The 115343-nt window shown below is 45.1% G+C and carries 113 protein-coding genes (2 of these 113 cut by a window edge); 48 read left to right on the forward strand and 65 right to left on the reverse strand.

From position 1 onward, the window contains the following. Positions 1-2871 carry the 3' portion of an efflux RND transporter permease subunit gene (locus tag R7P72_RS03160; RefSeq protein ID WP_206949437.1) on the forward strand. The gene continues 231 nt to the left of window position 1, outside the view, so the window shows 2871 of its 3102 coding nt (coding positions 232-3102); the start codon falls outside the window, past its left edge; its stop codon occupies positions 2869-2871. A 499-nt stretch (positions 2872-3370) separates the two neighbouring features. On the opposite strand, the gene R7P72_RS03165 is transcribed toward R7P72_RS03160, so the two are convergent. The 5 genes from R7P72_RS03165 to R7P72_RS03185 all read right to left on the reverse strand — a co-directional run bounded on the left by R7P72_RS03165 (position 3371) and on the right by R7P72_RS03185 (position 10704). Continuing rightward, entirely contained in the window at positions 3371-4219 is an 849-nt protein-coding gene (locus R7P72_RS03165) for a hypothetical protein (RefSeq protein WP_064369407.1), read from the reverse strand. A gap of 4 nt (positions 4220-4223) precedes the next feature. Next, positions 4224-5444 carry a hypothetical protein gene (locus R7P72_RS03170; protein WP_064369408.1) on the reverse strand — a complete coding sequence of 407 codons (1221 nt, stop codon included), beginning with the start codon at positions 5442-5444 and terminating at the stop codon, positions 4224-4226. Positions 5445-5783: 339 nt separating this feature from the next. Then, a complete protein-coding gene (locus tag R7P72_RS03175; RefSeq protein WP_005373876.1) occupies positions 5784-6050 on the reverse strand; it encodes a hypothetical protein in 267 nt (88 codons plus the stop codon). A 324-nt stretch (positions 6051-6374) separates the two neighbouring features. Then, positions 6375-9533: an efflux RND transporter permease subunit gene (locus R7P72_RS03180; RefSeq protein WP_213907136.1), complete on the reverse strand. Its 3159-nt coding sequence runs from the start codon at positions 9531-9533 to the stop codon at positions 6375-6377. Between the two features lie 13 nt (positions 9534-9546). Further along, positions 9547-10704, reverse strand: coding sequence for an efflux RND transporter periplasmic adaptor subunit (locus R7P72_RS03185; RefSeq protein ID WP_005387110.1), 1158 nt, complete (start codon positions 10702-10704; stop codon positions 9547-9549). A 518-nt stretch (positions 10705-11222) separates the two neighbouring features. On the opposite strand from R7P72_RS03185, the gene R7P72_RS03190 reads away from it, so the two are divergent. Continuing rightward, complete coding sequence (locus tag R7P72_RS03190; RefSeq protein WP_158173372.1) at positions 11223-12740, forward strand: phospholipase D family protein; 1518 nt, start codon at positions 11223-11225, stop codon at positions 12738-12740. A gap of 90 nt (positions 12741-12830) precedes the next feature. Next, positions 12831-13418 (forward strand): class I SAM-dependent methyltransferase, encoded by a 588-nt coding sequence (locus tag R7P72_RS03195; protein WP_213907135.1) that lies wholly within the window; start codon positions 12831-12833, stop codon positions 13416-13418. A gap of 54 nt (positions 13419-13472) precedes the next feature. On the opposite strand, the gene R7P72_RS03200 is transcribed toward R7P72_RS03195, so the two are convergent. After that, entirely contained in the window at positions 13473-13943 is a 471-nt protein-coding gene (locus tag R7P72_RS03200; RefSeq protein WP_017819794.1) for an ASCH domain-containing protein, read from the reverse strand. 200 nt (positions 13944-14143) lie between these two features. On the opposite strand from R7P72_RS03200, the gene R7P72_RS03205 reads away from it, so the two are divergent. Continuing rightward, positions 14144-14989, forward strand: coding sequence for a tetratricopeptide repeat protein (locus tag R7P72_RS03205; protein ID WP_005373890.1), 846 nt, complete (start codon positions 14144-14146; stop codon positions 14987-14989). A 13-nt stretch (positions 14990-15002) separates the two neighbouring features. After that, the gene (locus tag R7P72_RS03210; protein WP_005373896.1) at positions 15003-15398 is read left to right on the forward strand and encodes a DUF2391 family protein; all 396 of its coding nucleotides are present in this window, start codon (positions 15003-15005) and stop codon (positions 15396-15398) included. Between the two features lie 9 nt (positions 15399-15407). Here the strand turns inward: R7P72_RS03210 and soxR are convergent, their stop codons facing one another. Continuing rightward, positions 15408-15842, reverse strand: coding sequence for a redox-sensitive transcriptional activator SoxR (gene soxR / locus R7P72_RS03215; protein WP_005373898.1), 435 nt, complete (start codon positions 15840-15842; stop codon positions 15408-15410). 201 nt (positions 15843-16043) lie between these two features. Here soxR and R7P72_RS03220 point away from each other — a divergent pair, with 201 nt between their 5' ends. From R7P72_RS03220 to fusA, 5 genes are all read left to right on the forward strand, one after another. Continuing rightward, positions 16044-17252 carry an MFS transporter gene (locus tag R7P72_RS03220; protein WP_158173371.1) on the forward strand — a complete coding sequence of 403 codons (1209 nt, stop codon included), beginning with the start codon at positions 16044-16046 and terminating at the stop codon, positions 17250-17252. Between the two features lie 154 nt (positions 17253-17406). Further along, positions 17407-18288 carry a LysR family transcriptional regulator gene (locus tag R7P72_RS03225; RefSeq protein ID WP_158173370.1) on the forward strand — a complete coding sequence of 294 codons (882 nt, stop codon included), beginning with the start codon at positions 17407-17409 and terminating at the stop codon, positions 18286-18288. Between the two features lie 101 nt (positions 18289-18389). Next, the gene (gene dgcN, locus R7P72_RS03230) at positions 18390-19394 is read left to right on the forward strand and encodes an N-acetyltransferase DgcN (RefSeq protein WP_158173508.1); all 1005 of its coding nucleotides are present in this window, start codon (positions 18390-18392) and stop codon (positions 19392-19394) included. A 50-nt stretch (positions 19395-19444) separates the two neighbouring features. Beyond that, positions 19445-20437: an N-acetyl-D-Glu racemase DgcA gene (dgcA, locus tag R7P72_RS03235; protein WP_158173369.1), complete on the forward strand. Its 993-nt coding sequence runs from the start codon at positions 19445-19447 to the stop codon at positions 20435-20437. A 293-nt stretch (positions 20438-20730) separates the two neighbouring features. After that, a complete protein-coding gene (gene fusA, locus R7P72_RS03240; protein WP_005373914.1) occupies positions 20731-22755 on the forward strand; it encodes an elongation factor G in 2025 nt (674 codons plus the stop codon). Positions 22756-22830: 75 nt separating this feature from the next. Here the strand turns inward: fusA and R7P72_RS03245 are convergent, their stop codons facing one another. After that, positions 22831-23025 carry a hypothetical protein gene (locus tag R7P72_RS03245; protein WP_005373920.1) on the reverse strand — a complete coding sequence of 65 codons (195 nt, stop codon included), beginning with the start codon at positions 23023-23025 and terminating at the stop codon, positions 22831-22833. A 187-nt stretch (positions 23026-23212) separates the two neighbouring features. On the opposite strand from R7P72_RS03245, the gene R7P72_RS03250 reads away from it, so the two are divergent. After that, complete coding sequence (locus tag R7P72_RS03250) at positions 23213-24025, forward strand: aminoglycoside phosphotransferase family protein (protein ID WP_206225801.1); 813 nt, start codon at positions 23213-23215, stop codon at positions 24023-24025. Here R7P72_RS03250 and nqrM read toward each other — a convergent pair. The 3 genes from nqrM to R7P72_RS03265 are packed head-to-tail and all read right to left on the reverse strand — an operon-like array spanning position 24003 to position 25007. After that, positions 24003-24212, reverse strand: coding sequence for a (Na+)-NQR maturation NqrM (gene nqrM / locus R7P72_RS03255; RefSeq protein WP_054865473.1), 210 nt, complete (start codon positions 24210-24212; stop codon positions 24003-24005). The genes R7P72_RS03250 and nqrM overlap by 23 nt on opposite strands. A gap of 1 nt (position 24213) precedes the next feature. Next, the gene (locus R7P72_RS03260; protein WP_053304613.1) at positions 24214-24720 is read right to left on the reverse strand and encodes a NifB/NifX family molybdenum-iron cluster-binding protein; all 507 of its coding nucleotides are present in this window, start codon (positions 24718-24720) and stop codon (positions 24214-24216) included. Further along, positions 24717-25007, reverse strand: coding sequence for a DUF134 domain-containing protein (locus R7P72_RS03265; RefSeq protein ID WP_005373924.1), 291 nt, complete (start codon positions 25005-25007; stop codon positions 24717-24719). Before R7P72_RS03265 ends, R7P72_RS03260 begins: the two co-directional genes overlap by 4 nt. Positions 25008-25507: 500 nt before the next feature. Between R7P72_RS03265 and R7P72_RS03270 the strand changes: the two genes are divergently transcribed. The 4 genes from R7P72_RS03270 to ompV all read left to right on the forward strand — a co-directional run bounded on the left by R7P72_RS03270 (position 25508) and on the right by ompV (position 29429). Further along, a complete protein-coding gene (locus R7P72_RS03270) occupies positions 25508-26407 on the forward strand; it encodes an ABC transporter permease (RefSeq protein ID WP_053304614.1) in 900 nt (299 codons plus the stop codon). Beyond that, positions 26400-27629: a glycine betaine/L-proline ABC transporter ATP-binding protein gene (locus R7P72_RS03275; RefSeq protein WP_005387213.1), complete on the forward strand. Its 1230-nt coding sequence runs from the start codon at positions 26400-26402 to the stop codon at positions 27627-27629. Before R7P72_RS03270 ends, R7P72_RS03275 begins: the two co-directional genes overlap by 8 nt. A 267-nt stretch (positions 27630-27896) precedes the next feature. After that, a complete protein-coding gene (locus R7P72_RS03280; RefSeq protein WP_005373930.1) occupies positions 27897-28430 on the forward strand; it encodes a copper resistance protein NlpE in 534 nt (177 codons plus the stop codon). A gap of 222 nt (positions 28431-28652) precedes the next feature. Further along, entirely contained in the window at positions 28653-29429 is a 777-nt protein-coding gene (gene ompV / locus R7P72_RS03285) for an outer membrane protein OmpV (protein WP_053304615.1), read from the forward strand. Positions 29430-29504: 75 nt separating this feature from the next. Here the strand turns inward: ompV and R7P72_RS03290 are convergent, their stop codons facing one another. The 3 genes from R7P72_RS03290 to R7P72_RS03300 form a co-directional block, all read right to left on the reverse strand. Then, entirely contained in the window at positions 29505-31172 is a 1668-nt protein-coding gene (locus tag R7P72_RS03290; protein ID WP_053304616.1) for an ABC transporter substrate-binding protein, read from the reverse strand. Between the two features lie 160 nt (positions 31173-31332). Next, a complete protein-coding gene (locus R7P72_RS03295; protein ID WP_005373936.1) occupies positions 31333-31947 on the reverse strand; it encodes an outer membrane beta-barrel protein in 615 nt (204 codons plus the stop codon). A gap of 180 nt (positions 31948-32127) precedes the next feature. Next, entirely contained in the window at positions 32128-33012 is an 885-nt protein-coding gene (locus tag R7P72_RS03300) for a LysR family transcriptional regulator (RefSeq protein WP_005387224.1), read from the reverse strand. A 93-nt stretch (positions 33013-33105) separates the two neighbouring features. Here R7P72_RS03300 and R7P72_RS03305 point away from each other — a divergent pair, with 93 nt between their 5' ends. Next, positions 33106-33987, forward strand: coding sequence for a DMT family transporter (locus R7P72_RS03305; protein ID WP_005373940.1), 882 nt, complete (start codon positions 33106-33108; stop codon positions 33985-33987). Positions 33988-34050: 63 nt separating this feature from the next. On the opposite strand, the gene R7P72_RS03310 is transcribed toward R7P72_RS03305, so the two are convergent. The 4 genes from R7P72_RS03310 to pncB all read right to left on the reverse strand — a co-directional run bounded on the left by R7P72_RS03310 (position 34051) and on the right by pncB (position 37754). Further along, positions 34051-34830 carry a methyltransferase domain-containing protein gene (locus R7P72_RS03310; RefSeq protein ID WP_053304617.1) on the reverse strand — a complete coding sequence of 260 codons (780 nt, stop codon included), beginning with the start codon at positions 34828-34830 and terminating at the stop codon, positions 34051-34053. Between the two features lie 170 nt (positions 34831-35000). Then, on the reverse strand, positions 35001-35519 hold the full coding sequence (locus R7P72_RS03315) for a glycine zipper 2TM domain-containing protein (protein WP_025768006.1): 519 nt from the start codon (positions 35517-35519) through the stop codon (positions 35001-35003). 243 nt (positions 35520-35762) lie between these two features. Beyond that, positions 35763-36122 carry a hypothetical protein gene (locus tag R7P72_RS03320; RefSeq protein WP_005373947.1) on the reverse strand — a complete coding sequence of 120 codons (360 nt, stop codon included), beginning with the start codon at positions 36120-36122 and terminating at the stop codon, positions 35763-35765. Between the two features lie 321 nt (positions 36123-36443). Continuing rightward, the gene (gene pncB, locus R7P72_RS03325; protein WP_005373949.1) at positions 36444-37754 is read right to left on the reverse strand and encodes a nicotinate phosphoribosyltransferase; all 1311 of its coding nucleotides are present in this window, start codon (positions 37752-37754) and stop codon (positions 36444-36446) included. Between the two features lie 298 nt (positions 37755-38052). Here pncB and R7P72_RS03330 point away from each other — a divergent pair, with 298 nt between their 5' ends. The 4 genes from R7P72_RS03330 to R7P72_RS03345 all read left to right on the forward strand — a co-directional run bounded on the left by R7P72_RS03330 (position 38053) and on the right by R7P72_RS03345 (position 40898). After that, positions 38053-38778: an NUDIX domain-containing protein gene (locus R7P72_RS03330; protein WP_005373953.1), complete on the forward strand. Its 726-nt coding sequence runs from the start codon at positions 38053-38055 to the stop codon at positions 38776-38778. Positions 38779-38810: 32 nt separating this feature from the next. Further along, entirely contained in the window at positions 38811-39464 is a 654-nt protein-coding gene (locus tag R7P72_RS03335; RefSeq protein WP_017635129.1) for an isochorismatase family protein, read from the forward strand. 29 nt (positions 39465-39493) lie between these two features. Then, on the forward strand, positions 39494-39850 hold the full coding sequence (locus tag R7P72_RS03340) for a VOC family protein (protein WP_017635128.1): 357 nt from the start codon (positions 39494-39496) through the stop codon (positions 39848-39850). Between the two features lie 154 nt (positions 39851-40004). After that, on the forward strand, positions 40005-40898 hold the full coding sequence (locus R7P72_RS03345; protein ID WP_005373960.1) for a DMT family transporter: 894 nt from the start codon (positions 40005-40007) through the stop codon (positions 40896-40898). Here R7P72_RS03345 and R7P72_RS03350 read toward each other — a convergent pair whose 3' ends face one another. Continuing rightward, entirely contained in the window at positions 40899-41639 is a 741-nt protein-coding gene (locus R7P72_RS03350) for a DNA-binding transcriptional regulator YciT (RefSeq protein ID WP_017635127.1), read from the reverse strand. It abuts the gene before it with no gap. Between the two features lie 217 nt (positions 41640-41856). Here R7P72_RS03350 and R7P72_RS03355 point away from each other — a divergent pair, with 217 nt between their 5' ends. After that, on the forward strand, positions 41857-42336 hold the full coding sequence (locus R7P72_RS03355) for a peptide-methionine (S)-S-oxide reductase (RefSeq protein WP_005388723.1): 480 nt from the start codon (positions 41857-41859) through the stop codon (positions 42334-42336). A gap of 38 nt (positions 42337-42374) precedes the next feature. Here R7P72_RS03355 and R7P72_RS03360 read toward each other — a convergent pair whose 3' ends face one another. The 4 genes from R7P72_RS03360 to R7P72_RS03375 all read right to left on the reverse strand — a co-directional run bounded on the left by R7P72_RS03360 (position 42375) and on the right by R7P72_RS03375 (position 47322). After that, the gene (locus R7P72_RS03360) at positions 42375-43430 is read right to left on the reverse strand and encodes an NAD(P)H-dependent flavin oxidoreductase (RefSeq protein WP_033906298.1); all 1056 of its coding nucleotides are present in this window, start codon (positions 43428-43430) and stop codon (positions 42375-42377) included. 187 nt (positions 43431-43617) lie between these two features. After that, positions 43618-45021, reverse strand: coding sequence for an ethanolamine permease (eat, locus tag R7P72_RS03365; RefSeq protein WP_005373969.1), 1404 nt, complete (start codon positions 45019-45021; stop codon positions 43618-43620). An 11-nt stretch (positions 45022-45032) separates the two neighbouring features. Then, complete coding sequence (gene eutC / locus R7P72_RS03370) at positions 45033-45917, reverse strand: ethanolamine ammonia-lyase subunit EutC (RefSeq protein WP_005373971.1); 885 nt, start codon at positions 45915-45917, stop codon at positions 45033-45035. Then, positions 45910-47322: an ethanolamine ammonia-lyase subunit EutB gene (locus R7P72_RS03375; protein ID WP_005373972.1), complete on the reverse strand. Its 1413-nt coding sequence runs from the start codon at positions 47320-47322 to the stop codon at positions 45910-45912. The genes eutC and R7P72_RS03375 overlap by 8 nt, the downstream gene beginning before the upstream one ends. Before the next feature lie 184 nt (positions 47323-47506). Here R7P72_RS03375 and R7P72_RS03380 point away from each other — a divergent pair, with 184 nt between their 5' ends. Beyond that, complete coding sequence (locus R7P72_RS03380) at positions 47507-48457, forward strand: helix-turn-helix domain-containing protein (RefSeq protein ID WP_005373973.1); 951 nt, start codon at positions 47507-47509, stop codon at positions 48455-48457. Between the two features lie 44 nt (positions 48458-48501). On the opposite strand, the gene R7P72_RS03385 is transcribed toward R7P72_RS03380, so the two are convergent. Beyond that, positions 48502-49029 (reverse strand): TetR/AcrR family transcriptional regulator, encoded by a 528-nt coding sequence (locus tag R7P72_RS03385; RefSeq protein WP_005373975.1) that lies wholly within the window; start codon positions 49027-49029, stop codon positions 48502-48504. A gap of 122 nt (positions 49030-49151) precedes the next feature. On the opposite strand from R7P72_RS03385, the gene R7P72_RS03390 reads away from it, so the two are divergent. Further along, positions 49152-49373 (forward strand): hypothetical protein, encoded by a 222-nt coding sequence (locus R7P72_RS03390; protein ID WP_005373977.1) that lies wholly within the window; start codon positions 49152-49154, stop codon positions 49371-49373. 99 nt (positions 49374-49472) lie between these two features. Here R7P72_RS03390 and R7P72_RS03395 read toward each other — a convergent pair whose 3' ends face one another. Both R7P72_RS03395 and R7P72_RS03400 read right to left on the reverse strand, forming a co-directional pair. Continuing rightward, on the reverse strand, positions 49473-49844 hold the full coding sequence (locus R7P72_RS03395; protein WP_005373979.1) for a VOC family protein: 372 nt from the start codon (positions 49842-49844) through the stop codon (positions 49473-49475). A 59-nt stretch (positions 49845-49903) separates the two neighbouring features. Next, positions 49904-50794 (reverse strand): LysR family transcriptional regulator, encoded by an 891-nt coding sequence (locus R7P72_RS03400; protein ID WP_005373981.1) that lies wholly within the window; start codon positions 50792-50794, stop codon positions 49904-49906. A gap of 109 nt (positions 50795-50903) precedes the next feature. Here R7P72_RS03400 and R7P72_RS03405 point away from each other — a divergent pair, with 109 nt between their 5' ends. Next, on the forward strand, positions 50904-51515 hold the full coding sequence (locus tag R7P72_RS03405; RefSeq protein WP_005373983.1) for a LysE family translocator: 612 nt from the start codon (positions 50904-50906) through the stop codon (positions 51513-51515). A gap of 130 nt (positions 51516-51645) precedes the next feature. Here the strand turns inward: R7P72_RS03405 and R7P72_RS03410 are convergent, their stop codons facing one another. From R7P72_RS03410 to R7P72_RS03420, 3 genes are all read right to left on the reverse strand, one after another. Next, entirely contained in the window at positions 51646-51855 is a 210-nt protein-coding gene (locus R7P72_RS03410) for a hypothetical protein (protein ID WP_005373984.1), read from the reverse strand. A gap of 105 nt (positions 51856-51960) precedes the next feature. Further along, positions 51961-53559 carry a chaperonin GroEL gene (groL, locus tag R7P72_RS03415; RefSeq protein WP_053304624.1) on the reverse strand — a complete coding sequence of 533 codons (1599 nt, stop codon included), beginning with the start codon at positions 53557-53559 and terminating at the stop codon, positions 51961-51963. 33 nt (positions 53560-53592) lie between these two features. Continuing rightward, positions 53593-53883, reverse strand: coding sequence for a co-chaperone GroES (locus tag R7P72_RS03420; protein WP_005373989.1), 291 nt, complete (start codon positions 53881-53883; stop codon positions 53593-53595). Between the two features lie 267 nt (positions 53884-54150). On the opposite strand from R7P72_RS03420, the gene R7P72_RS03425 reads away from it, so the two are divergent. Beyond that, positions 54151-54501: a rhodanese-like domain-containing protein gene (locus R7P72_RS03425; protein ID WP_064354509.1), complete on the forward strand. Its 351-nt coding sequence runs from the start codon at positions 54151-54153 to the stop codon at positions 54499-54501. 93 nt (positions 54502-54594) lie between these two features. Here the strand turns inward: R7P72_RS03425 and R7P72_RS03430 are convergent, their stop codons facing one another. The 4 genes from R7P72_RS03430 to R7P72_RS03445 form a co-directional block, all read right to left on the reverse strand. After that, positions 54595-54993 (reverse strand): GFA family protein, encoded by a 399-nt coding sequence (locus R7P72_RS03430; RefSeq protein ID WP_005388696.1) that lies wholly within the window; start codon positions 54991-54993, stop codon positions 54595-54597. 252 nt (positions 54994-55245) lie between these two features. After that, complete coding sequence (locus R7P72_RS03435; RefSeq protein WP_005373992.1) at positions 55246-55509, reverse strand: DUF3012 domain-containing protein; 264 nt, start codon at positions 55507-55509, stop codon at positions 55246-55248. 194 nt (positions 55510-55703) lie between these two features. Beyond that, on the reverse strand, positions 55704-56723 hold the full coding sequence (gene fni / locus R7P72_RS03440; RefSeq protein WP_005388695.1) for a type 2 isopentenyl-diphosphate Delta-isomerase: 1020 nt from the start codon (positions 56721-56723) through the stop codon (positions 55704-55706). 238 nt (positions 56724-56961) lie between these two features. Further along, entirely contained in the window at positions 56962-58761 is a 1800-nt protein-coding gene (locus tag R7P72_RS03445) for a cation:proton antiporter (RefSeq protein ID WP_115386480.1), read from the reverse strand. 440 nt (positions 58762-59201) lie between these two features. Here R7P72_RS03445 and R7P72_RS03450 point away from each other — a divergent pair, with 440 nt between their 5' ends. After that, positions 59202-61865 (forward strand): DUF2339 domain-containing protein, encoded by a 2664-nt coding sequence (locus R7P72_RS03450; protein ID WP_411912896.1) that lies wholly within the window; start codon positions 59202-59204, stop codon positions 61863-61865. Positions 61866-61953: 88 nt separating this feature from the next. Here the strand turns inward: R7P72_RS03450 and R7P72_RS03455 are convergent, their stop codons facing one another. Genes R7P72_RS03455 through flgB form a run of 12 tightly spaced genes read right to left on the reverse strand, consistent with a single transcriptional unit; the run spans position 61954 to position 71944 of the window. After that, the gene (locus tag R7P72_RS03455) at positions 61954-62994 is read right to left on the reverse strand and encodes a flagellin (protein ID WP_005373996.1); all 1041 of its coding nucleotides are present in this window, start codon (positions 62992-62994) and stop codon (positions 61954-61956) included. An 18-nt stretch (positions 62995-63012) separates the two neighbouring features. After that, entirely contained in the window at positions 63013-63912 is a 900-nt protein-coding gene (gene flgL / locus R7P72_RS03460; RefSeq protein ID WP_005373998.1) for a flagellar hook-associated protein FlgL, read from the reverse strand. Between the two features lie 13 nt (positions 63913-63925). Then, positions 63926-65299 carry a flagellar hook-associated protein FlgK gene (flgK, locus tag R7P72_RS03465; RefSeq protein ID WP_005374000.1) on the reverse strand — a complete coding sequence of 458 codons (1374 nt, stop codon included), beginning with the start codon at positions 65297-65299 and terminating at the stop codon, positions 63926-63928. Then, positions 65300-65848, reverse strand: coding sequence for a rod-binding protein (locus tag R7P72_RS03470; RefSeq protein WP_318110376.1), 549 nt, complete (start codon positions 65846-65848; stop codon positions 65300-65302). A 10-nt stretch (positions 65849-65858) separates the two neighbouring features. After that, positions 65859-66995 (reverse strand): flagellar basal body P-ring protein FlgI, encoded by a 1137-nt coding sequence (locus R7P72_RS03475; protein ID WP_086026720.1) that lies wholly within the window; start codon positions 66993-66995, stop codon positions 65859-65861. Next, positions 66980-67651, reverse strand: a complete 672-nt coding sequence (gene flgH, locus R7P72_RS03480; protein WP_017635111.1) for a flagellar basal body L-ring protein FlgH — start codon at positions 67649-67651, stop codon at positions 66980-66982. Before flgH ends, R7P72_RS03475 begins: the two co-directional genes overlap by 16 nt. Before the next feature lie 32 nt (positions 67652-67683). Beyond that, positions 67684-68469: a flagellar basal-body rod protein FlgG gene (gene flgG / locus R7P72_RS03485; RefSeq protein WP_005374008.1), complete on the reverse strand. Its 786-nt coding sequence runs from the start codon at positions 68467-68469 to the stop codon at positions 67684-67686. A gap of 24 nt (positions 68470-68493) precedes the next feature. Beyond that, complete coding sequence (gene flgF / locus R7P72_RS03490; RefSeq protein ID WP_005374009.1) at positions 68494-69225, reverse strand: flagellar basal-body rod protein FlgF; 732 nt, start codon at positions 69223-69225, stop codon at positions 68494-68496. A 12-nt stretch (positions 69226-69237) separates the two neighbouring features. Continuing rightward, the gene (flgE, locus tag R7P72_RS03495; RefSeq protein WP_005374010.1) at positions 69238-70434 is read right to left on the reverse strand and encodes a flagellar hook protein FlgE; all 1197 of its coding nucleotides are present in this window, start codon (positions 70432-70434) and stop codon (positions 69238-69240) included. A 27-nt stretch (positions 70435-70461) separates the two neighbouring features. After that, positions 70462-71145: a flagellar hook assembly protein FlgD gene (gene flgD, locus R7P72_RS03500; protein WP_005384410.1), complete on the reverse strand. Its 684-nt coding sequence runs from the start codon at positions 71143-71145 to the stop codon at positions 70462-70464. Further along, positions 71145-71579: a flagellar basal body rod protein FlgC gene (flgC, locus tag R7P72_RS03505; protein ID WP_005374012.1), complete on the reverse strand. Its 435-nt coding sequence runs from the start codon at positions 71577-71579 to the stop codon at positions 71145-71147. Before flgC ends, flgD begins: the two co-directional genes overlap by 1 nt. 2 nt (positions 71580-71581) lie before the next feature. Beyond that, positions 71582-71944 carry a flagellar basal body rod protein FlgB gene (gene flgB, locus R7P72_RS03510; protein ID WP_005374013.1) on the reverse strand — a complete coding sequence of 121 codons (363 nt, stop codon included), beginning with the start codon at positions 71942-71944 and terminating at the stop codon, positions 71582-71584. Positions 71945-72021: 77 nt separating this feature from the next. On the opposite strand from flgB, the gene flgA reads away from it, so the two are divergent. The 4 genes from flgA (at position 72022) to R7P72_RS03530 (ending at position 74422) form a co-directional block, all read left to right on the forward strand. Further along, complete coding sequence (gene flgA, locus R7P72_RS03515; protein WP_031777223.1) at positions 72022-72819, forward strand: flagellar basal body P-ring formation chaperone FlgA; 798 nt, start codon at positions 72022-72024, stop codon at positions 72817-72819. 136 nt (positions 72820-72955) lie between these two features. Next, the gene (gene flgM / locus R7P72_RS03520; protein WP_005374016.1) at positions 72956-73237 is read left to right on the forward strand and encodes a flagellar biosynthesis anti-sigma factor FlgM; all 282 of its coding nucleotides are present in this window, start codon (positions 72956-72958) and stop codon (positions 73235-73237) included. 20 nt (positions 73238-73257) lie between these two features. Then, on the forward strand, positions 73258-73695 hold the full coding sequence (gene flgN, locus R7P72_RS03525) for a flagellar export chaperone FlgN (protein WP_005374018.1): 438 nt from the start codon (positions 73258-73260) through the stop codon (positions 73693-73695). Further along, a complete protein-coding gene (locus R7P72_RS03530) occupies positions 73676-74422 on the forward strand; it encodes a lytic transglycosylase domain-containing protein (RefSeq protein WP_042523341.1) in 747 nt (248 codons plus the stop codon). Before flgN ends, R7P72_RS03530 begins: the two co-directional genes overlap by 20 nt. 435 nt (positions 74423-74857) lie before the next feature. Here the strand turns inward: R7P72_RS03530 and R7P72_RS03535 are convergent, their stop codons facing one another. Continuing rightward, positions 74858-75376, reverse strand: coding sequence for an NUDIX hydrolase (locus R7P72_RS03535; RefSeq protein WP_005374021.1), 519 nt, complete (start codon positions 75374-75376; stop codon positions 74858-74860). Between the two features lie 277 nt (positions 75377-75653). Between R7P72_RS03535 and R7P72_RS03540 the strand changes: the two genes are divergently transcribed. Continuing rightward, positions 75654-75920 carry a DUF333 domain-containing protein gene (locus tag R7P72_RS03540; RefSeq protein ID WP_005374023.1) on the forward strand — a complete coding sequence of 89 codons (267 nt, stop codon included), beginning with the start codon at positions 75654-75656 and terminating at the stop codon, positions 75918-75920. Positions 75921-76169: 249 nt separating this feature from the next. Then, the gene (locus R7P72_RS03545; RefSeq protein ID WP_005374025.1) at positions 76170-76826 is read left to right on the forward strand and encodes a hypothetical protein; all 657 of its coding nucleotides are present in this window, start codon (positions 76170-76172) and stop codon (positions 76824-76826) included. Here R7P72_RS03545 and R7P72_RS03550 read toward each other — a convergent pair. Continuing rightward, the gene (locus tag R7P72_RS03550; protein WP_213907127.1) at positions 76816-77658 is read right to left on the reverse strand and encodes a YdcF family protein; all 843 of its coding nucleotides are present in this window, start codon (positions 77656-77658) and stop codon (positions 76816-76818) included. The two genes, R7P72_RS03545 and R7P72_RS03550, sit on opposite strands and share 11 nt — an antisense overlap. A gap of 131 nt (positions 77659-77789) precedes the next feature. On the opposite strand from R7P72_RS03550, the gene R7P72_RS03555 reads away from it, so the two are divergent. After that, a complete protein-coding gene (locus R7P72_RS03555) occupies positions 77790-79160 on the forward strand; it encodes an L-serine ammonia-lyase (RefSeq protein ID WP_005374028.1) in 1371 nt (456 codons plus the stop codon). Between the two features lie 121 nt (positions 79161-79281). Here R7P72_RS03555 and R7P72_RS03560 read toward each other — a convergent pair whose 3' ends face one another. Continuing rightward, positions 79282-79518, reverse strand: coding sequence for a hypothetical protein (locus R7P72_RS03560; protein WP_005374030.1), 237 nt, complete (start codon positions 79516-79518; stop codon positions 79282-79284). A gap of 248 nt (positions 79519-79766) precedes the next feature. On the opposite strand from R7P72_RS03560, the gene R7P72_RS03565 reads away from it, so the two are divergent. Further along, a complete protein-coding gene (locus R7P72_RS03565) occupies positions 79767-80642 on the forward strand; it encodes a LysR family transcriptional regulator (RefSeq protein ID WP_213907126.1) in 876 nt (291 codons plus the stop codon). 68 nt (positions 80643-80710) lie between these two features. Here the strand turns inward: R7P72_RS03565 and R7P72_RS03570 are convergent, their stop codons facing one another. The 5 genes from R7P72_RS03570 to R7P72_RS03590 all read right to left on the reverse strand — a co-directional run bounded on the left by R7P72_RS03570 (position 80711) and on the right by R7P72_RS03590 (position 86433). Next, entirely contained in the window at positions 80711-81580 is an 870-nt protein-coding gene (locus R7P72_RS03570) for a LysR substrate-binding domain-containing protein (protein ID WP_213907740.1), read from the reverse strand. 200 nt (positions 81581-81780) lie between these two features. Beyond that, entirely contained in the window at positions 81781-82761 is a 981-nt protein-coding gene (locus R7P72_RS03575; RefSeq protein ID WP_054579230.1) for an outer membrane beta-barrel protein, read from the reverse strand. 454 nt (positions 82762-83215) lie between these two features. After that, complete coding sequence (locus R7P72_RS03580; protein ID WP_017819760.1) at positions 83216-84340, reverse strand: M14-type cytosolic carboxypeptidase; 1125 nt, start codon at positions 84338-84340, stop codon at positions 83216-83218. Between the two features lie 113 nt (positions 84341-84453). Further along, positions 84454-85854, reverse strand: a complete 1401-nt coding sequence (locus R7P72_RS03585; RefSeq protein WP_042523350.1) for an FAD-dependent oxidoreductase — start codon at positions 85852-85854, stop codon at positions 84454-84456. Positions 85855-86073: 219 nt separating this feature from the next. Next, complete coding sequence (locus R7P72_RS03590; protein WP_017819758.1) at positions 86074-86433, reverse strand: DUF3316 domain-containing protein; 360 nt, start codon at positions 86431-86433, stop codon at positions 86074-86076. Between the two features lie 412 nt (positions 86434-86845). Here R7P72_RS03590 and R7P72_RS03595 point away from each other — a divergent pair, with 412 nt between their 5' ends. Together R7P72_RS03595 and R7P72_RS03600 are read left to right on the forward strand one after the other, a co-directional pair. Beyond that, on the forward strand, positions 86846-87772 hold the full coding sequence (locus R7P72_RS03595; protein ID WP_005384371.1) for a VirK/YbjX family protein: 927 nt from the start codon (positions 86846-86848) through the stop codon (positions 87770-87772). A 12-nt stretch (positions 87773-87784) separates the two neighbouring features. Then, positions 87785-88336 carry an outer membrane beta-barrel protein gene (locus R7P72_RS03600; RefSeq protein ID WP_005374044.1) on the forward strand — a complete coding sequence of 184 codons (552 nt, stop codon included), beginning with the start codon at positions 87785-87787 and terminating at the stop codon, positions 88334-88336. Positions 88337-88404: 68 nt separating this feature from the next. On the opposite strand, the gene R7P72_RS03605 is transcribed toward R7P72_RS03600, so the two are convergent. From R7P72_RS03605 to R7P72_RS03625, 5 genes are all read right to left on the reverse strand, one after another. Further along, on the reverse strand, positions 88405-89310 hold the full coding sequence (locus R7P72_RS03605) for an EamA family transporter (RefSeq protein ID WP_042523352.1): 906 nt from the start codon (positions 89308-89310) through the stop codon (positions 88405-88407). Positions 89311-89376: 66 nt separating this feature from the next. Continuing rightward, entirely contained in the window at positions 89377-90081 is a 705-nt protein-coding gene (phnR, locus tag R7P72_RS03610) for a phosphonate utilization transcriptional regulator PhnR (protein ID WP_005374048.1), read from the reverse strand. 9 nt (positions 90082-90090) lie between these two features. Further along, a complete protein-coding gene (locus R7P72_RS03615) occupies positions 90091-91815 on the reverse strand; it encodes a putative 2-aminoethylphosphonate ABC transporter permease subunit (protein WP_136976314.1) in 1725 nt (574 codons plus the stop codon). An 8-nt stretch (positions 91816-91823) separates the two neighbouring features. Continuing rightward, on the reverse strand, positions 91824-92930 hold the full coding sequence (locus R7P72_RS03620) for a putative 2-aminoethylphosphonate ABC transporter ATP-binding protein (protein WP_005374061.1): 1107 nt from the start codon (positions 92928-92930) through the stop codon (positions 91824-91826). Between the two features lie 329 nt (positions 92931-93259). Next, positions 93260-94270, reverse strand: coding sequence for a putative 2-aminoethylphosphonate ABC transporter substrate-binding protein (locus tag R7P72_RS03625; RefSeq protein WP_005384363.1), 1011 nt, complete (start codon positions 94268-94270; stop codon positions 93260-93262). 266 nt (positions 94271-94536) lie between these two features. Here R7P72_RS03625 and phnW point away from each other — a divergent pair, with 266 nt between their 5' ends. From phnW to phnX, 3 genes are all read left to right on the forward strand, one after another. After that, positions 94537-95640, forward strand: a complete 1104-nt coding sequence (gene phnW, locus R7P72_RS03630; RefSeq protein WP_005374069.1) for a 2-aminoethylphosphonate--pyruvate transaminase — start codon at positions 94537-94539, stop codon at positions 95638-95640. 26 nt (positions 95641-95666) lie between these two features. Further along, a complete protein-coding gene (locus R7P72_RS03635; RefSeq protein WP_005374071.1) occupies positions 95667-97046 on the forward strand; it encodes an aspartate aminotransferase family protein in 1380 nt (459 codons plus the stop codon). 90 nt (positions 97047-97136) lie between these two features. After that, positions 97137-97952: a phosphonoacetaldehyde hydrolase gene (phnX, locus tag R7P72_RS03640; protein WP_031778847.1), complete on the forward strand. Its 816-nt coding sequence runs from the start codon at positions 97137-97139 to the stop codon at positions 97950-97952. Positions 97953-98038: 86 nt separating this feature from the next. On the opposite strand, the gene R7P72_RS03645 is transcribed toward phnX, so the two are convergent. After that, positions 98039-99067: a LacI family DNA-binding transcriptional regulator gene (locus R7P72_RS03645; RefSeq protein WP_005374075.1), complete on the reverse strand. Its 1029-nt coding sequence runs from the start codon at positions 99065-99067 to the stop codon at positions 98039-98041. A 248-nt stretch (positions 99068-99315) separates the two neighbouring features. Here R7P72_RS03645 and R7P72_RS03650 point away from each other — a divergent pair, with 248 nt between their 5' ends. Genes R7P72_RS03650 through R7P72_RS03660 form a run of 3 tightly spaced genes read left to right on the forward strand, consistent with a single transcriptional unit; the run spans position 99316 to position 101371 of the window. After that, positions 99316-99759: a PTS sugar transporter subunit IIA gene (locus R7P72_RS03650; protein WP_005374077.1), complete on the forward strand. Its 444-nt coding sequence runs from the start codon at positions 99316-99318 to the stop codon at positions 99757-99759. A gap of 58 nt (positions 99760-99817) precedes the next feature. Beyond that, on the forward strand, positions 99818-100105 hold the full coding sequence (locus tag R7P72_RS03655; RefSeq protein ID WP_005374080.1) for a PTS sugar transporter subunit IIB: 288 nt from the start codon (positions 99818-99820) through the stop codon (positions 100103-100105). 9 nt (positions 100106-100114) lie between these two features. Next, positions 100115-101371 (forward strand): PTS ascorbate transporter subunit IIC, encoded by a 1257-nt coding sequence (locus R7P72_RS03660; protein WP_005384349.1) that lies wholly within the window; start codon positions 100115-100117, stop codon positions 101369-101371. A 192-nt stretch (positions 101372-101563) separates the two neighbouring features. Here the strand turns inward: R7P72_RS03660 and R7P72_RS03665 are convergent, their stop codons facing one another. Together R7P72_RS03665 and R7P72_RS03670 are read right to left on the reverse strand one after the other, a co-directional pair. Then, complete coding sequence (locus tag R7P72_RS03665) at positions 101564-101926, reverse strand: hypothetical protein (protein WP_005374090.1); 363 nt, start codon at positions 101924-101926, stop codon at positions 101564-101566. Positions 101927-101935: 9 nt separating this feature from the next. Further along, a complete protein-coding gene (locus R7P72_RS03670; RefSeq protein WP_005374094.1) occupies positions 101936-103966 on the reverse strand; it encodes a S8 family serine peptidase in 2031 nt (676 codons plus the stop codon). Positions 103967-104432: 466 nt separating this feature from the next. Here R7P72_RS03670 and R7P72_RS03675 point away from each other — a divergent pair, with 466 nt between their 5' ends. Then, positions 104433-105689, forward strand: a complete 1257-nt coding sequence (locus R7P72_RS03675) for an SGNH/GDSL hydrolase family protein (protein WP_086013804.1) — start codon at positions 104433-104435, stop codon at positions 105687-105689. 155 nt (positions 105690-105844) lie between these two features. Here R7P72_RS03675 and R7P72_RS03680 read toward each other — a convergent pair whose 3' ends face one another. Further along, positions 105845-106444 carry a TetR/AcrR family transcriptional regulator gene (locus tag R7P72_RS03680; protein WP_005374096.1) on the reverse strand — a complete coding sequence of 200 codons (600 nt, stop codon included), beginning with the start codon at positions 106442-106444 and terminating at the stop codon, positions 105845-105847. A gap of 111 nt (positions 106445-106555) precedes the next feature. On the opposite strand from R7P72_RS03680, the gene R7P72_RS03685 reads away from it, so the two are divergent. Beyond that, a complete protein-coding gene (locus R7P72_RS03685) occupies positions 106556-107098 on the forward strand; it encodes a carboxymuconolactone decarboxylase family protein (protein WP_005374097.1) in 543 nt (180 codons plus the stop codon). Between the two features lie 96 nt (positions 107099-107194). On the opposite strand, the gene R7P72_RS03690 is transcribed toward R7P72_RS03685, so the two are convergent. Genes R7P72_RS03690 through R7P72_RS03700 form a run of 3 tightly spaced genes read right to left on the reverse strand, consistent with a single transcriptional unit; the run spans position 107195 to position 111727 of the window. Then, complete coding sequence (locus R7P72_RS03690) at positions 107195-108571, reverse strand: efflux transporter outer membrane subunit (RefSeq protein ID WP_005374098.1); 1377 nt, start codon at positions 108569-108571, stop codon at positions 107195-107197. Between the two features lie 14 nt (positions 108572-108585). After that, positions 108586-110550 (reverse strand): MacB family efflux pump subunit, encoded by a 1965-nt coding sequence (locus tag R7P72_RS03695; protein WP_005374099.1) that lies wholly within the window; start codon positions 110548-110550, stop codon positions 108586-108588. A 1-nt stretch (position 110551) separates the two neighbouring features. Next, positions 110552-111727, reverse strand: coding sequence for an efflux RND transporter periplasmic adaptor subunit (locus R7P72_RS03700; protein WP_005374101.1), 1176 nt, complete (start codon positions 111725-111727; stop codon positions 110552-110554). Between the two features lie 770 nt (positions 111728-112497). Here R7P72_RS03700 and R7P72_RS03705 point away from each other — a divergent pair. From R7P72_RS03705 to R7P72_RS03720, 4 genes are all read left to right on the forward strand, one after another. Further along, a complete protein-coding gene (locus tag R7P72_RS03705) occupies positions 112498-113841 on the forward strand; it encodes an OmpP1/FadL family transporter (RefSeq protein WP_213907123.1) in 1344 nt (447 codons plus the stop codon). A gap of 78 nt (positions 113842-113919) precedes the next feature. Next, the gene (locus R7P72_RS03710) at positions 113920-114639 is read left to right on the forward strand and encodes a carbonic anhydrase (protein ID WP_005374104.1); all 720 of its coding nucleotides are present in this window, start codon (positions 113920-113922) and stop codon (positions 114637-114639) included. A 79-nt stretch (positions 114640-114718) separates the two neighbouring features. Next, the gene (locus R7P72_RS03715) at positions 114719-115270 is read left to right on the forward strand and encodes a YtfJ family protein (RefSeq protein WP_005374105.1); all 552 of its coding nucleotides are present in this window, start codon (positions 114719-114721) and stop codon (positions 115268-115270) included. Between the two features lie 20 nt (positions 115271-115290). Continuing rightward, a protein-coding gene (locus tag R7P72_RS03720) for a hypothetical protein (protein ID WP_005374106.1) crosses the window boundary here: on the forward strand, positions 115291-115343 show its start. It continues 382 nt past the right edge of the window; the window shows 53 of its 435 coding nt (coding positions 1-53); its start codon is at positions 115291-115293; its stop codon lies beyond the right edge, outside the window.

The following is a 115343-nucleotide window of genomic DNA, read 5'->3' on the forward strand; positions in this document are numbered from 1 at the left end:
ACTCAGTGTGAAGCGATTGAAGGTTCTGCGCGTCTTATCTTAAAACTGAATGAAGAAGCCGACATTGGGCGCATGTTGGTTGATGTTCAAACCCAGATCAACTCGATAAACGACTTCCCACAAGAGATTGAATCTCCTGTGGTCCAAGAGCTCGATTGGAACGAGCCAGTTGTGGATGTCGCGATCACCGCAGATACCACATGGCCAGAGCTAAAAGCGTATGCCGAACAGCTTAAACGCACGTTAAAAATCGATTACGATGTCTCTTTGGTTGAAGTTGCTGGCTTCTCTGACCACCAATACCGAGTAGAGTTAGACACTCAAGCTATCCGACAACTTGGTTTGAGTGTTGGTGATATTGCGGACCAGATTGGTCGTCAAAACGTCAAGTTGCCAAGTGGTAATGTCGAAACGCCAGATAAGAACTTTCTGATCCGCTTTGATGAACGACGTGTGACGCCGGAAGAGCTTGAGACTATTGTCATGGGCTCTGGTCCAAATGGATCAATCATCCGTCTAAGAGACATTGCGACGATTACCGACCGATTTGAATTAGATGAACAGAAAGTCCTCTTTGATGGTCACCCTTCTGCCCTATTAAAAGTCAGTAAAAACAAAGAAGACGATGCACTGCGCATCAAAGAACGTGTTGCTCAATTTGTCGAAGAACAACAAGCCATCGCGCCAGACGGTGTGATGCTACAAATGACCAATGACCTTTCATCTGTGCTTTGGGATCGCCTGACCATGATGGTCAAAAACGGTTGGCAAGGTATCATTCTGGTTTTCGCCACCATGTGGTTGTTCTTTAGTTTTCGCTACTCTTTTTGGGTCGCAGCTGGTTTGCCCGTAGCCTTCTTAGGTGGCTTATTTTTGATGGCGCAACTTGACCTGTCCATCAACATCATGTCTTTGGTCGGGTTACTCATGGCCATCGGTATCATGATGGATGATGCCATCGTTATTGCCGAATCGATTGCCGCTCACCTCGACCGAGGAGAAGAGATCGATGATGCCGTGATAAAAGGAGTGAAAAAGGTACTGCCAGGGGTAATTTCTTCCTTCCTAACTACGGTGTGTATTTTTGGTAGCTTGTTATTCCTGCAAGGTGAAATGGGTGCGGTACTTAAAGCAGTTCCTCAAGTTCTGATCCTCGTTTTGAGTTTGAGTTTGGTGGAAGCCTTCTTGATCCTACCTAACCACCTTTCTCATTCGCTACATAAACAAAAGCAAGAGCGAAAAACACCGAAGTTCAAACAAAAGCTGCTCGCTTCTTTTGAAAACTTCCGCAACACCACCTTGGTCAACGCAGTAGATAAAGTGGTCGAGTATCGCTATGCCTTTATGGGTGGCGTGGTTGCCTTGCTTCTTATCTCCGCGGCCACGTTAGTAGGTGGTTTACTCAAGTTCCAACCCTTCCCTGAGTTGGATGGCGACATTGCAGAAGCGCGTATTATTCTTCCTCCGGGTTCTTCTCTGTCTCAAACGGAAGCTGTCGTCGATAAGATCGTCGCTTCCGCTCAAAAGCTAGATAAAGAATGGACAGAGAAAGTGGAAGACGGCAATCCATTGGTTCTACACATCACCAGTCAATTCAACGCTAACGCCGACGCGAATGAATCTGGCCCTCACATTGCCACGGTACGTCTGGATTTGCTGGGTGCAGAGAGTCGTAACACACTCATCGATGAATTTATCGATGCATGGCGTGAAGACATTGGTGAACTTGCCGATCCTATCTCGCTGGTATTTAAACAACCGACCATGGGGCCGGGTGGACGAGCGATTGAAATTCGAGCGAAGCATGATGAACTGGATGCGCTCAAAGCCGCCTCTATCGACATTCAACAATACTTAAATGAGTTTGACGGTGTCCATGGCGTGTTGGATGACATGCGTATGGGTAAAGAAGAAGTCTTGGTTAAACTTCGTCCTGGGGCGGAAGCTTATGGTATTAACGGTCAGCTCATTGCCAATCAATTGCGTGCAGCTTTCTTTGGCCAAACCGCAGACGAGATCCAAGTTGGGGTAGAAAACATTTCCATCGAAGTTCGCCTCGATAAAGCGCAAGCTGGTGACTTACAGCAATTGGCAAACTTCCCAATAATCTTGTCCGATGGTAGTCAAATCCCACTCGCGACCATTGCAACTTTGGATTTCCAGCGTAATTACGTAAGAATCCAGCGCATTGATGGCTTGCGCACTGTAAGCGTATTCGGCGATATCGACAATACGAAAGCCAACTCAACCGCCATTATTCGTCAGTTCCAACAGGATGAAGCACCAAAGCTTATGCAAAAGTATCCTGGTCTTCGCTTTGATTTTGAAGGTGAAGCCAAAGATACCGCTGAAACTGGCGCATCAATGGGTAAAGGCTTCTTGCTTGGTTTGTTTGGCGTGTTTGCGATTCTGAGTTACCAATTCCGCAGTTATTTGGAACCATTCGTCGTCATGCTTGCGATTCCCCTCGCCTTTATTGGCGTGGTATGGGGACACATCCTACTCGGTCACTCATTAAGTATGCCAAGTATGATGGGCTTCGTCTCATTAGCAGGGATTGTGGTGAATGACTCGATTCTGTTAGTTCAGTACATACGCCATCATGTGGATGAAGGGGATAATGTGCATGACTCGGTAGTCAAAGCCAGTCGAGAACGCTTTAGAGCAGTATTCCTAACATCAATGACCACTGCAGCAGGTTTGCTTCCGTTGCTGACTGAAACCAGTTTGCAAGCACAGGTTATCCAACCACTGGTTATATCCATCGTGTTTGGTATTTTCGCATCCACTCTGCTGGTGTTGTTTATGATCCCTGCCGCGTATGCCATTTTAGCTGACTTCGGCCTAGTCCATAAACACGAAGAAATCTAAAACGACTGATAAGTACATTTATCAAAATGAACAAGAGCGGCTTAGCTCGCTTTTTGTTCAATACCAATACGTTAAAAAAACACACAATCACTTAACAAACAGAGGGTTATTGTGTCTCATTAAGTGTGAATATGAACAGTTAAGGATTAAGTATGTTGAGTTTTATATAACCAGATCAAATAACCAACACAAGATTTATAATATATCTTATTGTCAAAAACGGCATTTCACAGAGTAAAAATACACGTAGGCAACACATTCACAATTTAAACTCACGATAATGAAAACATTGATTGAAGAATTAACATTTTAACAATGATTACAACAATGTTAACTTTAGCCTCGTTGGTCGCGCTGGTGGTAAGCCTCTCACCAAGCCTATTGTCAGTTTTATATGGACGTTCGACCATCTCCAAAATGAATAGACACCCAATTTGGTGCCCTTTTTTCGCCCGTGAAAGCATTCTTCGCGGGCTTTTTTCTTCCCACTGAAATGGACTTAATCTGCGTTAGTTTCTTTGCTCAATCTCTCTGTTTTTCCAGCCGTATACGATTCGATTACCGGAGACAAGTCCAGTAATTCCAATACTTTTTTTTCAAAAGTTTCATCAGCACTTCTCACCCAATCTAAAAACTTCTGCTTAGCAAACATCGATTCGTACTTATACCAAAACTCGATGCTCAGGTAGAATTCATTTTTTATGGGTAAATTGTATACTCTTCGTAATTCACTCTTATACTTAAGATTACCTTCTGAGTATTTTGAGTATTTGTTTTTTCCAACTTCAACTAGCTCACACTTTATTGGTGGATAACCACTTAAGAAACCTCTAATTAAATATTCTTCTTTTTCTCTTTTTCTGTCTTCACTTTCTGGAATTTCTCCCCATTGTTTATTCGCACGCTTAGTCAATTCTTTCATCAAGTCTGTATGATACCCCCTCATAGAGCCTTCACTTTGCTCCGGGGCATGATAAAAATCATAATATTCTCTCTCTAAAAATGAGGACAATTGACTAATATTATCAATATCTTCTCCAGTAGATTTAACCCGTAGCCTAATATATAATCCACCTTGTTTGTTAATAGGAAGCAAAGGGTTTAATATTTTCTTCTGAAACAAAAAATATACCGTAGCTAACTTTACAAACCTTTCATGCCTCTCTACTTTTGATTCAACATCGAACTGTTCTAAATTAACAAGGTCCTGGTATACATGTCCTTCATATATGTTGTTCGGACATTCAAATGACAGCACTAAGTCATCTATCTGGAACGCATTATGTAATAAATTAGAGAAATCCGGCTTTCCTCTAAAACCATCTTTACACATTTTAATAAAACTCATATGTCTATCTCTTACTTTTTAAATATTTATCAACATCTTTTAAACGTTTACTAGCCATATTATTACCAGACATCATTAGCTGTCGTCGATAAGATTCAACTCCAAAATAGGGTAATGTATGCGGACTTTCAGTTACCTCTCCATTCATTACCAGCCCCAAGAACTTACAACAGCGAACAAGACTACTTGTCGATAACGGGGTTTGTCTCGCTGCAATATTTGGCACTATATCAAAAGGGTTAGTTCTGGTTTTTATGTAATTAACTTTCAAGCCAAGCTGCTGTGCATTTTTCCCTATCTTCGTTGTATTTGCTCCCCCTGCATGCACAACGATTTGTTGATTCAATAATCTTAAGCTCGGGTTCTTTTTTCTAACATACTCAAGAGCAGAGTTAAAAATAATGGCACCTTGGCTATGCACTGTCCATTTTACTTGCTTACCCTGCTCTGCACATTGTTTCATCACTGCTGCAAGGTGTTGAGCATTGTGCGAAGTAAAACGAGTTTTGTCATAAACACATTCAATGAGATCTAACTTTGCATGATCTGAAGGGTTGTGAAATAAAGTATATTCGGTCGGTTTGTCTTCTTTATAAGCTACCTGCGTATGCACTCCCATCAGTGTCGCAGCTTTCTGATAGCCATTTAGCATTCCATTTACCGAAGCATGAAGTGTGTTAACTTGATGTGTAGAACTTGCCTTAGCGTGATCCCACTCAGCCAAAAGCAACTCCGCTTCCTCGTGACTTTGTGTTCCATCGTATTCACCTCCTCTACCCTCTATTTTTTTTACATGGTACATCTGGGTTCTTTGTTCAGGATGTCTTGCGATATCCTTGCCATGTAATCTTTCATCAAAAGCAATATCATGAATTACAACTTTCCCGTCTCTAAGGATACAAGTTAATAAATAATGATAATTTTTGAAGGGATACCTAGTTCGAAATATTCGAAGCAATGGATTGCGTTTGTGTCTAACTACAGACGGTGTGCTTGGATTAGATGAGAGAAAATACATTTCTTTGACAACTTGCTTCTGATCATATTCATTCAGAGACGCAAGCATGATGAGGGATTGTCTTGATAAGTATAGTTTTTTATTGCTAAAGAGTGCAGCTGAAAGTCTCACTCTTCCATGTAAGAATTGTTCAACCTCATTAACCGACTTATTATTTAGCCCAATGTAATCAAAAGCCTCTTTCCTTTCAATAAATTCCCAAGTCATTACTAATCCCTCTTCAAATAAAAGTGAGCCACATACTAAGGTATTATGAAGGTCAAAAAGGAGATCGGATCTTTTCTAAATTTTAAATATCTAACATCACCTCCACTTTACTGAAATCTACACTTTTAAAAGTTACATCCGCTCCATCCAGCAATAGCTCATCAAACACGCCAACTATTGATAATGAGCTTGAGGATCTGATCCCTACCCATGAAATGAGAAACAAAAAAGCCAGCCTTAAAAGGCTGGCAAGTAGAGCAACAAGGTCAGTGCTTACTGCTAACTAACACCGAACTCGTATTGGATTCATTTTCGTCTGTTAGTCTCTTTTATCGGCGTTTATGACTTGCTTGCTTTCTCTTTGTGGCACGTTACCTTTACTAACTGTTCTTGCTCATCTTTAATGTTTTTCACGATACGCTCATCACGTGCGTGAATAGCATCCATGTTCATTTGCTGAATATCTGCTATAGCTTCATGTTTCATTTCAGAAAAGTCCTGACGTAAATCTGAGCTCCACTCCTCTTTGTCTAAAGTGTTAGCAGCAGCGATTGGTGATGACATTACAGCAATAAGACTTAGAGTAGATAGAAATACGCTTTTCATAATAAGCTCCTTGAGGATTAGCAGTTAATTTTAATTACAATTCATATATTGCACATACGATGCCAACTTTTATTTTGTTATTTTTCAACAACTTAAATAAAAACTCATATTCAACGTTATCTTCGTCTGGTAAATTTCGCTAACCAAGTGTCAAATTAACCATGCGAATTTAAAACATTAGAAACATATATATTAGAAATGCTTTGTCAGGCAGTTTTCTCATCAGATAATTACGTAACTGCCCACTAAAAAATCACTTTGAATCAAAATGCGGAAACAAAAAAGCAGCCCGAAGGCTGCTCCTAATCGTTAACATCAAGCTTGTTAACTCGATACGCTTGCTTCAACGCTCGACGTCACTGGCGACTTTCTGAAACGATTAATCAAACGATGGATAAACCTCTTAATCGATCTGAAAATATTTTTAATATCTTCAAGCATTAAATACAAACAAGGCACCAACACTAAAGTCAGAACCGTTGCGTACAACACCGCAAAGCCCAAAGCGACAGCCATCGGTATGACAAAACGCGCCTGCAAACTCGTTTCAAACATTATCGGCAATACACCCGCAAACGTCGTTATTGAGGTGAGCGTGATAGCTCGAAAACGAGCACAACCCGCCTCAACAACCGCTTGTTTGATGTTCATACCCTTTTCTCTCACTTGGTTTACGTAATCTGTCATAACCAGAGAGTCGTTGATAACCACGCCAGCAGCGGCGATCAAACCAAATGTCGACATCATACTGATGTCTAAACCTAGCCAGAAATGGCCCCAAATCGCCCCCGTCAGACTAAACGGAATGACGGACATTACAATCAAAGGTTGGGTATAACTTTTTAACGGTACAGCTAACAAGATGTAGACGATGATCATGCCTGCAATAAAGAACAAAATCTGTTCATTACGCTGCGCAGCCTGCTCTTCAATATCACCACCCAATTCTGTTTTCACACTCGAGAACGCTTGCTTCATATCCGGTAAGATATTGTCGTCAATGACCTTCACGATTTCTTGAGGTTCAACCAATTCTTCGTCTATCGAACCATAGACATAAACGGTTTGATACCCGCCTTCACGTCGAATGCTACTCACGCCCGGCTGCTCGTTGATCTTCACCACATCACCTAGCATGACCTTCTTACCTGCTGGTGTGGTAATCACAGCGTAACGCAATGATGAGAATGCTTCACGCGTCAATTGCGGGTAACGCACCATAACTTTAATTTCTTCACCATCACGAATAATGCGCTGTGCTTCGCCACCATAAAAGCTGCCACCAACTTGCTCTGCGATCATGGTGAGATCCAGACCGAGATCGTACGCTACAGGCGCAAGAGACAGGAGTACTTCTTTGCTTCCAGAATCAATAGAAGATGAAATATCATATAACCCTTCTTCCTGCTGTAAACGCTCTATCAAGTAACGCCCAGCCTCGTTGAGCTCATTGATGTTAGAACCAAACAACAAGTAACCAAACTCATCTCTGTCACCACCACCCGCACTCTGCTCACGGATTTTGATGCTCTTCATACCTGGAATAACAGGCATAGCTTCACGCCAACGTCGAGCCAGTTCAAATGTATTGAACGGGCGTAACTCTTCATCAACCAGAGGTACTAATACACGACCTTCGGTGCGGCTTCTGTTGTACGACAGCACATCACGAATCATTCCTTGACCATGTTCTGCAATGGTCTCAGATTCGATCTTTTGCATGACACGTTCAATAGTCTTGAGTGCACTGATTGTCTGCTCACTTGAAACGGTATCATTCATTTCAATAGTGATCGCAGGATAGTCAGTCGGCACTTTAGGGTTAGGGATCACCCGAACATAATTCGCGTTGATCAAAGCCGCGCTGATCAGCAGTAAACCACAGAACACCGCAAACACTGTCCAGCGCCAATGGGTGCATGTTGTTACAAAGTTCCGATATGGACCATTTACAAAACCAAAAAAACGTTGGTTAAATCGGTCACGCCAACCACCTGGTTTAACTGGCTTAAAATGAGTATGCGCAAGGTGTGCAGGAAGGATCAGCTTCGATTCAATCAAACTGAAGATCAAACAAAGAATCACGACCCCCGCGATACCATAAAAGAAGGCACTATCAATACCGCTAGACAACAAGAAAGGGGCAAACACAGCAATTGTGGTTAACACACCGAAAGTGGCTGGTGTGGCAACACGTTTTACACCACGAACCACGTTTTCGACGCCACCGCCTTTTTCTTCAATTTCGCTGTAAGCGCTCTCTCCCATCACGATGGCGTCATCAACTACAATACCGAGCACCATAATGAAGGCAAAAAGAGACACGATGTTTACCGTGATCCCTAATGCAGGCATCATCATTACGGCACCGAGAAAACAGACAGGTAGCCCAATCATTACCCACATAGCCAAGCGGAAACGTAGGAAAATGGTCAGCATAATCGCGACTAATGCAGCGCCTTGCAGCAAGTTTTTCAACATCATGTCGAGACGCCCATTTAAATAATAAGTCGTATCAACTAAGACTTTGAGCTTAACATCCTGCGGTAATGTCTTGTTTTTTGCTTCAATAAAATTACGAACGGACTGTGCAACAGGGATAATGTTCTGGTCACGAGTTGCTTCAACAGACATGTAGATCGCATTCTGACCTGAGTATTCAAAGTAGCGCTCTTCTTCCGTAAAGCCATCTTTTATTGTGGCAATATCTTGCAACAGAACCTTTGCACCATTTGCGCCAAGCTTTACAGGAATATTTCTAAACTCATCACCACGGTAGTATTGGTTTTCAATCCTTACTGCAATCATCCCTGAGTTTGTTTTTACTTCGCCCGCAGAAAAGTTGGCTGAGTAACGGCTGATCGCGCTGCTGATATCGCTCAACGTCAGGTCGTATTTACGAAGAACAAGTGGGTCAACTTCAATCGCTATTTCTTCTTCTGGCGCACTCAGATACACCAGCATGACGTTTTCTAACTGAAGTAATTCATCTTCGATTTGCTTAGCAATCGGTTTAAGCTCCTCGAGCGGTCGGTCCCCGACTAATCCCATTTCGATTACATCTTGGCGCCATTCAACTTGGTAAACATTGATTGGTTCCATACCCGCTGGTAAGTTAGACAAGGTATCAATACGTTGATTTACATCATCTAAGACACGCTTGATATCGGCATTAACGTCTACCTCGATAGAAACATACGCGCTACCTCTAGAGGCCGTTGAGACTGCTTTTTTAATCCCGGTGACGTCTTTAATCGATTCCTCGACCTTAACGAGAATACTCTCTTCTATCTCTTGAGGAGAAGCGCCAGGATAAGTCGCACGAACATCAATGTAGTTCACCTCAATATTTGGAAACATCTGCCTTTGAATAAAGAGAAAGCTCACCACACCCATGATAATGATGAACACCATCAAAAGGTTGGCAGCGACGGGGTTATTCGCAAAATAGGCAATTAAGCCCTTTTGTTTAGTATCTTCCATGACAAACTCCTACTTACTGTACGACGGTTTCGGAGTCGTCACTCTTTTTTGCGATTTGTACCGCCATGCCTTTTTGAGGGTACTCGGGCAAGGTCAGTACCAACTTATCACTTTGCTCTAAACCTTCGCCCACCAGCAAAAACTCACCTTCTGCTCTCAAAACCGTGACAGTTCTGGGTTGAAGTTGATTATCGCCATTCACTACCCACACGGTACGATTTTTTACTAATTCCTGTGGCAAGCGGTAGATATGCTTAAGTTCCTTACCAGTGAAGCTCACTTCAACGTAGGAGCCGAATTTAATTGGAGGCTGCTGGTTATCGACACCGTATGGGTCCGCGATTTGAATGACCATGTTAATCATTCGGGTAGCGCTATCAATCATGCCTAAATCACGAACTACTCGACCTTCTCTAGTGGTAGAAAACACACCTTGCTGCGTCACTGTCGCAGTGAGTTCACCAATGGATTCGGGTAAAAATGCACTATCAAAACCGGCAATGGGTACGTGCACCTCTGCCACTTCGATGTTGTTTAACGTGGCAACTCGAGAACCAGATGTAACAAATTGACCAACACCAATATCACGCTCAACAACCAGCGCATCGTAAGGTGCAACGACTTTGCAATTTTCTAACTCTCTTTTTGCTCGTTTGAGTGCCGCTTGAGCCGACTTCACTTGGGCTTGTGCGCTCAAAACGTGAGGTTTGCGTAAATACAGATCCGTCACTTGCTTATCGCTCAGTCTCTTGGCCTGACGTTTTGCCACTTCGGCTTTCGCTTGTTCCTCAATCAAGTTTGCGCGTGCACTAGCTAAATCGGCTTCAGCTTGTAAAACCGACGCTTCGTAATTGTCACTTTCAATTGTGAAAAGAACCTCTCCTCGTTTTACGATGCCACCCGTCACAAAATTCGGGTGCCAACTCGTAACTTCACCACTAACTTGCGCGGAAAGGTGTGTTTTTTCAAAAGGGACTAATTCACCGTGACTGGTAATCACCACTTTGTGATCGGTAGGAAAAAGAGAAGAAGCCTGAACAGTAGGTTCTGTAATTGCATCTTTGGTTGACTCTTTTTCCGGCGCAGTTGCGGCAATTGCAGCATATCCTGCATAAGAGCCTCCAACGACGACGAAGGGTAAAAGCCAACGTAATATGGGTTTTGCTAACATCGAAAATCCTTTTTTATTGTTGTTTTCAACACCACACTTTTATTCAGTCCATTGCTCCCGGTAAGCATGGTGGTGAGAGAATTGAATTTGAATAAACATTAAAGCGGCACTTGCCTAGTCTTTTAAGCAGCTAACTAGATAGTTATTGCCAATTCAAAGTTAATAAAATTAACAAAAAATTAACCAACTGCGCAAGTTGCTCTGACTTAACTTTTATTCTACACAGCAAATGACATGCCAAGCATTTATTTATTAAAAATCATATGGTTATATAAAAAGCATTATTTTATCCAGTGTGCTATTGGTCATAATCACCAGATATTAGTGATTATGACCAATACGGCCATAATGATAATTAAAATAAATGATTATCTGCGCTCTAAAAGTTGAACTTAGTGCAAGCTCTATGGCAATTCATTGATTAATCGCTCGTTATCAAACGGTTCTGGGTGCATGTGGCGTCAGCTTAAGTCTATAATTTGGAGTAGGTAACACTCTGTAAGACAAGGAAATGTGCTTTGTTACAAACGCTCGCCAAGTTGCTCTTCCCCTCGCTGCTCACTATTTTATCGGCATGCTCATCCGTATCGTTGAATGACGCCAGTGAAAAGTCCACCAGCTTTCAGCTCGGTTATCAAAAGGATTCTGTTCTTGCGCAGTACTTTGAAGCTTACGGGAGAGACCCTAAGTCTATAACTGGCTTTGCACCGTTAAATCAGGGACACGATGCCCTTCTTGCTCGAACCTCTTTGATCGAGTCCGCCCAGAAAAGCCTTGATCTTCAATACTATATTTACCGTGGTGACGAAACGAGTCAGCTAATAACGTGGCGCTTGTATGAAGCGGCAAAGCGTGGTGTTCGAGTAAGGCTGTTACTTGACGATATGCAAAAGCGAAACGACGATGTGATGGCTGCCCTCAATGCACATCCTAATATAGAAATCCGCTTATTTAACCCGCATCAGTATCGCGACTCCCGTTGGTTCGCTCTTGCTAGCGATTTTGAACGCCTTAATCGTCGTATGCACAATAAGTCTCTGATTGCAGACAGTGTTTCCGCCATTGTCGGAGGTAGAAATATCGGCAATGAATACTTCTCTTTTGAATCGCAAGTTGAGTTTGGTGATTTTGATCTTCTGCTCTATGGTGAGGCGGTACAACAAACTGCCGATCAGTTCGACCTCTACTGGAATAGCGCCTATTCGATACCAATGGAATGGATTACACCGAATTCACAGCAAATTACCGACCAAGCGATTCAAAAGCAGGTCAATAAACTCCGGTTAGAGGAAAAGTTTTCAACCGGCCGCTATGACTTCACTCAACTGGATATGTACCAAGATCTAAAACAAGGCAAACTCAAGCTCTACTGGGGAGAAGCGAAAGTATGGTTTGATCTGCCCGATAAAGTCGCGACCCGAGAGAGCCAACTTATTGATAATTTAACGGAGCTGGTTAAAAGTGTTGAGGATTCATTTGTGCTCATCTCTCCCTATTTCGTTCCAACTGAAGCAGGTACTCAAGCATTAAGTAACGCGGCCAAGCGAGGCGTTGATATCACGATTGTGACCAATAGCCTCGCGTCTAACGATGTGTTTGCCGTGCATGGTTGGTACGCAAAATATCGAAAAGATCTACTCGAAGCTGGAATAAAGCTTTGGGAAGTAAAAGCGAGCGCGAAACTCAAAAGTAAGTGGAGCCTCACGGGGAGTAGCAGAGCAAGTTTACACGCTAAAGCAATGACGATTGATAACAAAACACTTTTCGTTGGTTCGATGAACTGGGACCCACGTTCGGCCGCTTTGAATACCGAAATGGCCGTTGTTATCGAACAGCCAGAATATGTGCAAATGTTTCTAGAACAACTGCCGAGTCAACTGTCGAGTAACGCCTATGCCTTAACTCTGCGCGACGGGGACATTGTCTGGACCGACGTAAAAACAGGCGAAGAATACGACTCCGAACCAGAAGCAGGAGTATGGCGAAAAATGGGCGCTTGGTTCTCCGGAATATTACCGATTGAAGATCAGCTATAACAGCTGCCAATACTGCAAACCTCCCCAGTCAAGCAAAACAAAATGGACGCTAGTTTTGGGCAGGGGACACAACCAACATAAGGAAGTTCAATGCCAGCGCAATGGAATGAATACTATCAGAAAATTTTAAGCCAACCTCACCGCCCAAACGTGGAAAATGCCGTAAACCAACTTAAGATAGAAGGCAAAGTCGCTCTTGATATTGGCTGCGGAATAGGTCGAGACAGCCACTTTCTACTCGAACAGGGATTTAAGGTTCACGCATGTGATAGCAATGAAGATGCAGTAAAAACTTGTTTAACACGCTTTGAAGGTAATAAACGATTTTCGGTTTCGCAGTGCTGTTTTACTGAATTTAATTACCCTCAGTGCAGCTTGGTTATCGCAAATGCCAGTTTGTTCTTTTGCCCTGACACAGGCTTCAAACAAGTCTGGACAAAAATAGACAGCGCATTACAACCGGGCGGTATCTTCTGCGGCGATTTCTTGGGAGTGAAAGACTCCTGGGTTACCTCCGAAATGCACCCAAACATTACCGCATTAACAAAAAAGGAAGTGGAAAGCTTATGCGAAGGTTACGACCTCATTTCATTGCATGAAAGAGATGAAGACGGGACCACTGTAGTCGGAAGCCAAAAACATTGGCACATGTTTAGTGTGACCGCTCGAAAGCGCTAAAAATGGTCTCTCAGTAAAGAAAGCAGCACTTCAAATCAGTGCTGCTATCAGAGATTAATTGACGGGATACACCACTTCAAAACGCTCTAAAACCAGCGTACGTTTCTCATGCCAATCGATGTTCAACTCATCGCATTCAGCTTTAAAAAATGCAGTATGAGCATCACGCCACCAGTTTAAGGTTCTATCACCTTCGCCTTCTGCGTAGGCAAACTCTGCGGTTACATTCTCATATTTGCATGTACTTACGTCAGTAATTCGTATCACGCAAACCGGGTCCCCATCCCAATTCGTCACTACTTGTAAATGACCGACTTGGGGCATGGTTTCACCATGTTCTCGATACCAAAGCTCCAAACTGCACGATGCAGTTTTCTGTCCAATACGAACCAAGTCTGCGCATACATTCGCGTTGTATTCATCGGCACAATAATAGTCAGCACTGACTGATGGTACAGCTTCCCTTTGTTCTGGTGATAATAATTCTAGGAATTGTTCTAAGTAATCCTTAGCTCGCGCGTCCATGCTCACTCCATTAATCATAAATTCGCAAGGAGCATAAAAGATATCGCAACAAATAACCACCAGGAACAAACTGAAAAACAACAAGAATATGACTTCTACGAAGACGACTGTTATTTCTTTTGTAATAACTTTGCTAAACGTTTGTGCTATTTGCTATTGTTGCATGGTCTATCTGTACTCTTCTCGTGAAAGGACGTTATATGCGCTTATTTATTGGTATTTTTTTCTCGCTGATACTTGCCTTGCCAACAATGGCATCGGAGGAAAAGTATTCAGAATCGGATCTGTTAGATAGACCATTAATGGAACGCTATATTTTAGATGAACTAAAAGCGCTGCGTCAGGACTATCAAAGCCTAGAAAAGCGAATGATCACAGAGATCACTGATCGCGAGCTAACGGTCGCAGATAAATCGTTGAACTATGCCAACGTCACCGTTACATACTTCTTCTACATCATTGCTGGTGTCGCATCGCTGATTGCCTTTGTCGGATGGCAATCTCTGCGTGAGTTTAAACACAACACCAAAGAGATGGCTGATAAACGATTGGAGAAGATCGCCCAAGAATACGAGAAAAAGTTTGTCGCCCTTGAGCGAGATTTAAAACGCAAAACTCGCATTATCAGTGAAAACAACAAAGAGATTGAGAAAATCAACGAGATCCATAACTTATGGCTACGTGCACAAAGCTCTCAAACTCCAGAACAACGTATTGAAATCTATGATGAAATCTTATTAATTCGTCCAGGTGATTTAGAAGCGTTGACTTACAAAGCCGACGCAGCGATGGAAATCAACGAATACCATTGGGCACTTAGCATTTGTAACCGCGTACTTGAAGTCGATTACACCAACGGCCCTGCACTGTATCAACGCGCGTGTGCATACTCTCGCCTTGGTATCGAAGAGCAAGCTATTGAAGACTTGGAACGCGCAATTGAATACAGCCCATCCATTCGTGATTTACTTGCCGAAGAACGAGACCTCGAATTGCTGCACGGTAATGAGCGTTTTGAAAAGCTCTTACATCTAGCAAGCGAATAATGGAATAAACAGCATGAGCAGCCACTTTAATCTAGAAGACGCTAGCCAAGTATTGGTTGGCGCTTTTGCCCTAGCAGTCCCGATCTCATTTTCGGAGGAAGCGTGGCGATTGGGTGAGAGCCTACCAATGGCAAACTTGCTCATGCTGTTAAGTCTTTCTGTCATTTTCCTCAGTTTTTTCGCGTATCAAAGCGTGTTTCAAAGCCACATCAAGAATCGCGTATCCATCTTTATTTTTCGTGTGGTTATCGCGTACCTCATTGCGGCCGTTGTGGTAGCGTTAGTTCTTTTCTGTCTTGATAAACTGCCACTCATGAATGAGCCTTTGGTTGCGATAAAACGCGTTATCGTCATCACAATGCCTGCTTCGATGGGCGCGATCGTAGTCGACAGTTTCGACAAAGAATAGAGATAATCGCTACTCTTCTTCTAACGTTAAGTTCGACCCCGAGTGGTCTTTCCCTAATACATCTTCTGGGTTTCGCAGTGCGCAGGTTTCTAACGACAAGCACCCGCAGCCAATGCATCCTCCTAAATCGTTTTGCAACGCTTTAAGTTTTTGAATCTTTTGTTCTAACTGTTCATGCCAATGGCTTGCCATTTCTTCCCATTGCGCTTTGTTAGGGGCTTGGTGTTTCGGCAGTTCATCTAACGCATGTTTAATTTCTTCTAACGACAACCCAACTTGCTGCGCTGCTTTGATCACCGCAACACGGCGCAACACACTGCGATGGTAGCGACGCTGATTACCTTGATTTCTCCAGCTCGAAATCAGTCCTTTTTGCTCGTAAAAATGTAGGGCAGATACTTTCACTCCAGAACGTTTTGCCACTTCTCCTACGCTGATTTCCATCCTTGACTCCCTGTATATCAATTTTGTTAAAAAAACGCTTTACCTCAAGTTTACTTGAGGTTTTAAAGTTGCACCATCTTAATTAACGCTAAACCCCGGCGAGCTCAAGATAATGTGTTCAGCGCGAACGACTTGGTTGTTAAACACAAGACAGTTGGACATCAACCTTTTGAAATACATCGGGAGTTAGAGGCAAACATAATGAAAAATAAAACTCAGCCGTACTTAGCTGGCCGCTTCTTCGACAGTATCTCCTCTGGCTTATTCATGATGGCGCTGCCATGGGTCATGCTTTCCGAACCTAACATGGGTACATTCGTCGCTTTAGTTTCTCTGAGCTGCACCGCGATTTCTTTTCTGGCTACGCCTTTCTTTTCCACTTTAATTGACCGACATTCACGCAAAGTACTACTCGTGCTCAATCAATGGATTCAATCGGGTATGGCTTTGGTGGTGTTCATTGCTTATTGGTTAGGGTTTGAGTCACACTGGTTGCTGGCTTTTGCGCAACTGGTGTATTGGGTTTCGAGTAATTTTGCATGGACGACCAACAACGCCTTCACCCAAGAAAATTATCAGCACCATGAGTATGCGAAAATTTCGGGTCAGCAAGAAATTGTAATGCAATCCACAACCCTCGGAGCTGGCGCGTTGGGTATTGTTTTGCTTGAAATGTGGGGTATGAAAGAGTTTGCTTTGTTTGCGGCCAGCGCCTCTGCATTAGCAGCGATGTTCTATATTCTGACGCCTTATACCCAACAATTAAGGGCGTCAAAATCCGTTGCTTTCATCGCGCAACTCAAAGAGAGCAAACAAATATTCCGTCTGGAACCCCGATTTTATGGCTTTATTCTGCTCTCTTGCCTCTCTTATCCTGCATTGACGTATTTGAGCAAACTGGTGCCGATTTGGTTTTCTGAACAAGGCATCTCTGGCGATTGGTTTGCAGGGTTCAACATCAGTTTTGGCCTCGGCTCGTTGCTAACCGGCTTTATTGTCACCAAAGTGCTAAGCCGTGCCTCCCATAGCCACATTATGTTCGCTTCGATGGTTATGGTCTCTTTTGCGCTTATCGGGATGAGTTTTGCGATGAACCCGCTGACCATCTTATTGTTTACGGCGCTGTTTGGCGTATTTAACGCGCTAAATCGCATTGCGAGAGTCAACTGGATGCATCACACCGTAGCGGTTCATCAACGAGGTCGCGTCGATGGCGGCATCAGCATGTTTGCCACCACCATTCAATCTCTCAGTTACGTCCTGATTGCAATATTGAGTCATTACGAACTAACACAATACGGTTTTGCAATCGCAGCCGCTGTCATGGTATTGGCAGTGATTTTGATGGGATTACTCAGCCGAGACGTCGAGCCGTTTAACGACCTGCCCCTTCATGCAGCAGCAAAGTGAAGCATAGAAATTGAGAAGTTGAGAAATTGAAAAAGCGAGATAGGAAGGCAACCAACATCGTCTTCCTATTTTTTACGCTAGCACTTTTGCCTCTATCGCTTATCAGCAAGGTTGGGTATTCTGAGGTGACCAACATAAGCAGAGGGAAATCGCAGTGAACTTAAGGCAATTAGAAGTCTTTTACGCCATTATGCAAGCAGGAACGGTGTCAGGCGCGGCTCGCTTACTGCACGTTTCCCAACCTAATGTCACTCGAGTTCTCGCCCATACAGAACAACAACTGAGCTTCGCTTTATTTGAGCGTGTAAAGGGCCGTCTCGTTCCAACTCAAGAAGCCAAAGCCTTATTGCCAGAGGCTGAAAAAGTCTATCAACAACTCGGACAATTTCGCTCTCTGACCAACAAAGTCAAACAGGGAACTCAACATTTACGAGTTGGTGCTCCGCCTGTTTTGGCCGCACACTTGTTAGCGCCGACTGTCGCGTTGCTGTCGAAAGAACACGGCATCTCCTTTGAGCTCTCAACGGCTAATCGCGATGAGCTGTGCTCAGGTTTACTGAAACATGAATTGGATGTCGCCATTGCGTTCGGTGAAGAAACGCCACCAGCGATCATGGGACACATGTTATTAAAAGAAAACTTGGCGCTAATTGCCCCTAAAAGCGCAGCGATACCCACAGAAAAAACCGTCACTTTAGAAGAACTCATCAGTCACGATTTACTCATTATCGGTTTAGATAGCCGAGACCCTTTGGGTCTATTGCTGCATCAAACCTTATCAGCGCGTGACGAGCATTATCAACATGCCATTACCGTCCGCAGCTACTCCGCGGCGGCTGAACTGGTGAAAAACGAAGCAGGATTCGCGATTGTCGATCCATGGACTGCCAAACAATATCGCCAAGATAATGCCGTCTCCGTGCATGCTTTGGAGCCAAATATGTCCTTCTCTGTCTCTATTTTATTCGCAGAGCACACACCTCAATCCATTGCGACAAAGCAATTTATCACCGCCCTAAAACAACAAATGGTTTAAAGGTATAACCTGAAGTTATGCCTGCCTAACAAATAAGCATTCGGTTTCCTAAATCAGTCTGGCTAAATTAATGAGCAATAACGATGACGAAGGGAACCATCATGCAAATTGCTCAACCTTACCTACTTTTTCTTGGCGATGTAACCGATCCACTTGCAGCAAAAACCGCGCGTGGCATTTACCAATGGCGACCTGAGATTTGCCTTGGCCAAATCCGCCTGACGCCAGAAACCGTATCGCTTGGTTTAACCGACATGACAATACAACAAGCGCAGCAGCAAGGAGCAAAAACGCTGGTGCTCGGCACGGCAAATCCAGGAGGCGTCATTCCCGAAGCTTGGCAAGCAACCTTACTTGAAGCGGCAGAGATGGGATTTGAAATTGCATCGGGCATGCACCAACGTTTGGCGGAATTTGCTCCTCTTGCCGATCTAGAACAACGCGGATTAACCAAACTATATGATGTTCGTCATTATGATGCCCCGCTCAAGGTCGGCAATGGCAAAGCTCGCGCAGGCAAGCGAGTACTTACTGTAGGGACAGATTGCTCCGTTGGCAAAATGTACTCTGCCCTTGCCATTGAGCATGCATTGAAGCGTAAAAACTGTCGTGCAGAGTTCAAAGCAACGGGTCAAACCGGAATTCTCATCGCAGGCAGTGGCATTTCGATTGATGCCGTAGTTGCCGATTTTATCTCCGGCGCAGTAGAAGCGATCAGCCCTGAGTTCACCGATCACGATTGGGACATCATCGAAGGGCAAGGTTCATTGTTTAACCCTTCGTTTGCTGGCGTAAGTTTGGGCTTACTTCACGGCGCACAAGCTGACGCTCTGATACTGTGCCATGAGATTGGTCGCCCGCACATCCGCAACTTACCACATGCGAGCTTGCCAACCATTGAACAAACGATAGAAGCGAATCTGGCCGCTGCTCGCCTAACAAATCCAAACGCTCAATTAATGGGTATTTGCTTGAACACTTCGGCGGTCAGCGAAGAAGATGCAGCCCAGTTATGCCAGGATTGGAGCGACAAATACCAAGTGCCCGTCACCGACCCTGTACGTTTTGGCGTTGATGCGGTTGCAGATAGGCTCCTTACGATTTAAGAAACATTTACGGTTTAGAAAATAACTGCGGTTTAGGGAAAACTAGTGAGATGAAAATTCATGTAGAACCTGTCACGCTTGCCATGGCGACACCATTTCGCATCTCTCGCGGCAGTCGGACAGAGTGCCACTTAGTCCGAGTGACAATTGAACATCGAGGCATGACAGCCCAAGGTGAATGCACGCCATACCCTCGTTATGGTGAATCGGTTGAATCGGTGATTAAGGCGATTTCTCACGCCGCACATGAACTGCAAAGTTTGTATGCCAAAGGCGAAGCTGATGTCATGGTTCTCAAAAGCCAGCTTCAATCGTTATTGCCCGCGGGGGCGGCAAGAAATGCATTGGATTGCGCCCTTTGGCATCTTCACGCGCTTTTGAGCCACAAGCAACAGGCTCACGACCTCTTTACGTTACCCGAGGCGATTGTGACGGCGATGACGGTTTCTATCGACACGCCGCAAGCGATGGCAAAACAGGCGCAAGCTTACCTTAGCCAAGGCGCAAAACTGCTTAAGGTAAAACTGGATGGTGAAAACGTGATTGAGCGCGTTGCAGCAGTACGCGATGCCGCGCCGCACGCGCAAATTGTTTTAGATGCGAATGAAGCATGGCAAAGCCTCGACCTCGCGACGGTATTTGCTCAACTCGAACCGTTTAATATCACCATGATCGAGCAACCGTTGCCACAAGACTGCGACGACGTACTCGCCAGCATTCCGCACCCCATTCCACTTTGCGCCGATGAAAGTTGTCACACCAGAGAGCAATTGCATCAACTGCTTGGAAAATACGAGATGGTGAACATTAAGCTAGATAAAACAGGCGGGCTCAGTGAAGCATTATTGCTGGCCGACGATGCAAAAAAACTCGGTTTTAGCCTCATGTCCGGTTGTATGTTGGGGACGTCGCTGGCGATGCGTGCTGCGTTACCCATTGCTGCTCAGGCAAGCGTTGTCGATCTTGATGGCCCGGTGTTGCTCGGACAAGATGTAACGCCGAGCTTAGTTTATCGCGACGGCGAAATCGTTCTTTCCAAATAGCCTAAACAATCCAGAGGTTTTGCTCCAAAAGTCAGAACCTCTGAGTTTATGATCTCGATTAAAAAACAATCAGCTCCATCATGAAATAAGTCACATAAATTATATGGTTATTGAGGCATGCTAAGATTCCAGTAGTCCAAGAAGGTGGTCTTATGCATCGAGTCATCCGGAAAATGACGTGGAAAACGAATAGGCGGTAATCCCGCCCTACTCCAATGCAGTGCGTGGGTTTCTATAACAACCCACTTCCTAGCAATTCGTAGGTTTTTCACGCCATCTTGCAAGGAGGCTCTATGCCTATCAATAAAATACGCAATATCGCTTTTATCGGTCAAACCGGGACCGGTAAAACCACACTGATAGAAAAACTGCTCTTCACCTGCGATGCCACCCACCATTTAGGCAGCGTAGAAAAAGGCGATACTGTTACCGACTTCGACCCTCAATCCATCCAATATCAACACAGTATTGAAGCAACGCCAGTCGCACTGCGCTGGAATAAACACCGGCTCAATATCATCGACACTCCGGGACAAAACGAGTTACTTGGCCGTACTATCAGCGTTTTTCCTGCCGTTGAAACATCTGCCCTTGTCATCGACCCTCAAACCCCACTTAACCAAACTTCCGATCGCTTATTCACCTTTGCTAAAGAGCAGCAAAAATGTCAGATGATCATCATCAATAAGCTCGATAACCACGGTAATCAGTTAGAAAGATTGATGGAGAACATCGTTGAGCATTTTGGTGACCACTGCTTGCCGATCAACTTACCTTCGGCTGACGGGGAATCTGTAGTTGACTGCTATTTCGAACCAGAATTGGGACGAGAAACCTTACTTGCAACGGTAGATGAAGCTCATGAGACCTTAATTGACCAAGTCATCGAAGTCGATGAAGAACTGATGGAACTGTATCTGGAACAAGGCTCCGAACTCACCGCAGAGCAACTGCATGATCCGTTTGAAGAAGCACTGAGAACTGGACATGTGATTCCGGTCTGTTTTGTCTCAGCACAAACCGGCGCGGGCGTCGAGTTGCTGCTGCGCACCTTGGCGGAGATCATGCCCATGCCAAACGAGGGTAACCCTCCTCAACTGGAAAAGAACGGCAAAAAAATCAAAGTAAATTGCGAAACCTTAGAGCACACCGTCGCACACGTGTACAAAGTCAGCGTCGACCCATATATGGGAAAACTTGCCTACTTACGTGTGTATCAGGGGGAAATCAATGCGGGCAGCCAGCTTTATATTGGCGAAAGCAACAAGGCATTTAAAGTTGGGCACTTATATCAACTGCAGGGCAAAGATAGAACCGAGATCCCTCGCGCGCTTGCGGGCGACTTCTGCGTTTTAGCCAAAGTGGATGATCTCGAATTCGATTCAATCGTTCATGACTCTCACGAAGAAGATGGAGTTCAACTCAAAACGTTGGATCTTCCTGACTCCATGTATTCTTTGTGCTTGAAGCCTCTTAAGCGTGGAGATGAGCAAAAATTAGGAGATGTGCTGAATAAAATTGCCAGTGAAGACCCTTCTCTGCGCATCGAACATCGCGCTCGCACCAACGAAACCATCATCAGCGGCCAAGGGGAGTTTCACCTCAAAGTCGCATTAGAAAAGATGGCGAACGTGTACAAACTGGACGTCGAAACCTGCCAACCAAGCGTCGAATACTTTGAAACCATCACCAAACCTGCCGAAGGGCATTATCGACACAAAAAACAAAGTGGCGGTGCAGGTCAGTTTGGTGAAGTGCAATTGAAGGTTCGTCCACTCGAACGTGGCGCCGGATTTAAGTTCATCAACAAAGTGGTGGGTGGCGCAATTCCAACCGCGCTCATTCCTGCTGTAGAAAAAGGTATTTTGCAAGCGTTAGAGGAAGGCGCGATTTCTGGCAACCCAATTAAGGATGTGGAAGTCACCGTTTATGACGGTAAATATCACTCCGTCGATTCGAAAGAAATTGCGTTTGTCATCGCAGGTAAGAAAGCGTTTTTAAATGCGATTAACAACGCCGATCCTATTGTGCTAGAACCCATTGTCCAGATGGAACTGCACATCCCAACCGCGAATGTTGGCGATGTTTCTGGTGATTTATCTGGCAACCGAGGCTTAATCGAAGGCTCCGAGCCAATCGACAGCAGCTTCACCTTACTCAGAGCCAAGTCACCTGTAAACGAGCTGCAAGATTACGCTCGTCGATTACGCTCCATCACGGGTGGTGAAGGCAGCTTTAGTATGACCTTAAGTCATTACGAGCCTGCGCCACCAGCAGTGCAAAAACAGGTCTGCCAAGGCAGTACACAACAAGGTTAATTCCCTAAGATTCAAATCAATCACATAAACAAAAAAGCGCCCTCATTTTGAGGGCGCTTTTATGTAAAAGAAAAATTATTTATCGAGAGACAAACCTATCTGACTGATTTTGCTTTCAAACTCTTCGATGCTGTTCGCTTTGTAAGTCGGAGCACCGTTAAAGTAGCGCGGTTTCTCTGGCAGCATCGCATTTTTCAGCTCTTGTTCTTGATCGATATTGTCATGGTAAACCGTTACACGATTTGGAATATCCTGCTTCATTACAGCCATTTTGGTTCTCCTTTATTAAGACGAATAGTAAGCGTAGAACGAATTTATCGGAGTACAGGCGAGACTGTGTAAAATTTAGACACTCACAGCAAAATCATATTTAAACAGTTGCATTTAATATTTTTGAGGCACTTTGTCGTGGCTATTGGCAAACGTGAGTGCAGCGATTAAGGTGAGCTCTCTCTACATGAAGACAGGAAGTCCGGTGTCGCAACAAGAACTCAACCAAATGGGCAGTGCCAAAGTTTTTCTCATCGAAAAAGATGGCGTCCAAGTAATAGAAAAACGTAACCCTACTCAAATAGAAGTGGCGTTTTATCAACGCCATGCCGAGCAGTTTAACGCGCTTGGAATACACGTACCGCGCTTGATTCAACTCGACGACCAGAAAAACGTTCTGTACATTGAATACGTTCCCCACGCAGTCGAGCAAGCATTCTTACTTGAAGATGATCGAGTCATTGAACAACTCGTCAAACTGCACCGACTTCCACCAACATCAGATGGTGTTTATCACCGCCACCAGTGGACACCACAAGCGACTCAACAAGCACTCGCAACACTTAAACTGGGCTCAGAGACAGAACAGTTCTTCCACCAGCTACAACAACGATCGGCGCACCTTTTCGATGGGCAGAACTTGATCTCCGGAGACACCAATGCAGGAAACTGGGGACAGCGCCAAAATGGCGAGCTGGTGCTGTTCGACTGGGAGCGCTTTTCTACAGGGCATGTCGCGATAGATTTAGCGCCGCTCATCGAGGGCATGGGCACATTTGATGATTACTTGAAGGTGGCAGGCAAGTATGTAAAGTGCGCCGAGAAAGGTGAAACAACAGAATTGGCGCGCGATATCGGATTAGCAAAAGCGTGGATCGTCGTCGAGGTAGTCAACATACTGGTCTCCAGAAAAAATCCGCAGACCAGCAAATATTTGGACTGGTTTCGACGAACCTTACCGCAATGGGCCAAAAGCCTTAGCGCTCAGGTGATGAGTTAGGCTCTGAGATTTGATATAAACGCCTTTCAGGTTCTACGCATGAGGTTTCACAATTGCACACCTTGTCAACGCCGACATTATTCAAACCACCACAACTCCCTTGAATGCGCTTGTTGTGAAAAATGACGCCAAGTGACATCAACAAAATGATTGCGAGAAAACCAAGAAAGGTAAGTAACCAAACCATATTAACCTGCCTTATTAGCCATCGACTCTAGCTTAAGTATAGCAGGGCTAGATGTCGCTTTGATTAGCGCTTTAGGTCTTGCCAACAAGGAGGGTTTTGATTTTTGGCCACCACAACCACAGGAGCCGCAGCCGCCTTTTTCTTTGTGAACACTTTTCTTATGATTGTTTGATGGACGTCCTTGAGAGGGCTCAATCAAAGGCTCTCTTGGAACCGCAAGCACATCTTCCAAGGAACTACGAGTAGACAGCCTAAATACTGGCGTGCCACTGCTAAGTAGCTTTGCCAATACACGTTCACCGATATTTCGCACAAGAACAGCATCCACATTGTACCCTTTTAGAGACTGAATCAACTGAGACTTCGCATTACAACCCGCTTGTGGCATAGAAGCTATGTTCGCTAAGTTTTTTAGCATACCGTCAGTATCAGAATAAATAGCAATGTATGGTGCTTTTACAAAGTGGTTTGCCACCCGCTCACCATCATTAGGAATAGCATAAATCATAAGTTTGACTCCTCATTCGGAAAAACTAATGCATGACCTTCAACTAAACTTTTTGCGACTTTCAATCTTGCACTTTTTACTGTGTTACCAAAAGTTTGTCTAGAAACGCCCATCTGCTCCGCAGCTTGCTGCTGGCTAAGCCCCTCTAAGTCGGCTAAACGTAGCGCTTCTAACTCTTCAGGTAATATGGCGACTTGCTCCAACTGATTAAATGGAATGCCATTGGGCTTAAAGCAATGGTGAGCCGCACGTCCGCATATTCGTCTTTCTATCTTTGGTCTTGCCATCATTGTCCCTCAAAAACATAGAGTCAAATTACGCCTTAAACTGGCATATGCCAATAACATTTCTAGCATATGCCAATAAACTAAGTTTGCAAAAATCAACACGACAAATACGTAATACATCAGCATTAATTAGACATCTAATAATTTAGAAATTTCGATGACAAACGAGCAAAAAGATCAATTCTAATTAACCGGATAATAAAAACGTTAGTTTGCGCAGATTTTTCATACAAATACACGCTAATGTGTTCATTTTATTGAAGAAGAAAAACTATAATCCAAGCAAATCATTAGTTTGAACACTAATGATTGTTTTATTTTAAAGGATGTATACCTAAGGAACGAAAAAGAGAAGTTTGACGATATTCGCCTGAGCTTAAAGAGTAATACGTTCGATAAAGAACCTGTCGAACGACCATTACTTGGCCTAGGTGCCCTACTCTTCTTGCCAAATTAAGTTTCTTGAAAGCGCTTAGGTATATCAGAAAAAGGAAGTACATATGTCTGACTCAAATTGGCTCAGCGAATTCCCGGAAATGGATGCCTCTGATCTCAGGGCGATTCGCAAAACACTCGACGGCGCCTACAGAGATTTCTCTCGCGAGTATGGTGAACTCATTGAGTCTCTGTTTGATCCGCTCCTGGCGTTTCTTGTCTGGTTTGAAAAACTTCTGATTTCTACACCTTGGTTCATTATTTTAGGTGTCTGCACCACTCTCGTTTATGCCGCTAGCCGCTCTTGGAAACTGGCCGCTGCATGTTTTGGTTCGCTGATTCTGATTGGCTATTTTGGAATGTGGGAAGATACTATGCGCACGCTCAGTATCATCACTGTATGTACTATGCTTGCCATCGCACTTGGTATCCCTATCGGCATCGCTATGGCGCGCTCTAATCGCATTCAGTCGGTGGTAACACCATTACTCGACGTCATGCAAACCATGCCGGCATTTGTGTATCTCATTCCAGTTGTGATGTTATTGGGCATCGGGAAAATTCCTGGCCTTATCGCAGTAGTGATCTACGCGATTCCACCGGTTATTCGTTTAACCAATTTGGGCATTCGTCTAGTTGATAAAGAAGTATTGGAAGCCGCAACCGCATTTGGTGCCAGCACTCGGCAACGGCTTTTTGGGGTTCAGCTTCCGCTTGCAATGCCAACCATCATGGCGGGAATTAACCAAACGATCATGATGGCACTGTCAATGGTGGTCATCGCATCAATGATTGGGGTAAAAGGTTTAGGTCAGCCTGTTCTAAAGTCTATTACCAATCAATATTTCACTCTTGGTCTTCTCAATGGTTTAGCAATTGTCGCCCTAGCAATCCTTTTTGACCGTGCTTCACAAGCATATGCGAAACGCACTCAAGCTCATTTAGGAGATTCAAAAAATGACTAGTCCACTTATCGAAATCAGCGGTCTTTATAAAATCTTCGGTACCAGACCCAATAGCGTGATTGAGCGCGTTAAGTTGGGACATAGTAAAGAGCAGGTTTTAGCGGAAACGGGCCACACGGTCGGACTAAAAGACATCAACCTGCAAATTCAAAAGGGTGAAATTTTTGTCATTATGGGATTATCCGGTTCTGGAAAATCCACCATGATTCGCCACTTCAACCGATTAATCGATCCAACCATGGGGCAGATTTTGGTAGAAGGGGTGGATGTCATGCAACTTTCTAACAAAGAACTTGAACAGTTTCGCCGTCACAAGATGTCTATGGTGTTCCAACGCTTTGGCTTGCTGCCTCATCGCACTGTTATCGACAACATCGCATATGGTTTGGAAGTTCAGGGAATGAATAAAGAGGCGCGCTTAGAAAAAGCAAATGAATGGTTAGAAACCGTTGGACTGACGGGTTATGAGCACCAGTATCCTGCTCAACTATCGGGTGGACAGCAACAGCGTGTGGGCCTTGCACGGGCACTGGCTACCGACGCCGAAATACTGTTGATGGACGAGGCTTTCTCAGCATTGGACCCTCTGATTCGGAGCGAAATGCAAGATCAGCTGGTAGAGCTGCAACAGAAGCTGCACAAAACCATTATTTTCATTACTCATGATTTAGATGAAGCGCTTCGACTTGGCGATCGCATCGCGATTCTTAAAGACGGTGAACTTGTCCAACAAGGTTCACCAGACGAAATTTTACTGCATCCTGCCGATGAGTACGTTGAAGCCTTTGTAAAAGACGTCAATAGAGCGCGAGCACTGACAGTCGAAACACTGATGCAGCCACCTTCGTACTGTGTTCGCGCTGAAACCATTGAAGATGCACTAAGTGAAATGAAACGTGTTAAACGTGATTATGCCTACCATGAGACCAATGCAGGCTATCAAGGCGTGATAACACAGCAAGGATTGCTAAACGCAGCGAAGTTAACTCATATATCAGATTGGCGTGATGATATCTATGAAGAGGTGCCTATCATCTCTCCACATTTAGCCATTGAGCAAGTGCTGACTGAAGTCATGTCGTGTGAACATTCACTGCCCGTCATCGATGAGCACGGCCATTTGAAAGGCGAATTAAATCGTCAGGTTATTGCGGAGCTGTTTTCTGATCAACGAAGCACAAAACGAGGCACTTCACGCTCAAGCTTCAATAACGTTTCTTAGATGATGTTGATAATACAGCTCACAACAATGTGGGCTGTTATCAATTAACTCACTCCCACTCCCACTCCCCTTTTTAGATATTTATCTGTGGGCTCAAGCTTGATACCCAAAGCAACATTTACATTGTTCTGATTTTCCTGACAATTTCATGCTCATATCCGGTTTTATTGACATAGTTAGATCATTCTATTGCTTTTTGATGACGCAAATCCTCGATAAATGTCTACTATTACTCTCATACAAAATCTTGATTTAAAGAGGGATAAAATGAAAAAGACAATGTTGGCACTAACAGGCGCGGTAATCATTCTTGCAGGCTGTCAAGATGAGAAACCTGCCGAAACAAGCGCAGTTGAAGTACCTCAGGCAACGGAAACTGAAGTCACCACCAGTGCAGACGTTACGACTGAGACAATTGACACGTTACCAGTAGAAGAAGAACAGGTAATTACTGAAGAGACATTTGTAGACTCTGAACACAACGCACAAAGTGCTCTGGACTGGAACGGCACCTACAAAGGAACACTACCTTGCGCGGATTGTGCTGGTATCGATATGACCATCACACTAAATCAAGATGGCACTTACGTACTTGAAGAAAGCTACCAAGACAAAGAAGACGGTCAATCAAAATCTGAAGGTCAATTCACTTGGGACGCAAATGGCAGCATCGTAACGTTGACAAATGAAGATGCACCAAACCAATACTTTGTTGGTGAAAACGTACTTATGAAGCTAGACATGAATGGCGAAAAAGTAACGGGTGACCTAGCACCACTATACAACTTAACGAAACAGTAAGAAGTTAGTATCAATACCTGATAAATACCCCAAATCCGAGCCACCCCAGCTCGGATTTTTTCGCTGTTTTAACGAAAGCTATTCCAGCAACCTTTCTATTCTGAAGCAACATTCTGCTTCTTACCCTGATTGTTCATTACATTTCCATACGCTTTGCCGATAGATGCTTACAACGTCATTTTGTACAGTGTTCAAAACAAAACAGAACAACTCGGAAAAATGATGAAAAAAACATTAATTGCACTACTTACTCTGACAGCTGCTGGCTCAGCTTTCGCTGGCGATACTTACATTCGTAACGGTAACATCTACAACAACGAAGGCGGTTGGAACGTAGAAGCTGGTGTGGCTCAAGGCAGCGATCTTTTCAAAGATCAAAAGCATAATACAGCACCAATTCTCAACGGTGGTTACCATGGTGACGACTTTAATGCCGACCTAAGTGGCATTAACTACCGCTTCTTCGGTAACACCAATGAGTTAATCAACATGAGTGCCTACCTTGTAGGTAGTGGTGTAATGCGCGACGGTGATACAGCGAAAAGCCTGAAAGGCACAGATAAACGCCGTTTCGCCGTCGATCTAGGTTTAAACGCAGACTTTACACTGGATCAAAACAACGTCATTTCTACATACCTTCAGCACGATATCAGCGGTGCTTACAAAGGTTACTTAGCGGGCGCGACTTACTTCCACATCATGAAATTCGGTAGTGTTGATTTTGTTCCTTTTGCTAACCTAACTTATCAAAGTGAAGACTACGTAGATTACTACTTTGGTGTAAAACAACGCGAAGCAAACGCAAACCGCAAAGCATACAAAGGTGATTCAACGGTAAGCTATGGTGTGGGCTACAAACTTATTATGCCAATCAACGACAACTGGCAAGTAAGCCAAATGACACAATACACGCGCCTAGGCAGCGGTATCAGCGACTCATCTATCGTTGATAGTGCAAACCAATGGGTTGTTGGCGCAAGTGTGTCGTACAACTTCTAATCCGATACGCCCTTATAAAGCCATCATTTCGATGGCTTTATGCGTTGGACATTTGCATAATCTTGAACACAGACTCTAGTGTGAATGAGCAATCCATAACCTATGTAAATCGCTATAGCCTGTATTCTTCACCTGCACACCTCGCACTTGCTGTGTTTTTGTCACTTCTTCGTAGCCAACAAACAAAGGCAAATATAGGTACTGATCGCGCAGCGCTTTCTCTAGGTTTAATAAAGACTGTAGCGAGTGATCATCTGCCATCGCCCTGCGAACCTTTTCTCTATGGCTTAGCATCTGGCTTTGATCAAAACTAAAACGCAGTCCAGTTGCTATCGACAGCCATTCGAAGATGCCATATTCAAATGGTGCTTCCATGACTTCCTCAATGAAGAGCAAGTCTGCTTGGTGAGACACTACCTCAGGAAAACTAATGTCATCAATAACAATGACCTCCAACTCCAATCCCGTTGCACGAATCACACTGTGCAACCATTCGGAATGACGAATTAAACTCGGTATCGTCCAGACAGGTTCAGCTAATACCACTTTACCTTTCAGTTTAGGTATCACAACACCATCTGTTATTGATAAATCTTGCTCGTAAGTCTCTAACTGAATGCTGTCAACGGCACTTGGCGCATCATAAATTCGCTTTTGCACATGGATGTAATCAGCGAGTTGATACCAAGTCTCTTTTGTGAGTTGGGATTCCGCGCGTTCGCGGTAGGTCAGATATGAAAATGCGCTAATTTTTTCCACTTCAACGTGATCGGAGCTTTGATTAAAGCTCAACATATTTAAGGTTTTAACATCACCATGAGACAGCGTTATTTGATCTAACAATGCGCGTGCTGAAAAATACTCTTTGTGCGCTTCAAGAGTCATACTCTCCTGGTTCCAGCCGCTGATTTTAAATGGCCCAGTCCCTATGTGGTAGGAATAACTAGAACCGAAAGAGACGACATCTCGACACAGAATAGACGCATGAGGAGTTGCTAGCATGTATGGAAACAACTTGTTCGGATACTTCAATATGATTTTTAAGCAGTTAGATGTTTCTGCAACCACGCTATCAATGCATTGCCAGAGCTCGTGAACTGGTCCTTTTATCTCCCTAAGTCTTTCTATACTCCAAACCACATCCTGTATATTAAGGGGCTCGCCATCATGGCGATATATGCCTGGCCGCAACCATAACGTCATTACCTTGCCTTCCATTTTCCATTCGTGTGCTAACGATGGCTCGATACCACCATTGGAATTTTGGGTCAGCAATACGTCATAAACGCTTTTCGCGACGTGTAATTCAGTGTGACGGTAAGTATTCGCAGGGTCGATTTTGGATACCCAAGGGTAAGAAGAAATCAAAATAGCGTTATTTGATTCGTTCAATCGATTCACTTTTTCAGAAGCGATAGTCAGTGCTCTAACCGCGGTTTGACCGAACCAATCAATAAGTTTCGTTATTGAGTTCATTCTTCCTCTGCCAAGCTCCTCAACCAAAAACTCGGTCATCGCTTGTTGGAGGGAAATATTAATACTGAGACGGCTAGCGTTACTTCGGCCAATCGCAGGTTGCCAATCGACCCAATCGTAAGTGGCAAGCTTTTTCATCACAATAGAAACATTGCGCCTCGACGTGCAAATCACCGCTTCTAGCTCAGAAAGCGTAACAAGGTGATACTGGTGAGGTTCAAAGTGCTTTAACAGTAGATCCAGATACCTAAGATTGACATCGTTCACAAAGATTCCTAAGAGTTATTCCAAAGCAAAAAAATAGCACAGGACGCTTAGCAACTAAACTTCCTGTGCTATATCTAAACAAATTCAAATCTTGGACTCAGCTCGACCAACAGAAGTCACAAACGTTTACTAAGCCAAGAGGTAACTTGAATAAGTATTCTTAGAAACGGTAGCTCATACCTACAGAGAATACATTGATGTCTGCATCAACCGTTACTTTTTCATTGCCAAATTTCGCAATGTCTAGCTCAGGCATCATGTATTCCCATTCAACTTGTAGAGCAAAGTTTTCAGTAATAGCGAACTCTGCGCCTAAACCGTACATGCCTGTTACAGTGCTGTCAGAAATGGTGGTATGGCCTGCGCTACCGTCAATCACAGAGTTGCTAATTTTGAATTCAGCATTGAAGTAAGAAAGACCAGCTTTAGCAAAAAGGTTGAAACGATCGCCAATCGGTAGAGTCGCTTTTGGCTGAATCGATAGATACTTCATATCACCAACAGTAACAACTTTGCCGTCTAAAGCATCGTAACCACCAATGGCTGCTTCTAGAGAAATGTATTCGTTGAATTTGTAACCACCGAATACTTTGCCTGAAAGGCTTGAGTCATCTTCAAGTTTAAGTTTAGTGCTAGCGTTAGTACCACCACCATTGATAGAGCCATTAACATCACCAAACGATGCTTGACCTACAGATGCACCAACGTAAGGAGCTGCGTTTGCAACAGAACATGTTGCTAGAAGGGCTGTCATTAGCCATGTTTTTTTAAACATTGTATTTCACTGCCTGTTAATTATTGAGGTTGTGTTTTGCCCATCCTTAAGCATGCCATGCTATCCATTTCACTTGGTTTCAAAACCAAGTGGATGTTAATGAATAAAAACTCAATAAAACATGAAATATTTAGACACAACTTTGCCACTTTCTTTCTTAGTTTTGACAATTTAGTCATTTCACAAGCATTGCTGCTTCAACCAGTTAGTGAGCTTGATGATTTCCGCTTGCTTGGCTCGACTCTTTTTATGAATAAAATAAAAGCTATCTCCGGTTTCCAATCCATGAGAAGGGATGTACACCAAATCGTGCGCTTTATCTCTTTCATTGAGCATAAAATCATTCGCAAATGCGATGCCTTGGTCATAACGCGCCGCCTCTATTGCCAACAACATATGACTAAAATGTTGAACATCGACATCTTTCGGCAAGGTGTAACCGCCCGCTCTGCACCACTCAGCCCAATCTTTTCCTCTCTCTCGATAAATTGAGTCTGTCGACAAAATAGGGTATCGCCAAAGCGCTTCTGGAATCGGTTGATCTTGTAACTCTTTCCAAATTTTATGGCTGCAGACCGGATACAGCGTCTCCGCGTATAACTTTACCGACATGTAGTTTCGCTTTGGCTTTTCTACCGTGATAAAACAATCGCCAACGCTGTCTGTCTGTTCAGGATCACCAACGACCATATTGAGTGTCAGGTCGATTTCTGGATGTAAGCGCTTAAAATCAGACAAACGCGGAATAAGCCACTTTACGGCAAGCGAGCTATAAATCGCCAACCGTATGCTGCCTTTGTCCCCTTCTCGCACCTTTTGGCTGGCCATCGCAATTGAGCTAATTGCTGGGCTAATATCCTCTAAATACCGGGTGCCCGTATCGGACAAAGAGAGCTTTCTGCCTTGGCGGATAAATAATGATTCACCCAAGTAATCTTCTAATAATCGTATCTGGTGGCTAACGGCACTTTGCGTCACATTGAGTTCTTCAGCAGCAAGCGAAAAGCTAGAGTTTCTGGCAACAGATTCAAAACAGTGAACCGCTCTGAGTGGTGGCAATTTCATCATCTAAAAATCTCATACTTAAACTAATAAATATCACTTCACTTCATCCTATGACATCACCTACTCTTTGGCAAAGAAAGAGGAGAGGAAAAAGTGAAAGTTACATCGGTCGGAGCAGCGATGCTGCTATTAATTGTTGGAAATCTCATTGCGGTGCTTTCGGACTCTTTAATTAAAAGTGTCGGAAATGAAGTGCCTATTTTTCAATTTGTCTTTTTCCGACAAATTTCAGCGGTGCTTTTCCTGCTGCCAGTCTACTTGCTAACAAAAAATGCGCCTTTTCTTGAAGGGTTTAAGTGGCATGCTGTTCGCGCTCACGTATGGTTACTTGGTGCAATATTCATGGTTTTGGCGATCTCATCTTTACCGCTCGCAACTGCGAACGCGATCTTTTACGCCGCGCCATTGATCATGTTGCCACTTGCAGCAATCTTTTTTGGAGAACAGTTGTCTAAGCAATCGGTCGCCGCAGCGATAATGGGCTTTGCCGGTGTGTTAGTCATCATTCGTCCAGACCAAATCGATTGGGCAGCAATTTCAGCTTTAGTTGTTGCAATTACTTTAGCAATCAATAACTTGCTCATTCGAAAACTGCCAAAAAATCAGTCTGTGATGCAAACATTATTGATGACAAACTTGGCAGGTATTCCAGTAGCATTCTTGCTTGTTCTGATCGAAGCAGAACCTTGGGACTGGAGTGCTTTCCCTGTTGCTGCTGGCTCAAGTCTGTTCATCATGATTTATGCAGCAACATGTGTCATCGCTTACCGCTCGATCGATAGCAACAAAATTGCCAGCGCTGAATACAGTGGCTTAATTGGTGCCGTGTTTGTGGGATTGATTTGGTTTGGAGAAGTGCCAGATATATTTATGGCAATAGGAACCATTATGATTGTTGTGCCTCTGGTTTGGCTTTCTAAACGAGAACGTCGTAAGAAAAAGTTGCAAGAGCAACAAGAAGCGCACGTTACTTAAAGTTGTGCTCTAGCCCAAAGACTAAAAAACCGAGCCGTAAGTGCTCGGTTTTTTTATGTGGCTCTAATCGTTTTTTACGTAAGCGACTACGTGAGATAAAAACTGCCTTGTAAAGCGATCATTAAACCGGATGCGATATTCATGCTCGGCTTCCGACACTAGACGCCAGCCTTCAGCAAAGTATTCTTTGATATCATCAACCGCCTCTTCTTTATTTTTGATGTGTTTCGCGTTCCACTGATAAGTGCAAGAGACAACGATCAGCCCACCCACCTTGGTGGTTTTTTTTAGAGCATTGATCACGCTAAGTGGCGACTCACATTGATCAATCACATTTAAACATACGACTAAATCAAAGCGAGATTGGAGAGTATCAAGCTCAAAAGGCTGGTTAATTAGCGTCAAATCAACATGAGCACATTTCTGTACGATATCTCTATTCTCTACCTCTAAAGTGTTTAAGGTGTTCACATCGTGAAGGTAAGTAAGCTCGACGCGTTGTTCTTCTATTAATAGTTGCTTCAAGCCATCCATTAACCTATTTGAAGGCTCCACAAGCGTCGCTTCTCTAAGGTTAGGTAAGCGTTGCACTAACTCATAATAATTTCTTCCCAGCGCCGCCCCAACCTCAAGTAGGGAATACGGCTGAACGCTGCTTTCGATTACCGCCTGCGCAATAAAATCAGCAACTTGGGAGCAGTGAGGTGATGACAAAAAAGAAAGTGGGACTTGTTTTGAGCGACTGGTTATCATCTCAATCTGTTGATCCTCAATGAACTTGTCGAACCATTGCGCTTCGAAATAACCAGCCAAACCGTGCTCGGTCAGGTAAAAATCTTCCATGTTTTTTCCGTTCGTACTTTTAGAAAAGTGATTGTATCGAACGCGGAAATTAACGGGTATTTCTGGCCGCACATTCCAATAGGAAAACAGATGAAAACGCCGCTTATGTGAAAAAGCCCTTTCATCTCAAAGATAAAAGGGCTTGTTAATCGCTTCGGTTAAGTCGCTAACTATTGTGGTAGAACAACGTTACCATCTTGAATTGGGAACGTTTTTGTCGCTGGCTTGCTCGCCAAACGAACCGTCGTTGGTGCACCTGAAACTTCGTAAGTGACGTCGTAACCCACTATTTTATCAGATGTCGTATATTCTGTATGACACTGTTTTTTCGTCGTTGTTACTACATCACCTTTTTGCACATTCTCCTGGATCTTACGACCTGTCAGTGCACCAGCAATCGTACCAGCTGCAGTTGCAATCACTTTACCTGAGCCACCACCGATTTGGTTGCCCAGCGCTGCTCCAGCTGCTGCGCCACCAACCGTACCAATAATTTTATTGTCATCCGCAGGGGCAACTTGCTCGGTTACTACCACGTCTTTACATACTTGGTGCGGCTTTTTCACCGTTTCAGTCACCGCTTCAACCAAAGTAATGTTTGCTTGAGTTGGAGCTGGTGGCGTTTTGTCTTTACAGCCTGCTAGTACAGCAACAACTGCCGTTGCAATTGCGATAGATTTCATATTCATGATTTACATCCCAGTATGGTTTGCTTTGATGAGCGTTATGGTAAATCGCAAAAGGGAAATCACATCAGACGAAAACAAACCCTCTGTCATTAACAAGTAAAGAAACACTGTTTTATAAAAGATACGTCAAGAAACACTGTTTTATAAAAGATACGTCAAGAAACACTCAGCAACGTGTCAACAGAGCTAAAACTGTATCACTACTGATTATGATTGGGCTGAACTAGTCTATGAGATTTATTTTTAAGCCAAGCTCAAAAATAGTTCGTCATCCGTTAAATACTTATGACGGTGGCTTAGATTACGCACGTGCATAAACATAAAATCAGGGAAACCAGGCGCTATAATGTTATTTGGTTCCCAGCATACACCGCCAACAAACACATATCGCCCCTGCTTGTCATCTTCGTGAAGGGGGTTATTAAGAGGAGAAGAAAACTCTGCTCGGCAACCTTCAACCACACAAACAATTTGTCCTTTAAAAAGGCCAATCACGCGCTTTACAAGATTTGCCTTGATACCACACTTCCATGCTTGGCGAGTGGCCATCTCATAGCCATATTTTCGGATCGCTTTCTTTTGCAAATGTACTACTAGGTTCATTTTGACTCCTGATTCAAGCAACTACGTGAAGCCCAAAGTCATAAAAGCAGATAGACGCCTATACCCGAGTGAGCTCATGGTACGTGGGAACAAACTACGTGATTAGACTGAGTTTAGTGTCGGATAAAGATACGCCGTCCACGATGCTGTAACGTATCGATTTACACCAATCAAAGGCAGATAACACATCAATTTTCGAGTGCTTTCCTGCGCTGTATCTGGTTACTTCTGTATATTACTATAACGAAATCACCCTCCACGTTTACCTATATAAATTTGTCGTAACGATAGAGGGTGCTTATCATGGAGAGAGGATAACGCCTACGCGTCGATGAGATAATTTTGACCTTCAGTTTCTAAACGATCAATCATTTTACGACACTCATTTAAATCAAGAGGTTGTTCAAAGCGGCGCTTGAGATTCATCAAAAAGAAGATATCTTCACACATGGCTTTCTCAGGTTCGTCACTGATTTTGGCGACCGGTGAACCATTGCACGTGACCATTTTTATCACGATAGAAAGTGGTTGGTAGGCTTCACCATCTTTATTGACATAATCACCCATATCATTGGCAAGAAAAGTACCGATACCAAAACTCACCTGAATACGTCCTTGGAAATACTCGCAAATATCTAACGCTTGTTCGAAGTTAAGTCCGTCGGTAAACACCAGTGTTTTTGTTAATGGGTCTATATTCAGCGACTGGTAGTGTGCAATCATTTTTTCACCCCAGCTATAAGGGCAACCACTATCGTGACGTACGCCGAAGTACGCGTTACTTAGTTCTTCATCAAAGTCTTTAAGGAAAGCATCGATACCAATCGTATCGGTTAACGCAATACCTAGTGCACCATTAAACATTTTTTGCCAACGTTGCAACGCCACTTTTTGCGAATCTCGCACATTCACCAGAGCTTGGTGTCCCATAAACCATTCATGAGCAACCGTGCCGATAGGCGTCAAGTTTAGCTCTTTTGCTAAGTGATAGTTGCTTGTTCCTGTCAAACATTCCGGCACTTCCTGGCACAAATATTCCAGCATAGTGCGCTGAGCTTGGAAGGAAAAACGTCGACGCGTCGACATGTCAGAAAATTTAAAGTTAGTGATTTTACGACGTTTTAGTTCCGACTTTAGGTGCCGAACTTTCTCTTCTAAAACAGTGGTAAATTGCGCAACAGGGATATCTGACCAACGCTGACGGCTACGAACTTCAGACACGATGCTCATGATGATCGTTTCGTACAAGATGGTATCTCGCCACAAACCGTTAATGGTAATTCTTAACTGGCTTGAGCCATCAGCCATGGCTTTATTATGGAAAGAGACATCACTTTGTGGGTTGAAACGGAAATGGCGCAGTGCATCAACAAAGTCAGGATTCAGGTAAGGCGCGACACGCTTAATATATTCAATTTCTTCTTGCGTAAATTGAATATCTTGCAGTTTAAGGACTTCGGCTTTTACCTCAGGCAAAAGCTCAGAGAGGTCTTCCTCACTGCGCACGATAAACTTATATGACACCATCGCATCAGGGTAAAGCGCTGTTACAGCGCTCATCATATTGACTTTGTAGACATCGAAATCCAAAGCGCTTTGAATGATGCGGGAAGAAAATAGTTTGGTGGTCATTAGGTGCCCTTCTACATGCCCTTCCTGGGTATATAACTTTTTGTTACTAACTAATTTGCGTAAACAATAAACACCCATCTATAGTTTGTCAACTTTTGTTACTAACCACTCATTTTTATAAGGTTTTTTTGTCTAGAATTCGAGCAAGCATTGTGAATAAGTCAGAGTCATCCGTAAATTTATGCTCAAACCGTATTAAGAACACTACCGAAAACGTTTCTAACAACTCGTTACTTACCCATTGATTGACCACTTGTTATGCGCTAGATTACTTACAAATCAATATTAGGACCCAACCATGATCGTATCTGTCGACATTATTCCATTCAGGCTATCTGGCTGTGCCGATAAAGGATTGGAAGTGTTGTTGATTAAACGTTCAAATCCAAATCGGCCATACCATGGAGTCTGGGCACTACCGGGCGGATTTGTCTTTGATAAAGACTTAACCAGTGAAGGCGGACGCCCGGCCGATGAAAACTTTGAAGCGGCGCGTCGCCGAATTTGCCGTGAGAAAATCCATACCTACCCTCGCCATTTTAGCGAAGCGTTTATCGACGGTGATCCAAAACGCGATCCAGAAGACTGGAGCTTAAACATTACGCACTACGCCTTAGTTGATCGTAACAATGTAGAGCAAATAAATAATGCAGGTGTACCGGAATGCCAACTTAAATGGTTTTCGCTACAGGCTATTCTCAATGGAGAAGAAACCCTCGCATTTGATCATCAAAAAACCATTGAAAAAGCGTGGCAAAAGCTTCGTGCATCCATTGAATACACATCGGTTCTTTTGTTTGCATTAGACAAAGAGTTTTTGGTTGCGGACATCATTTCTGCTTATCAAGAGTTTGGTATTGATATCAGCCGAATGACGATTAAGCGCCGCTTGATAGATTCAGGAGTACTAAAACCCACTAATAAAGTCGCTTCAACCAACAAAGGCAAAGGTGGAAAACCCGCAATGGTATATACGCTGACTAGCGACGAAGTAACCTTTTTTCAAAACTGTTTGCGTGGATAAACGCAGACAATCAGACAGACAAGGAGTCTGCCATGACTGTTCGAGTAAACTATCAAACTACAGCAGTGATCGACGTTGATCCAGAGAAAGGCTTTAGTGAGTTATGTCCAAATGAACTGCCCGTTGCAGGTGCGTTGGAAATCGTACCGGAGCTTTTGAACAATCATGCCAAAGGCCGATTAAAACTGGTCAGTCGTGACTTACACCCACCAAAAGCAAAGTGGGATGCAGAATCGCCATCCAATATGCTTGAGCCCGTTGGTTTACCGAATGTGGATATAAAGTGGAACCGTCACTGTGTGCTTGGCACAACAGGTTCTGAGCTGCTAGATGGCTTACCACCCGTGTTGGACTATGATTTTCAAGTTAATAAAGGTATGGATCCTGACGCACACCCTTACGGTATTTTTTTCCATGATATTGCCGACACCAAAACGACAGGCGCGCATGAATTTCTAAAGTTCAACGGGATTGATACCTTAGTTATAGGTGGCCTTGCCTTAGACTTTTGCGTGAAAAAATCCGTCATGCAAGCGCTGGAACTTGGCTACAATGTGGTAGTTAATCTTGCTTCAACTCGTGCGGTGCTGCCTGATAATGTAGAGAATGTGCTGACAGAGCTCAGAGATAATGGCGCATTATTTGTCGAAAAAGCGGACGACATCATCGTAGAAAAGTTCGCCTAGAAACGATAGTAACCGAGAAGGATTTCACCATGCATCAACATGAAAAATTGAATTACGTTGAATTTGGTTCCACTAATGTCAGTGCGACCAAACAATTTTTTGAGCGTGCTTTTGACTGGAGCTTTACCGATTATGGCCCAGAATATTCTGCATTTTCAGGACAAGGGTTGGATGGCGGATTCTTCAAATCTGAGTTTATAAACCAAACCGCAAATGGTGGCGCACTTTTAGTATTTTATAGCTCAGACATTCAGGCCACTCAGACAAAAGTAGAGCTGCATGGTGGAAAAATTATCCGCCCTATTTTCGAATTCCCCGGCGGCTGTCGATTCCACTTCACTGAACCGAGTGGAAATGAATTCGCAGTATGGTCAGAGAGCCATTAAGTCATCACAAATCAACAACACACCATCAACGTGAGCCCAAGCTAGCCAGATCCGGAACTGGCATTACATTTCTGGTTGACCTCATCCTTGGTTTAATTCACTGTTAGCGCAACAATTAATCGATGAGGCGCTAGACCTCGACCAAGGATGTCAAATGACTGCCGTCAGTTTTTTTCGCTTACTCTGCCTCGCTGCTATTTGGGGTGGCTCGTTTCTGTTTATGCGAGTCGCCGCCAACACATTCGGGCCGGCTTACTTAATCGAATTTCGAGTTACATTTGCCGCCGTCGCTTTGTTATTGATCGCCGTATATTTGAAGAAGAAACTCACGTTAACTGCGCATACTAAACACTTCTTTATTATTGGCTTATTCAATAGCGCAGTTCCATTTTTACTCTTTGCGTACGCAGCCCAGACACTGAATGCATCAACTTTAGCAATATTGAACTCAACCGCCCCAATATGGGGAGCACTAGTTGGCTTTGTTTGGTACCGCAGCCCACTCACAGCGAAATCTGTTCTCGGTATGCTAATAGGCATTGGAGGCGTTGCAGTCTTGGTCGGCTTAGATACTTCAACCATAGGTGAAGAAGCCATGCTCCCTATTGCCGCCAGTTTGATGGCTTCTTTCAGCTATGGCATTGCTACCAACTACACTAAAAATGCGCCACAAGTACCTGCTTTTGACAATGCTCACGGCAGCATGTGGGCGGCGGTTATTTGGGTACTGCCGCTGCTACCATTCTTACCAATGCGTGCAGAACCAAGTCATTTCGAATGGAGCTCTGTTGTCACGCTCGGCGTTGTATGCACAGGGTTCGCTTATTTGCTCTATTTCCGCTTAGTTTCTGATATCGGCCCGGCGTCAGCACTGACTGTCACTTTTCTTGTTCCTGTTTTTGGTATCTTATGGGGCTACTTGGTGCTAGATGAGCCCGTCGGCTCTAACACCATCATAGGAACAATTCTAGTGCTTAGCGGCACTATGCTAGTCACCGGTTTCTCCCCAACAGCAATGCTCGCGAAGCGAAAACGAAGCGTGGCTTAATCAGCCTAATATAACTTCCACACCTCGCTTTTTGATTTGTTCAAGGTCGCTTTTCGGAGCGGCTTTGTCAGTCAGCAGCACTGATATTTCGTCAGTCTTACCAATTGATGAGGGATAAATTTGCCCAAATTTACTAGAATCCGTTAGAACAATATTGCGCCTTTTTTTCGCAATGATGGTTTCTGCGATCTCAGCGCGCATCATGTCGCGGCTAGTAAAGCCAGTGTCTTGATGGAAGCCGTCAATACCCAAGAAGGCCGTGCTGAAATGAATGTTCTCAATACACAACTTAGTCAGCGGTCCGACCAAGCTCTCGCCTTGGTGCTGATACACGCCACCAAGCAAGATAATGTTGGCAGAAGTGTTACGGATGAGATGGGCGATATACGCCGATGGCGTAATGATGGTCACATCGCCGCGCTCAGCCAATGTCCGAGCCAACAACGCATTGGCACTGCCTCCTTCAATCAGCACTGTCTCATTCGGTGCGACCAAATCCGCAGCTTGGTTTGCGAGCGATTGTTTAATATCGAAACGTACTTCTAGGCGGGCATCAATGTCATCACTTTGCAACGCGGTAGCTGCGCCGTGAACGCGCTTTAGGTAGCCCTGTTGCTCCAGAAAGTTCAAATCCTGTCTGATGGTCACACCCGACACGCCAATGATGTCAGAAAGCTCTGTGACTTGAACGCGTTTACGGTCGTTCACTAATTGCAGGATTTCATTTTGTCTTGGGTTCACAGGTTCGCTCCTTATTGATGAGCTTACAGTATACTCACCTGATGTTTCATAAGAAAAGAACTTGAAAGTAAAAAGGAAAAAACGCGTGGTCTGATTAGCCAAGCTGTACCTTGCGAATATCGCTCCCATCAACAGATAATAGGGCAACGAAAATGGGATGGAAGAAGAGGGGTTAACTCCCTACATCCCAACAACGATAGAGACTAGGATAAAAGTAATGGAAGAAATTTACTTCGCAGGCGGCTGCCTTTGGGGCGTGCAAGAATTTATGCGCCACCTTCCGGGCGTAATCAACACAGAAGCCGGGCGAGCAAATGGCACAACGGATAACACTCAATCCGAATACGATGGCTACGCAGAGTGCGTGAAAACCCAGTTCGATGCTGAGCAAGTTTCGGTTGAAACTTTAATGGGGTATTTGTTTGAGATAATCGACCCTTACAGCGTTAACAAGCAAGGTGAAGACGTAGGTGAGAAGTACCGTACTGGTGTTTATAGCCAAAACGAACAGCATCTCACCATCGCGAAAGCGTTTATCGCAGCACGACCGGACGCCGACAAGATCGCCGTAGAAGTACTACCACTCACAAATTATGTGCCAAGTGATGATGAGCACCAAGACAGACTCACAAACTTTCCGAATGATTACTGCCACATCCCATTAGATTTACTACATAAATACAGGGATAACTCGTAACCATTCGGTCAGCATCGCTTTAAAAGGCAAGATGCATATCAGTTTAAATCGATGCCTTCCACTAATGACAATGTCATTTCTGCCGCCGATATTTCCTTACAACCCGACGAGTTTTGTCCGCACCACAACGGTGTGAATTCATCTCGGTTTTGCTTTTCCATAAGCGCTCTTAGTTGAGCCATTTCAATGGAGGCGTATGGGAATTTCGGCGCAAACTCACTGATGTAGCCTAGCTCCGACATCGCGCGATTCACAATGCCTCTCGCTGGTCGGCCCGAGAAAACATTGGTCACTGCGGTATGTTGCGCGCGTTCACTGGCAATGGCATATCGATGTAAAGACGATGTTTTCGCCTCATCACACAACAAATAGACGCTGCCAACTTGAACGGCACTCGCTCCTAATCTCAACGCGGCTTCCACCCCACTTCTATCAGCGATTCCGCCTGCAGCAATAACGGGCAAATTCACCCGTTTGGCGATTTGTGGTAATAACGCCATCAAACTTAATTGAGTAGTTAAATCATCCGATAAAAACATACCTCGGTGTCCACCAGCCTCCAAGCCTTGGGCGATAATACCGTCAACGCCTTTTGCTTCTAGCCAAAGTGCTTCGTCCACCGTGGTCGCTGACGAAAGGATCTTCCCTCCCCACCCTCTAATTCGAGCTAACAGATCATCGTCTGGCAAACCAAAGTGGAAACTGATCACTGGCGGTGCAAATGGTTCAATCGCGTCAGCAATATCATGATTGAAAGGCATCCTTGTCGGAGCGTTTGGCTGAGCCTGAACGGTTGCATCAACCTCGGAAAAATACGGTTGCAGCGTTTTTTGCCACTTTTCGTGCTTGTTGGCGTCATACTCCGGCATTTCATGGCAAAAGAAATTGAGGTTAAACGGTCGGTTAGTTGCCTGCTTGATAAGTTGAAGTTCTTTTACGATGGCGTCTTTGTTCAGCATTCCACAAGGTAACGAGCCAAGCCCGCCAACATTACTGACGGCGATGGTCATTTGGCTGTCTTGCACACCGGCCATTGGCGCTTGAATAATCGGTAACTCTGTTCCCAAAAGTGTATTAAATACCTTGTTTATCATGATCTTTCCTTGAAAACTTAACCTTTACCTGTGATGGATCTGCGCCATCGTTATCCAGACTAGACTTTCACATGATTAAACACTTATAAAGTTAAAGTGATGCATTTGTGCGCTATGCACTTTTGATAGAAATGACAAAGGGAGCCTATGGCTCCCTTAATATGCTGAATAACAAGAATCAAAGTGACTATCGTACGACATCTGATTCAAGCTCTAGCTCTGCTACAGACAGCATGGCAAACTCTTCCTCGGCGGTTGCTGCCACCAGTTTGTTGCGGCTGTATAACCCATAATAAACACCACCGATAAGAAACAATCCCATTGTCATGAAAAAGGCTGAGGGATCAAAAGCATAAACACCTGTCATTGCGATCAAAGAAAGCACCAGAGAAATACTCGAAGTAATTATCCCACCAGGCGTTTTATATGGACGAGTTAATTCCGGCTGTTTAATTCGCAATAAAATATGGCTCAAGGACATTAATGCGTACGATACAGTCGCACCGACAACAGCCATCGCCAAGATTAAGTCCCCCTCACCCGTAAGTGAAACCAAGAACCCAAAAACGCCCGGAACCAAAAGCGCACGAGAAGGCACTTTTTTGTCACTGGTTAATGACAAAGTTTGCGGTAAATAACCCGCGCGGGAAAGCGCAAACACCAAGCGACTGTAACCATAAATGATTGAAAAGAAAGAAGCGATAAGGCCAGCCAATCCAAGTAAGTTCACGGCCATTGCTACCGTTGAATTGCCCGTAAGCTTTAGGGCGTCAACTAATGGCACCGCGCTATCGCCTATGACCTTTGAGCCAACCGCACCAGCCAAAAGGACGACTACGAGAGTTGCGGTTAGCAATAAAAACAGCATCGCACCAATGATGCCTTTGGGAACATCTTTTGCCGGATTTTTTGCCTCCTCTGCCGCTAAAGGCACACCTTCAACCGCAAGAAACAACCACATTGCAAATGGCAACGCAGCCCATACGCCATACCACCCAAACGGCAAGATTTCTGTTGCCTGAGCCGTCGCCGGAGCAATATCGAATAAGTTATTAACATCAAAGTGACCAATAAGCACAGCAGCAGTAATGAGAATAGCTAGCACAGCCAAACCGCTGATGACCATCATCACTTTGAGAGCTTCGCCAACACCTGCCATATGAATAGCGATAAAGACGGCGTAGAAAAGTGCGTAAACAACAGGGCCATCGATACCAACCAATTCATTCACGGCTGAGCCAATAAAAATCACTATCGCAGCAGGCGCGAGCGCATATTCAATCAAAACTGATAAGCCAGTGAAAAAGCCGCCTGTCGGCCCCATCGCCTGTCTTGCGAAGCTGTAACCACCACCCGCAGCAGGAATAGCCGCAGACATTTCAGCTAAAGACAATACTAGCGTGAAATACATTACTGCCATCGCGATAGCAGCAATAAGAAAGCCTCCCCATCCTGCTTGAGCGATGCCAAAGTTCCAACCGGCGAAGTCACCAGATATAACATACGAGACACCTAAGCCAGCAAGTAAAATCCAACCTGCGGTGCCTCTTTTTAGCTGCCTTTTGGCCAAGTACTCCTGATGTTTAGACATAGTAAATCCTTCTACTTTGATGAAATTAAAAAGTTGTCGCTGTGTTTATCTTCAACGCTTGCGCCACTTGGCTCATTGATATCTGAGCGATCTTTCAGATTCACTCCTGACAGTTGTAATTTTCGAGCTTCCTTGAGCAAGTAAAATGCGCGTTCACAGGCATCGTCATAGTTGAGCCCCTGAGGGCGCACATTGGAAATGCAGTTTCTTTGGGAATCTTTAGAGCCTCGTTTAGCCCCCCAAGTGAGATACATACCCATGCTATCCGGAGAAGTTAGACCGGGCCTCTCTCCAATTAAAACCAGCACGGCCTTAGCGTTAAAACATTCACCAACATCATCCCCTACCGCTACTCTTCCTTGCTTTACGATTGTGATAGGTGTGAATTTCCATTGATGTTCATCATCAGCGCTTAAAAGAGAAATCAATCGCGTAACAACAGGCACGGCATGGTTTTGAATTGCGACGGAAGAAAGTCCATCAGCAATAACAATCGCAAGATCAATGTCAGTGTTATGCTCATTTGCTATCGAGTTGAGCGTTTTCCAAGAAGATTCATCGAGCTGCCGTCCTAAATCGGGCCTTTGCAAGTACATAAGCCGATCACTCACTTGGCTGCTCACTACCACTGGAGGCTCTAAGGTATTTTCAAGAATCGAGTAAGAGTCCGACAAACCAGCAACGAGAGACTCAATATTCAAACTGCAATGCACTGCATCCATAGCTTGGGCATGATCCAGCTGAAATGAGAGTAACTCGTTGGTTGGTACACTGTTTCCGCTGCGACCCAGAGCGATCCGAGCAGAGGTGAAGTCGCGTAACTTGCCCCAAGGGTTGTGTGTGACAACTTCAGACTCATCTTGTGGGGACTGAGCAATGGTGATTACTTTACCCATGAGAATACCCCTTATTCAGTTGATTAATTGCTCCCGAAAACGAGCGAGAGATTTGCTCACTTAACCGAACGTCTTGCACGCTCTCGAAAATCTGCATCTCCATTAACCATTGTTCAAACTCTGGAGCTGGCTTCAGACCGAGTACTTTTCTTGCGTAAAGGGCATCGTGAAATGAGGTAGTTTGATAGTTGAGCATGATGTCATCAGACCCTGGAATACCCATGATGAAAGAGCACTCGGCCACGCCTAACAGTGTCAGCAAATTATCCATGTCATTCTGATCGGCATAGGCATGATTGGTGTAACAGATGTCGCAACCCATGGGTAAACCAAGCAGCTTCCCACAAAAATGATCTTCAAGCCCAGCACGAATGATCTGTTTGCCATCAAACAGATACTCAGGGCCAATAAACCCAACAACTGTATTAACCAACAAAGGATCGAACTGTTTCGCGACAGCATAAGCACGGGCTTCACAAGTCTGTTGATCGACCCCATGAAATGCATTCGCAGACAGCGCGGTACCTTGTCCGGTTTCAAAATACATCACATTGTTTCCTACGCTACCTCGATTCAAAGACAACGCGGCTTCATGGGCCTCTTTCAAAATCGACAAGTCGATTCCGAAGGTATCATTCGTCCCTTGCGTGCCGCCTATCGACTGAAAAACGAGATCGACTGGTGCGCCCATTTCAATGGCTTCGATCGTGTTCGTTACATGAGTTAACACACAAGACTGAGTCGGTATTTGATAGTGTTGAATCACCTCATCCATTAAGTTCATTAACTTGATAGCTTGAGGCACATTATCTGTTGCCGGATTGATACCGATAACCGCATCGCCATTTCCGTACATCAGACCATCAAAAATGGTCGCTGCGATACCGTTGAGAGAATCAGTGGGATGATTCGGCTGTAAGCGAGTAGACAGGCGACTCGGCAAACCTATCGTATTCCGAAAAGCCGTGACAACTTGGCATTTTTTAGCAACGAGAATCAAATCCTGGTTGCGCATAATCTTACTGACTGCGGCCACCATTTCTGGTGTTAAACCTTGACGAATTTTAGCCAACGTTTCACCATCGGCTTCTTCACTCAGCAGCCAATTTCGAAAATCTCCGACCGTCAAGTGCTCAATCTGCTTAAAGGCTTCAAGGTCATGCGTATCGATAATTAGGCGAGTGATATCGTCGCTTTCGTATGGAATAACCGCCTCGTTAAGAAACGTTTTAAGTGGTAACTCAGACAGCGCCATTTGTGCGACTACACGTTCTGCCGCTGACTGAGCACAAACCCCGGCTAACGCATCGCCTGAGCGCTCCGGTGTCGCTTTCGCCATCAAGTCAGCTAATGACTTAAAGGTATAGACTTTACTTCCTTGTTGCCGACGATAAGTTGCCGTCATTGCTCTTCCTCTTCACTATTTGGTTCGCTTTTTGCTGAACTATCAATAAGCTTTAAGAAAGTATTGCCAAATGTGTTCCGTAGCGTTATCAAAAACTGGCAACATTTATAAACCAATAATAAACAATGAGTTATGTAAATACTGCTCCAACATGACTCACAAAAAAGGAATGAGCATCACAAGGATGAGTAACCAAATGCCCCAAACTGCACCAATGCTGTGCATCCATCACACTAAGGATGCAAACCAACAAGCTGCGAGTCTGATAAACTGGCAACAGGAATATGACCAACTCAGCGATGGTCGATTTTTAGGTCAAATTCGAGAACGACGATTTCCCAATTTCCATGTGTTTCGTGAAGACAGTAACCGCTCGCTAAGACAGCAATGCAGGGTTGAAGAGGGAGGTATTTGGTTGGGTTTGAGTGCGGAAAATAAGCCGCTACACCTAAATCACAGTCAGTTTAATTCAAGCCAACTTTTGCTTAGGCAAGGTGGCGCTGATTTTGAGTTAATGACACCGGAGCAGTTTTCTATCTATGGAATAGTGCTCGACAAAAACTTCGTTCACATCATAGAAAATCAACTTGAGCTTGGGAGTATCCAAAACAACACATTACACTTAACGGGTTTGACGGAAAAACACATTCAACAACTTAAATACTACTTAGGCACGTTACTTGGTTCCGCCGAGCCAAGATGGTCTGAAACCACACATCAAGCAATCTTAAAAGATATTGTGCTGGAGTTGTTCTCACTCAGTTCACTGCACACGAGCCATCCGATATCAATCTCTCATCGTCAACACGTGATGCACCGTATAAAACAACAGCTACAGGATCTAGACTACCGTACACCGATAACCGTCAGTGAACTGTGTGACGCAGTACACGTCAGTCGTCGCACACTACAGTACACCTTTGAACATTGCTGTAATACTTCCCCAAAGCAGTTCATACATCGAATGCGCTTGAATCAAGTACGTAGAGTGCTACAAAGCCCTGAAGATAATCGAACAATTGCAGAAATCGCTTTTGACTTTGGTTTTTTCCATCTCGGGCAGTTCAGTCAAAGCTACAAGCGGCTATTTGGTGAGACGCCAACTGAAACGAGAAAATGGGAGCCCAGCAAATAAAATGACAGGCAGTATATTCTTTCAGATCCTGCGTTGGGGCCATGTTATGCAGTCGCAATGATTTGCTGAAACTTAGCATGAAGCTCTTCAAGTGCCGCTTCAACATCCGGTTCTGCACGGCTCAAGTGCGAGATTAACGTCATAAAATAGCAGTCAAAAATCAGCGGTATTTTTCCCTCAAGGACGGAGCTTCCGTTTACAGATTGAAACAAAGCTTGGTTAAACGACTGATAATAATCCAAATCCCAAATCACTTCTTTCAACAAAGCTCGGCTCAGCTCAACGTTCGCAAAATAGTAGCGATAGTATTTCTCCGTCAGCGCCAAACCAATGTCGATATCGGTTTTACCTTCCACACTGACTAGCGTTTCTTGGCTGATCTGTTGCAGTTGCGCCAGCATCCCTTCGCGCAAAATCGACAGTTTAGTCGGGAAATGGCTAAACACTGTACCATCGGCTACTCCTGCTTCTCTCGCTATCTGCCTTGTGGTCGTCATGTCATAGCCATTTTGAGCAAAAGATGCCCATGCGGCTTTTAGAATTTTATCTCTGGTTTGTTGTCGCTTCGTCATTGATGTGTCTGCTTAATGAGCCTGAAAGGATCATACCTTGCGTGGTTGAGATTGACAAATTGAGCGCGCTCATTTATAAAATTGAGCACGCTCATTTTATATAAAAACAAAAGGAATCGCTCATGTACGTATTAAACAAACTAGGCCAAGGATTGATTTTCTTCCCGACCATCTTCTGCTTTTCGTATATTTTAAGACCGATATTAATGGTCATCCTTATTCCAGGAGGACTCGCACTTTTGGCGTTAATCGGTGGCGCAGAAGTCAGAGCGGAACTCAAAGCCATTCTGCTTGAGGAGTTTTTTGGCGTTAGCCCATCGCACACCACCTCGAAAAAGGCGTGAGTGCGCTACAAACGTTGGCAAGGCTAAGTAAAAAAAGAAAACGCGCAGATATCGAGATCTCAATATCTGCGCGTAGATGTGGTGAAAATAAGACTGGCGTTAGTCAGTATTCATGTTCTGACCAATTCGCCATAAAACGCCACTAGGGTCAAACAAACAACATTCGCGCATGCCCCAAGGTTGCTCGACTAGCTCTGTCAAACGCGAACCAAATTCTTCATGACCCACTTTGGATAAGTGCTGATGCCAGCTTTCTGCGTCTTCTACGAGCAAGTGCATCATGAAGTTATTGCCGTGTTCTGGCTCATAAAAATTCTGTAAAAGAAACGCGCAGCTACCTTGAGAGAAGTATGCTACATCACCGAAGTCCGATGCCATTTCAAAGCCAATCGCCTCATAAAAACGTTTTGATAGCGCGTAATCTTTCGCCGGAACAAATGATTTGATTTCAACAATATTGAGGTTTTCCATTTCCAATTTCCTAAGCCTTTTTCCATAAAACTGACTGACGTAATCTCGCTCTATGCCTTCTATTCGCCTTGCGTAATCTGCTGTGATGACAGTGGCACACACTCTGCCATTTGCGTTTGTAACCACGTGATAAATTTATGTTCGAGTTCTGTACGCTTTTTATCTTGACTCAATAAAACGTAATTGCAACTTGATGGAGAAAACCCAAATGGTGCGACCAAATTACCACGCTTAATATCGTCCATGACAAAAGGATACGATCCCATTGCGACGCCTAAGCCATCCACTGCGGCTTGTATGCAAAAATAAAAATGCGCGAATGATTGCTGAGTGTTGCCGTTGAAAGTTTCACAACGTGTTGATTGCTGCCAATCCGCCCAAGCATTCGGTCTGGTTTGGCTATTCAACAATCGAGCTGCTTTCAAATTGTCTTTAATGGATTGCCAATACTCAGGAGAAAATACCGGCCCCATCCACTCTTCCACAAGAATGGTTTTGTCGTAATCGTGATGCTGCGCAAAATCGTCTCGACGAATCGCCATCGAAAGCCCAGTTGATCCTAATGTTACCGGGCCACCAGCCGTCGACAAACGAACATCAGCACGGTGTTCATCATTAAACGCGGCCAACCTTGGCATCAACCAGCGCATGGTTAATGTCGGTTCACAAGACACTTCAAGATGCTGATGCTTCTCTTGAATAAGCGTATTCACGCCTGTTTCTAGCGTTTGGAATGCCGTTTCTGTGTATGTCTTGAGTAATTCGCCTTCCGCCGTCAACACGACTTTCCTGCCCTCTTTGAAGAACAAAGGTTGAGACAGATATTGCTCAAGTTGCTTGATCTGCTTACTCACGGCTCCGTGAGTAATGTTCAGTTTGTCAGCCGCTTCAGTGTAGCTTGAAGAACTCGCCGCAACGTGGAAGACATAAAAAGATTTCAGGTGACGCATCTGTGAGTTTTTCTCACCAATATGGGAATGTTTTTCGATTATAGTCAGTAATAAAGACACCTACAATTCCGCTACATCCCAGACTTCATCATTCAAACAGGAAATCGATATGGAATTTGTAACTCTTGCGTTATTAGGTGTGCTTATTGTCATTAGCCCTGGCGCAGACTTTGTTTTGGTATTAAGAAATAGCTTAAATCAAGGACGAAAAGCAGGCGTATACAGTGCGATTGGTATCAGCATGGCGATAAGCATCCACATCGCTTACTCCATGCTGGGGATCAGTTACTTAATTTCACAAAATGAATGGTTGTTTAATCTCGTGCGCTATCTTGGGGCCGCTTATCTTGTCTACCTTGGGATTAAAGGAATATTCTCCTCGCAGCCTGCGTCAAACTCAGAAACGATTCAACAGAGCGAGTATTCAATGTGGCGATTTTTCATGCAGGGATTTCTGTGTAATTTACTCAATCCCAAGACGATGCTGTTTTTTCTGAGTATTTTTAGCCAAGTGATTTCTCCCGACTCTAGTCAGCAACACATCGCCTTTTTTTACGGGATTTATATGATTGCGCTGCATGGTATTTGGTTTTCTATCGTTGCTGTTTTATTCACGTCATCCCAGCTACAAGCTTTCTTGTTGAAGATTAAGCATCGACTCAATCAAGCATGTGGGGCGGGATTGATCATTTTCGGCGGGATGCTGGGCTTAAAGGTGTAGTGCGCTTGCGGTCCGATTACCCCAGTTCAAATTGATCATTGAACAAGTGGCAGTAATCAAATAAAAATCTACATTATCAATACTTTAAATTAGAAAAAACAGCCAACGTGCGCTGGCTGTTTCGATACAGTTAATGGATGACCCGAGCGTCCCCTTTAAATAACTGAGACAGATCGATAGTGAATATCGTCACTGTCGGACGTTTAGGCAGAGCATTTTCGATCGAAAACTCTGGCCCAGCTGGAACGAGGGGGAAGTGAATAGCAGTCGGCCACGTTGACGAAGCTTCATTACCGCCCGGCTCAGATATTGAGAAAGAAAACGCAGGTAAACGGGTCATAACACTTACCTCAAATGACTGATTAGCGGGCTCAAGCGAGCCCGCTTAGATTTTGCAATGTTATTGTTATTTTAACGCTTACTTAATCACTAACGGTTGATGACGTTAGATATCAAGTTCTTTGTCTTCAACGTGGTTGGTGATCATCGCTTCAGTGGTGATCATCAAGCCAGCAACAGACGCAGCGAATTGAAGCGCTGAGCGTGTTACTTTCGCAGGGTCCAAGATGCCCATTTCGATCATGTTGCCGTATTCACCTGTTGCAGCGTTGTAACCGTAATCGGAATCACCAGCTTTGACAGCGTTCGCCACAACAGAAGCTTCGTCACCTGCGTTAGTTGCGATTTGACGAAGAGGCTCTTCCATTGCACGTAGCGCAACTCGGATACCCACGTTTTGGTCATCATTGTCGCCTTTTAGATCCGCCAATTCTTTCGCGATCTTAGTTAGGGCAACACCACCACCAGCAACAATACCTTCTTCAACCGCTGCGCGAGTAGCGTGTAGTGCATCGTCCACGCGATCTTTCTTCTCTTTCATCTCAACTTCGGTTGCAGCGCCGATCTTGATCACCGCTACGCCGCCAGAAAGCTTCGCAACACGTTGTTGAAGCTTGTCTTTATCGTATTGAGAGGTGGTTGTTTCGATTTGTTTTTCAATCGAAGCCACACGATCAGCAATCGCGCTTGCTTCTGCTGCGCCACCCACAATGGTTGTTGTGTCTTTGGTGATGGTCACTTTCTTCGCACTACCTAGTTGCTCTAACGTTGCTTTTTCGAGCTCTAGGCCGATTTCTTCAGAGATGACCGTACCAGCAGTTAGTACCGCAATGTCTTCCATCATCGCTTTACGGTTGTCACCAAAGCCAGGCGCTTTCACCGCGGTCGCACGCACGATGCCGCGCATGTTGTTCACAACCAATGTCGCTAGCGCTTCACCTTCGATGTCTTCAGCAATGATCAATAGCGAGCGAGAAGATTTCGCCACTTCTTCTAGTACAGGCAATAGCTCGCGGATGCTGCTGACTTTTTTGTCCACCAATAGGATGTAAGGGTTGTCTAGCTCGACGCTGCCATTTTCTTGGTTAGTGATGAAGTATGGCGACAAGTAACCGCGGTCAAATTGCATACCTTCAACCACAGACAATTCGTTGTTTAGACCTTGGCCTTCTTCAACCGTAATCACGCCATTGCGACCCACTTTCTCCATCGCTTCTGCAATGATTTCACCGATCGCGCGATCGCTGTTTGCAGAAATGCTACCCACTTGGGTGATAGATTCTTTGTCGCTGCATGGCTTAGACATTTCACGTAGTTTCTCAACCGCCGCTTCAGTGGCTTTGTCGATACCACGTTTTAGGTCCATTGGGTTCATGCCAGAGGCTACCGCTTTAAGACCTTCATTGATGAAAGATTGCGCCAGTACGGTAGCGGTCGTTGTACCGTCCCCCGCTTCATCATTCGCTTTGGACGCCACTTGTTTCACCATTTGTGCGCCCATGTTTTCGAACTTATCTTTCAGTTCGATTTCTTTCGCTACAGACACGCCATCTTTGGTGATGGTTGGCGCGCCGTAAGATTTATCAAGCACAACGTTGCGGCCTTTCGGGCCTAGTGTCACTTTTACTGCGTCCGCCAGTAAGTTCACACCTTTCAGCATTTTTTGACGTGCGTCATTAGCAAATAATACGTCTTTTGCAGCCATGGTTATCTCCTCAAAAAACTACTACAAAAATAATTACTCAACGATTGCTAACACATCAGATTCGGACAGAATTAAGTATTCTGCGCCGTCAATTTTCTCGGTTTTCACGCCGTAACCGTCATTGAAAATGATTTGGTCGCCCACTTTGACTTCCATCGCAGCGCGTTCGCCATTTTCAAGACGTTTACCTAAACCAACAGCAATGACTTTCCCGCGGTTTGATTTTTTCACCGACTGAGAAGTTAAAACGATTCCCCCTTCAGATTTATTTTCCACCTCTTGTCTTTCAACAATTAGCTTGTCATTTAAAGGACGAATTTTCATTTTTAAGTGCCTCCTACTTGGAACCAAAAATAAAAGACAAAATAAACATCAAGATGGATTTGCGAGTCGACAGCTCGCTTTCGATGAAAATAATAAGGTCGAAAAATGAGAGTTCAAGAGGTGAATTTGATAAAAATTTTTTATTAAATTAAATAAAATTTTCTATCGAATTATCGCATTCACAACCACTTAGCATCTCTTTATGATGGAAAATGTGCTCAATCAAATCTAGAGTGGTTACGTACTCTTAAAAAGGATAATCAAACAATGAAAAAGGCCGTATCTCTATTTCTTGCAACGTTGTGCGTTGGCTTCCTCTCACCCAACGTGTCGGCTTCTGAACGCGCTGAACAAGGGTGGCAATTGATTGACAAGGGCGCGATGATTGTCGATGTGCGTACGCCGCAAGAGTTTTCTGAAGGGCATTTGGATAATGCCGTCAACTTCCCTTTATCTGAACTTGATAAACATTTTCAAGACGTCGATAAAGATCAAGCTATCGTGTTGTACTGTCGCAGTGGTAACCGCTCTGGCAAAGCGTATCAATACTTACAATCGCAAGGCTTTACGAATCTGCACAATGCAGGTGGCTTTGAAGAACTACAAGACGCCAAATAGTCGTCTCCGTTCTAATATACAAAGTAAAAGCACAGAGCGCGTCGCAAGCGTATTGTAACGCGCTCTGTTTCTAAATACTTATCTACAACAACTCTATTTTGGCCCTGCATCAAATTGAGTCAGGTTATCCGATATCTCGAGCCACGGCGCTTTCGACGCGACAAAAATATGGAAATCGGGCTTGTGAGAAGGTGTGTCATCCAAGATACCAAGGCGAATATTGACGATCCCATTGTTCTTTTTCGAATACAGACTTGATCCGCAGTGGCGACAAAAGCATAGCATGGTATTTTCGCTTTTCTGATAAGTTTGAATATCTTCTTTCCCTTGGATAATAAGCAGTTTATCCAACGCAATACCACCGGCAGATGAATAGTCAGAACCTGTGAACTTGCGGCATTCAGAGCAATGGCAATTTCCCATGTACTTGAATTCATCTGCCACTTCCAACTTTACCTTGCCGCACAGACATGAGCCTTTTAGTACTTCCATTTGAATTCCTTTTTGTTATGAATCTAATTGAATTAGATGGCTATCTCGACACCATGCCACTGCAATACGAAAAATTAAAGACAGGCAATACAGGTTTTCAAAAATGAAACGAAAATGTAAAACATTCCATTCAGAGGGAAGTGCGCTCGACACGTGAAAAATCGAGCTATTTTAGATACAAAAACACCAAGCAATAACGCTTGGTGTTTACCTCACAGAATGTCGCCTCAGAAAAGGCGCTTTCCGCTGTGCTTAAAAAATGCAGTGTTTAGTAAAGCTGGTCGCTTCGTTTGCAGTCCAGTCACCTTTCGGCTTATCTTTCAGGTTTTCACACCATTGCTCGCTGCCGACACCATCTTGCAGAACACAATGCTTTGCAAAGTCTACCGCGTTGTCTGCTGTCCATTCTGTTTTTGGCTTATCGCGCATGTCGTTACACCAGCCTTCAGTGCCCACTTCATCACTACAAGCGGTCAAAGCAGAAGCCGCCAACATCAGCATGACTAGTTTTTTCATAAATTTAAGGTTCCAGTTGCAAACAATAGTAAAATTAAACTCAATCTCTTCAACACATGCCCATTCAAGTGTCTGAATAAAGGCGTCACTAGCTGAAGTGACTTTTGTATCAACTATAACGAAATTATCAGTCTACGTGTTAAGACACCGAAAAATTATTGAGCGACTCTGTGTAAAGCGCGCCATTCTAAAAGCTATAGGCAGCGCGCTTTTGTTAGCTCACCAACCTTAAAAGAGCCAGTACCAAAGCACGCTAAACGCAGCTCTAATGCCATTTGTTCAAAGTGATCGACGACAGACTGCGTGCTGATCGTCGCAGCTTTTAATACCGCACCAGCTTGCCCAATGAGATTAGCACCCAAATGAATGGCTTTCGCCGCTTCAAGTCCGTTATGAACACCTCCCGAGGCGATCAAGGGTAATGTAGGATGCAGTGCGCGGATTTGAGCCAAACATGTTGCTGTAGGGACACCCCAATCGCGGAAAAGCTCGGCTGCACGCTGCATTTTCGGATTATCTTGGCAATACCCTTCAACCGCACTCCAGCTTGTGCCACCCGCGCCCGCAACGTCAATTGCATCCACACCAGCATCAATTAATCGCTGCGCAACGTGTCCGCTAATACCAAAACCGACTTCTTTGATAATGATAGGAACCTTCACGCGAGATTTAAGCATCTCAATTGCCTGGAAAACACCAACCCAATTGTGGTCGCCATTTTTCTGAAACGCTTCCTGCATTGGATTAACGTGCACAAACAAGGCATCGGCTTGAATCGCCTCAACCGCACGTTGCGCATTATCGAGTTTACCTTTATCGAGCAATTGAGCGGCTCCAAGATTGGAATACAACGGTACTTCTTTCGCCAACTCACGAATGGTTTTACCCAAGCCCGAATGCTGACTTTCTTCTAAGCTAATCCGTTGCGAGCCCACACCCATGGCAATACCTAATTCACTTGCTGCTTCAGCTAAACGACAATTGATCGTTTCTGCGTCTTTTGCTCCGCCAGTCATCGAGCTAATCAAAAACGGTAGCGCTAATTGATGACCAAGAAACTCTGTCGATAAATCGATCGCGTGAAAGTCACATTCTGGCAGCGCACAGTGTTCGAACTCGACAGACTCAAAACCCGCCGTTTTATGCTTCATGCTCATATCATGATGTAAAACAGCATCTAGGTGTAAATCTTTTCGGTTAGTTTGCGGAGCCATAATGTCACCCTAAAGTAAAACAGTCGCGCAGTATTGCGATCCTTATCAGTAACGTCAATGCGAATTTTGTGAATTTGCCGGATTACTTTTCCGAAACGAGTAATGAATCTCGACTGCCCCTGACATTATAAGAAAAGAAACTCGCTTTCCGTTTTCAACAAGCCGGCAAGTTTCTCTTCAAATTGAGATAATCAGCGTACGATACCCATGATGCAAATGGAACACATTGCTCTGTAGTTTACTTTACGCTGTCCGACAGAATTAGCGACACAACAGTGCTTGTCGTCGTTGGTTCAAACTGCTCTGGATCATCACAGAATTGAATTTTTCCTTTTTCTTCTACATGGAACAGCGGTACAACTGAACTACCTTTGTGATGCGCTAAATAATCTTGATACGTGAAGTTATCGCTCAATTTCGTGTGTTTAACCTCTGCACCACGACTTAACATACTGGCTAGCTGGGTATAGCTTACATTGCCGCCCATCAGCAATTTACCATGGTACTCCTGAGCCACGGAGTGCTTCTCGCTGCCATTGCCGTTGGTTTTCACTTTTTGTAAGCAGTGAACTTTATCTTCCCCAAACTCGTCGACGAATTGCATGCAAGCCATAATGTTGAAATGCTGATCGGGCGTTAATGCAACCACTTGACCTATTCCTATCAAGTTCAAGTTGTCGTCCGCGTGACTAGAAATAGGGTTGCCGTAATAGTAATCCAATCCCAACATACGAACCTGACTGATGTACTCCCAGTTTGAGTCAGTCATTAATACGCGACGGTCATAACGCGCTAGCGCCTGCCCTATTTCTCTTGCAACTCGGTTAGCACCAATCAACAAGAAGCCGCGTGGTGCTGGCTCTGCGACGCCCAATGTCAGCGCTATAGGACGTGCCGTCGCACTTTGTAACACGACCGTTCCTATAATCACCATGAAGGTCATAGGGACCAGTAAAATCGCTTCATCAATGCCGTATTCGGTCAATTTGATCGCGAAAAGAGACGAAATCGAAGCAGCAACAATACCGCGCGGTGCAACCCAAGACAAAAACAGCTTATCTTTGAGACGCAAGTTGCTGCGGAAGGTTGAAAGAAAAATCGATAACGGACGCGACACTAACTGCATAAATACAAACAACAATAACGCACCGCTACCTAGCGCAGCAAAATCATCCAGACTGATTCGAGCCGCAAGGAAGATGAACAATCCGGTGATCAGTAAAATGGTTAAATGCTCTTTAAAGTGCAGAATTTGCTGAATATTGATGTCTTTAGCGTTTGCGAGCCACATACCCATTACGGTGACGGTTAGTAACCCAGCTTCAGACTCAATGTGGTTAGAGACCGAAAATACACCTAGAACCACCATCAAAACCGCAAATGGCTGCAAATATTCCGGTAGCCAAGAGCGACGCATGATCGTCGCAACTGCATAGCCTGAGGCCGCACCTAGCATGACGCCGACAGCAATGATCGTCCCAAACACTTCGACGCTATTTATCGCGCTGTGAGATACGATAAACTCGTAAACCATCACAACAAAAAGCGCACCGAGCGGGTCAATCAAAATCCCTTCCCATCGCAAAATGTTAGCAAGCGTACTGTTAGGTCTTACGGTTCGTAGAAGTGGCACGATGACCGTCGGCCCTGTTACTACGGTTAAGCTGCCGAACAACATGGCAAGCTCCCAAGTAAAGCCGAGGAAATAGTGTGTTGCGATACTGGTCGCTGCCCACGAAATGATCGCCCCGATGGAAACAATGCTCCATACCGAACCACTCACGCCACGAATTTCTTTAAAATTTAAGGTCAAACTGCCTTCAAATAAAATCACTGCCACCGCTAAAGAAACCAACGGAAAGAGCAAATTACCTAATATCTCATCAGGATTTAACCACTGCATAAATGGCCCGACGATCAGCCCTGCCAACAACAAAAATAAAATCGCTGGCAAACGCAATCGCCAAGCTAACCATTGGCAACCTAAACCAATAACCCCAACCGCTGACAGCACCAGCGCTTCATTACCCACTTGCATCAATAATTACCTGTTTTTGTCTTTTTTCGCGTGAATGCGCTATACCCGAATACATTCAGCCTTACGGTCAAATAGAAACAACCGAACGTGCAAATCAAACGACTGACCTTCGATGACATCGCTACGAAACGCACATGTTTGAAGTCCTTTGGCGATCGCATCAGAACTATGAATATAGTTGACCCCCAATGACTTAACGACTCATTTTTGTTCATCAGGTCTTAAAGTGGCACACAAGTGTGCGACTTTGTCGAATTCATCATTACGCATTGAGTTTCATTATGTAGAATGATTTCTGAAGAAAGCGCGGAACCTAGCACTATATGAGGCTAAGGCATAGAGCATGAACTAAGCTTTAGCGTAAGTGCTCAAAGTTAAGAATCGTGTGTCACGCGACGTACGCAAGGAGAAATGGATTGTACGTAATACTAGCACTGTTCATGGCGTGTCTCGCCATCCTCATCGGAGTGAAAGCCGCCAACCGAGCTGCACTTTTAGAAAAAGAACTAGCCAAACTTCGTGAGGAAGTCACATCACTACGAGCCAGTGTCCATGGGGGCTCAAACCAACAAGCGCACCAACAATTCAGCATCGAAAAAGACACACCATCTGTAGCGACGTCACCTCACATAGAATCACCACAGAAAGATGTCTCATCCTCTGGGGAACATGATCCAGCTACCAACCTAGACTTGGACCAGAGCGCTGCGAATCAAGGGTACGCCCAGACAAGAGAAGTGCAACTGGATGTTTTTAGTCAAGAAAATGAGTCATTCCTTCAGAGTAAAGTTCAGAGCCTGCTTAGCAACATTCAAGAAAATTGGTTGGTTTGGGTAGGCGCATTGGCCATGCTGATCGGTGGAGGTTATCTCGTACAGGTGATTGGTAGTCACATCCAGTTTTCGCCATTTATGCGAGTGTCCTTTGCCTTTGTGATCTCATTACTTATGGTGCTTGTTGGCGAGTGGTTTCACCGTAAAGAACAACAGAATCCGCAACGGGCAGCACGAGCCCAAGGCTTTACGTATGTTCCTGCTGCTGTTACCGGTACGGGATTAACGGGCATTTACTGCACCGTCATTTTTGCCTTTGTGGTTTATCAAATGCTAACGCCGAGTATCTCGTTGATCATCTTGGCTTCAGCGGCATTTTTCAGTTTAGCATTATCATTGCGACAAGGGCCGTTAATGGCCGTGCTTGGCTTAATTGGTGGCTACACAGCACCACTGTGGATTGGGGGTAATGAACCCAACTACTTCTTGTTAGCCGGATACATCTGCGCAATTTCGTTCGCGGCGACCTTATTGATGCAAAAAGTGCGTAGGGCATGGATTACGCCAAGTATCGCGATTCCACATGTCATTTGGATGTTGCTGTTGATTGAGAGTGTACCAACAGAACGGTTGTTCTCGTGGCTCGCGATTTATCTCTCCATCACTTTGTATCTCATTTTCGCGGTTCCGAGAATGGGTTGGATGCTCAATCCTCGCTTTCGTCACTATCAAAGCAAGTGGACAAACTCGCCGACCGCTACCGCTCTCGCAACTGCTTTATTGACCTTTTCTGCCGTCACCAGAATGCCGGAGCTGAACACTCTACAAATGGCGTACTGTTATACGCTGCTTGTTGCGAGCATCTGGCTACCAGCACTTCGTACAGGCTGGTCATTACGTGTATTTTTGCCATCCATACTCGTCTCAGCAACCGCGCTGATAGTTCTTACCATCGCTTTTGATGCGCTGTATATGGTAGAGCGAGAAGCTAGCATCCTATTCGCATTGGCGGTGAGTATTGCGCTGATCTGCTATCGAACATATTGCCAATCACTTAGTGACCGTTCGCAACTCAGTGGGTTGCTTCTGCTGGTACTGGCTCCCGCGATGAGCTTAATTACGTTGTTTTATATTGACGAATTTATGCAGGGCTACCTGTGGTATTGGACTGCATTCTGCGCATTGATGGCCACTTACTACGTTGTGCTTGGTCAGCGTGCACGTTCGTTGGCATTAGAATGCTCTGCCGTTATGCATGCTTTAATCATAGGTATTGCTTTTGTTTGGTTGAGCGATACTTGGTTAACAACAGCAATCTCAATACAAGTTGCGATAATGGCCTTACAGGCTCAAGTCGGGTTATTTCGACCTGCGAGTTGGGCGATTAAAGTGACAATGGGAATACTGGTTATCCGACTCACGCTGCTACCTTTCATCCCCGAATGGCAACCGGTAGAAGCTGGGCATTGGGCTTGGGTTCTTGTGAGTTATATGCCTTCTCTCTTCATCTTGTCTTATGCTCGTTCAACACTAAAACAAGTGGACCGAGAACTGACCAACTGGTTTGAAGGGGCGTTTTTACATGTATTCTTAATGGCATTGTTCACCCAAACTAACTACTGGTTAACGGGGCAATATGGTTACTTGGGGCACATCGACTTCACAAGTGCGGCAGTCTTTGCCAATCAAGCATTAGTTATGGGTTTGGTATACAGCTACCGCAGCCAATTTGCGCAACGCTTAAGCCGTATCTACGAAATCTATAGTTACTTGCTTTGGTGCGCGTTCGCTATATTGATTATTTTGCTTAATACGGCAGAATCGCCGTTGGTGACTGATAACGTCTCGGCACAAGCACTTCCCATCTTTAACATGCTGAGTATCGGCTGGCTGTTACCAGCTTGCATCCTGCTTATCGCAACGTTTAAGCGCTGGAATACGTTGCAAGTTCATCGATTTGCGATTGCTAGTCTAGGCTTTTTACTTGCAGCCATTTGGTTGGGGATGTCTATCCGTCAATTCTGGCAAACCACATCGATGATGCTGTATCAGCCAACCAGCATGGCAGAGTTGTTCAGTTATTCAGTGGCTGGCTTGCTCGTAGGTGGATTGCTGACTTGGCGCGGCGTGACCCAACAGGGGCTGATGATGCAGCGTGTCGGTCTAGTGGTCCTTGCCGGTGTCGCACTGAAAGTATTCTTATGGGATGTGAGCTCTCTGGATGGGTTCTGGCGAGCAATAAGCTTCTTAGGCTTAGGTGCATCTTTGATAGCACTTGGATGGCTATTCCAGAAATTGAATCGTTCGGTGGCAAAAGCACTCGAGCCCTAGACGAGTCAAAGAGAGATTCCCGACAGTGCGCTGTTTTCGTTATTGGGGGACGATAACAGTGTAAAGCCGGGAATCATTGGAGTGTTCGTTACTTCAGTAAAGCGACCACGGTATGACGACGCACGTTTGCTTGCGCATTCAATGCCTGAAAAGTCGAAGTAAACTCGCCAGACTTTTGCATGAATCCATCCAGTTTTGCATTCACTTCATTGACTGAAAGCTGTGCGGTTTTGGTTTGGATAGAACGCATTTGAGTATTCAGTTCACCATGAAAAGCTTTCGCTTCCTGCAAGCTCGTTTGAACTTGTTTCAGATGCTGATTTACTTTGGCAATCGTCTGCTTGATGCCGTCGCGTGAGCCTAGATCAAACCCGAGCTCCGCAATACCATCTGGCTCAGACTTTAAGTTCAAAACGTTAGGCTGTCCCGCAGGGAAGCGGTGCCCTTCCCCCGTTACCATCACCTTTTGCTGCATTTGTTGATAAGCGTTGTCTCTGGCTTCAAATAAAATGCTGCCATCATCGGCTAATGAGGCTCGCATTCCTAACGCAATCAAGCTGCGATCCAGCATTTTGACCGTTCGCTCACCGTCTGATTGTCCATCAAACTGAATCATCACCGCTTGACCTTGAGGAAAATCCAAACGGATTTGCTCGGCCTTGTCGCTTAAGCGATGAACATTCAAACCTGGAATAGAAAAGCGACGAATATCCGCTTTATCCAGTTTTAAGTGCAGTTCGTTATTTAGGACTTTCTGGCCATCGAAACGTGCTTGCTCAACGACTTTTTGGATGGTGGCTTTAGAACGAACCAATGTATCCTGCAAACCAGGAACATTTTGTACGCCTTGATTAATAGCTTGCGTCAAACCACGTTTAATTTGCGTGAGCTCTTTGCCAATCACCTGCAGCGATTTGGACGCGATCTGAACCGCCGTGGCTTGCTGCTGACCCTGCGTAAGCTGAATACCAGATACAGAGTAGGCTGACGCAGTGTCAGCCTGAATTTGCGCCGGGCGCGGTTTAATTGCCGTACTTGAGTCTGCAGAACGGGTCGGCATGATAGAGGCTTGTTCTTGTCCACCTAAGCGTATGCTATGGGGTCTAACCTCTACTGTACTCATTACCATAAAAAGAACTTCCTAACCTTATAAACGGTCAAACAGCGACAAACCATCGATCTTCACATAGCTTGCTTGCGTTGCTTGCAAAGCGGCCATGTAATTACTCAATCGTACCGACGCTTCACCATAGTCCAGAGCAGAGAGGTCTCCAGATACTTTGTCAACGAACAGCTTGTTTTCACTGTGCGCGCCACCAACAAGATCTAAGTTGTTGTGTCGACCACCAATCTCAGTCATGGTCCCTAGTACGTTTGAAAAAGTATCGTCGATAGCGCTGATACTCGCCTCAACTTCAGCTCTGAAGTTGGCGGTAGGGCTCTCAAACTCTTTGATCAGCGCATCAATTTGGTTAAGCACGTTATGGCCTCCCCCAAGGTCCAATATTTCTTTTGCAGTCATATTGGAATCCATCGTGACACCTTTAGCAATTGTTACTACGCGCTTGTCACTATTACCTTCAATTACGTAGCTGCCGCTCGCTTTACTTACAGCCGCAGTATCCGTTTTAGTACCAGAGAAAAGGTAGTGCCCTTCTTCATCCTGCGCGTTAAAAGACGACTCAATAGAGTCACGGTAACTCTTAAGCTCTGTAATCATACCGCCACGACTTTCGTCAGTAAGAGAGCCGTTCGCACCCCAAAGCGCGATGTCTCGCATGCTTTTTAAGCTTTCTTTGATCGAATCTAAATGGGTTTCTTGACTCGATAGCGTCGTTTTTACGTTTTCAATGTTGTTTTTGTACTGAGCAATCGCACTGGTTTCTCGGTCTAAGTTAAGCAACTTGATCGAAGCCATTGGATCATCAGACAGCTTGGTTAAGCGCTTGCCAGTAGACATCTGTTGCAGAGCTTCGCCTAATCCCGCGCTATTGCTCTGCAAGCTGTGCAACATCATTTGACTAAATTGATTGTCACTAATTCGCATCTAAACTTTCCTCTTAGAATAACTGCAGAATAGAATCGAGCAGTTGATTTGCTGTGCTGATCACTTTCATGTTGGCATTGTGCGCATTAGCAAACATCATTAGGTTAGCCGCTTCTTCATCGCTGTTTACGGAACTAACATTATCGCGAGCTGCGTGCGCTTGCTTGTTCATGGCTAACTTCGCTTGATAATCAGCATTAGCTTGGCGTGCTTTAATTGCGGTTTGACCCACCATTGAACTAAAGGCATCGTTCAAGCTTACTGAGCCGTAACCTGATACCGCCACTGGCTTGTTGCTTAACTCGATCAATGATTGCAACGCATCTGCGTTACCAGGTGTTCCATCACTTGAGAACGCAAGCTCATCTGGAGTTAGCTTGGTAATATCCAAACTGGCTGCAGGGTTTGCTGGGTCATAGCTGAACAAAGGTTTACCTGGGTTGCCATTTAAGTCTTTGCCAGTTGCAAGCACGGCGTTGTATTCATCCGCGAGAGCTTTCGCCATGTCATTCAGAGCCAGTTGGTTTGGTTTCAACACTTCGGTTTGATAGTCATTAATCGCACCTAATTTGCCACCAAGCGAGTCACCAATCGCAAAGCTTTGATTCGAGAACGTGACGTGTAAGTCCGCTAAGTAAGGATCACTCGGGTCAGGAATGGCTTCCAGTTTGCCATGGTCCGTACCCATCACAAGCGGTTGACCAGAGGTTAGTGTGACCTGAACACTGCCGTCATGCTGCTGTGTTGTTTTGATTTCAATGGTTTGAGATAACTCACCGATTAACCTATCTCGTTCATCCATTAACTGTGATGGATTACCACCTGTACCTTGCATCTCTACCAGTTGCTTGTTCACCTTCGCGATATTTTCCATAAGGCTATTCGCGTGGTTAAGCGCTGCATTACGTTGGTCGCTCATGTCTTTATGTTGATTGTATAAAGACTCGGTAAGCGTATTAAAGCGGCGGGCCAAAGCTTCAGATTCGTTAATGATCTGCTGGCGGTAAGGTATGGATTCCGGCTTAACGGTCGCATCGTTAAGCGCAGCGTTTAGCGAGTCCAAGCCAGCCGATATACTGAAACCATCGGCACCAAGCGTATTCTCCAGCTGACTCATGTTACTGGTGTATCCAGATGCGTATGCCGCCATACTGTTAGTCGACCACGTTTGCTTAATCAGAAATTGATCAGTAACGCGGCGAATGCTAGTGACTTCTACCCCTAAACCTGGACTTAAGCGATTGGCTTTACCATCATCGACAGACGCCATCAACGCTTGTTGACGACTGTAACCCACGGTATTCACGTTTGCCACGTTTTGCGCGGTTACGTCTAGGGCCACACGGTTCGCGCCTAAACCTGAAAGGGCAATATTAACTAGGTTCATTTACAGCTCCATTTTTCTGATCAACGGCTGAGAAAACGCGGTAGTCATACCGGTCTCACCGAATACCTGTTTAACAGAGGCGACGGCTTGAGAAGCGGTATTAAATAGGCTTGAATTCTTCTCCACCTCTTTAGAATCTACTTGTGAGATAGATTCAGAATTCGAAGCTTTACCATCGTTAGCGGATGAGATGTTGCGCGCAGCATCGAAAGCAACCTCACGCATAGACGGGCTCAGCTGCTGGATGAGCATATTGGCAATGCCTGAGCTCTGTTTCTTTGCTAGTTCCATCGCCAGCTGACCGTCATACATATCACGGAATACCCCTTGTTGCTGACTGGCGAACGGGCTGTCTTTATCAGCAAGAGCATCACTACTGCTGCGCATTTGGCGTAACACCATTTGTAGGAACATTGCCTCAAATTGACCTGCGACGACTTCAAGTGCGCCTTCTTGATCACGACTATGCTTGATGTTAGCCAATGCACTATTGTCGTGATAAAGCATCGAATTTAACTGAGTTTGTTCATTGGTACTGTCTAGCTTCATCCTTAACTCCTTATATCACGACCAATTCAGCGTTCAATGCACCCGCTTCACTCAAAGCTTGCAGGATAGACATCAAGTCTGTAGGCGTGGCACCTAAACTATTTACCGCATTAACTATGGTGTTAAGTTCCGTGCCTGGAGGCCAAATCACCATCTGAGCGAGATCTTCATTCACATCAAGGTCCGTTTGGTTAACGACTTTCGTATCGCCATTTGCAAACGCATTAGGCTGACTAACTTGTTGTGATTCAGAAATTCGCACGGTCAAGTTACCGTGACTTACTGCTGCTTCACTCACTTTGACACTCTTACCGATCACTACGGTGCCAGTGCGAGAGTTAAAGACAATACGAGCAGGTTTACGGCCTTCAACGACGCTCATTTCTTCAAGCATCGACATCATGACGACACGCTGCTGTGTATCTTTTGGTGCACGCATATCAATGCGCGCTTTATTGATCGCAACTGCAACGTTAGGTCCAAAAGTGTTGTTAATTTCACGCGCAATATTTTTTGCTGTAGTGAAGCTAGGCTTGCGCAGGTTTAGGGTGATTTCATCACGTTGGTTGAAATCGGTTTTGATTTCTCTCTCTAAAGTCGCACCATTCGGAACGCGACCCGCCGTTGGTGTGTTCACTTCTACTTTGGAGCCACTTCGCCCCTCTGCAGATAAGCCGCCCACAACCACGTTACCTTGCGCAATCGCGTACACTTCGCCATCAATACCACGTAAAGGCGTTAGCAATAACGTACCACCGCGAAGGCTCTTTGCATCACCGATTGAAGACACAACCACATCCAACGTTTGTCCTGGGCCTGCCATTGGGTCAACGGACGCTGTCACACTCACAGAAGCCACATTTCGTAGCTTAGGGTTCATACTGTCATCAATTTGAACCCCAAACTGACGTAGCATGTTGGTAATAGATTGAGAGGTAAATTTCACTTGGTTTCGGTCACCTTGGCCGGCTAAGCCAACTACCAAACCATAACCAACCAGTTGGTTTTCTCGAATGCCGCGAACATCGACCAAGTCCATGATCGGAATTTCCGCTTCAGCACGTGAAGTGCCTGGTAGTCCCAAGGTCAACACCAATAGGAGAGACATAAAGAAAGATTGCATTGTCTTCATTAGAAAGGTACCCATGGGCTGTTGAAGAACTGAGTTAGCCACCCGGCTGCGTTGCTGTCAGCTAGCGCTCCGCGACCTGCGTAGGTAATTCTTGCATCAGCAATTCGTTGAGAAGAAACTTGGTTACTGCGGTTAATATCATCCACACGGACGATACCGGTTAGACGAATAAACTCGTCGCCTTGATTCAGACGAAGCCATTTTTCACCGCTGATACGCAATACGCCATTAGGTAATACTTCGTGTACCGTTACCGTAATGGCACCTTGAAGCTTGTTGCCTTGTGAACTTGATGCACTGCCATCGAAGTTACGTTTGCCATCCACGCTAACCCCTAACTCATCGATAGTTTTCGTGCCTATGGTCGGCGCCACAAAGTTAATTGCTGAACTTTTACCGAACTTAGTACCCGCATTTTTACTCGATGAGGTTTCTTCTGATAATTGAACCGTTAATACATCGCCAACTCGGTAAGCACGACGATCCTGGAACAGAGTCATCGTGTATTGGTGACGATAAAGGCTACCAGATTGGGTTTCCGGCAGCGTGTAATCGAGCGTTGGTGGTGCATATTCCTCAGCATTCGGCTCAGGCGGAATAAATTCCTGACGGCCAGCACATCCCACCAGCAACACGGCGGCTACTGCCCAACTCTTAGAAAGCCATTTCATTGCTTTTTCCTTCATCATCACCAATTTCATACTTACATTGATTGCGAAACAAACTTCAGCATGTCATCTGCAGCAGAGACCACTTTCGCATTCATCTCATACGCACGTTGAGTGGTGATCATGTCGACCATCTCTTCTACTACTTGTACGTTTGACCCTTCCAGTGCACCTTGCTTGATAATGCCGGCGCCATCAGCTCCTGCAATCAGCTCATCAGCTGGACCGCTGGCTTCCGTTTCACGGAATAAGTTGCCACCCATGGCCTCTAAGCCGGCTGGATTGATGAATTTTGCAAGTGTAATTTGACCAAGCTGCTGAGGTGTTGGATCGTCTGCTGTTGTTGTAGTCACGGTGCCATCAACACCCACAGAGAAAGAGACCGCATTGTCAGGGATCTGGATTTGAGGCTCTAAAGGCAGGCCCTGACTGTTCACCATTAAGCCTTCTGAGTTTCGATGGAACTGACCATTACGTGTATACATGATCTGTCCGTCCGAGTTTTCTATTTGGAAGAAACCCTGACCCATTACAGCAAGATCCAACTCTTGCGTTGTGTTTTGGGTATTACCTTGCGTGAACACTTTTTGTGTGCCAACAACGCGAACACCGCTACCTAGCTGAATACCACTTGGTAGTTCGTTAACTTGGTCTACTTGAGCGCCTGGTTGACGCTGAATGCTGTAGAAAAGATCTTCAAATACGACTCGGTCACGCTTAAAGCCAACCGTGTTTACGTTTGCTAGGTTGTTAGAAATGGCAGTCATCTTCGTGTCTTGCGCTGCCATGCCTGTCTTACTTACCCATAATGCTGAATGCATTTTTTACTCCTTGCGGGGCGAGACTTAGCTCGCCGCCATTAATTTGTTACCAGCTTTTGCTAGAGTTTCCGCCGTTTTCATCATGCGAACTTGCATTTCAAAGTTGCGCGTCAGCGACATCACACTAACCAATTCATCAATAGCAGATACGTTACTGCCCTCAATGTGCTCAGGAGAGAGTTGCACGGTTTCATCTGCCGCGAATGGCACGCCATCTACGCTGTGCAGCAAGCTATCGCTCTCTTTTTGCAGTTGATTAATTTCCGGTTTAACCAACTTCAAAGTGCCTGCCACAATTTCTGCGCCGCCACCTGGTGGGATCACTGAGACTTGACCACGCTCGCTGATTTCAATCTTTTGATAATCCGGCACAACCAAAGGACCATTGTCACCGAGGACAGGGAACCCATTGATTGTTAGAGCGCCAAAAGTATCGACCTGAATATTGCCTGCACGGGTGTAAGCTTCGTTACCCGCTGGGGTTTCTACAGAGAGATATCCCTCCCCCATAACCGCAACGTCCAACGGACGTCCTGTTTTCACAATATCGCCAGCGTCGAAACGTGTTGAGGCAGAGTTGGTCACAACCATAGTGCGACCATCAAAACCTGGGCCTTGCATCTCTACACTACGCACACGCTCCATATCCGCTCGAAAACCCGCAGTATCAGCATTTGATAAGTTGTTTGAACGAACGTGCTGCGCTTTAAGAACTCGGCTGGCACCCGACGTTGCCGTAAATAACAAACTATCCATGCAAAACTCCCATTACACCGCGTTAAACAAAGCTTGAGTAAGCTTGTCGCTGGTAGAAATTGTCTTTGCGTTTGCTTGGTAGTTGCGTTGTGCAGTCATTAGAGCAACAAGCTCGCTGGTTAAGTCAACGTTAGAACCTTCTAATGCACCCGGAGTTAGGTCACCCATCGTACCTGAACCCGGAACACCCATAATTGGAGCACCTGAGCTAAAGCTTTGAGTCCATGATGTTCCACTCACTTTCGCTAAGCCTTGTGTGTTTGCAAAATCAGCAAGAACAACCTGACCTTGTAGCTGTGATTGGCCGTTAGTGTAAGTCGCGTAAACCATGCCGTTACCTTCAACGCGTACACCTGCAAGTTCACCTGATGTGTAACCGTTAGGACTATTAGTACTTACGCCAAAAGCTGCACCAAATTGCGTGCTGCCTTTCAGGTTAATGTCTACACTCATCGCGTTCGCGCCTGCAGCAGGGAATGAAACATTAAACGGCGCAGTTGGTGCTGAAAGCGAGCCGTCTTTACCAAACGTTACAGGCACAGTTGCTACTGGCGTCGTACCGCCATCTACTTGAACGTTCACTTCCCACGAGTTAGAAGCAGTCTTAGTAAAGTACTGAGTTACCGTGTGCGAGTTACCCAGTGAGTCGTAGACTTTTGTTGTGTAAGACGAGTTAAATGAGCTTGGATCTTTTGGATTGAATGGCGTTACGGCTTTATCAATAACAGACGCGCTTGCGTCGAAGTTCGCAACAAAATCTAAGCTGTCTGTTGCTTTAGCATTCAGTGAGGAAGTCGATACCTGAATATTACCCACAGAACCTGTCATTAGGTTGTTGTTGCTATCGACACTGTAACCTTGAAGCTTTGCACCGCTGTTAGCCGTAACAAAGTTGTTCTTATCCGTTGAGAACACACCTGAACGTGTGTACAACATTTGACCCATATTATCTTTAGTAACAAAAAAGCCACCGCCATTAATAGCTAGGTCCATCGCACGGCCAGTTCCTGTGATACTGCCGTCTTTGTCGAAGTTCTGTGAAATTGACGCGACTTCCACACCACCAGGTTGCATGCCGTTATATACAGCGGAGAATTCTGTGCGGCCACCTTTAAAACCATACGTTGATGCGTTGGCAATGTTGTGACTGATTGTGTTTAGCTCTGTGTTGGTCGCGTCCAGACCACTTAGTGCGATGTTAAAACTCATAAATAGACCTCTGATTTCCGTATTTGGTTAAGCACCAAACTGAGTGATTTGATAGAAAGGAACGTTGCCAACGCCATGGACATTGACTAATGCTGCGCCACCGGTATTAGGAATGCGCACTTGCTCAACAGTGCCTGCCATCAGCACATTTGGACTTGCTTGCCCTTCTTGCACTTCTACGGCCACTGAGTATTTGCCTGGTTTAAGACCAAGTTCTTCAGGATTAATTGAAAAGTCGACGTCACCTTTGCCGTGAGCACCTAGTGGCACTTTAGTTGATTGACCAAATTCATCTTTAACAACTAACGTGACTTGGTTTGAGCTATGAGCGAGTTCGATTTTTCCGTTTTGTACGTCTTCACCAAGCTGAAATTCATCCGCATTGACGTAAACCGTTTGCCCAACAAGGCCCGCTGTTGATAGCACTTGCATGTTGTCCAGTAACACCATGCTCTGTTGCATTGTCTTAGACATATTCTCGGTACTTTGTACCTGCGAGAACTGAGCCAATTGACCAACGTATTCCGTACCATCAAGGGGATTAAGTGGGTCTTGGTTTTGAATTTGAGCCACCATCAAAGAAATAAACTCATTCTCCAATGAAGAAGCACTGTTCATGTCTTTAGGGTTTGGTGAGATACCGTTGCTGTCTTTTGCTTTTGTATTTACTGGAGCGTCAGACGATAAAGGGGTGTATTGTGCAATACTCATTAGCTGCCCTGCCCTAATCTAAGCAGACCTTGCTGCATACTTTTTACATTGGCTAATACTTCAACATTCGTTTCGAAGCTGCGTGTTGCGGACATCATGTCTGCCATTTCAGCAACTACATCAATATCTGGGTAAAACACATAGCCTTCATCATTAGCCAGTGGGTTGTTCGGCTCAAAACGCTTCTCTGCATCTCCAGCATTTTTAACAACGTCAACAATGCGAACTTCTGCATTGGGATAAGCTCCATTTTCTGTTGTCATTTGCGTTTTTTGGTACACAGTCGCAAATACTGGCTTAAGCGCTTTATAAGCATCTTCTGGATTTGCAGATACTGCATCTGCGTTTGCTAAGTTACTGGCTACCGTATTCAGACGCACAGTTTGTGCTGTCATCGCGGAACCAGTGATCGAGTAAATATCAGTGAATGACATAATTAACGTCCCTCAATCGCTTTCGCTAAGCCATTAAATTTCATGTTGAGAAACGTCAGGCTAGTTTGAAAGTCCATGTTGTTTTGCGTGAATTTTGCTTGTTCAACACCAAGCTCTACGGTGTTGCCATTTTTGCTATTCTGGTAAGGCACCGAGTATTGGGCCTGAACCTGGAACTTTGGCACCGGTTTGTTCACACCACCTGCCGTTACTTGGTTCATTACGGTGGTGAAACTTAGGTCTTTCGCCAAATACCCAGGGGTGTCAACATTTGCTAGGTTACTGGCGAGGACTTTGGTACGCTGAACGCGAAAATTAAGTGCCTCTGGATGTACTCCTAAAGCATTTTCAAATGTGATCGCCATGCATCTTCCTTACAGTTGGCTCGAATACGCCAACATACAAACAAGATACGTGCCATAAAAAATAGCTATATATATCAATGACTTACAAACAAGGATGGAAGCCAAACTTCCGGTTCTCGGAAAGCATTAAAAACAAGAGGAAAGTGTCCACTTCCTCAACAATAATGCTGACGTTACTCGCTTTGACATCAGAACAAGCATTCGCCAACACCAATGACAAAACCCTCAGCGTTGAAGAGATAAAATCCGTTGTAGCAACGGATTTCGAACAAGAGGTGGATCGCGTAGCGCTCTCCAATCAGTGGGGGGAGTACAAACTGGACTTCGACATGTGGGTGCCCGGTTCTGCCAATCACTTGCCAGAATGTCAATCGCCTTTAGTTATCACAGGTCGTGACAACAACACGTTGCCAGTCGGTAACCTCAAGCGCTCAGTCAGCTGCGACAATATCGCATCACCATGGCGAATTAACGTTACGATAAAGTCTTCGCTGACTCTGCCTGTTTTAGTCGCGACAACCACGGTTGGCCGAAATGAAGTCGTAACGGCTAAACACATAAAGCTTGAAACCCGAACCATCTCTCGCCAAGACGATTTTTATACTCGCCCCGAGCAAGCAGTAGGCTTAGAAACCTCTCGTCGTTTGAGGGCTGGACAAGTGGTTAATCCATCCAATTTGTCGGCCCCACCTCTAATCGAGAAAGGCAATGAAGTCATAGTCATTGCGAGCAAAAATGGATTTAGTGCCAGCACAAAAGGAGTCGCCTTAGAAGATGGAGCGAAAGGGCAACAAATTGACGTGGAAAACCCAAGTTCGGGCAAGGTCATAAGAGCAGTCGTAACTGGATTAAACCAGGTTCATACTCAATTTTGATTTTTTGACTCGGGGTAACATTTTTTAATTTTGGCTCTCGTCAGTAACACTGAACTTCGAGTACAAAAAAAATATTTAATGTTTATCACATTCTAACCGCCTACTTAATTTAGAACATGATGATGAGGACCACAGCATGAAAATCGACAAAGTCGCGGGCGGTCATGTCCCACAAACAAAATTACAGCAAGCAAGCAAACAGCCTGTCGACGTCGTCGAACAGAGCAAAGTACACGAGCCTGCATTTCAAGCGAATACCGTAGCGATAGATCGCGCTCAAGCTGAAATGGCATCACTACCTGATGTTGATATGGAAAAAGTAGAACAAGTACGCAACGCATTAGCGCGTGGTGAACTTAGCCTAGATACAAAAGTGCTATCCAAGGCAATCATGCAGTTCCATACAGGTCACGAGTAATAAAACGCTAGGAAGACATCATGGCAAGCGCAGTATCGCAGCGAATTCAACAATTTGTTCGCTCTATATCTGAGGATATTAAGCTTTATCAACAACTGCTTCCTTTGCTTCAGCAGCAAAAGGTATTGTACTTAAAGTTTGATGGAGAGGCACTGAACGACAATGTTCAGAAACAAATGCCGATACTCAATAAACTCAGCCGCTCCGCCAATGACAGAAGCCAGTGTATGCGAGCGCTGGGGTTAGCGTGTAATGACGCCAGCGTAAAACGAATTTTCAATGCTTTGCCTGCCCAAATAGGTATGCAAGCTAGAAAACAATGGGCGCTATTGGAAACGTTGGTAAGTCAGTGCCAACAATACAATCAGAGCAATGGCCACAGCTCTGCGGCGTTCCATGAGTTGGTCAGTCAACTCAAACAACCTGTGCAACACACTTATGAAGATAAATCGTTCTAAACGATGTTCGTCTTGCCTACAGATTCAGTCGCCATCTCGGCTGAGTACTGTAGGCCTTTTTATTTTTATTGCCTTTCTGTCCTACCTTCCATTCACATGCCAGGCAAAACCAAATGCTGTCGATATTCAAACGCAGTATCAAGTATTAGCCCCATACAAACCACAAATTGCCAAGCGTCTCGATTCATCCAAACCGGTAATTAACCACATTTTCAAACAGCTTCAAAACCACTCATTACCAAATAGCCTAGCCTTAGTGCCAATGTTAGAATCTTCTTACAACCCCAAAGCCGTTTCTCACGCTAACGCCGCCGGACTTTGGCAACTGATACCAGCCACAGCGAAACGTTTCGGATTAACGATAAATACAAAACAAGACGATCGCTTTGACACAGAAGCTAGCACAACGGCCGCGCTCAAGTACCTGGCGTTTTTATACAACAAATTCGATCAAAATATGGCTCTCACTTTAGCTGCATACAATGCCGGAGAAGGACGTGTTGCACGTGCTATTCAGCGAGCAGGAAGTCGAGATTTCCAACAACTCACGCTGCCTAACGAGACTCGCCAATATGTCAGCCGCTTCTATGCATTGGAAAAGTTGATAGATATCGGTCAGTTACAATCCTCATCATTTCAACCTTTACTCTTATTTGCTCCAGACGCTCCTATGATTTCACAACCGCTGGTCGACTTTAGCCGACTGCCTCCGCTAGTTAATTTGTGATAAAAGCTACGACAGAGCTCAATGTCAGAGAAACGTAAAATCACAAGATCCTGTTCGGCGGATTTGAAAACTCGTGATCTCTATGCAAACGTGTGCAAAAAAGTTGAGGTAAGGTATCTCAAAGATAAGAAAGAGTAGTGGTTTACTAAAAAGCGCCCCAATTGCGCTTGGCAATTGGGTAGATATCCGTCACATTGCGTTTGCAAAAAAACATGAAAACCAATGGTCAGACCTAATAATTATTTACACACTAAATGTAAAACAGCTATTGTTTTCATAGTTCGAAACAAATCTAACATATCAAGATGACGCTTCGCTTGCGCGTCTGGAATAAGTCCGGGTTCCGGGGGGGAGTCCGGACTTTTTTATTACTCTAAAATCTTTGCCAACAATAGCGCCAACAGATGCTAAGTCGTAATGATGCAAGCTAGCTGTTTATAGTAATTCTTTAGAAATCAACTGAAGCAAAAACGTTTCGCGCTCAATGCTCATGCCTTTTTTCGGGCTTTCTGCCATCGTTTTTTCATTGTGTGCAATTGCTTCGTGAATGTTCATCCATACCGGGCGCATTCCATTTTTAACTTCGTAATCTTCATACGCCGTTTCGCCTAGCTCACGTTCGATTTTACATGTATAACAATACGACACCATGTGCATCACGTCAGCGTCATCCTTGTACCACGGACGAAACTCCTCAAAGATTCCGAAAGGCTTAATACCATGTATATTTTGGGCGCCCGTTTCTTCCTCTAATTCACGGACTAATCCAGCAATGACATCTTCACCATCATCAATACCACCGCCTGGTAGCGTGTAGTCATGGTAACGTTCTGTATAGAGCAACAGCACATCTTCACCATCAAGTACAATGGCTCGCGCTGCATTGCGCTGAAAAACAATTTTGTCATCCAAATGCTCTATGTCTGGATGAACGGTCGATTTTAAATGTCTCATCGAAAATACCACGGTCAATGTTTTGTGCGCATATTACCGAATTTCACACTTTAAATCATTGTTGTAGGCCAAGTACGTTCGAGCGCTTGTCAGGAAGTGATTGATATGACCTTCACAACAATACGCCAAGAACAGAAGTGTGACGTGCTAATCAGCAATAAATGAGAATATCTAAATTCTTATACGTCCCTCTTACTTTTAACATCGATAAGACAATAATCTCTTAAAGTTGCCTATAATCAATACAATACTCGCCCACCCCATGCGGAGATAAAGAATGAAAAAGACAAATTTAATGATGGCTATGGCTGCAACATTGGTACTGGCTGGTTGTTCAACTTACGAGGGAGCGACCCGATCAACTGAGTATACCTCCGTTGCAAATCCCGCAGCCGTATACTGTGTTCAGCAAGGTGGTGAGCTGGATACCGTGTCGGAAAACGGCGAACGTGTCACTTACTGTGTGCTGTCGGACAATGAACGCGTCGAGCAATGGGAATACTATCGCGAGAATCACAAAGAAAATGAGGGTGACAACTACTAATTATTTTTGTCGATACGTCACCTTCCCTCTATCACTTAGGAGCCTTGGGGCTCCTTTTTTATTTGATTTATCAAAGTGTTCTTACGTTGTTTTTACATATCTCTGACTTTACCGCACATCGACCCTATATCGAACAGTGTTCTATTCTTGACATTCCCCTGACATAACTTTCCACTTGGACAATAAAATTCCAAACACAGATCACACTAATTCACATTTCTTCCACATTTTCTGGGACAGGTGAGCAAGATGAAAACACAAATAGTAAAAGAAGCCGAGTCAGCCCCAAGCAACGTTGTCACTGAAAAATCAAAGCGCATTATTTATAAATCGAGTTTAAACGCCTTGATGATTGTCGCTATAAGTATTCTCGTTAACCTTAGTCTTCGTCTTGATTATGTCGTGTTGGGATCAAGCCTTGGCGAGCTTTCCGTTACAGAAACGCTCCAGCTTGTGATGCTTGCTATTGCATCATGGTCGTTTTTCAGCTTATCGAAACAACAGCCTCAGCTAAAGCATGCGGCTATTTTGATTGCAGGATTTTTTGCAGTACTGATTATTCGCGAAACGGACTATTGGACAGACATGATTCATCATGGCTCTTGGGTTTTCCCAGCACTTGCTGTCACCGCACTGGCTTGCGCCAAAGCTTACCAAGGTGGTAAAGGTACCATGAACGAAATGGCGACCATTTTAACGGTGCCACATATGAAGCTATTAGTTGGCGCTGTGATGCTATTATTAGTCTTCTCTCGTTTGTATGGTATGGGCAGTTTTTGGCAACAAGTGATGGACGAAAATTACATCCGTGATGTTAAAAATATCTCAGAAGAAGGTATAGAACTGCTTTGCTACTGTTTGATAGCATTAAGCGCCGTCCGCACAAAACGCGAGCTTAATGAATAGACTCAGGATCAAAGCGACGGTTCAATGCCGTCAGTATCGGATGGAAGATACTTAATGCCTTTTCCGCAGCACCTACAGATTCATCCAAGGCCGTCATTTCGACGGCCTTTTTCATTTCTTCAATATGTTGCAAAGCCTCTTTATCGAGCGGTAAAGAGAGCAATTTGTGAATAGCATCTCTTGCGATCATAAGTGGCTTTTTTCGGACAATTGATAAATCTCGGAAAAATGCGCCATGCTTGACCCCTTCTAAATAAACTCGGTAGGTTGTGAGTTCATCGAGTAGCAAGAATGTCTCCGCCATAAGCCCTTTATGTGGGTATGGCACGCTAATATGTTTGCTGATATCCAGTGGAATATTGAGAGTCACCCCCATGGATTCGCAATCGGATTTAAGTACTCGTAATAAGCCTTGCTCATCCATCAAATTCTGGATATCAATGATTCGTTCGAGGTGGTAGTCATTAGACAGCAAGATAACCTCAACCGGATGCCCCAACCATAACTCGAACAACCCACTTTTGCACAAAACTTGGGAAACATAACGCATGTTTTGAAACGTGTTCAACGACTCCGTTTCTAAGAGTATATGACGTTCAGGGAACGGATTCACAGAGTCTGCGTTTAGGGTTCTAAAATACGCGTACATCGCCTCTGCTTCAGAAACACTTTGTCCTTGCGTTACTCCGCCACAAAAAACAATCACCGTTCGCTCTATCGGTAGTGATGCAGTCCTACAAGACAAAGCTTCGACTCTGGTTATGCCCTCAGAGGTCAACCTGTTATTGACGAGGCGTTTACCTAAAACGATGACGATGTTGTCTAACTTCATTTTAAAATCTCGCGCTTAGTTGGCAGTGTTACAAAAATCTTCTTTCACTCCCGACCCACAAGCTTTAACATCTAGTTAACAACACTGTTCTAGAGACCTTTATAAAGGTTCACTGCTAAAGGAAGTCAATTATGCTGTCGATTTTCGATATATTTAAAATTGGTGTCGGGCCATCCAGCTCCCACACTAATGGTCCTATGCTTGCCGGATTCCATTTCACTCAGCTAGTTAGCGACTCTATGGCGAAAGTGCATCGGGTGCAAGTGGACCTTTATGGCTCATTGTCACTGACAGGTCGAGGGCACCATACAGACCGAGCCACGGTCCTTGGTTTGATGGGAAATAAACCTGATACCATCAAAATGAGCAGTGCCAAAAGTGCGCTACAAAATACCATAGACAATAATACGCTCATGCTCGCCGGTACACACCAGATTGAGTTTAGCTACGACCATGACATCGTCTTTCATAGCGACAACCTTCCCCTGCATGAAAATGGTATGACGATTACGGCATTAGACGCAGCTGGAGATCAAGTAGCGTTTGAAATTTATTACTCCATTGGGGGCGGATTCATCGCCACCGCCGACGAACTAGAGAACGGCACGCAACAAAATGAGGTCGCAGTACCATTTCCGTTTACATCCGCAGATGAGATGCTGGAAAAAGCCGAGACGAACGGTTTCAGCTTGGGAGGCATGATCCTCCAAAACGAACTCGCATTTCGCTCAGACGAAGAAATTAACCAAAGAGCAGAGCAAATTTGGAAAGTGATGTCGCTCTGCATGCAACGTGGCTTCGATACGGAAGGGATTTTGGAAGGTGGTCTAAATGTCACTCGTCGAGCACCAAACCTTTTGAAAAAGCTCGAAGCCAACGCTGCAGTTGAAAACGATCCGATGGAGATCATGGATTGGATCAATCTCTTTGCCTTTGCGGTTAGTGAAGAAAATGCAGCAGGAGGGCAAGTCGTCACTTCTCCAACGAATGGTGCAGCAGGGGTGATTCCGGCGGTATTGATGTACTACCATCGCTTCATCAAAGAGCTCGATGTTAAACAGCTAAAAGACTTTCTCGCAGTCGCCGGCGCTATCGGCATCTTATATAAAACTAACGCGTCAATTTCTGGTGCAGAAGTGGGGTGTCAGGGAGAAGTTGGGGTTTCTTCATCCATGGCTGCCGCTGGCTTAACAGCGCTAAGAGGGGGCAGTAACGAGCAGATTTGTATTGCTGCGGAAATTGCGATGGAGCATTCATTGGGTATGACTTGTGACCCGATTGGCGGCTTGGTTCAAGTACCTTGTATTGAAAGAAATGCCATGGGAGCAATGAAAGCGATTAATGCATCGCGTATGGCATTAAAGCGCACAAGTAAATGCTTAATTTCGTTAGATAAAGTTATCGAAACCATGTATCAGACTGGTAAAGATATGAATAAAAAATACCGTGAAACTTCTTTGGGGGGCTTAGCTGTCATTCATATGGCACCGCCATGCGAATAATGGCAGGTGGTCATTGCGCTTAGCTTCTCACCATACGCTTATCTGGTAATTATGATCTGATGATATTACATATAGAAATGCCGCGAAGAACGCGGCATTTTCTTAACAAGAAACTATTCGATTAATCACGTCGACCACGAAGTTCAATTTTTTGAGTTGCAGCATCCGAATGGATTGTTACACCGCCATAGGCCATTTCATTGCGACCCTTCAGCGTCAATTGAGAATCTGCACGCTCTACGTCAACCTGATTTTTCGTTGCCATCGTCATATCAATCGTGCCCGTGTATGACCCATCGCCAGCAAATGCTACGTTTGTTGAGCAAACCATCAAAACAAGTGCGATTAGTTTTTTCATACATCACCTCTATTAGCGTTCTTACTTTCTGTCGGTGGAAAAACTGTAACAACAGAAACGCGCTCATACGAGGAAAGCCATTATTTACCAAATGGAAATCCATGCTAATAAACTGATGTAACCAAGAATAACTTATCGTTACCTTCAATAAATCAGGGATAAGGTAGCAACTTAAATTGACCGAGCGTTGTCTTTTCTTAAGAAATTCAGCGATATGATTTGTCGACAAAAGCCAAGCGAGACAATGTATGAGCGTTAATCTGGATATTCAAAATATTTTGGTATTAAAACGGATGTATGAGTTACGTAACGTCCGGTTAGTCGCAGAATCACTCGGTAAAACGTCAGGAGCAATCAGCAAAAATCTGACAAAGATGAAAACTCAGCTCAATGATCCGCTATTCGTTCAGACCAAAAATGGCTTTGAACCAACAGCTTTTGTGGAAGCGAACATTGCGCATTTTGAGCAAATAATCAACAGTATTGATTCCATCAAACCACAGCATTTTTCACCAGCTCATTTTGACGGTTCAATCACTATTTATGCCAACACATTGTTTTGGGAGTACTTTGGTGACAAGTTTTACTTGGAGTTACTAAAGCACGCCCCAAACGCAAAATTCTCATGTTTGCGCTGGGGTAGAGAAGCAAAAAAACGATTAATTAACGGTGAAAACGCCATTGCGATTCATTACTTTGATGAAGATCTGCCACAGTCAATTGTTCAGACCGAACTAGGGCGAGGAAAAGCGGTATTTTTTGTTCGAGAAGATCATCCCGCTCAAAACTCCCAAGAACTAGAAGAATACCCTTTTATACTTTTTAAAACGCCGGGATGGAACGACTACCGATACCCTGTGTTGGAAAGGCTCAAACATATGGGTTTTAGAACCACACCTAAAGTGGAAATTGAGCATCCAGCGATGATTCAAAAAGTGCTTCTGCAAACGAATCATTTTGGCATAACGATGAGTGGACATGTTCCTAAGGGTTGCCGAAGTATCGCGCTTCCTGCTGGGCTAGAGCTTGATGTTCGCTACGTGATGAGCTGCCGTCGCTCTCAACAGCAAGCTCCGGTAAATCAGTGGTTATTAGATGTCATTAAGCATGTCGCTCAGTCCTAGACTGATGACTTGCCATTGCTAATAAGAGCCAAACCACACATGCGCTCTACTCACTCGCTGAACGAACATTAAAGACTCTGTATTAACCATTGAGCAAAGGTGTTTACGTGTGATTTTTCGGATGCTCGAACCATCATATAATGTGCACCAGAACTTGGCATATGCCAATTTCCAACCTGGACTAATACGCCCTGTTGCAGCTCATCCTCAACAAGAAAGTCTCTTACCAGCAACACGCCAAGTTGATTAATCGCAGCATGAATAGCAAGCAATGAATGCTCAAACTCGGCGACGACTTTGCTCACCTTCCCTTGATAACCTTGGTGCGCAAGCCAGTCTTGCCAAGATTCATGATAACCGCTAGTACAGATTTTAGGCACTTTAGCTAACTGCAAGAGGTCATTTATCGGGTTTAAATGCATAAAGCCCGGGCTTGCGACAACGATCCAGTTTTCTTGGGTTAATCGTATGGCTTCTTGCTCTTGCCAATCTCCATCTCCGTTAATAATTTCGATATCCGCAATCGCACTGGCGTTTGGAACTGTATTAGCAGTTGTCGAGACTTTAAAGGAAATGTCTGGGAATTGTCGCTGAAAATCAGCCAATCTTGGCATTAACCACTGAGAGCAAAAGCTGTGAGCGACATGTAAGTTAACTTGCGTATTCTTGGGACGAGTAAATAAATGCTGCGTCGTGGTCGATAATGTTTGAAGCACATGATTAACCACAGGCCAGTATTCTTGTGCGGAGCAGGTCAGCGTAAGGTGAGTGCCCTTACGCTCGAATAACGTCGCATCGAGCTGTGACTCTAGCGATTTCACCTGTTGGCTGACGGCCGCACGAGTCACATTTAGCTCCTCTGCGGCTTTTGTAAAACTCTGTAGTCGCGCCGTGGCTTCAAAAGCTCGGAGCAAATTGAGCGGCGGTAAACTTTGCATATCATTCTCCCAAACACTTGGCTGTCATGCTATGAACTGGTGATGACAAATTGATGAAGGTGCTGAGTTTACGTATGTTGAGCACATGTCAAAGCGTCCCGATATAACTATGTTTCTACACAACTACTTAGTTTGTTAAGCGGGATCAAAAAAGCCAGCGTGATACACGCTGGCTTTTGGAACTTTATCTTAAGCAGGAATTATTCTGCTTTTTCAGTTGTTTGGTATTCAAACGCAGGAACAACCACTTCAACACGACGGTTCATTTGACGACCTTGACGTGTCTCGTTGCTTGCCACTGGGTTAGCTTCACCCATGCCTTTCACTGTCATACGCTCAGCCGCAATACCTTTTGCTTGGAACTCGTCAGCAACGGCTTTCGCACGTTTTTCTGTGAGTTGTTTGTTGTAAGCAGCAGAACCTGTCGTATCGCTGTAACCCGTGATCTCAACTTGAGCTTGTGGGTAAGTATTCATCAAATCAACGGTACCAGAAAGGTTCGACGTGTCTTTCACTTCTGCACTTTCTAAGTCGAATTGTACTGTCGCTGTTGTTTGAGCAGGGTAAACGTGATCTACAATGCGTGTTGCAGGACGTGCTTCTACCACCTCTTCAACGGCTTTTTCTTGAACGACTGGCTCAGAACCAAACTTGTAGTTGAAACCGATACCGAAGAAATCTGAATCCATGTCTTCAATTACATCATCAGACATATCTTGGTAGCGTTGGTATTCAGCACGTAGGCTCCAGTTGTAGTTGATTTGGTATTCAGCACCCAGAGAGCCAGTTGGTACGAAATCTTTCTCGTCACCAGCCATCATGTATGCAGCACCAACTTTCGCGAATAGATTCCAAGAATCCGTTAGCGGTAGGTTAAATTTAGGAGCAAGCGTCAACGCCCAAAGATCACCATCAACGGTGTTTAGGCCAGGCTTTTTGAAGTTTGCAGTGAAGTCACCAAGGTAATCAACACCATACTCTGCTGCAACGTACTTGTTGAAGCTGTAGCCTAAGTGCATAGATGCTGCAAAACTGTCGTCGTCACAAGGTTCGTTTAGGTAACACGCATCGTTTAGAGAGTTGTAACCTATTTTACCGCCCATGTAAGTGTCAGCAAGTGCAACGTTTGAGATCACACCACCAGCAAGTACAGTAGCCACTGCTATAGCGATTTTTTTCATTATTCTTTTCCTTTTTCTTGTACACAAAGCAACACATCGCGGCAGCATACTGCCGTAAAATATGAAGCCGTAACTTTCTCTTTTCTTCGAATAGAAATAGCTAAATAGCGTAGGAAAGAATCAAAAATGATATTCAAACGCCAATGACGTAAAACGGAAAAAGGTAACCTCAAGACCATCTATTCATGAGCTTCATCCGCATACCCAACCGAAAAACAAAGTTCGTTGCGTTGGTTTAGCCATAGTCAATTCGTTGCGGAGAATATCACAAAGAAGCCAACTTTCTGTGACGCAAATCACCATAAAAAGCCACTTTCTCAAATTTAAGAATCATCATTTAAGCTTGTGAATGGCAACAAATTTTTACAGGGGAGCGTGGATCTGGAGAGCACAAAAAAACAGCTCATTTAAATGAGCTGTTTTCGAAATAATGAAAAAGCGTTAACTCGTCGCGCTAAATTTTATCCGCTACGGTTAACGTTGCAGCTAATACATCTTGCCCAAACAAGACACTACGCTCAGGAGACCAACCGTAAAGTGGATCTGGGTGATTGTTGTTATCTTTAAATGGCATTTCGATTGTGTAAGACAAGCATTTGAACTGCTCTGCAACCCAATTTGAACCCACCGTCAAATTCGCTTTACCAGGCTCATCTTTATCGTAACCAATCTCATCTTGGAACTCTGGCGTAATAGTCAGTAACGCTTGCTTAAATGATGTCTCTAAAGCGGCAAGATTTTCATCGTAAGAAGGAATACCTTCTGAGCCAGCGACGAAGTTATACGGAATCGCTTCATCGCCATGAATATCTAAAAACATGTCAACACCCGTTTCCAGCATGCGCTGACGCACAAGGTAGACTTCTGGGCTCTTTTCCATTGATGGCGTTTGCCATTCACGATTTAGGTTTACACCTACTGCGTTGGTACGCAAGTGACCGCGAATACCACCGTCTGGGTTCATATTTGGTACGACGTAAAGCACCGCTTTTTCAAGCAATGCACGTGCAACCGTGTCGTTTTCATCTAACAGACGTTGGATCATACCTTCCATGAACCATTCCGCCATGGTCTCACCTGGGTGCTGACGTGCAATCATCCAGATTTTCTTTTTGCCTTCTTCTGGCTCACCGAAAGTAAGCAAGCTCATGTCATTGCCATCTAGCGTATGACCAAGCGTCTCTAGTTGGCAGTGGTGCGCGCTTTGTGCCATGTGTAACAAGTCTAAATGACGATCGTACGTGTATGGCGCAAAGTACGCGAAGTAAATTGAGCTGCGCTCAGGGATTACAGTGAAAGTCAGCGTGTCGCCATCGAACTCTGCCGGTACTCGGAACCATTCTTCACGATCGTAAGACGCAACCACATCGTAACCTTGCCATCCTTCTGGATAAGCCGATTTAGCCAAATCAAGCAATTTGATGGTGTGTGATTGCTCGGCTTCTGTCTCAAGACGGAAGTGGAACCACTGGTAGAATTCCGACATATTGTCGTTAGGAATTTTGAGTTGGATGTCGTTTTTGTCGTCCGCTTTCACTACGTGAATGCTGCCGCTATCGAAGTTGCTGAATACTTTCATTTTATGACTCACCTTTTAAATCTGAGCTTGAAAGACAGAGGCTAACACAAGGCTTCATCGCGCCCCAATGACTTTCACTGCAAACTGTCTCGTTTGTGGCTAAAGTCTTCAGTTTAGTCAAGCTTATCCGCTTTGCCTGCTGGTCCCGCGAGTTTTGCTAGCCACTTATCCCAGATAAACGGCGTTTTCTCGTTATCTTCTGCTTCCTCTTTTCGACGTACCGCGTTGCGCACTATCATAGCCCCGGTCCAGCGAAGCGGTTCTGGTGGGAAATACCCCAACGGTCCTTTGGCTAAACCACTGTTCGTCCACTCGTTATCGATTCCCAATATCAATGAAGATAAGATCTTTCCGCCCATTCGAGTCTGCGCTACACCATTGCCTGAATAACCAAATCCGTAAAAGATATTGCTCTGTTTATCTAGCTCGCCGAAAAAAGGGAAACCAGTAGCAGAACGATCAGAGCCCCCCGTCCATGAATAAGCAAACTCCTCTCCTCTCAAATGAGGAAACAACTTATCGAACGACTTGCGCAGTAGACCTTGGTAGCGTGTTGGCTTGTTAAACATTGCGTCGACTTGGTTATTGAAAGAAAACTGATTGCCGCCTTTCCCCAACATCAAACGGCCATCTGGCGTATCTCGGTAATAGTGGACGAAGATACGTGAATCCAACACGCTAGAACCTGCCTGCCAACCAGATAGAGGTAGTGCGTCACCAAGCGGCTTGGTGATCACCATGTCGGAAGAGACCACCACGATACTGTTTTTGAACTGTTTAAACTGCTCCACCATCCATGCATTTAATGCCAATACCACCTGCTGCGCTTGAACATTTCCTTTAGGTGTACAGACAGTGGCAGGTTTTCCATAATCTAGACGCGTCATCGGCGTGTTCTCATAAACTTCTACACCCAGATCAATAGCAACACGGCGTAACCCCCTCACTAATAATGCAGGTTGAACGCTGGCTGCAACTGGAGAGTGAAAGCCTTCTATATGTCGAGGTGAACCCGCATTGGCACGCAGTTCCTCCACCGAGCAACGACGCCAACTGTTCACTTCTAATCGCTTTAACTCGTCCACAACTGGCTGCATTCCCCCAGTTTGAGCCTGATTGGTTGCAGTGTAATAAACCCCTTTCAACGATAAGTGCGCATCAATGTTGTGCTGCTGACAAAAGTCGTCAATCTCTAGCACTGCTTGTTCCGACTCTTTTACTAACCAAGCAGCATGTTCTTCACCGAATAACCGTTTCAATGTCGGAAACTTGGTAGACCAAGTCAGCATACAACCGCCGTTTGCGCCCGATGCACCACTGCCACAAAGGCCTTTTTCAATCACGACTACCTTTTTTTCCGGAGATTGCTGCTTAATCATAATCGCGGTCCAAAGTCCGGTGTATCCGCCACCAACAATCGCAACGTCAGTATTAATGTTCTGCTGTAACGGTTGTGGCGTTTCTGGTTGCTCAGCTTCAATTGCCTGCTTGAACCAATATGAATGATGTGTCATCGGGTATCCTCGTTAGTGCGTTACATCCATTTCCGCAAACACTTTACAAACGATGATGACAATCAACGAGCAAGAAAATCTAACGCTGAGCGATAGAAAATGTTGCACTGAGAGTGTGCGAATTTTCGCTTCCAACAAAAACAAAATGGGGAGCTCGTGGCTCCCCAAAACAAACAGCAAAAAATATTAGTGGTAAACAATTCGAGTCCGTCTTACTGGTTAGTATTTACCGGTATCACGCATGCGGTACTCGTATTGAACATTGAGAATAGGCTGGTAAACAACTTGCCCGTCACTTTGCAAGAACTCATTTACCATGACTTTTGAGTCAGTGATAGAAAACGATTGGCGATCAACATACGTTGTAAGGCTCGTAAACTCATCACGGAGTTGTCCAGATGATTTATTTTGGTAGCTTTGGATCATGTCTCGGCCCATTTCATAAGCCGCTTGTTTGCTATCCATTACGTCGCCATGGATAGTTTCGGTATCGTTTGTCCACTGATAACCACCAGCAAGAGCCATAGAAGGTGCAGCAATCAGAGCAATCGTACTTGCTAAAGTTGTTAAGCGTTTCATAAACCTCTCCTTACTTACCTTTACATCGGGCCAAAATTGGCTCGATACTTATAAGGTACGTATAAAGACCTAAAACACGTCAAAACAATTTCAAATAATGTTCAATTTTCGTTCAACTTATTTCACATTAACTTAGCAACTCAACGTCATATTCAGCCGACATTCGCATTTTCTTCATTTTGAACAATGGGTTTCAACCTGACACTTCCTTACCAAACCATACAATACCTAAGGTCAATTTTCTCTTAGAATTCCAGCAAAAGAACAGTGTTCAAAACCTTACAAAAACGTCGGACACAGCAAAAACCACCTCTTTTCAGTCGTGCTTTGCATTCCTCCTTTTCGGGTTCTTCGCTGCTCGTCCGTCGGTTCTTAATTGTCGCTATTGAGCACAAGTTAATCTGGAGTGAAAATGACCGCGAACAAATCCATTTTTTACCATAGCAAATCGATTTACTCAGATGATTATGCTGATGTCTACAAGCCAATTTGGACCTACAGAGCTAAGTTCATCTTACGTGCGCTTTATTACAAACGTGCGTTTAAGCACCTTTCAGACAATATTGAATCGTCATTGTTAGAGTTGCTTTGTACGCGTACACACCGATTCCTAGAAAAACCGTTTCGCCCGTACATCATCAAGAATAACTCCGCCTTTGATCGCTCCAACTTGGTGGTTGATCACTATAAAACGATTTCAGAACTGTTTTCTAAACAAACAATCGAAGAAATCTACACAGACTCGAAAGGCCTAACATTAGCCTCTTTTGAAATTGACGAAATACTGTACTCGGTGAGATTAGTATACGAAGCACGTTATCAAAAAGAAGGCGACATGAGCCTAGTGCTGCACAGCGCTGAAGATGGCAACTTCTACACGCTCTCTTTTACGCTAGGTCACATCGAATCTGGACGCAGTATTATGATTGGCGGCTTACAAGGACCGCGAAGCAGTGAAGAAAACAACGCGAAAATTAAAAAGCTAACCCGTAAGCTTTACGGACAGAGACCAAAAAGCTTGATGGTGAGCTTGCTCACTTTGCTCGCACAAATTTGGGAAGTAAATACGATTCTAGCAGTGAAAACGCAGTCCCATACATACGCAGCTAAGCGCTACAGCAAAGGGCGAATCAAAACGGATTACGATGCACTCTGGCAAGAATTGGGCGGCACCGAATACAATCGTCATTTTTACTCAATTGATGTAAATGCACCCCGTCGAGATATCGAAGGCATGTCGCGCTCTAAGCGTTCGATGTATCGTCGCCGTTATGAATGGCTAGACAACACCAAGATCACTTTCGAACAAATATTAAAAGGCGAGCAAGCTAAAAGCTAAGGAGAAACGTTCATGCGTTATTCATTCATTACTGCTTTAGTGCTGTCGGCTTTTTCTTTGTCAGCCAATGCAGAAACCAGTGAGCACATCATAGGTACAAACATTGGTTATGGCGATGTGAACTACGATGCTCCGACAAGCAAAGAATCAGGCGACATGTTCTTAGGTGAAATATATTACCGCTACATGCCAACACATAACTTTGGTATCGAAGCAGGTTATAAAGGCGCGTTTGACGGTATCGGCTCGATACTCGTGAGTCCGATTTCAGAAGTCACCGATACGAGCTTCTCCGGACCTCGCTTGAGTGGCTATGCTAGCTATCCTCTGGGTTCAGGTTTCGAACTGTACGGCAAGGCAGGTGTCACTCTCTACACTCTCGAATACACTTATAAAGTGAACGGTCAGAGCAAGAACATCGAACACTCAAGTGTCGGAGGGGAAGCCGCTGGCGGTATCGGCTGGAGCTATAAACACTTTGGTTTGAATGCAGAATATGTGTACTCAAAAAACAGCGATTTTGACTCTAGCGGCGTGATGTTTGGTGCGCAACTGCGTTTTTAAACAAGGCTTACAAGTTAATACAAAAGGCAGCGAGAGGCTCATTCGCTGCCTTTTTTCGTGAATATAGGTCAATACGCAAGCGCGAGAATAATCCCCGCCACGATAGAAGTAACGCCAAGCCCTCGGGTGAGATACCATTTCTCAGACAGAAACCAAATCCCCATAAACAATCCAAACACAATGCTGATTTGCCTTAGTGCTACGACCAAACTCACGTTGTCTGTCATGGTCATAGCAAACAGCACCAAGCCGTAGGTGGATGCCATCATTACCCCTGCCATGCTGGCTGTTTTGCGGATCTGCCACGCAGTCTTAATCTCATCTGGCTTGCCCGTAACTAAGCACCATACAAGGGCTGGAATACCAATTGCCCAAAACTGCACGCCCAAGTAGAAGATTGCACTGTACTGATCATTCAAGATCTCTGATGCTTGTCCTGTGAGTAAACTCAGCGCTTCTTTATCGACCACCGAGTAACCCGTTGTGCCTATTGCAGCAATTAATGCCCAGAACACACCGACGTTCAAATAGGAGCCCAATATCATTTGACGAAAATTCGTCAGTGGCACCAGCATGCAACCAAGGGTAATCAGCAAGAACCCAAGCCACTGCTGACTAGATAATTCATGTCCCAATGCAACACTGATTGCGCCGACCATCATCACTGGCAGTGCCCGAGCAATGGGATAAACCACCCCCACGTCTGCATGCTTATAAGCGACAATCAAACCGACTAGATAGACCATTTGTGAAATGCCGCTAATGAACAGCAATCCCCAAAACTCACTCGGTAATGATGTCCAGCCAATGGTTGCCAAATACCAAATCAAATAAGGGGTAAGAATGAAACATGCAGAAAAGCTGGCGGCCATGGTAAACGCGAGTCCAGAGCCTGAGTTGCTTTTGCCAAGGATATTCCAGCCCGCATGGAGAACAGCAGAGAAAACGACGAGACCAATCGCCAACAAATCCATTTCAACGTTCCTGTCTGAATAAAAGAAAGGCCCCGAGATGGAGCCTTAGATAATGAGAAAATCCACTTAACGATTGAGTTCCGCCAGAGATTCAATGCTGATGGCATCGTGTCGCCAATACTCGATATCGCAATCAATCAACTCACCGTGCTGGTTGTAGTTGATGCGCTCCACCACCATCGCGGGAGTGCCAGCTGTCGCGCGCAGTGCCTGAGCCATTTCACCCAACAAAGTGCTCGTTGAAATGCGGTAGCGAATCTTTTGATACGTCACGCCATAATGCTCGCGGTAAATGTCCGTCAGTGAATTTGATAAATCGTAGTCCAACAGGTTCGGAAACAGCTCTGGACGAATGTAGTTTGTTACGAATACCACAGGTCTGTCTTCAAGGTATCGCACACGGTCGACTCGATACACATCCGAGAAAGGCTGCAAGTCTAGCAAACGCGCGGCTTGTTTGTTTGCCAACGTTCCTTTTGCTGCAACCAACTCCGTTTTTGGCACACGATTTTGCGCTTTCGCCATGTTCGGGAAGTTCAGCGTTTGCGTTGGGTCGTAACGCAATGGCTCAGGTGAGATAAACCAACCTCGGCGATCTTCGCGATAGATTCGACCTTCCGCTTCTAGCAGTGATAAAGCTTCACGCAGAGTGACGCGTGTAGTATCGAACGACTCCGCCAACTTACGCTCTGCTGGCAGTTTTTGACGCGGCGATAGCATGCCCGCTTCAATCTGTTCAACAATCGAATCTTTAATTTTTACGTATTGCACGAAGTGTCCTTATCTTTTGCGCCAAGCTTGTGTGCGATTCTCTAACAATTTACCCAAAGTCATCTGAACAATCTTCGCAATTGCGGCAGCCATCATAATCATCACAGCCATTGCCGCTGCAGCGCCAGTTTGACCTGCATCGTCCATATTCAGAATCGAGACCGAAGCCGGAATCGTATCGGTTGAGTAAAGGAATACTACCGCAGAAGTGGTGGTCAATGCATTAACAAACAAGTAAGTCGCAATGTCCAAAATCGCAGGTAAACACACAGGTAATGTCACTTTAAAGAACAACTTGTATTGAGGAAGCTTCACCGATGCTGCTGTGGCTTCAATCTCCGATGGCAACTGCTTTAGCGCTGCCAGGGCGGTCATGTGACCCACTGTGTAGTAATGCACTACCGTGTTAATCACCAAGAATGCCATGGTGCCATAAAGTACGTTCAGAGGATTGTTCGCATCGTTGAAGTAAAAGATGTAACCCAAGCCAAGCACCATACCCGGAACCGCCATTGGCACCACGCTAAGCATTTGCATCACCTGACGAATTGGACCAAACGCACGCCCTTTCTCAATGCAGTAAGCGCCGACAAAGATGATGGCTGTACCAATAACTGCCGTCCAACCTGCCAACGTTAGCGAGTTAAAAAATGGACTCCAACCGTAAGTGCTCATTTCAGCAAAGTTGTAGTTGTTTAGCGTCAACGCTTTGTTCCAAGGCCAGAACGTCACTAACGAGCCATACACCGCCATACCCAAAACCGCCAGCACTGCGATAGAAATGATGCTGCAGTAAACCAAACAAATGCTGTCGCGCGCTTTGTTGGGTTCTGGCTGATATGGCACCGAGCGAGTGTCAAATAAGCTCTTTTGCTTTTTCTGTACCCAGCGGTCTGCGCCGAATGCCATTACCGCAGGAAATAGCAGCATAATGCTGGTCACCGCACCCATGGCAAAGTTTTGCTGTCCCACAACTTGCTTGAAGATGTCAGTCGCCAGAACGTTATAGCTGCCACCAATCACTTTCGGCACACCAAAGTCCGTGATAACCAGTGTAAAGACGACGATAAGCGTACTGATCAAACCGTATTTCGCCGCAGGTAACGTCACCATAAAGAAAGTTTTGATTGGTGAGGTTTTAAGTGCGCGGGCTGCTTCATACAAACGGGCATCTGAAGTGCGCAGCGAAGTGGTCAAAATCATCAATGCATGAGGAAAGGTCCAGAAAATCAAACCCATCGAGATACCAATCACGCCGTAAATCGAGCTTCCTAACAGCATCTCTTTGGCAATGCCTTGATTACCGAAAAGGAAGATTAAACTGATCGCTGGTAGCAACGAAGGCGCGAGAATCGGCGCAGTACCTAGGATTTGGAACAAACCTTTAAACGGCATGCATGAACGAGTCAGCGCGTAGGCATAACCAAACGCAAGCACACCGACTACCGAGGTCACAATCACGCCCAAAGTGAAGGTATTACCCACCGACACCCACAAGCTTGAAGAAGAAAAGTACGTCGCAAAGTTTGCCAATCCGACAAATTCGCCATTGGCATTTTGCACACTCTTGGTCAACATTGCCCAAAGCGGCATTAAGATGAACAGCACCATCATGGTCGACAAGCCAGCGAGCAAACCAAACAACACAAGGTTGTCGCGGCTAACACGCCCGAGTAAGGATTTTGCTTTGTCTTGTGTGGTCAGGCTATTCATCGTCATTGTCTTCGCATCCATGTTTACACCTACGCCGCTAGCGCTTTATCAACCGAGGGCACGGCGTAACCATGCAGCCCTTCTTCAGCAAACTGGATGTAACGTACATCGCCCGCCTTGATATTGAGTTTTTGAACCGTTTCCACAGGCACATCCACGACGATGGTTTTCGTTGAGCTGTCGTTTTGCAATACGCAATCAATGCGGAAAAACGCCCCAAGAAACTCGGTTGCGGTAACTCGTACTGGTAAAGAGTTGGTGTAGTTTTCAACGAACTTGATGCTTTCAGGACGCACCGCAAGGTCGAAGCGGTCACCGCGTTGGATCTTACGATTAGTCAAGCTTGGCGCTGGCATCAGGGTTTCTGCAATGCGTACCTGCGAATCCGTTGCGGCTGAGGTTTCAATAAAGTTCATGCTGCCGACAAACTCAGCAACAAAGCGTGTGGCTGGTTGTTGGTAGATTTCTTGAGGTGTGCCAACTTGCTCAATCACACCATGGTTCATTACCACGATACGATCCGCCATTGACAGCGCCTCGTCCTGATCGTGCGTAACCATGATGGTGGTGATGCCCAGCTTACGTTGCAGCTTGCAAATCTCATCACGTAAGTGAACACGTACTTTTGCATCCAGCGCTGACAGCGGCTCATCCAATAACAATAAACCCGGAGACAACGCCAATGCACGAGCCAAAGCAACACGCTGTTGTTGACCGCCAGAAAGTTGATTAGGGAATTTCTCGCCAGAGGTTGGAAGACCAATGGTTTCTAGCCAGTAATCCACCTTCTCTAACGCTTCTTTGGTCGACATGCCTTGGTTCTTCAAACCCACCGCAATGTTTTCTTGCACGGTAAGGTTCGGAAACAGCGCGTAAGATTGGAATACGATGCCGAAATCGCGCTTCTCTGGTGGTAGGAATGTGGTCTCTTGACCGTTTTGAAAAATCGCACCAGACGTTGGCAAGTCTAAACCTGCAATGGCACGTAACAGAGTGGTTTTACCGCAGCCAGAAGGACCAAGAAAACAAACGAACTCGCCCTTTTCAATCGCTAGCGAGATTTTCTTTAATGCAGTGAATTGTCCGAATTGCTTCACTACATTTTCGATATTTAGGTAATATTGGTTAGTTGACATAACACACGCTCCAAATGGTATATACCAACCTTAGTTTTGGAGTGTTACGTTCCAATGACAAATTTATAGCCAGAAGATGACAAATAGATGAAGGGCGATGAGGTTTGTTTAGGTGACAATTAGAGATTCCCGACTCACTCCTTCGTCACTCTCGAGAATGACGTGGTGAGTGTGGATAGAAGATCCCAACTTTCTTGAGTCCGTCATTCCAGCGAACCTAGGTGAGACTAGGAATCTACTTTCAGCAAACTCTGAAATAAAAGAGAAAACAAAATAAAAATCCACCTCAACCGAGGTGGATTTCAGTATTCAACTCAAAGCAAATTCAATTAAGACTTTGGTTCTGATTTCGCATCGAACTTCTCAGACCATGCCGCTAGAATCTCTGCACGCTTACTGCCCATTTGCGCGAAGTCCATCTTCGCCATGTTCTCTTGAACGTTTGGGAAGTTAGATACGGTCGCCTTCACTTCTTTATGTGCAACCACTGGGTACATTTCTACGTAAAGCTCGTTTGCTGCTTTAGAGATTGACCAGTCGACAACACGTTTCGCTGCATCAGACTCTTTTACTAGACCAACGGCTTCTGATTCCCAGCCGATGCCTTTTGGTGTGATCACCGCTAGTGGCGCACCTTGTGTTTTCAGCTTCGCGCCGCGACTTGCCATCGAAATACCGATAGCCACTTCACCCATACCCGCTTGAACACATGGCTTAGAGCCAGAGTGCGTGTAGTGTGCAATGTTCTTATCTAGGTCACGCATGTAGTTCCATGCCTGATCTTCACCCATGTTTTGTAGCCAAGCAGAAACCTGCATGTAGCCAGTGCCCGAAGACGCTGGGTTCGGCATTGCAATGTGACCTTTGTAAACCGGCTTTGTTAGGTCTTCCCAAGACGTTGGTTTAGGCAGGTTAAGTTGTTTCGCTACCGCTTCGTTGAAACAAACTGCGTTAAAGAACGCATCGTTACCAAACCAAGCTTGGTTTGATTGAGGGTCGTTTAGGTTCGCGTGCAGCTCTTCCAAACCTTTTGGTGTGTAAGGCTTAAGAAGACCTTCATCTTTAAGCAGTGCCATTGACGAGCCAGCAAGACCCCAAACCACTTCCGCTTGAGGGTTGTTCTTTTCTGCCAGCAATTTTGCCGTCATGATACCGGTTGAATCACGAACCCACTTAATCTTGATATCTGGGTTATCTTTCTCAAACGCAGACTTGTATTTAGCAAGAATGTCAGTTTCGAAAGCGGTGTAAACCGTGACTTCCTGTGCTGCCATTGCATTCGTAGCTAGCAGAGAGACAAGTGCAGCCAGCGATCCTTTCATCAAACGGTTTTTCATCATTTTCTCCAGTTAATTTGGCTAAGTTTTCATTTGGTCTGTACCAGTTGACGATATACACCCTACTGAGCCTTTGTGACGAAATCATGACCATTAAATGGCAGTTTTACGAAAACTTGCGATGAATAATCGTTCAATTGATCCGCCATTTTCTGGATATTAAAGTTTTATGAAATTGGAGATTCGCCTATTTACTGCCCTTTTCTTCCTCGCTAGAGTGAACTCGAAATTTGGTGTAGACCAATTAGCCTATTCTGATGGAAATCGAGATGAAAAACGAATACCTACTACTGACTCCAGGTCCTCTATCTACTTCTGAAACGGTACGTGAAGCCATGCTTAAAGACTGGTGTACTTGGGATGATGAATACAACAAAGACATTGTAGAAGTGATCCGCACTAAGCTTGTAAAACTGGCGACGGAGCAAGACGGTTACACCAGCGTACTAATGCAAGGTAGCGGCACTGCATCAGTAGAAGCAACGATTGGCAGTGCCATTGGCAAAGATGGAAAGTTGTTGGTTGTCGACAACGGTGCTTACGGTGCGCGTATCGCTCAGATCGCTGAATATCTAAATATTCCATGCCATGTAGTTTCCCCAGGCGAAACATCACAGCCACACTTGAACGAGGTGGAAACTGCATTGGCATCGGATCCTACAATCACACACGTGGCGATTGTTCATTGCGAGACAACCACTGGCATGCTTAACCCAATTGAGGCATTTGCTTCTGCGGCAAAAGCTCACGGTAAAGTAGTGATTCTCGATGCCATGTCGAGCTTTGGTGGCATTCCTATCGATATTGCTGAGCTAGGCATCGATTTTATGATCAGCTCTGCAAACAAATGTATTCAAGGCGTACCGGGTTTTGGCTTTGTGATTGCGAAACAAACTGAGCTCGAAAAGTGCCAAGGTCAGGCACGTTCTTTGAGCCTTGATCTTTACGACCAGTGGCACTGCATGGAAGTGAACCACGGCAAATGGCGTTTTACGTCTCCAACGCACACGGTTCGCGCTTTCTATCAAGCATTGTTAGAGCTGGAACAAGAAGGCGGCATTGAGGCTCGTCATAACCGCTACCAAACTAACCAGAAAACACTGGTTGCAGGTATGCGCTCTTTGGGTTTCGAACCGCTACTGAGTGATGACCTTCACTCGCCAATCATCACTTCTTTCTACTCTCCGACGCACAGTGATTACCAGTTCAAAGCGTTCTACACACGTTTGAAAGAGCAGGGCTTCGTGATCTATCCGGGTAAGGTATCGAACGCAGATTGCTTCCGCATCGGCAACATTGGTGAAGTTTACCCAGCAGATATCGAGCGCTTAATCGGTGCGATTGAAAAAGCAATGTACTGGCAAGTTGCGTAAAGCAGCCTTCTGATTGAGAGAGCGTTATGACTCAGAATATCAAACCGACCCATTTCCGCAGCGAAGGTGATGTCAACACGACACCAGCGCGCCAAGCTTGGAATGCATCGATGGACGACGAACGCACGCAAGCTTTGTTGAAGCGTGATTCGGAGGTCTTTCTTCATCAAGCCATGTCAACGCCTTGCTTAGATACCTTGGAAGCAGCAGAAGGCATCTACATCCAAGATGCTACCGGCAAAAAGTACATGGATTTCCATGGCAATAACGTCCACCAGTTGGGCTATGGTCATCCGCATGTGATTAAACGTGTGCAAGAGCAAATTGCCAAACTGCCGTTTTCACCACGTCGTTTTACTAATGAAACCGCGATTGAATGTGCCGAAAAGCTCACCCAAATCTGTGGCGGCGAATTGAACCGCGTGTTGTTTGCTCCGGGTGGCACATCTGCGGTTGGCATGGCACTTAAACTAGCGCGCCACATCACGGGCAACTACAAGGTGGTGTCGTTGTGGGACTCCTTCCACGGCGCATCATTGGATGCCATCTCAGTAGGTGGCGAAGCGTGTTTCCGACAAGGCATGGGGCCATTAATGGCAGGTGTTGAGCGCATTCCACCAGCCGTATCTTACCGTGGTGCTTTCCCAGTCGCGGACTGTAGCGACGTGCATTACGCCGACTACCTTGAATACGTGATTGAGAAAGAAGGTGGCGTGGGCGCGTTTATCGCAGAAGCGGTTCGTAATACCGACGTACAAGTGCCGAGTAAAGCCTATTGGAAACGCATCCGCGAAATCTGTGACAAACACAATGTCATGCTGATCATCGACGACATCCCTAACGGCATGGGTCGCAGTGGTGAATGGTTTACCTACCAAGCCTATGACATCGAGCCAGATATGCTCTGCATCGGTAAAGGTTTGGGCGGAGGGTTAGTGCCTATCGCTGCCATGGTAACCAAAGACAAATACAACACTGCTGAGCAAATCTCAATGGGTCATTACACTCATGAGAAAAGCCCTATCGGTTGTGCTGCAGCACTGGCAACTATGGAAGCCATTGAACAAGACGGCTTGCTAGATAAAGCCAAAGCCGACAGCCAGTTCATGCGTGAAAAACTGCTAGAGATGAAAGCCAAATACCCAGTGATTGGTGATGTGCGTGGCATCGGCATGTTATGGGGCATTGAGTTGGTCACTGACCACGAAAGCAAAGCACGCGCGTATGACGAAGCGGAAGCTGTGTTGTACCAATGCCTCAACAACGGAGTGAGTTTCAAAGTATCGCAAGGCAATGTGATTCAACTCAGCCCACCGCTGATCATCACTCGAGAACAACTGACAGAAGCGTTGGCGATCTTCGAAGAAGCCATCGCCAAAGTGTGCAAAGACTTTAACTACTTTTAGGGTCAATAGACCTCAACAAAAACCAATTGATTCAGAGTGCAGTTCAAACGTGTAGGCAAGCACTCTGGCAAGCAAGAAAAAGGATTGAACATGAGCAACTCACCAATTCAAGCAGTGATCTTTGACTGGGCTGGCACTATCGTCGATTTCGGCTCTTTTGCGCCAACCAGTATCTTTGTGGAAGCGTTCAAACAAGGCTTTGATTTCGATATCGATCTTGAGGAAGCGCGCGAACCAATGGGGCTTGGTAAGTGGGATCACATCCAAGCTGTGGGTCGTATTCCTGCCGTTGATAAGCGTTGGAATGAGAAGTTTGGTCGCTCAATGACCAGCGAAGACATCGACGCTATCTACGCAGCATTTATGCCTTTGCAAAAAGCAAAAGTGGCTGACCATGCAGAGCCAATCCTCAATGCGATTGAAGTTGTAAACGGTCTGAAAGACAAAGGCATCAAGATCGGTTCTTGTTCTGGTTACCCTCGAGAAGTGATGGACGTATTGATTCCAGTGGCGGCGGATTACGGCTACAAACCGGATTACGTAGTAGCAACGGATGACCTGCCTCAAGGGGGTCGCCCTGCACCATTTATGGCACTGAAGAACGTGATTGAGCTGAATGTAACCGACGTTAATGCATGCATCAAAGTGGATGACGCCGCACCGGGTATCGATGAAGGTCACAACGCCGGTATGTGGACCGTTGGTTTGCTGCTTTCTGGTAACGAAGCGGGTCTGACGTTTGAAGAATACCAAGCCGCGGACGAAGCAACACTTAATGCCGCTCGTGAAAAAGCGCGTGCAAAATTGCTCAAGAGCTCGCCGCATTACCTCATCGACACCATTGCTGACTTCCCTGAAGTGGTTACAGATATCGAACGTCGCCTAGCGGCAGGTGAACGTCCTTAGTCGACAATCACTATTCTCACGCATCAAAAAACCTCTCAGCATTGAGAGGTTTTTTGTATCGCGTTTTAGTATCTAACCAAATCAAATTAGTTGATCGCAGTGCTCGCTCGGCGTTTTAGCTTAAAGCCCATGTCCGTTGCATGCTCTACTGACTCACCTTTTATGGCTTGCAGTAACTTGTCTGCGGCTTTCGTCCCCATACGTTCGTAATCGAATTCCGCACAGGTCAAACTTGGGTACGCGTGCTCACCCATAGAAGAGCCTTCTAAACAGATAATCGCAATGTCGGTTGGGACTTTCAGCACTCGGCGATGACACTCAAACAACGCGCCAATCGCAATCTCTTCATGGCTACATACCAGAGCATTCAAACTTGAATCACGCAATAATAGCTTCGCCAATCCTTCCGCACCTAATTGTGAAGATGGTGCTTCGTGCGTGGTTAAAAAATGGTCCGGCGCAAGGTAGTTCTCAATCATCGCGCTTTGCCAGCCGTGTAGCTTACGTTGCAAAGTGGAGTGATCGCCGCGCGCACCAATGAAGCCCACGTTCTTGAAGCCTTGTTCAATCACATGCTTAGTACAAGCTTTACCCACCTCAAAATGGTCAACACCGATATTGAGATAGCTCGCTTTCGAACTTAACTCAGCAATTTCCAATACAGGAGTGTTCGAAGCTTCCAAAAGCTGATTAGTACGTTGGCTGTGTTCATTACCAAACAGCACTACTCCGGCTGGGCGGCTCTCAAGAAATGTCGAAAGCAGTTTCTCTTCTTGCTCTACCGAGTAGTCGCTGTAACCAAGCAGTAATTGATAACCCGCCTTGTTCAACGCTTGTTGAAAGCTCGGTAAGAAAAGCGCGCACGCTTTTTCAAACAGGGAAGGAATGATAAGAGCGATGGAGTAACTTTCAGCAGATGCCAAAGCCCCTGCCGCTTTATTCGGGATATAGCCGAGCTCATCAACCACTTGTTGAATCTTTTCTCTCAGCTTGTCAGATACTAGCTCGGGCGTTCGTAATGCTCTCGACACCGTCATGGTGCCTACGCCGGCTTTTTTAGCGACGTCCGCCAAGGTGACATTGCCAGTACTTCTTCGTTTGCGAGGTTCGCTCATTGTTCTTATTTAGTGTTCTCTATTTTCTGCCGCGACATCTTACCACAGCGTTTTAGTGGTTTTGATATTAGCGCATTAGAACTCGATCACAAGCATATGAAACTCGGATGACTGATAAAAATGGTAGCGCTATCACAATTTATGATAGCGCTATCAGATAGCGCTACCATTTGTGATCATTCTCAGGTTTTTCTGACAAATTGATCGATAAAGTACCCATCAACAAAACAACAAACCGGAAAGATCCAATGCTACGTGAACTGATTACCTCTGATGTGATTCGCATCCATTCTGATGCTACTGACTGGAAAGATGCGGTGAGCAAATCCTGTGAAGTACTGATTGAAAATGGCGCGATTGAGCCAAGCTACGTGGACGCTATTTACCGCTCACACGAAGAGCTCGGTCCTTACTACGTGGTAGGTCCTGGTATGGCAATGCCACACGCTCGCCCTGAAGATGGCGTTAACCGTTTGTCTCTTGCAATCACAGTGATTCAAAGCGGCGTGAACTTCGATTCTGAAGGTAACGATCCAGTGAAAATGCTGGTTACGCTAGCCGCGACAGACAGTAACTCGCACGTGGATGCGATTTCTAAACTAGCTGAGTTGTTTATGAATGAAGAGCATGTAGAAGCCATCTGCACCGCTCAAAACACACAAGATGTTCTCGCGGTCATCGAAAAATACTAACTCCTGATGTGCCCTTCGAAATGGGCATACACCCCTATAAAAAGAAAAGGTCTGAATTATGAAAATTATGGTTGTTTGCGGTCACGGTCTTGGTACTAGCCTAATGATGGAAATGAGCATCAAAGGCATCGTGAAAGAATTGAATGTAAACGCAGAAGTGGATCATATCGATCTAGGTTCTGCAAAAGGTACGGATTGTGACATCTTCATCGGTACTAACGACATCGTTGAACAGTTGAATGCACTTGGTGTTGAACCACGTATCGTTGCGCTTGATAACATGGTCGACAAAGTGGCAATGAAAGAGCGTCTATCTGTAGCACTTCAAGAGCTTGGCGCTCTATAAGGTGGCGTTATGGAATTTTTCAGTTTCTTAATGAACGATGTCCTATCAGAGCCGGCGGTTCTGGTAGGTCTTATCGCCCTAATCGGCTTAATTGCCCAGAAAAAACCGGTCACCGAGTGTATTAAAGGCACGGTAAAAACCATTCTTGGTTTCATCGTGCTTGGTGCGGGTGCGGGTCTGGTTGTAACTTCTCTGGGTGACTTTGCGACGATTTTCCAACACGCGTTCGGCATCACTGGCGTGGTTCCAAACAACGAAGCTATCGTCTCTATCGCGCAAGAAGCGTTTGGTAAAGAGATGGCGATGATCATGTTCTTCGGTATGTTAGTGAACATCTTGATCGCTCGCTTCACGCCATGGAAATTCATCTTCCTAACAGGTCACCACACGCTATTTATGTCGATGATGGTAGCGGCGATCCTTGCTTCTAGCGGCATGAAAGGTGTTCCACTGATCGCACTTGGCTCTCTGGTTGTGGGCTCTGTGATGGTGTTCTTCCCTGCGATTGCTCACAAGTACATGAAGCAAGTAACAGGTTCTGACGACGTTGCGATTGGTCACTTCTCTACCCTTTCTTACGTACTAGCGGGCTTTATTGGCAGCAAGTTCGGTAACAAAGAACACTCTACTGAAGAGATGAACGTACCTAAGAGCTTGTTGTTCCTACGTGACACGCCAGTGGCAATCTCGTTCACTATGGGCATCATCTTTATGGTGACGTGTATCTTCGCTGGCGGTGACTTTGTACGCGAAGTTAGCGGTGGTAAGCACTGGTTCATGTTCGCGCTGATGCAATCCATCACATTCGCCGGTGGTGTGTACGTTATTCTTCAAGGTGTACGTATGGTTATCGCAGAAATCGTTCCAGCGTTTAAAGGTATCTCAGACAAACTAGTACCAAACGCAAAACCTGCGCTTGATTGTCCGGTTGTATTCCCATACGCACCAAACGCAGTATTGGTTGGCTTCCTATCGAGCTTTGCGGCGGGTCTTTTGGGTATGTTCCTACTTTACGTGATGGGGCTTACTGTGATTATCCCAGGTGTTGTTCCACACTTCTTCGTGGGTGCAGCAGCAGGTGTATTTGGTAACGCTACAGGTGGTCGTCGCGGTGCAATCTTGGGTGCTTTTGCACAAGGTCTACTGATTACCTTCCTACCAGTATTCCTAATGCCAGTACTTGGTGACCTAGGTTTTGCTAACACGACCTTTAGTGACGCAGACTTCGGCGCTGTTGGTATCCTACTGGGTTTGATTGTTCGCTAAGTAGTTAGTCTGAATATGACTAGCTGATAACTGACTTGATTGATGCGGGAATAGGCTCATCAGCATCAATCTTCAAGAATCTCTAGTCATAGCAAACGACGAACTTTAGAAAAAAGCAATCGTAGAAAGAAAACAAACGCCCCTCACGTGAGGGGCGTTTTTCTTTTTGGCACTATCTTAAGAAAGTTTGGCTTATTGAAGCGTAGTTCCGTTAGATAGCAGCTTTCTTGTCGGCTCTTGCTCGGTATATTCGACCGCATCGTGATCCGCGAGCTTATCGACTTCCGCCAGTTCACCCACCACAACCAACACGTGTTGTTTCACCAGAGCGTCGACCACTTCAATGTTGTGCTGACGAAGAAGCGCTCTCACTTCGCTCTCTTTCCCTTCATGATACTTAACAAAGTAACGTGCAGGTTGCTGCTCGGCTTGATCTTGGCGTTCATCCACGAGAGGAAATCCTTGATTGTTTGCCAAGCTGCTTGAGCTCAGTCCGATTGCAAATAGTGCGGTAGCGCCTACCGCAGACAAAGAAAGTAAGGTCAACTTCTTCATAGTCACTCCTTATTGAAAGGTCAGAGTCCAACTGTTGATGGTGCCTGTGTCTCTTCTGGCATTGTCCACCGCTTTAAGTTCCCATGTACCTTGCGATTCAAAACCAGAAAAATCCGCTTGGAACGTGTTTTTTATATCGTTAGCGCTGCCGCCAGTATTATTGTGAAGTACAACTTCTCCACCAGTCGGTGACGTTAAAGTCACTCGTAGATCACCGATGTAAGTGTGGCTAATATCAACGTCAATACTTACTGTGCCTGAATCACCAGAGCGATCGACTTCTACTGCACTGATTGCGCCAGAAGATTTATTATCTGGAATCGCAACAGGGCTGGTATTTGAGAAGCTAGAGTCCGAAGAGCTACCACCATCAGGTCCATTACAGCCAGCGTCCAAGAACAGCTTCGCCGCTTCAGCATTAACTAGGCCGTGGCCAGTACGGTTGTCTCGACCAGCAACATCAATATCTGTTGCAGTTTTCACTAGGGCATTACGTACTTGCGCTGCTGTACAGGTTGGGTGGTAACTCCACACCAAGCCAGCTACGCCCGTTACGTGCGGTGTCGCCATTGATGTACCATTGTAGTACTCGTAATCTTCACCAGAGGTTGTTGCAACAGTAATTTCCTGACCAACATACCCCAATAGCTCTTGACCAAATGCACGATCAACCGTTACCGAAACCATACGATAAGCGTTGTTTGTGTCTACCAAGAAAGGGTTTTGTAAACCAGGTAGTTCAGAGTTGCTGTACACGATTGCAGCTCGCGCACCCGCATTGTAACAAGCCTGAACCGCATCTACTTCAGGGTAGTTTCCTGAAGACTGGTTGCCGATACGCTCAGTCAAACAAATTTTGCCCGACATATCACCACAGTTAAAGTTACCGCCAGAGACATCACAGCTATCTAGCGTTGCCGTTACTGAACCCGCGATTGGATCCGGAACATACGAAGAACCGTTATTGATCAAACGATTGTGAGGAACAATCCCACGATCAAACTGACTGACACCATTCAAGGTAATATCAGAAAGTTTACCTTCACCTACCGTAACCGTTGATAAGATCGCCACACCCGGGCCTGAGATCTCAACTTGATTAGTAGATTGTGAGAACGCTGCATGATCATTTTGATTATCAACAGCCGCAACAGACATCACTGAGTCATAAGAAGCTGGATAGCTGTGCGCTGTATTGCCATCATTACCCGCAGCGGCGATCAATAGAACGCCTTGATCGTAAATATTTTGCAGTGCATTTTGCTCAGTTCGGCTTGATTGACTACCACCAAGGCTCATGTTCACAACGTTAGCACCATTATCGGCACAGGTCTGGATAGCTTTAACAAGCCCAGATGAGTAACCCCAACCCGATTCGTTAAATACTTTCACGATGTGCAAATTAACATTCTGGTTTGGCATCACACCCTTTACACCTTCGGTGTTGGCAATCGCAGCAATCGTACCCGCGACGTGAGTACCGTGGGCATTGTTGTTACCCGGATCACTCCATGATCCCGTACCACTATCGTTAGTACCAGCAACGCGGTTACCGCTTAGGTCGTTGTGCGAAATGTCGTACCCTGAATCGATAATACATACAGTGCGATTACCCGCATTGAAGTCAGCTAGCAGTTGAGCATTAACCGCTTCATATCCCCATGGGGTCGTTTCGCTGAGCAAATAGCGAGGTGGATCGACTTCCACGTATTCCACATCACTACGATTGCGAAGCGGCTCTAAGTCATCGCCATCCAATTCAACGCTGTAAATGGCGCGATTGCCTAGTTTTTCCACCTTACGTGCCTTCACCTGTTCTAGAACAGACTCCTGCGCGATTCGTGGCCCCCAGAATGAGTTACCACCCATTGAAGAACGGCTGACTGCATCTTCTTTGAATTTGACGATGTACTTCGTCGGTAACTTAGATTCATCAAATCCCATTGGTGGAGCCGCAAACGCTGACATCGAAGTGGTCAGTGCTATTGCTACGGCAGACAACGAAAATAAGCCTTGTTTTTTACTTGTTGTGTAGTGCATTTGCCCTATTCCTTATTTGAGCTAATTTTTATTCACTATATTCTCATGAAAAGTCATCATCATGATGTTTGCATGAGAGCTTCAGCTATAGTTTACAGAGCAAAAATGCCAAACAATTTGTTTCATGAATATACAAATTTGTACAAAAGATCATTCAATAAACACTTTAAGTTAACATTAAAAATCACCAACAAAACCTTATAAAGCAATTGCTTAATTAACAAAAAGTGAATGTTAAATTAATGTTAGTGAGTAATTATTCTAAATATCACCCATTTAATCGATTGCTATGCTGAATGGATTTTTTGACCGTGGTGCCAAAACTGAAATATTGAATATTTAGTTGTTGACTGTCTTGAGCATTTACTCAGAATTAGAAGGTTTAGTGAGAAAAATTCTCATCTAAATACTGTTATAGCCGAGCGTATTCACGCATTCGGAACAATAACCATTACAAGAAGAGTGAATGATGAAAAAAACAATCACACTATTAACTGCATTACTTCCGCTTGCCTCCGCCATTGCTGAGGAGCCAACTTTATCACCAGCAATGGTTTCTGCGGCTGAAGTGGTTAGCGCGCAAGAAAATCAAACTTATACGTACGTTCGATGCTGGTATCGTACGAGCCACTCTAAGGACGATGCGGCTACCGATTGGAAATGGGCAAAAAACCAAGATGGTAGTGACTTCACTATCGATGGCTATTGGTGGAGCTCTGTTTCATTTAAAAACATGTTCTACACCAATACCTCACAAAACGTAATTCGTCAGCGTTGTGAAGAAACACTAGATCTAGCGAACGAGAACGCAGACATTACATTTTTTGCTGCTGACAATCGTTATTCTTATAACCACACGATCTGGAGCAATGATGCTGCAATGCAACCAGATCAGATAAACAAAGTAGTGGCTTTAGGCGATAGCTTGTCTGATACAGGCAACATCTTTAACGCGTCCCAATGGCGCTTTCCTAACCCGAATAGCTGGTTCTTGGGTCACTTCTCAAACGGTTTTGTTTGGACGGAATACGTTGCTAAAGCCAAAAACTTACCGCTATACAACTGGGCAGTTGGTGGCGCAGCAGGTGAAAACCAATACATCGCGCTAACTGGTGTCGGCGAACAAGTTTCTTCTTACTTAACCTACACCAAGCTGGCGAAGAACTACAACCCTGCTAACACATTGTTTACGTTAGAGTTTGGTTTAAATGATTTCATGAACTACAACCGTAGCGTGCCGGAAGTAAAAGCGGATTACGCTGAAGCTCTGATTCGTTTAACAGACGCTGGCGCGAAGAACTTCATGTTGATGACACTGCCTGATGCAACCAAAGCACCACAGTTCAAATACTCAACACAGGAAGAAATTGAAACGATTCGTGCGAAAGTATTGAAAATGAACGAGTTCATCAAAGCACAAGCGATGTACTACAAAGCCCAAGGCTACAACATCGCATTGTTTGATACACACGCACTGTTTGAGAAGTTAACCTCGGCACCAGAAGAACACGGTTTCGTAAATGCAAGCGACCCTTGCTTAGACATCAACCGTTCATCCTCTGTTGACTACATGTACACTCACTCATTACGTTCTGAATGTGCAGCATCTGGCGTAGATAAGTTCGTGTTCTGGGATGTGACTCACCCAACCACAGCAACGCATCGTTATGTGGCTGAAAAAATGTTAGAAAGCAGCAATAACTTAGAAGAGTTTCGCTTTTAATAAGCCGTTGTTGTTCATTGCAAGTTAATCTGCATAAAAATGACCACGATGCTTCGTGGTCATTTTTTATCGATATCGACCCCCGATAACGGGTTTATTTGAGCTCGCTTAGTTCAAGCCGTTGATTTAGAGACGTTGACTTTGAGCAGTCTCATTCAGCTTTCTGTTTTTGGTACGTTACCGCGGAAGCTGTCCACCATAATAGAGATCAACGTCTTTAAGGTTACATCATCACTGCGGTATGAGTAGGCTCGTATACCCGTAAACTGAACCTGGAACAACTGAGCAAGAAGCAATGTATCCTGGGCTTCAATTTCGCCATTCTCGATTGCTCGCTCAAACAGCTTTGCAAGAAAAGATTCAAATTGGTTTGCTAAGCTGTTTGTTTGATTGCGCAGCGCATTAAAATCCTCAGCAAATTCACTTGCTGATTTGACTAACATGCACACTTCACTGGGATTGGAGTCTCGCTGATTGATAACCACATCAATCGCGAAAGCTTCTATTGCATCTAGAACCGTTGTGTTCTGAGCTAAATGCAACTCAAACAGGGCTTGTAAGTTCGCAACGTACATTTTTAGCGCTTCACAATATAGCCCCTCTTTTGACCCAAACGTCGCATAGATACTTCCAGGACGCAGATTAACGCTATCTTGTAAATCACGTGTAGATGTTGCATGAAAACCTTTCTTCCAGAATAGATCCGAGGCAGCTTTCACCACTTCATCACGTTGGAATTTCTTTGTATTCGCCATGAGCAATTATCAATTTTGAACATATGCTCAACTTTATATTGAGCGACCGCTCAAAATCAACTATCCTGTTCTTGCCTAATCCGCTCATATCCAATTACAGGAGATTTAAACATGGCAGAATTTAAACTGTATACCGCAGAAAACGCACCGGAAGGATCAAAGCATCTGATTGAAAATTCAGTCAAAGCGTTTGGCATGCTACCAAATCTTCATGCTGTTATGGCTGAAGCGCCAACCTTGCTTGAGGGTTATCAAGTTGTGCATGAGCTCTTTCAACAAACATCATTTAACGCAGAAGAATTGACCGTCGTATGGCAAACCATCAACGTTGAACATGGTTGTCACTATTGCGTTCCTGCTCATAGTGCGATCGCGGCGTCAATGAAAGTGGATCAGGAGATTGTTGATGCTCTCGTCAACCAAACACCATTGGCAGACGAAAAACTTGAAACACTACGAGAAACAACGCTTCAAATGGTGCGTCAACGTGGTGTAGTGGAAGAGTCTCAGATAGAGAAATTCTTTGCGGCAGGTTACGGACAGCAGCAACTGCTTGAAATTGTACTTGGTCTAGCGCAAAAAGTGATGAGTAACTACACCAATCACCTAGCTGACACCCCGGTTGATGCACCTTTCAAGAAGTTCGCCAAGTAACTTAAGCTTTTATTACTGGTCCCATTCATGGGACCAGTAATACCTTCAAAAAAGGCTTTGTTGCATGGCGCTTCGCTAGTGTGCGCTGACCCCTAATTACAACGGCGCAATGTCGGTTCCTCCTAAAGACTGGTAAAGCGTAACCTGAGTGAGAAACTGGTTGTAACGGTTCTCCAACAAAGAAGCTTGCGCGTTTCTGGTGTCTTCTTGGGCATTCAAATAGTCCATGATCGATGTCGAGCCATACTGATACCGCGCAGCATAAATGGACTCAGCGGCACTTGCGGCATCATATTGCTCTTGTAAACGCGCCGCTTGATACTTCAATTTTTCTCGTGCTGACAAGGCATTTTCGACATCTTGGAAGGCGGCGTACAACACTTGGCGATAGCTCACAATGGCCGATTGATAGTCTAAATCGGCAATGGCTTGGCTGTTTTTCATCTCATTCCACTGCAAAAACGGTAGCGTCATATCCGCACCTAAACTGCCGATCGGGTTGGAAAGCAGATCTTTGAGCGCTTGTGACGATCCACCCAAAGCCCCAGTGAGCGTCAGCTTAGGCAAATAGTCCAAATCTGCTGCGTCTTTATTTGCTAGCGCGGCTTTGACGTCATAAATCGCTGCTTTAATGTCGGGTCTGCGGATCAATAAATCAGACGGAGCACCAACACTCAACGATGGCATATCGCCTTCAGGCAGCATTTGGATGTTTGCACTGATGCTCTTCGGCGGTTGATTGAACAAAATCGCAAAGGCGTTGTTTGCCTCAAGTAAACTCTGTTCAAACTCACTTTGCTGCGCTTGTAAGCTTGCCAACGTACGTTTGGCTTCAAGCACATCTAACTGATCCACAGCGCCAAGTTGGTACTGTTTTTCAATCAATTGTAGCGTTTGAGCTGCGTCTTCCACATTACGCTGACTGAGGTTTAAGCGCTGTTTTAGATAGCCGATTTGCCAATATAACGATGCCGTCGTTGCCACCAAACTTTGTGCGGTCGCCTCGCGATCTTGTTGACTTGCCATCGCCGTCCACTTGGCTTGGTCAACGTCTGCCGAGATTTTTCCCCACAAATCCAACTCGTAATTGACGGACAAGTTAGTGCTGTAGCTATCTGCCGATTCCCCGCTATCAAGAGATTTTTGAACTTGTCCTGATGTGGAAGAACTCAACGTAGGGAAAAGGTCATCTTGCGCTAAACCCAGCTGTAAACGCGCTTTCTTTAGCGTTAGCGTTGCCAGCGTCAAATCGTTATTTTGAGCCAACACCTGAGTAATGTATTGATTAAGAGTTGGGTCGTTAAACGCCAACCACCAAGGATCCATACTGACATCACCCGCAACATGCATCTGTTGCCAATTTGCAGGCACTTGCACCTCAGGAGCTTGATAGTCGCTACGCATAAGCGAACCACAACCTGACAACCACACTGCGCTTAAGGCAGCCGCGACCAATCGAGTTTTGAATTTCATTGTGTTACTCATTTTTAGTCTCTCGCTAGCGCTTCTATCGGATCGAGTTTGGCGGCATTGCGAGCGGGTAAAAAGCCGAAAGCGATGCCAATCAACGTTGAGCAAATAAACGCCCAGATGATCGAGTTCATTGAGTAAATCATTTGGAAGCTGCTGCCAGATGTACTGAATGCAAAACCAATCAAAAACGCCAACCCAATACCAGCAATGCCACCACACAAACACACCACTACCGCTTCAATCAAAAACTGACGCAAAATATCCGCTTGCCGCGCCCCCACTGCCATTCGCACACCGATCTCTTTCGTGCGCTCTGTCACCGACACCAACATGATGTTCATTACGCCAATTCCGCCGACAATTAGGGAGATCACCGCAATCGCTGAGATCAGTAACGTCATGGTGGCGGTGGTTTTCTCGATGCTCTGACGAATGGTGTCAGTGTTAATCGTGAAGAAATCTTCTGTACCGTGACGCATTTTTAACAAGTTGATGATGCTCTGTTCTACCGCTGCGCTTGGGGCGTTCTCATCAATCCGTACAGTAATGCCGTTGAGGTAGCGTTGTCCCATCATTCGTCCCGACATGGTGGTGTATGGCACCCAAATTTTCAGCGCGTCGCTGTTGCCAAACGCGTCTTCTTTTTTCTGCGTGACACCCACAATACGCACTGGCAATGAACCAAGAAAAATCACTTCACCAATCGGATTTCTATCCGCAAACATTTCCTTTCTGGTGTTGTCATCAATCACTGCTTCTTGGGCGAGTGAGTTCACGCTCTCTTCATCCCAAAACTGACCTTTGGCGATCTCATAACCGCGCACACGGAAATAATCTTCCCCAACCCCTTCCACAGACGCGGTTGCATCCTGATTGGCGTAACGCACGGTTAAGCTGTTGGATAAAGACGGCGTGACACTGTCGACAAAAGGTAGACTCTCCAACGATTTAGCATCGTCGGCGGTTAGCGTTTTCACTCGTCCGGAGCGGCGGTCACCAAACCCTTTGCCCGGCCTGACATCAATGGTGTTTGTTCCCATGGATGAAATATTCGACAAAATTTGCTGTTGTGAACCATTACCTAGTGCCACCACGGAAACCACCGAGGCTATACCAATAATGATGCCGAGCATGGTCAAAAACGTGCGCATTCTGTGGCTAGACATCGCCAGCAGCGCCATTTTTAGCGCGTCAATAAAACTGTCCCACTTCCACCACTTACTGGCGGCTTGCGCTGGGCGATGAAAAGATGCGCTCGGTGTCTTTGCTGCTTGCTCATTGATTACAACTTGTGCATTTGGCGTATCTGCAATGATTTCACCATCTTTGATTTCAATGATGCGATCCGCAAAGTTCGCCACGTTCATATCATGAGTCACTAAGATGATAGTATGCCCAAGTTGATGCAACTCTTTAACCAGTGCCATCATCTCTTGCCCACTGTGACTGTCTAATGCGCCAGTGGGCTCATCAGCGAGAATCACCTCACCACCGTTCATCAGTGCACGAGCAACACTCACGCGCTGTTGCTGGCCACCACTCAGTTGGCTGGGCTTGTGGGTCAAACGATCTTCCAGCCCCAAGCGAGCCAATAGTGACTGCGCTCGATCCGTTCTTTGACGATGAGGAACTCCCGCGTAAACCGCCGGTACTTCCACGTTTGCCACCGCGGTTAAATCCCCCAGCAGATGGTAACGCTGGAATATAAAGCCAAAATACTCGCGGCGTAGTTCCGCCAGTTGATCAGATTCCAACGTCGAGACATCTTGCCCATTAATGAAGTATCGACCGCTGGACGGTTTATCCAAGCAGCCAAGCACATTCATCAGCGTCGATTTACCTGAACCTGATGCACCCACGATCGCGACCATTTCACCGCGTTTTATCTCTAAATTAATGTGGTTCAACACGGTAAGCGACTCGTCGCCAGAGACAAATCGTCGAGTTAAATCCTCAACTTTTAAAAGCACGTCACTCATCTTAGAACCTCATTGGAGGGCGACGACGATCACCTCGGCTTGATGATTCCCCATCCATAGCATTGCCAAGAACAACTTGGTCGCCCTCCTTCAAACCTGAGAGAATTTGTGCGTTCACTTTGTTGTTGATACCCACTGTCACAGGCTTTTTCACCACTTGGCCCTGTTCAAGCACTGGCACGGTATAGTTGCCTTTGCCGCCAGATTTTTGCAGCACTTGTGAAGGGACAATCAAGGTATTTTCCGATTGCTCAAGGACAATCGAAACTTGCGCAGTCATGCCGATACGCAAAATACCTTGCGGGTTCTTCACATCAAATACAGCGTTGTAGTAAATGGCGTCGCTATCTGAAATGCTCAAATCGCTGTCATCGCCATCCATGATGGTTGGCCCCGGCTCAATGGCGCGCAATGTGCCTTTAAACTGCTGATTCGGTTTGCCTAAAATGGTGAACAGCGCCGTTTGGCCGGGGTGAACAAAAATCACATCGGCTTCCGAAATTTCGGCTTTCACTGTCATCGTATCTAACTTAGCTAACTCGATAATCGTTGGCGTGGTTTGATTGGCGTTTACGGTTTGTCCTTCTTCCACCGCGGTGTAGACCACCGTGCCATCCATCGGTGCGTTGATGGTGGTGTAACCGAGATCTAACTGCGCATTGTCGACGTTGATTTTGGCTTTCTCGATTTCGGCATCCAGTTGCGCTAACTCGGCTTTGTAGATGGCGAGCGTCGCTTCGGCATTCTCGTAATCAGCTCGTGAGCTCGCTTTCGCTGCCAACATGCCTTTTTGGCGCACGTATTCATAGTTTGCTTGTTTAATCTGCGCTTGCTTAGCCTGGTACTGAGCGTTGAGACTATTAAGAGACGCTTGGGCTTCTTTGAGGCTATTTTGCTGAGTCAGGCTGTCAATCTGTGCAATCAAGTCTCCCTGTTTTATCTCATCCCCTAAGTTCACAGCGAGGCGTTGAATTTGCCCAGATACTTGCGCACCTACATTCACCAATTTGGACGCTTGCAACATGCCGTTGGCTAATACCGCCTTTTCGATATTGCCTTTGCGAACGACTTCTGTCGCGTAAGGAGAAATGGGTTCTGGACGTTGCAGATAATGATAACCACCAGCACCAATAGCAAGTAGGCCACACAAAACGAGCCATTTTTTATTGAGTTTCATAGCAGGAGTGAAGTAAATAATCGTTTTGATTTTATACTGCTATTTGTCTTAGCCGTACAGGGTACGAGACGTAAAGATAGGTAAATTAACGTCAAGAAACTGAGTGAATAACTTCACTAACGTGAAAAATCAGAGATATTATAGTCACTTCAAAACTTTATTATTCAATACGTATAGCAAAGACCATTTTTAATATAGAAATTCAAGTTATAAGTATTATAAACAAAACTTTTAAATACCAAAAAACTAGTAAAAACTAAACTTATTCAATATGCAATCATTTTAAATTTCATGATGGTCACTTTGATGATTGAATTTAAAGAGGAGTTAAGTGGCAAGTTAAATAAAAAATACCCACATAACACAGGTAAGACCGAGAGGAGTGTGTCATGTGGGTTTAAAACGATAGTTCTCTTGCTGATTCGAACTACCAACGTTGGGATGCAATGGAAATACAAATGACTCAGAGTTTCCATCACGGACACTTTATCGCTGGATTTGCCTCTATTTGTTAGGGAACAGTCAGCACAATAAAAATAGAGAAGTAATACCGCAAAAATAAAAATAGAGGTTCAGGATTTAATTTACACGTAAAATAACTACTATATTCACGCCATGAAGCATTAATAAATTCAACAATAAATATTTATTAAGTTAAATTTACTTATTGTCAGCACACTGTTAGTTTTACTCCTAAACACACTGGTCAGATTTGTTTATTTTACTACTTTTCGTTGCAATACAACTTCTAATTAATTCATGAGAAAAACATGCAGCGACAATTCACTCTTTCACCGATTTATTTATTAATCGGGTTAGCCTCCTCGACGGCGTATGCCGGTGGTTTTCAAATTAACGAACATTCTGCGACGGGTCTTGGTCGTGCTTTTGCTGGTGATGCCGTCATTGGTGATAATGCGTCTGTAATCAGCCGCAACGCCGCAGCGATGACGCTGTTTAAACAAAATGCCTTATCGTTCGGTGTCACTTACGTCAAACCTGACGTTACCGTTAAAAATGCGCAATATCATCGAGCTAACATTAATGCGGATGTCAATGTTGGTATGGGTGGTTTTCCTCCGTCCCCTCAAGTTGACATTACCCCGTCCTTCTCTCAAACCGTGACCGACATTGATGACGTCGATGGCGTTGGTCAACCAGCCGTTGTACCCAATTTTTACTTTATTCACCCTATCAACGACGACTGGTATCTAGGCTTATCGGCATATTCCAACTTCGGAACCGACATGGAGTTTAAACCAAACTATGGCGCACCTGTTTTTGGCGGTGTCACCAGCGTAGCGAGTGTCAACCTTGGCGCAAGCTTGGCATACAAGGTGAACGACCGTTTTAGTATCGGTGGTGGTATTGATGTGATTTACGGCTCTGGTGAGCTGTACCGCGATATGGACGTGGGTGTTTGCGTTGGTGGGAACATACTTGGAAACGAACTAGAACAACGCTGTGGATCCGTAAAAGGCAACGCACTTGATGTGGAAGCTGGCGGCATTGGGCTTGGCGCGAACATTGGCATGATGTACGAGTTTAACGAACGTCATCGCTTAGGTTTAAGCTACAAGCACAGCCCTAACATAGATGCCAAGGGCGACATCCACTTTGCTGGCGAATCGTACGACTCGCTTGCTATGCCGCTACCGGATATTGCGGAGTTTTCCGGTTATCACCGCGTCTTACCTAAATTTGCCCTGCACTATTCTGTGCAGTGGATTGGTTGGTCAGCATTTGACAGCTTGAAAGCTGATGATCAGTTGCTAAAAGATTTTCAGTGGCAAGACTCCGCGCACTACTCCATCGGTGCGACTTGGTACGCCAATGAACGTTGGACACTTCGCACGGGTTACATGTTCGACAAAACACCTGTCGATGAGCTGACTTCGCTTTCTATTCCAGATTCGAACCGTCACTGGTTATCTGCGGGCGCATCTTACCAATGGTCATCAGATACCACGGTTGACATCGGCATGACGTACTTGATTGGTGAAGATGTCAACGTAGAAGAGTACGCGTATAAAGGTGTTCCTGCACCTATGGTGACGGGCGTGACCCATTCAAATGCGTTCCTAATTGGTGCCCAACTCAGCCACCGTTTCTAATTTGTCAGGCAGTGATCAAACCTCTAGGTCATTGCCTTGTAACAACGCTTATCGAAGCGACCGAACAGAGACATTATTATGAACAAAACACTACTTGCTTTTTCACTCTCACTTCTCACTCTAAGCGCAGCTCAGGCTTCGGAATGGGGCTATGGCAATGACAAACACGGGCCAGAGCACTGGGGAAAAATCGCCAAAGACTGCGCAACCACGAAAAACCAAAGCCCAATCAACATCGACAACCCAGCCGATGCAAAACTGGAAGCACTGAACCTTTCGTACACTGGTCAGGTCATTGGTTTAACCAACAATGGTCATACGCTGCAAGCGCAAGTGAACGGACGTAACAGCTTCACCATCGATGGCGAGACGTTCGAGCTGCAACAGTTCCATTTCCACACACCATCAGAAAACCAAATCAAAGGCCGCCAATATCCACTTGAAGCGCACTTTGTACACGCCAACGCAGACGGCGAGTTGGCGGTAATTTCGGTGATGTTTGATGCTGGCGATCAAAACGCAGCACTGTCTAAACTGATCAACGCAATCCCACAAGAGAATCAAACCACGTTCTTTAAAGATACGTTTGAGATTAACGACTTACTGCCAAAAACTGCAAACTACTATCGATTTAACGGCTCTTTAACCACACCGCCATGTTCAGAAGGTGTGCGCTGGTTTGTGCTTAAAGACACTCAAACCTTATCCAAAGATCAAGCCGCGAAACTGATGGAAGTCATGGGACAAAACAATCGTCCGCTGCAACCGCTAAATGCGCGCGTTGTACTTTCTAACTAAACGCCACATCCGATAAGGGGCATCGTATTTGCCCCTTATTTTGATTCGCTCTAACCTCACTTCGTTACAGGAACCCCCAATGAAAACTCCATCTGTTCTGTCACTCTTACTCGCACTCGCCCCGACACTCGCCTTCTCTCATAACCTTTCTGTCGGTCAAACCACCCCTTCCGTCAGCATTGATACCTATGGCGAAATGACGCTGCAAGGAGACGATGTGGCTTATCAACCTTGGGCAACTCAGCAGATGTTAGGCAAAGTCCGTGTGATACAAGCCATTGCAGGTCGTAGTAAAGCCAAAGAGATGAACGCGCCGCTGATGTCAGCAATCACTGCCGCTCACTTTCCTGAAGATCAGTATCAGACCACAACCGTGATCAACCAAGAAGACGCCATTTGGGGAACCGGTACATTTGTTAAATCGTCGGCAGAGGACAGCAAAAAGACATTCTCTTGGTCTTCCATGGTGTTAGACAAAAATGGCGTATTAGCAACAACTTGGGATCTGCAGCAAGAAAGTTCTGCGATTATCGTACAAAATAAACAAGGTGAAATTTTATTCGTGAAAGAAGGGGCTTTAACTCAAGACGAAGTCACACACGTCATCGAACTGATTAAACAGAATATCTAAACCTAAGGTAAGGAAAAGTTATGAAACTGTTCAACACCATCGCGCTCTGTCTTTTAGCGGCTGTAGCCTCTTT

It is taken from the genome of Vibrio sp. Vb0888 (genome assembly GCF_033338835.1).
In the GTDB taxonomy this organism is placed as follows: domain Bacteria; phylum Pseudomonadota; class Gammaproteobacteria; order Enterobacterales; family Vibrionaceae; genus Vibrio; species Vibrio alginolyticus.

Bases quoted from the DNA above. Each gene is read 5' to 3' on its own strand.
- R7P72_RS03715 (WP_005374105.1), top strand. From the start codon at position 114,719: ATGAAAACTCCATCTGTTCTGTCACTCTTACTCGCACTCGCCCCGACA.
- R7P72_RS03210 (WP_005373896.1), top strand. From the start codon at position 15,003: ATGAGCAGCCACTTTAATCTAGAAGACGCTAGCCAAGTATTGGTTGGC.
- R7P72_RS03595 (WP_005384371.1), top strand. From the start codon at position 86,846: ATGACCGCGAACAAATCCATTTTTTACCATAGCAAATCGATTTACTCA.
- R7P72_RS03590 (WP_017819758.1), bottom strand. From the start codon at position 86,433: ATGAAACGCTTAACAACTTTAGCAAGTACGATTGCTCTGATTGCTGCA.
- R7P72_RS03700 (WP_005374101.1), bottom strand. From the start codon at position 111,727: ATGAAACTCAATAAAAAATGGCTCGTTTTGTGTGGCCTACTTGCTATT.
- R7P72_RS03530 (WP_042523341.1), top strand. From the start codon at position 73,676: ATGAAGATAAATCGTTCTAAACGATGTTCGTCTTGCCTACAGATTCAG.
- R7P72_RS03170 (WP_064369408.1), bottom strand. From the start codon at position 5,444: ATGACTTGGGAATTTATTGAAAGGAAAGAGGCTTTTGATTACATTGGG.
- flgD (WP_005384410.1), bottom strand. From the start codon at position 71,145: ATGAGTATTGCACAATACACCCCTTTATCGTCTGACGCTCCAGTAAAT.
- R7P72_RS03300 (WP_005387224.1), bottom strand. From the start codon at position 33,012: ATGAAATTGCCACCACTCAGAGCGGTTCACTGTTTTGAATCTGTTGCC.
- phnW (WP_005374069.1), top strand. From the start codon at position 94,537: ATGAAAAACGAATACCTACTACTGACTCCAGGTCCTCTATCTACTTCT.
- R7P72_RS03535 (WP_005374021.1), bottom strand. From the start codon at position 75,376: ATGAGACATTTAAAATCGACCGTTCATCCAGACATAGAGCATTTGGAT.
- R7P72_RS03260 (WP_053304613.1), bottom strand. From the start codon at position 24,720: ATGATTTATGCTATTCCTAATGATGGTGAGCGGGTGGCAAACCACTTT.
- phnX (WP_031778847.1), top strand. From the start codon at position 97,137: ATGAGCAACTCACCAATTCAAGCAGTGATCTTTGACTGGGCTGGCACT.
- R7P72_RS03245 (WP_005373920.1), bottom strand. From the start codon at position 23,025: ATGGCTGTAATGAAGCAGGATATTCCAAATCGTGTAACGGTTTACCAT.
- R7P72_RS03295 (WP_005373936.1), bottom strand. From the start codon at position 31,947: ATGTTTAAAAAAACATGGCTAATGACAGCCCTTCTAGCAACATGTTCT.
- R7P72_RS03695 (WP_005374099.1), bottom strand. From the start codon at position 110,550: ATGAGTGACGTGCTTTTAAAAGTTGAGGATTTAACTCGACGATTTGTC.
- R7P72_RS03270 (WP_053304614.1), top strand. From the start codon at position 25,508: ATGTCTGACTCAAATTGGCTCAGCGAATTCCCGGAAATGGATGCCTCT.
- R7P72_RS03280 (WP_005373930.1), top strand. From the start codon at position 27,897: ATGAAAAAGACAATGTTGGCACTAACAGGCGCGGTAATCATTCTTGCA.
- R7P72_RS03655 (WP_005374080.1), top strand. From the start codon at position 99,818: ATGAAAATTATGGTTGTTTGCGGTCACGGTCTTGGTACTAGCCTAATG.
- R7P72_RS03665 (WP_005374090.1), bottom strand. From the start codon at position 101,926: ATGAAGAAGTTGACCTTACTTTCTTTGTCTGCGGTAGGCGCTACCGCA.
- flgL (WP_005373998.1), bottom strand. From the start codon at position 63,912: ATGCGAATTAGTGACAATCAATTTAGTCAAATGATGTTGCACAGCTTG.
- R7P72_RS03340 (WP_017635128.1), top strand. From the start codon at position 39,494: ATGCATCAACATGAAAAATTGAATTACGTTGAATTTGGTTCCACTAAT.
- flgF (WP_005374009.1), bottom strand. From the start codon at position 69,225: ATGGATAGTTTGTTATTTACGGCAACGTCGGGTGCCAGCCGAGTTCTT.
- flgG (WP_005374008.1), bottom strand. From the start codon at position 68,469: ATGCATTCAGCATTATGGGTAAGTAAGACAGGCATGGCAGCGCAAGAC.
- R7P72_RS03710 (WP_005374104.1), top strand. From the start codon at position 113,920: ATGAACAAAACACTACTTGCTTTTTCACTCTCACTTCTCACTCTAAGC.
- soxR (WP_005373898.1), bottom strand. From the start codon at position 15,842: ATGGAAATCAGCGTAGGAGAAGTGGCAAAACGTTCTGGAGTGAAAGTA.
- R7P72_RS03355 (WP_005388723.1), top strand. From the start codon at position 41,857: ATGGAAGAAATTTACTTCGCAGGCGGCTGCCTTTGGGGCGTGCAAGAA.
- R7P72_RS03550 (WP_213907127.1), bottom strand. From the start codon at position 77,658: ATGAAGTTAGACAACATCGTCATCGTTTTAGGTAAACGCCTCGTCAAT.
- R7P72_RS03635 (WP_005374071.1), top strand. From the start codon at position 95,667: ATGACTCAGAATATCAAACCGACCCATTTCCGCAGCGAAGGTGATGTC.
- R7P72_RS03425 (WP_064354509.1), top strand. From the start codon at position 54,151: ATGAAAAAGGCCGTATCTCTATTTCTTGCAACGTTGTGCGTTGGCTTC.
- R7P72_RS03175 (WP_005373876.1), bottom strand. From the start codon at position 6,050: ATGAAAAGCGTATTTCTATCTACTCTAAGTCTTATTGCTGTAATGTCA.
- dgcA (WP_158173369.1), top strand. From the start codon at position 19,445: ATGAAAATTCATGTAGAACCTGTCACGCTTGCCATGGCGACACCATTT.
- R7P72_RS03575 (WP_054579230.1), bottom strand. From the start codon at position 82,761: ATGAAAAAAATCGCTATAGCAGTGGCTACTGTACTTGCTGGTGGTGTG.
- flgB (WP_005374013.1), bottom strand. From the start codon at position 71,944: ATGGCGATCACATTTGAAAATGCTTTAGGAGTACATCCAGAGGCACTT.
- R7P72_RS03555 (WP_005374028.1), top strand. From the start codon at position 77,790: ATGCTGTCGATTTTCGATATATTTAAAATTGGTGTCGGGCCATCCAGC.
- R7P72_RS03600 (WP_005374044.1), top strand. From the start codon at position 87,785: ATGCGTTATTCATTCATTACTGCTTTAGTGCTGTCGGCTTTTTCTTTG.
- eat (WP_005373969.1), bottom strand. From the start codon at position 45,021: ATGTCTAAACATCAGGAGTACTTGGCCAAAAGGCAGCTAAAAAGAGGC.
- R7P72_RS03335 (WP_017635129.1), top strand. From the start codon at position 38,811: ATGACTGTTCGAGTAAACTATCAAACTACAGCAGTGATCGACGTTGAT.
- flgA (WP_031777223.1), top strand. From the start codon at position 72,022: ATGACTTACAAACAAGGATGGAAGCCAAACTTCCGGTTCTCGGAAAGC.
- R7P72_RS03265 (WP_005373924.1), bottom strand. From the start codon at position 25,007: ATGGCAAGACCAAAGATAGAAAGACGAATATGCGGACGTGCGGCTCAC.
- flgE (WP_005374010.1), bottom strand. From the start codon at position 70,434: ATGAGTTTTAACATCGCACTAAGTGGTCTGGACGCGACCAACACAGAG.
- R7P72_RS03690 (WP_005374098.1), bottom strand. From the start codon at position 108,571: ATGAAATTCAAAACTCGATTGGTCGCGGCTGCCTTAAGCGCAGTGTGG.
- R7P72_RS03395 (WP_005373979.1), bottom strand. From the start codon at position 49,844: ATGGAAAACCTCAATATTGTTGAAATCAAATCATTTGTTCCGGCGAAA.
- R7P72_RS03430 (WP_005388696.1), bottom strand. From the start codon at position 54,993: ATGGAAGTACTAAAAGGCTCATGTCTGTGCGGCAAGGTAAAGTTGGAA.
- R7P72_RS03185 (WP_005387110.1), bottom strand. From the start codon at position 10,704: ATGTTAGCAAAACCCATATTACGTTGGCTTTTACCCTTCGTCGTCGTT.
- R7P72_RS03580 (WP_017819760.1), bottom strand. From the start codon at position 84,340: ATGAAAGTATTCAGCAACTTCGATAGCGGCAGCATTCACGTAGTGAAA.
- R7P72_RS03570 (WP_213907740.1), bottom strand. From the start codon at position 81,580: ATGCAAAGTTTACCGCCGCTCAATTTGCTCCGAGCTTTTGAAGCCACG.
- R7P72_RS03330 (WP_005373953.1), top strand. From the start codon at position 38,053: ATGATCGTATCTGTCGACATTATTCCATTCAGGCTATCTGGCTGTGCC.
- R7P72_RS03645 (WP_005374075.1), bottom strand. From the start codon at position 99,067: ATGAGCGAACCTCGCAAACGAAGAAGTACTGGCAATGTCACCTTGGCG.
- R7P72_RS03565 (WP_213907126.1), top strand. From the start codon at position 79,767: ATGAGCGTTAATCTGGATATTCAAAATATTTTGGTATTAAAACGGATG.
- R7P72_RS03275 (WP_005387213.1), top strand. From the start codon at position 26,400: ATGACTAGTCCACTTATCGAAATCAGCGGTCTTTATAAAATCTTCGGT.
- R7P72_RS03625 (WP_005384363.1), bottom strand. From the start codon at position 94,270: ATGATGAAAAACCGTTTGATGAAAGGATCGCTGGCTGCACTTGTCTCT.
- R7P72_RS03310 (WP_053304617.1), bottom strand. From the start codon at position 34,830: ATGGAAGATTTTTACCTGACCGAGCACGGTTTGGCTGGTTATTTCGAA.
- eutC (WP_005373971.1), bottom strand. From the start codon at position 45,917: ATGGGTAAAGTAATCACCATTGCTCAGTCCCCACAAGATGAGTCTGAA.
- R7P72_RS03705 (WP_213907123.1), top strand. From the start codon at position 112,498: ATGCAGCGACAATTCACTCTTTCACCGATTTATTTATTAATCGGGTTA.
- R7P72_RS03380 (WP_005373973.1), top strand. From the start codon at position 47,507: ATGAGTAACCAAATGCCCCAAACTGCACCAATGCTGTGCATCCATCAC.
- R7P72_RS03450 (WP_411912896.1), top strand. From the start codon at position 59,202: ATGGCGTGTCTCGCCATCCTCATCGGAGTGAAAGCCGCCAACCGAGCT.
- R7P72_RS03205 (WP_005373890.1), top strand. From the start codon at position 14,144: ATGCGCTTATTTATTGGTATTTTTTTCTCGCTGATACTTGCCTTGCCA.
- R7P72_RS03650 (WP_005374077.1), top strand. From the start codon at position 99,316: ATGCTACGTGAACTGATTACCTCTGATGTGATTCGCATCCATTCTGAT.
- R7P72_RS03405 (WP_005373983.1), top strand. From the start codon at position 50,904: ATGGAATTTGTAACTCTTGCGTTATTAGGTGTGCTTATTGTCATTAGC.
- fni (WP_005388695.1), bottom strand. From the start codon at position 56,723: ATGGCTCCGCAAACTAACCGAAAAGATTTACACCTAGATGCTGTTTTA.
- R7P72_RS03670 (WP_005374094.1), bottom strand. From the start codon at position 103,966: ATGCACTACACAACAAGTAAAAAACAAGGCTTATTTTCGTTGTCTGCC.
- dgcN (WP_158173508.1), top strand. From the start codon at position 18,390: ATGCAAATTGCTCAACCTTACCTACTTTTTCTTGGCGATGTAACCGAT.
- R7P72_RS03390 (WP_005373977.1), top strand. From the start codon at position 49,152: ATGTACGTATTAAACAAACTAGGCCAAGGATTGATTTTCTTCCCGACC.
- R7P72_RS03680 (WP_005374096.1), bottom strand. From the start codon at position 106,444: ATGGCGAATACAAAGAAATTCCAACGTGATGAAGTGGTGAAAGCTGCC.
- R7P72_RS03675 (WP_086013804.1), top strand. From the start codon at position 104,433: ATGATGAAAAAAACAATCACACTATTAACTGCATTACTTCCGCTTGCC.
- R7P72_RS03660 (WP_005384349.1), top strand. From the start codon at position 100,115: ATGGAATTTTTCAGTTTCTTAATGAACGATGTCCTATCAGAGCCGGCG.
- R7P72_RS03470 (WP_318110376.1), bottom strand. From the start codon at position 65,848: ATGAAGCTAGACAGTACCAATGAACAAACTCAGTTAAATTCGATGCTT.
- R7P72_RS03200 (WP_017819794.1), bottom strand. From the start codon at position 13,943: ATGGACGCGCGAGCTAAGGATTACTTAGAACAATTCCTAGAATTATTA.
- R7P72_RS03585 (WP_042523350.1), bottom strand. From the start codon at position 85,854: ATGACACATCATTCATATTGGTTCAAGCAGGCAATTGAAGCTGAGCAA.
- nqrM (WP_054865473.1), bottom strand. From the start codon at position 24,212: ATGGTTTGGTTACTTACCTTTCTTGGTTTTCTCGCAATCATTTTGTTG.
- R7P72_RS03220 (WP_158173371.1), top strand. From the start codon at position 16,044: ATGAAAAATAAAACTCAGCCGTACTTAGCTGGCCGCTTCTTCGACAGT.
- R7P72_RS03420 (WP_005373989.1), bottom strand. From the start codon at position 53,883: ATGAAAATTCGTCCTTTAAATGACAAGCTAATTGTTGAAAGACAAGAG.
- R7P72_RS03545 (WP_005374025.1), top strand. From the start codon at position 76,170: ATGAAAACACAAATAGTAAAAGAAGCCGAGTCAGCCCCAAGCAACGTT.
- flgK (WP_005374000.1), bottom strand. From the start codon at position 65,299: ATGAACCTAGTTAATATTGCCCTTTCAGGTTTAGGCGCGAACCGTGTG.
- flgN (WP_005374018.1), top strand. From the start codon at position 73,258: ATGGCAAGCGCAGTATCGCAGCGAATTCAACAATTTGTTCGCTCTATA.
- flgM (WP_005374016.1), top strand. From the start codon at position 72,956: ATGAAAATCGACAAAGTCGCGGGCGGTCATGTCCCACAAACAAAATTA.
- R7P72_RS03455 (WP_005373996.1), bottom strand. From the start codon at position 62,994: ATGGTAATGAGTACAGTAGAGGTTAGACCCCATAGCATACGCTTAGGT.
- flgH (WP_017635111.1), bottom strand. From the start codon at position 67,651: ATGAAATGGCTTTCTAAGAGTTGGGCAGTAGCCGCCGTGTTGCTGGTG.
- R7P72_RS03540 (WP_005374023.1), top strand. From the start codon at position 75,654: ATGAAAAAGACAAATTTAATGATGGCTATGGCTGCAACATTGGTACTG.
- R7P72_RS03320 (WP_005373947.1), bottom strand. From the start codon at position 36,122: ATGAACCTAGTAGTACATTTGCAAAAGAAAGCGATCCGAAAATATGGC.
- R7P72_RS03180 (WP_213907136.1), bottom strand. From the start codon at position 9,533: ATGGAAGATACTAAACAAAAGGGCTTAATTGCCTATTTTGCGAATAAC.
- R7P72_RS03435 (WP_005373992.1), bottom strand. From the start codon at position 55,509: ATGAAAAAACTAGTCATGCTGATGTTGGCGGCTTCTGCTTTGACCGCT.
- R7P72_RS03375 (WP_005373972.1), bottom strand. From the start codon at position 47,322: ATGACGGCAACTTATCGTCGGCAACAAGGAAGTAAAGTCTATACCTTT.
- R7P72_RS03385 (WP_005373975.1), bottom strand. From the start codon at position 49,029: ATGACGAAGCGACAACAAACCAGAGATAAAATTCTAAAAGCCGCATGG.
- R7P72_RS03620 (WP_005374061.1), bottom strand. From the start codon at position 92,930: ATGTCAACTAACCAATATTACCTAAATATCGAAAATGTAGTGAAGCAA.
- ompV (WP_053304615.1), top strand. From the start codon at position 28,653: ATGAAAAAAACATTAATTGCACTACTTACTCTGACAGCTGCTGGCTCA.
- R7P72_RS03615 (WP_136976314.1), bottom strand. From the start codon at position 91,815: ATGGATGCGAAGACAATGACGATGAATAGCCTGACCACACAAGACAAA.
- R7P72_RS03560 (WP_005374030.1), bottom strand. From the start codon at position 79,518: ATGAAAAAACTAATCGCACTTGTTTTGATGGTTTGCTCAACAAACGTA.
- fusA (WP_005373914.1), top strand. From the start codon at position 20,731: ATGCCTATCAATAAAATACGCAATATCGCTTTTATCGGTCAAACCGGG.
- R7P72_RS03360 (WP_033906298.1), bottom strand. From the start codon at position 43,430: ATGATAAACAAGGTATTTAATACACTTTTGGGAACAGAGTTACCGATT.
- R7P72_RS03475 (WP_086026720.1), bottom strand. From the start codon at position 66,995: ATGGGTACCTTTCTAATGAAGACAATGCAATCTTTCTTTATGTCTCTC.
- R7P72_RS03685 (WP_005374097.1), top strand. From the start codon at position 106,556: ATGGCAGAATTTAAACTGTATACCGCAGAAAACGCACCGGAAGGATCA.
- R7P72_RS03250 (WP_206225801.1), top strand. From the start codon at position 23,213: ATGAAGACAGGAAGTCCGGTGTCGCAACAAGAACTCAACCAAATGGGC.
- R7P72_RS03195 (WP_213907135.1), top strand. From the start codon at position 12,831: ATGCCAGCGCAATGGAATGAATACTATCAGAAAATTTTAAGCCAACCT.
- R7P72_RS03410 (WP_005373984.1), bottom strand. From the start codon at position 51,855: ATGACCCGTTTACCTGCGTTTTCTTTCTCAATATCTGAGCCGGGCGGT.
- R7P72_RS03605 (WP_042523352.1), bottom strand. From the start codon at position 89,310: ATGGATTTGTTGGCGATTGGTCTCGTCGTTTTCTCTGCTGTTCTCCAT.
- flgC (WP_005374012.1), bottom strand. From the start codon at position 71,579: ATGTCATTCACTGATATTTACTCGATCACTGGTTCCGCGATGACAGCA.
- R7P72_RS03315 (WP_025768006.1), bottom strand. From the start codon at position 35,519: ATGAATATGAAATCTATCGCAATTGCAACGGCAGTTGTTGCTGTACTA.
- pncB (WP_005373949.1), bottom strand. From the start codon at position 37,754: ATGACCACCAAACTATTTTCTTCCCGCATCATTCAAAGCGCTTTGGAT.
- groL (WP_053304624.1), bottom strand. From the start codon at position 53,559: ATGGCTGCAAAAGACGTATTATTTGCTAATGACGCACGTCAAAAAATG.
- R7P72_RS03445 (WP_115386480.1), bottom strand. From the start codon at position 58,761: ATGCAAGTGGGTAATGAAGCGCTGGTGCTGTCAGCGGTTGGGGTTATT.
- R7P72_RS03400 (WP_005373981.1), bottom strand. From the start codon at position 50,794: ATGCGTCACCTGAAATCTTTTTATGTCTTCCACGTTGCGGCGAGTTCT.
- R7P72_RS03345 (WP_005373960.1), top strand. From the start codon at position 40,005: ATGACTGCCGTCAGTTTTTTTCGCTTACTCTGCCTCGCTGCTATTTGG.
- R7P72_RS03165 (WP_064369407.1), bottom strand. From the start codon at position 4,219: ATGAGTTTTATTAAAATGTGTAAAGATGGTTTTAGAGGAAAGCCGGAT.